General features: G+C 60.0%; 96 protein-coding genes (1 of these 96 cut by a window edge). 42 read left to right on the top strand and 54 right to left on the bottom strand.

Going from position 1 to position 104,258, the window contains the following annotated elements; translation table 11 throughout:
* Together DT23_RS10780 and DT23_RS10775 are read right to left on the bottom strand one after the other, a co-directional pair.
* Nucleotides 1-695: PfkB family carbohydrate kinase (locus DT23_RS10780; RefSeq protein ID WP_038131160.1), on the bottom strand; the 695-nt coding region annotated here is incomplete at its 3' end.
* Nucleotides 696-759: 64 nt separating this feature from the next.
* Nucleotides 760-2,349, bottom strand: coding sequence for an alpha-amylase family glycosyl hydrolase (locus tag DT23_RS10775; RefSeq protein ID WP_038131094.1), 1,590 nt, complete (start codon nt 2,347-2,349; stop codon nt 760-762).
* A 161-nt stretch (nt 2,350-2,510) separates the two neighbouring features.
* Between DT23_RS10775 and DT23_RS10770 the strand changes: the two genes are divergently transcribed.
* From DT23_RS10770 to DT23_RS10745, 6 genes are all read left to right on the top strand, one after another.
* Nucleotides 2,511-4,907, top strand: a complete 2,397-nt coding sequence (locus tag DT23_RS10770; protein ID WP_038131093.1) for a glycogen/starch/alpha-glucan phosphorylase — start codon at nt 2,511-2,513, stop codon at nt 4,905-4,907.
* A gap of 32 nt (nt 4,908-4,939) precedes the next feature.
* Nucleotides 4,940-7,087 (top strand): 1,4-alpha-glucan branching protein GlgB, encoded by a 2,148-nt coding sequence (glgB, locus tag DT23_RS10765; RefSeq protein ID WP_038131092.1) that lies wholly within the window; start codon nt 4,940-4,942, stop codon nt 7,085-7,087.
* A 22-nt stretch (nt 7,088-7,109) separates the two neighbouring features.
* The gene (gene glgC, locus DT23_RS10760) at nt 7,110-8,381 is read left to right on the top strand and encodes a glucose-1-phosphate adenylyltransferase (RefSeq protein ID WP_038131090.1); all 1,272 of its coding nucleotides are present in this window, start codon (nt 7,110-7,112) and stop codon (nt 8,379-8,381) included.
* Between the two features lie 81 nt (nt 8,382-8,462).
* Nucleotides 8,463-9,890, top strand: a complete 1,428-nt coding sequence (glgA, locus tag DT23_RS10755; RefSeq protein WP_156023920.1) for a glycogen synthase GlgA — start codon at nt 8,463-8,465, stop codon at nt 9,888-9,890.
* Nucleotides 9,880-11,898: a glycogen debranching protein GlgX gene (gene glgX / locus DT23_RS10750; RefSeq protein ID WP_038131088.1), complete on the top strand. Its 2,019-nt coding sequence runs from the start codon at nt 9,880-9,882 to the stop codon at nt 11,896-11,898. Before glgA ends, glgX begins: the two co-directional genes overlap by 11 nt.
* On the top strand, nt 11,895-13,520 hold the full coding sequence (locus tag DT23_RS10745) for an alpha-D-glucose phosphate-specific phosphoglucomutase (RefSeq protein WP_038131086.1): 1,626 nt from the start codon (nt 11,895-11,897) through the stop codon (nt 13,518-13,520). The genes glgX and DT23_RS10745 overlap by 4 nt, the downstream gene beginning before the upstream one ends.
* Before the next feature lie 118 nt (nt 13,521-13,638).
* Here the strand turns inward: DT23_RS10745 and cbbR are convergent, their stop codons facing one another.
* Complete coding sequence (gene cbbR, locus DT23_RS10740; protein WP_240473589.1) at nt 13,639-14,571, bottom strand: LysR family regulator CbbR; 933 nt, start codon at nt 14,569-14,571, stop codon at nt 13,639-13,641.
* A 101-nt stretch (nt 14,572-14,672) separates the two neighbouring features.
* Between cbbR and DT23_RS10735 the strand changes: the two genes are divergently transcribed.
* From DT23_RS10735 to DT23_RS10655, 17 genes are all read left to right on the top strand, one after another.
* Nucleotides 14,673-15,668 carry a class 1 fructose-bisphosphatase gene (locus DT23_RS10735; RefSeq protein WP_038131085.1) on the top strand — a complete coding sequence of 332 codons (996 nt, stop codon included), beginning with the start codon at nt 14,673-14,675 and terminating at the stop codon, nt 15,666-15,668.
* A 3-nt stretch (nt 15,669-15,671) separates the two neighbouring features.
* Nucleotides 15,672-16,544, top strand: coding sequence for a phosphoribulokinase (locus DT23_RS10730; protein ID WP_038131084.1), 873 nt, complete (start codon nt 15,672-15,674; stop codon nt 16,542-16,544).
* Between the two features lie 17 nt (nt 16,545-16,561).
* Nucleotides 16,562-18,520, top strand: coding sequence for a transketolase (gene tkt / locus DT23_RS10725; RefSeq protein ID WP_038131158.1), 1,959 nt, complete (start codon nt 16,562-16,564; stop codon nt 18,518-18,520).
* A 76-nt stretch (nt 18,521-18,596) separates the two neighbouring features.
* Nucleotides 18,597-19,658, top strand: coding sequence for a class II fructose-bisphosphate aldolase (gene fba, locus DT23_RS10720; RefSeq protein WP_038131083.1), 1,062 nt, complete (start codon nt 18,597-18,599; stop codon nt 19,656-19,658).
* A 74-nt stretch (nt 19,659-19,732) separates the two neighbouring features.
* Entirely contained in the window at nt 19,733-21,166 is a 1,434-nt protein-coding gene (locus DT23_RS10715) for a form I ribulose bisphosphate carboxylase large subunit (protein ID WP_038131082.1), read from the top strand.
* A 47-nt stretch (nt 21,167-21,213) separates the two neighbouring features.
* Entirely contained in the window at nt 21,214-21,573 is a 360-nt protein-coding gene (locus tag DT23_RS10710; protein WP_038131081.1) for a ribulose bisphosphate carboxylase small subunit, read from the top strand.
* A 66-nt stretch (nt 21,574-21,639) separates the two neighbouring features.
* Nucleotides 21,640-22,476: a CbbQ/NirQ/NorQ/GpvN family protein gene (locus tag DT23_RS10705; protein WP_038131079.1), complete on the top strand. Its 837-nt coding sequence runs from the start codon at nt 21,640-21,642 to the stop codon at nt 22,474-22,476.
* Between the two features lie 10 nt (nt 22,477-22,486).
* A complete protein-coding gene (locus DT23_RS10700) occupies nt 22,487-24,814 on the top strand; it encodes a nitric oxide reductase activation protein NorD (RefSeq protein ID WP_038131078.1) in 2,328 nt (775 codons plus the stop codon).
* Nucleotides 24,815-24,832: 18 nt separating this feature from the next.
* On the top strand, nt 24,833-25,534 hold the full coding sequence (gene rpe, locus DT23_RS10695) for a ribulose-phosphate 3-epimerase (protein ID WP_038131076.1): 702 nt from the start codon (nt 24,833-24,835) through the stop codon (nt 25,532-25,534).
* 87 nt (nt 25,535-25,621) lie between these two features.
* Nucleotides 25,622-26,530: an MBL fold metallo-hydrolase gene (locus DT23_RS10690; RefSeq protein WP_038131075.1), complete on the top strand. Its 909-nt coding sequence runs from the start codon at nt 25,622-25,624 to the stop codon at nt 26,528-26,530.
* 1 nt (nt 26,531) lies between these two features.
* Nucleotides 26,532-27,488 (top strand): MBL fold metallo-hydrolase, encoded by a 957-nt coding sequence (locus DT23_RS10685; protein WP_038131074.1) that lies wholly within the window; start codon nt 26,532-26,534, stop codon nt 27,486-27,488.
* A gap of 8 nt (nt 27,489-27,496) precedes the next feature.
* Entirely contained in the window at nt 27,497-28,051 is a 555-nt protein-coding gene (locus DT23_RS10680) for a thioredoxin family protein (protein ID WP_038131073.1), read from the top strand.
* Nucleotides 28,048-28,707, top strand: coding sequence for a phosphoglycolate phosphatase (locus DT23_RS10675; RefSeq protein ID WP_038131072.1), 660 nt, complete (start codon nt 28,048-28,050; stop codon nt 28,705-28,707). Before DT23_RS10680 ends, DT23_RS10675 begins: the two co-directional genes overlap by 4 nt.
* A 130-nt stretch (nt 28,708-28,837) precedes the next feature.
* Nucleotides 28,838-29,701: an MBL fold metallo-hydrolase gene (locus tag DT23_RS10670; RefSeq protein ID WP_205618234.1), complete on the top strand. Its 864-nt coding sequence runs from the start codon at nt 28,838-28,840 to the stop codon at nt 29,699-29,701.
* 63 nt (nt 29,702-29,764) lie between these two features.
* A complete protein-coding gene (locus DT23_RS10665) occupies nt 29,765-30,208 on the top strand; it encodes a protein tyrosine phosphatase family protein (protein WP_038131071.1) in 444 nt (147 codons plus the stop codon).
* Between the two features lie 9 nt (nt 30,209-30,217).
* Nucleotides 30,218-31,969 (top strand): SulP family inorganic anion transporter, encoded by a 1,752-nt coding sequence (locus DT23_RS10660; protein WP_038131070.1) that lies wholly within the window; start codon nt 30,218-30,220, stop codon nt 31,967-31,969.
* A gap of 63 nt (nt 31,970-32,032) precedes the next feature.
* The gene (locus DT23_RS10655; RefSeq protein ID WP_338064222.1) at nt 32,033-32,857 is read left to right on the top strand and encodes a helix-turn-helix transcriptional regulator; all 825 of its coding nucleotides are present in this window, start codon (nt 32,033-32,035) and stop codon (nt 32,855-32,857) included.
* A 77-nt stretch (nt 32,858-32,934) separates the two neighbouring features.
* On the opposite strand, the gene tsf is transcribed toward DT23_RS10655, so the two are convergent.
* From tsf to DT23_RS10640, 3 genes are all read right to left on the bottom strand, one after another.
* Nucleotides 32,935-33,816: a translation elongation factor Ts gene (gene tsf / locus DT23_RS10650; RefSeq protein ID WP_038131068.1), complete on the bottom strand. Its 882-nt coding sequence runs from the start codon at nt 33,814-33,816 to the stop codon at nt 32,935-32,937.
* 72 nt (nt 33,817-33,888) lie between these two features.
* A complete protein-coding gene (gene rpsB / locus DT23_RS10645; RefSeq protein WP_038131156.1) occupies nt 33,889-34,665 on the bottom strand; it encodes a 30S ribosomal protein S2 in 777 nt (258 codons plus the stop codon).
* Between the two features lie 199 nt (nt 34,666-34,864).
* On the bottom strand, nt 34,865-35,917 hold the full coding sequence (locus DT23_RS10640; RefSeq protein ID WP_038131067.1) for a sensor histidine kinase: 1,053 nt from the start codon (nt 35,915-35,917) through the stop codon (nt 34,865-34,867).
* Between the two features lie 359 nt (nt 35,918-36,276).
* On the opposite strand from DT23_RS10640, the gene DT23_RS10635 reads away from it, so the two are divergent.
* Complete coding sequence (locus tag DT23_RS10635) at nt 36,277-36,573, top strand: hypothetical protein (protein ID WP_162177219.1); 297 nt, start codon at nt 36,277-36,279, stop codon at nt 36,571-36,573.
* On the opposite strand, the gene DT23_RS10630 is transcribed toward DT23_RS10635, so the two are convergent.
* Genes DT23_RS10630 through DT23_RS10620 form a run of 3 tightly spaced genes read right to left on the bottom strand, consistent with a single transcriptional unit; the run spans nt 36,570 to nt 38,615 of the window.
* A complete protein-coding gene (locus DT23_RS10630) occupies nt 36,570-37,091 on the bottom strand; it encodes a gamma carbonic anhydrase family protein (protein WP_038131065.1) in 522 nt (173 codons plus the stop codon). The two genes, DT23_RS10635 and DT23_RS10630, sit on opposite strands and share 4 nt — an antisense overlap.
* Entirely contained in the window at nt 37,088-37,732 is a 645-nt protein-coding gene (gene gmk / locus DT23_RS10625) for a guanylate kinase (RefSeq protein ID WP_038131064.1), read from the bottom strand. The genes DT23_RS10630 and gmk overlap by 4 nt, the downstream gene beginning before the upstream one ends.
* Nucleotides 37,733-37,736: 4 nt before the next feature.
* On the bottom strand, nt 37,737-38,615 hold the full coding sequence (locus tag DT23_RS10620) for a YicC/YloC family endoribonuclease (RefSeq protein WP_038131154.1): 879 nt from the start codon (nt 38,613-38,615) through the stop codon (nt 37,737-37,739).
* A gap of 231 nt (nt 38,616-38,846) precedes the next feature.
* Between DT23_RS10620 and DT23_RS10615 the strand changes: the two genes are divergently transcribed.
* On the top strand, nt 38,847-39,569 hold the full coding sequence (locus DT23_RS10615; RefSeq protein ID WP_038131063.1) for a PAS domain-containing protein: 723 nt from the start codon (nt 38,847-38,849) through the stop codon (nt 39,567-39,569).
* A 58-nt stretch (nt 39,570-39,627) separates the two neighbouring features.
* On the opposite strand, the gene hflX is transcribed toward DT23_RS10615, so the two are convergent.
* From hflX to dusB, 9 genes are all read right to left on the bottom strand, one after another.
* The gene (hflX, locus tag DT23_RS10610; protein ID WP_038131061.1) at nt 39,628-40,914 is read right to left on the bottom strand and encodes a GTPase HflX; all 1,287 of its coding nucleotides are present in this window, start codon (nt 40,912-40,914) and stop codon (nt 39,628-39,630) included.
* A gap of 10 nt (nt 40,915-40,924) precedes the next feature.
* Nucleotides 40,925-41,158, bottom strand: coding sequence for an RNA chaperone Hfq (gene hfq / locus DT23_RS10605; protein WP_038131059.1), 234 nt, complete (start codon nt 41,156-41,158; stop codon nt 40,925-40,927).
* Nucleotides 41,159-41,301: 143 nt separating this feature from the next.
* On the bottom strand, nt 41,302-42,825 hold the full coding sequence (locus DT23_RS10600; RefSeq protein WP_156023919.1) for a TrkH family potassium uptake protein: 1,524 nt from the start codon (nt 42,823-42,825) through the stop codon (nt 41,302-41,304).
* Nucleotides 42,825-44,201, bottom strand: a complete 1,377-nt coding sequence (gene trkA / locus DT23_RS10595) for a Trk system potassium transporter TrkA (protein ID WP_038131057.1) — start codon at nt 44,199-44,201, stop codon at nt 42,825-42,827. The genes DT23_RS10600 and trkA overlap by 1 nt, the downstream gene beginning before the upstream one ends.
* A 234-nt stretch (nt 44,202-44,435) precedes the next feature.
* The gene (ntrX, locus tag DT23_RS10590; protein ID WP_038131055.1) at nt 44,436-45,836 is read right to left on the bottom strand and encodes a nitrogen assimilation response regulator NtrX; all 1,401 of its coding nucleotides are present in this window, start codon (nt 45,834-45,836) and stop codon (nt 44,436-44,438) included.
* The gene (locus DT23_RS10585) at nt 45,833-48,112 is read right to left on the bottom strand and encodes a sensor histidine kinase NtrY-like (protein ID WP_038131053.1); all 2,280 of its coding nucleotides are present in this window, start codon (nt 48,110-48,112) and stop codon (nt 45,833-45,835) included. The genes ntrX and DT23_RS10585 overlap by 4 nt, the downstream gene beginning before the upstream one ends.
* 69 nt (nt 48,113-48,181) lie before the next feature.
* Nucleotides 48,182-49,558, bottom strand: coding sequence for a sigma-54-dependent Fis family transcriptional regulator (locus tag DT23_RS10580; RefSeq protein WP_038131052.1), 1,377 nt, complete (start codon nt 49,556-49,558; stop codon nt 48,182-48,184).
* Nucleotides 49,559-49,561: 3 nt separating this feature from the next.
* Nucleotides 49,562-50,629 carry a two-component system sensor histidine kinase NtrB gene (locus tag DT23_RS10575; RefSeq protein ID WP_038131050.1) on the bottom strand — a complete coding sequence of 356 codons (1,068 nt, stop codon included), beginning with the start codon at nt 50,627-50,629 and terminating at the stop codon, nt 49,562-49,564.
* Nucleotides 50,626-51,567 (bottom strand): tRNA dihydrouridine synthase DusB, encoded by a 942-nt coding sequence (gene dusB / locus DT23_RS10570; RefSeq protein WP_051697218.1) that lies wholly within the window; start codon nt 51,565-51,567, stop codon nt 50,626-50,628. The genes DT23_RS10575 and dusB overlap by 4 nt, the downstream gene beginning before the upstream one ends.
* Nucleotides 51,568-51,822: 255 nt before the next feature.
* Here dusB and DT23_RS10565 point away from each other — a divergent pair, with 255 nt between their 5' ends.
* Genes DT23_RS10565 through DT23_RS10555 form a run of 3 tightly spaced genes read left to right on the top strand, consistent with a single transcriptional unit; the run spans nt 51,823 to nt 53,925 of the window.
* Nucleotides 51,823-52,950 (top strand): bifunctional 2-C-methyl-D-erythritol 4-phosphate cytidylyltransferase/2-C-methyl-D-erythritol 2,4-cyclodiphosphate synthase, encoded by a 1,128-nt coding sequence (locus tag DT23_RS10565; protein WP_038131049.1) that lies wholly within the window; start codon nt 51,823-51,825, stop codon nt 52,948-52,950.
* Between the two features lie 4 nt (nt 52,951-52,954).
* Entirely contained in the window at nt 52,955-53,449 is a 495-nt protein-coding gene (locus DT23_RS10560; RefSeq protein WP_038131048.1) for a phosphatidylglycerophosphatase A family protein, read from the top strand.
* Nucleotides 53,446-53,925 (top strand): CinA family protein, encoded by a 480-nt coding sequence (locus DT23_RS10555; RefSeq protein ID WP_038131046.1) that lies wholly within the window; start codon nt 53,446-53,448, stop codon nt 53,923-53,925. Before DT23_RS10560 ends, DT23_RS10555 begins: the two co-directional genes overlap by 4 nt.
* On the opposite strand, the gene DT23_RS10550 is transcribed toward DT23_RS10555, so the two are convergent.
* Nucleotides 53,916-55,979, bottom strand: coding sequence for a calcium-binding protein (locus DT23_RS10550; RefSeq protein ID WP_038131044.1), 2,064 nt, complete (start codon nt 55,977-55,979; stop codon nt 53,916-53,918). The two genes, DT23_RS10555 and DT23_RS10550, sit on opposite strands and share 10 nt — an antisense overlap.
* A 175-nt stretch (nt 55,980-56,154) precedes the next feature.
* Entirely contained in the window at nt 56,155-56,613 is a 459-nt protein-coding gene (locus DT23_RS10545) for a type II toxin-antitoxin system RatA family toxin (RefSeq protein ID WP_038131043.1), read from the bottom strand.
* Between the two features lie 96 nt (nt 56,614-56,709).
* Here DT23_RS10545 and hpt point away from each other — a divergent pair, with 96 nt between their 5' ends.
* The gene (gene hpt, locus DT23_RS10540) at nt 56,710-57,258 is read left to right on the top strand and encodes a hypoxanthine phosphoribosyltransferase (protein ID WP_038131041.1); all 549 of its coding nucleotides are present in this window, start codon (nt 56,710-56,712) and stop codon (nt 57,256-57,258) included.
* Complete coding sequence (locus tag DT23_RS10535) at nt 57,255-57,437, top strand: hypothetical protein (protein ID WP_038131039.1); 183 nt, start codon at nt 57,255-57,257, stop codon at nt 57,435-57,437. Before hpt ends, DT23_RS10535 begins: the two co-directional genes overlap by 4 nt.
* Nucleotides 57,438-57,450: 13 nt before the next feature.
* On the opposite strand, the gene DT23_RS10530 is transcribed toward DT23_RS10535, so the two are convergent.
* The 9 genes from DT23_RS10530 to yajC form a co-directional block, all read right to left on the bottom strand.
* Nucleotides 57,451-57,993, bottom strand: a complete 543-nt coding sequence (locus tag DT23_RS10530; RefSeq protein ID WP_156023918.1) for a DsbE family thiol:disulfide interchange protein — start codon at nt 57,991-57,993, stop codon at nt 57,451-57,453.
* Nucleotides 57,986-58,204, bottom strand: a complete 219-nt coding sequence (gene ccmD, locus DT23_RS10525) for a heme exporter protein CcmD (protein ID WP_038131037.1) — start codon at nt 58,202-58,204, stop codon at nt 57,986-57,988. The genes DT23_RS10530 and ccmD overlap by 8 nt, the downstream gene beginning before the upstream one ends.
* Nucleotides 58,201-58,929, bottom strand: a complete 729-nt coding sequence (locus tag DT23_RS10520; protein ID WP_038131035.1) for a heme ABC transporter permease — start codon at nt 58,927-58,929, stop codon at nt 58,201-58,203. The genes ccmD and DT23_RS10520 overlap by 4 nt, the downstream gene beginning before the upstream one ends.
* A 61-nt stretch (nt 58,930-58,990) precedes the next feature.
* Nucleotides 58,991-59,647 (bottom strand): heme exporter protein CcmB, encoded by a 657-nt coding sequence (gene ccmB / locus DT23_RS10515; RefSeq protein ID WP_038131032.1) that lies wholly within the window; start codon nt 59,645-59,647, stop codon nt 58,991-58,993.
* 145 nt (nt 59,648-59,792) lie between these two features.
* Nucleotides 59,793-60,425, bottom strand: a complete 633-nt coding sequence (ccmA, locus tag DT23_RS10510; RefSeq protein WP_038131030.1) for a heme ABC exporter ATP-binding protein CcmA — start codon at nt 60,423-60,425, stop codon at nt 59,793-59,795.
* Between the two features lie 4 nt (nt 60,426-60,429).
* Nucleotides 60,430-60,798 carry an Mth938-like domain-containing protein gene (locus DT23_RS10505; RefSeq protein ID WP_038131029.1) on the bottom strand — a complete coding sequence of 123 codons (369 nt, stop codon included), beginning with the start codon at nt 60,796-60,798 and terminating at the stop codon, nt 60,430-60,432.
* Nucleotides 60,782-61,762, bottom strand: coding sequence for a protein translocase subunit SecF (secF, locus tag DT23_RS10500; RefSeq protein WP_038131027.1), 981 nt, complete (start codon nt 61,760-61,762; stop codon nt 60,782-60,784). Before secF ends, DT23_RS10505 begins: the two co-directional genes overlap by 17 nt.
* A gap of 13 nt (nt 61,763-61,775) precedes the next feature.
* Nucleotides 61,776-63,440, bottom strand: a complete 1,665-nt coding sequence (secD, locus tag DT23_RS10495) for a protein translocase subunit SecD (RefSeq protein ID WP_038131025.1) — start codon at nt 63,438-63,440, stop codon at nt 61,776-61,778.
* Nucleotides 63,441-63,461: 21 nt separating this feature from the next.
* On the bottom strand, nt 63,462-63,800 hold the full coding sequence (gene yajC / locus DT23_RS10490; protein WP_038131023.1) for a preprotein translocase subunit YajC: 339 nt from the start codon (nt 63,798-63,800) through the stop codon (nt 63,462-63,464).
* A gap of 208 nt (nt 63,801-64,008) precedes the next feature.
* On the opposite strand from yajC, the gene mazG reads away from it, so the two are divergent.
* Nucleotides 64,009-64,851, top strand: a complete 843-nt coding sequence (gene mazG, locus DT23_RS10485; protein ID WP_038131022.1) for a nucleoside triphosphate pyrophosphohydrolase — start codon at nt 64,009-64,011, stop codon at nt 64,849-64,851.
* Between the two features lie 17 nt (nt 64,852-64,868).
* Here the strand turns inward: mazG and DT23_RS10480 are convergent, their stop codons facing one another.
* The 18 genes from DT23_RS10480 to iscR all read right to left on the bottom strand — a co-directional run bounded on the left by DT23_RS10480 (nt 64,869) and on the right by iscR (nt 85,683).
* Entirely contained in the window at nt 64,869-65,711 is an 843-nt protein-coding gene (locus tag DT23_RS10480) for an ATP-binding cassette domain-containing protein (RefSeq protein ID WP_038131021.1), read from the bottom strand.
* Entirely contained in the window at nt 65,708-66,541 is an 834-nt protein-coding gene (locus DT23_RS10475) for an ABC transporter ATP-binding protein (protein ID WP_081847093.1), read from the bottom strand. Before DT23_RS10475 ends, DT23_RS10480 begins: the two co-directional genes overlap by 4 nt.
* 4 nt (nt 66,542-66,545) lie before the next feature.
* Nucleotides 66,546-67,436, bottom strand: a complete 891-nt coding sequence (locus tag DT23_RS10470) for an ABC transporter permease subunit (RefSeq protein WP_038131146.1) — start codon at nt 67,434-67,436, stop codon at nt 66,546-66,548.
* A gap of 4 nt (nt 67,437-67,440) precedes the next feature.
* Nucleotides 67,441-68,448 (bottom strand): ABC transporter permease, encoded by a 1,008-nt coding sequence (locus DT23_RS10465; protein WP_038131019.1) that lies wholly within the window; start codon nt 68,446-68,448, stop codon nt 67,441-67,443.
* A gap of 71 nt (nt 68,449-68,519) precedes the next feature.
* Nucleotides 68,520-70,118, bottom strand: a complete 1,599-nt coding sequence (locus DT23_RS10460) for an ABC transporter substrate-binding protein (protein ID WP_038131018.1) — start codon at nt 70,116-70,118, stop codon at nt 68,520-68,522.
* 150 nt (nt 70,119-70,268) lie between these two features.
* Nucleotides 70,269-71,147 carry a transglutaminase family protein gene (locus DT23_RS10455; protein ID WP_038131016.1) on the bottom strand — a complete coding sequence of 293 codons (879 nt, stop codon included), beginning with the start codon at nt 71,145-71,147 and terminating at the stop codon, nt 70,269-70,271.
* Nucleotides 71,148-71,151: 4 nt separating this feature from the next.
* On the bottom strand, nt 71,152-73,569 hold the full coding sequence (locus DT23_RS10450; protein WP_038131015.1) for a circularly permuted type 2 ATP-grasp protein: 2,418 nt from the start codon (nt 73,567-73,569) through the stop codon (nt 71,152-71,154).
* A 22-nt stretch (nt 73,570-73,591) separates the two neighbouring features.
* A complete protein-coding gene (locus DT23_RS10445; RefSeq protein WP_038131013.1) occupies nt 73,592-76,966 on the bottom strand; it encodes a transglutaminase family protein in 3,375 nt (1,124 codons plus the stop codon).
* 179 nt (nt 76,967-77,145) lie between these two features.
* Nucleotides 77,146-78,366, bottom strand: a complete 1,221-nt coding sequence (locus DT23_RS10440; protein ID WP_038131011.1) for a cysteine desulfurase — start codon at nt 78,364-78,366, stop codon at nt 77,146-77,148.
* 9 nt (nt 78,367-78,375) lie between these two features.
* Nucleotides 78,376-78,957, bottom strand: coding sequence for a YIP1 family protein (locus DT23_RS10435; RefSeq protein WP_038131009.1), 582 nt, complete (start codon nt 78,955-78,957; stop codon nt 78,376-78,378).
* Nucleotides 78,957-79,448, bottom strand: a complete 492-nt coding sequence (locus tag DT23_RS10430; RefSeq protein ID WP_038131007.1) for a Yip1 family protein — start codon at nt 79,446-79,448, stop codon at nt 78,957-78,959. The genes DT23_RS10435 and DT23_RS10430 overlap by 1 nt, the downstream gene beginning before the upstream one ends.
* Before the next feature lies 1 nt (nt 79,449).
* Entirely contained in the window at nt 79,450-80,727 is a 1,278-nt protein-coding gene (gene sufD, locus DT23_RS10425) for a Fe-S cluster assembly protein SufD (protein WP_038131005.1), read from the bottom strand.
* Nucleotides 80,727-81,500, bottom strand: a complete 774-nt coding sequence (gene sufC, locus DT23_RS10420; RefSeq protein WP_038131003.1) for a Fe-S cluster assembly ATPase SufC — start codon at nt 81,498-81,500, stop codon at nt 80,727-80,729. The genes sufD and sufC overlap by 1 nt, the downstream gene beginning before the upstream one ends.
* 11 nt (nt 81,501-81,511) lie before the next feature.
* Nucleotides 81,512-81,826 (bottom strand): heavy metal-binding domain-containing protein, encoded by a 315-nt coding sequence (locus tag DT23_RS10415; protein ID WP_038131001.1) that lies wholly within the window; start codon nt 81,824-81,826, stop codon nt 81,512-81,514.
* Nucleotides 81,827-81,872: 46 nt separating this feature from the next.
* The gene (locus DT23_RS10410) at nt 81,873-82,406 is read right to left on the bottom strand and encodes a hypothetical protein (RefSeq protein WP_038130998.1); all 534 of its coding nucleotides are present in this window, start codon (nt 82,404-82,406) and stop codon (nt 81,873-81,875) included.
* 102 nt (nt 82,407-82,508) lie between these two features.
* Nucleotides 82,509-84,029: a Fe-S cluster assembly protein SufB gene (gene sufB / locus DT23_RS10405; protein ID WP_038130996.1), complete on the bottom strand. Its 1,521-nt coding sequence runs from the start codon at nt 84,027-84,029 to the stop codon at nt 82,509-82,511.
* Between the two features lie 19 nt (nt 84,030-84,048).
* Nucleotides 84,049-85,095, bottom strand: a complete 1,047-nt coding sequence (locus DT23_RS10400; protein WP_038130995.1) for a cysteine desulfurase family protein — start codon at nt 85,093-85,095, stop codon at nt 84,049-84,051.
* A 129-nt stretch (nt 85,096-85,224) separates the two neighbouring features.
* Entirely contained in the window at nt 85,225-85,683 is a 459-nt protein-coding gene (gene iscR / locus DT23_RS10395; RefSeq protein WP_038130993.1) for a Fe-S cluster assembly transcriptional regulator IscR, read from the bottom strand.
* Nucleotides 85,684-85,913: 230 nt separating this feature from the next.
* Here iscR and DT23_RS10390 point away from each other — a divergent pair, with 230 nt between their 5' ends.
* From DT23_RS10390 to DT23_RS10370, 5 genes are all read left to right on the top strand, one after another.
* A complete protein-coding gene (locus tag DT23_RS10390) occupies nt 85,914-86,591 on the top strand; it encodes an alpha/beta hydrolase (protein WP_038130990.1) in 678 nt (225 codons plus the stop codon).
* Nucleotides 86,591-86,845, top strand: coding sequence for a hypothetical protein (locus tag DT23_RS10385; protein WP_038130989.1), 255 nt, complete (start codon nt 86,591-86,593; stop codon nt 86,843-86,845). Before DT23_RS10390 ends, DT23_RS10385 begins: the two co-directional genes overlap by 1 nt.
* Complete coding sequence (locus tag DT23_RS10380; RefSeq protein ID WP_038130987.1) at nt 86,842-87,276, top strand: hypothetical protein; 435 nt, start codon at nt 86,842-86,844, stop codon at nt 87,274-87,276. Before DT23_RS10385 ends, DT23_RS10380 begins: the two co-directional genes overlap by 4 nt.
* Nucleotides 87,273-87,866, top strand: a complete 594-nt coding sequence (locus tag DT23_RS10375) for an HD domain-containing protein (RefSeq protein WP_038130985.1) — start codon at nt 87,273-87,275, stop codon at nt 87,864-87,866. Before DT23_RS10380 ends, DT23_RS10375 begins: the two co-directional genes overlap by 4 nt.
* Nucleotides 87,867-87,964: 98 nt before the next feature.
* On the top strand, nt 87,965-89,176 hold the full coding sequence (locus tag DT23_RS10370) for an NADP-dependent isocitrate dehydrogenase (protein WP_038130983.1): 1,212 nt from the start codon (nt 87,965-87,967) through the stop codon (nt 89,174-89,176).
* A 57-nt stretch (nt 89,177-89,233) separates the two neighbouring features.
* Here the strand turns inward: DT23_RS10370 and DT23_RS10365 are convergent, their stop codons facing one another.
* Nucleotides 89,234-89,449 carry a hypothetical protein gene (locus tag DT23_RS10365; protein WP_038130981.1) on the bottom strand — a complete coding sequence of 72 codons (216 nt, stop codon included), beginning with the start codon at nt 89,447-89,449 and terminating at the stop codon, nt 89,234-89,236.
* A gap of 398 nt (nt 89,450-89,847) precedes the next feature.
* On the opposite strand from DT23_RS10365, the gene DT23_RS10360 reads away from it, so the two are divergent.
* The 3 genes from DT23_RS10360 to typA all read left to right on the top strand — a co-directional run bounded on the left by DT23_RS10360 (nt 89,848) and on the right by typA (nt 93,063).
* Nucleotides 89,848-90,465 carry a YitT family protein gene (locus tag DT23_RS10360; protein ID WP_038131144.1) on the top strand — a complete coding sequence of 206 codons (618 nt, stop codon included), beginning with the start codon at nt 89,848-89,850 and terminating at the stop codon, nt 90,463-90,465.
* Between the two features lie 87 nt (nt 90,466-90,552).
* The gene (locus DT23_RS10355) at nt 90,553-91,173 is read left to right on the top strand and encodes a YitT family protein (protein WP_038130979.1); all 621 of its coding nucleotides are present in this window, start codon (nt 90,553-90,555) and stop codon (nt 91,171-91,173) included.
* Between the two features lie 69 nt (nt 91,174-91,242).
* Complete coding sequence (typA, locus tag DT23_RS10350; protein ID WP_038130978.1) at nt 91,243-93,063, top strand: translational GTPase TypA; 1,821 nt, start codon at nt 91,243-91,245, stop codon at nt 93,061-93,063.
* Between the two features lie 72 nt (nt 93,064-93,135).
* Here typA and lpdA read toward each other — a convergent pair whose 3' ends face one another.
* From lpdA to DT23_RS10325, 5 genes are all read right to left on the bottom strand, one after another.
* A complete protein-coding gene (gene lpdA / locus DT23_RS10345; RefSeq protein ID WP_038130975.1) occupies nt 93,136-94,530 on the bottom strand; it encodes a dihydrolipoyl dehydrogenase in 1,395 nt (464 codons plus the stop codon).
* Nucleotides 94,531-94,566: 36 nt separating this feature from the next.
* Nucleotides 94,567-95,151 carry a DUF924 family protein gene (locus tag DT23_RS10340; protein ID WP_038130974.1) on the bottom strand — a complete coding sequence of 195 codons (585 nt, stop codon included), beginning with the start codon at nt 95,149-95,151 and terminating at the stop codon, nt 94,567-94,569.
* A gap of 67 nt (nt 95,152-95,218) precedes the next feature.
* The gene (locus DT23_RS10335) at nt 95,219-96,583 is read right to left on the bottom strand and encodes an MFS transporter (protein WP_081847091.1); all 1,365 of its coding nucleotides are present in this window, start codon (nt 96,581-96,583) and stop codon (nt 95,219-95,221) included.
* A 91-nt stretch (nt 96,584-96,674) separates the two neighbouring features.
* Nucleotides 96,675-97,736 (bottom strand): tRNA preQ1(34) S-adenosylmethionine ribosyltransferase-isomerase QueA, encoded by a 1,062-nt coding sequence (queA, locus tag DT23_RS10330; RefSeq protein ID WP_038130972.1) that lies wholly within the window; start codon nt 97,734-97,736, stop codon nt 96,675-96,677.
* A gap of 4 nt (nt 97,737-97,740) precedes the next feature.
* The gene (locus DT23_RS10325; RefSeq protein ID WP_051697212.1) at nt 97,741-101,157 is read right to left on the bottom strand and encodes a hypothetical protein; all 3,417 of its coding nucleotides are present in this window, start codon (nt 101,155-101,157) and stop codon (nt 97,741-97,743) included.
* Between the two features lie 159 nt (nt 101,158-101,316).
* Between DT23_RS10325 and DT23_RS10320 the strand changes: the two genes are divergently transcribed.
* The 3 genes from DT23_RS10320 to DT23_RS10310 all read left to right on the top strand — a co-directional run bounded on the left by DT23_RS10320 (nt 101,317) and on the right by DT23_RS10310 (nt 103,954).
* A complete protein-coding gene (locus DT23_RS10320) occupies nt 101,317-101,817 on the top strand; it encodes a peroxiredoxin (RefSeq protein WP_038130971.1) in 501 nt (166 codons plus the stop codon).
* 294 nt (nt 101,818-102,111) lie between these two features.
* Entirely contained in the window at nt 102,112-103,428 is a 1,317-nt protein-coding gene (locus DT23_RS10315; RefSeq protein ID WP_038130969.1) for a M23 family metallopeptidase, read from the top strand.
* Nucleotides 103,418-103,954, top strand: a complete 537-nt coding sequence (locus DT23_RS10310) for a bactofilin family protein (protein ID WP_038130968.1) — start codon at nt 103,418-103,420, stop codon at nt 103,952-103,954. The genes DT23_RS10315 and DT23_RS10310 overlap by 11 nt, the downstream gene beginning before the upstream one ends.
* 72 nt (nt 103,955-104,026) lie before the next feature.
* On the opposite strand, the gene DT23_RS10305 is transcribed toward DT23_RS10310, so the two are convergent.
* A protein-coding gene (locus DT23_RS10305; protein ID WP_038130967.1) for a DUF2189 domain-containing protein crosses the window boundary here: on the bottom strand, nt 104,027-104,258 show its end. 542 nt of this gene lie beyond the right edge of the window; only the last 232 of its 774 coding nucleotides appear in the window; the start codon falls outside the window, past its right edge — the gene reads right to left on this strand; its stop codon occupies nt 104,027-104,029.

Here is a 104,258-nt window from a genome sequence, read left to right as displayed (position 1 = left end):
CCGCCATCGGTCACCAGAACGCGGCGCGCGCCGCGATCCAGCAGGCCCTGAGCGGCCTCATACGCGCTTTTGAAATTGCGCTGGCACAGAATGCCGGCCTCTTCGAGATTGACGTAAAGCGTGGCGCGCGGATGGGCCAAAAGCGGCGTCAGGCGTTCGGCCTTGCCGGGGCTGGCAGGGGCAACGCGCAGGTCGGATTTCGCAAATAGCGGTGAGCTTGCAATTTGCGACAGAAGCGCCTCGGTGAGGTTGCCATCCAGCGCGACCGGACCTTCCCACGGGGCCTCAAGCGAGCCAAGCCGACCATCGCTAAGCGGCATCAAAATCTTGTCGCCCGCGGCCTCAAGACTATGGGCATCCGCAATCGCCGCGATCAGCCCATTGCCCCCCTCAATCGCCATATAGCGGTCGGTGGGCAGGTCATCAGAGCGATAAAGATAGTCGCAATCCACGCCCAGAACCCGCGACGTTTCGATCAGGTCATTGCCTTGGCTGTCACGCCCCAGCGCGGTCAAAATCGCCGGGCGCAGACCAAAACGGCGCAGGGTCATCGCGATGTTCATTGCAACACCACCGGGCAGGCGCTCGATCCGGCCGGGCACGTCCGAGCCAAGATGCATATGCAGCGAACTGCGCCCGATTATGTCCCACAGGACCGAGCCGATACACAAGATGTCAGGGGGTGATTCACGCATGCCCCTTGGTGGCCCGAGACGGGGCAGGGCGCAAGGGGGCGCTTTTGCAAACGCCCCCCGATTTTCAGCTTTGAAGCCATGCGGCAGCATTCGGCCCTAGCGTCAGCTTGCCGCCCGTGAGTGTGGCGGCTTGCGTGGGTCCGATCAGGCGGCCTGCGGGGGCGTCAATCGTCACCGGATCGGGGCCGAGATTGAACAGGCAGGTGAGGTTTTGCTCGGGTGAGATGCGCGTGAAGCCAAGGATCGGATCGGGCAGATCGAGAAAGACGCTACGCCCGTCTGACAGCGCCGCCGAGCCTTTGCGAAAGGCGATCGCGGCGCGGTAATGGGCCAGCACGCTGTCGGGATCACCCTCTTGCAGGCTGACGGCGCGGGCCGCTTGTGGCGCTTTCACCGGCAGCCACGGCTTGACGGTTGAGAACCCGGCATTGGCGGTTTCGTCCCAGACCATCGGCGTGCGACACCCGTCGCGCCCCTTGTTTTCGGGCCAGAACCGAAGACCGGGCGGGTCGGTCAACTCGCTATACTCCAGATCCGTTTCGCTCTGACCCAGCTCTTCGCCCTGATAAATCCCGATCGTGCCCTGAAACGACACCAGCATCGAGATCGCCAGTTTCGCGATCCTCTCGGGCGTGCCAAACTTTGCCCAGCGGGTCACATGGCGCTGCACGTCATGGTTGGAGAACGACCAGCTTGGCCAACCATCGGGCGCACCGTTAAAGAAACCCTCGATCTTCGAGCGGAAATGCTCGGGCGTGAATTTCGGCCCGAGCATGTCGAAACTATAGGCCATGTGCAGCCGGTTGGTGCCCGAGGTGTATTCCTCCATGATGCCAAGCGCGCGATGGGGGGCCTCGCCGACCTCGCCGACCAGCGTGCGCGCCTCGAACTCATCCAGCACCGCGCGCATGCGTTCCAGAAACGCCAGATTCTCGGGGCGGTTCTTGTCAAACGCGTGATCTTGCATGTCATAGGTCGACAGCGGCGGCCAACGATCACCGTCGGGCGTCATCGCGGGGTTATCGCGCAACTCGGGGTCGTGGAAATAGTAGTTTACCGTATCAAGGCGGAACCCGTCAACGCCGCGCTCCAGCCAAAAGCGCAGCACATCGAGCAACTCATCCTGCACCGCCGGATTATGCAGGTTCAGATCTGGCTGTGAAATCAGGAAGTTATGCAGGTAATACTGGCCCCGTTCAGGCGCGTATTCCCACGACGAGCCGCCGAAAACCGATTGCCAGTTATTGGGCGGAGAGCCGTCGGGTTTGGGATCGGCCCAGACATACCAATCGGCCTTGGCGCCGCCCTTTTTAGAGTCTTTGAACCACGGATGCTGATCCGAGCTGTGCGAGATCACCTGATCAATGATCACCTTCAACCCCAGCTCATGGGCGCGCGCCACCAGCGCGTCGAAATCGGCCAAAGTGCCAAATTGCGGATCAATGTCGCGGTAATTTGCCACGTCATAGCCCATATCGGCCATCGGCGAGGTAAAGATCGGCGACAGCCAGATCACATCGACGCCAAGGCTCGCGACATGATCAAGGCGGCGCGTGATGCCCGCCAGATCGCCGATCCCGTCCCCTGAATCGTCTTGAAAGCTGCGGGGGTAAATCTGGTAAATCACCGCGCCGCGCCACCATTCCTTGTTCATATCACGCTCCTGCCGTTTCGGGTTTGCCTGTTCTTTCGCCAAGTTTAGGTTTGTTAGCGCAAACGGCAACCGTTATAGAGGGGGTATTCTCCCATCGCTTGACCTTATTGGCGCGGGTGCCCATCAATCAATCGAGATCACAGCTTTCGGAGGCTTCGCCCGTGACCAACACTCCAACGCCGACCGCCGAGTCACTGCGCGACAAGATTTTGCATCATGTCACCTATTCGATGGGCAAGGATGCCAAACACGCCTCGATCTATGACTGGCGCATGGCGCTCAGCCTGGCGCTGCGCGATCGCGTGGTAGAGCCTTGGTTTGCAGCGACCCGCAAGACTTGGGATCAGGGGCGCAAGCGCGTCTATTACCTGTCGATGGAATTTCTGAGCGGGCGGATGCTGGAAGATGCCGCGATCAATCTGGGGTTGCGCGCGACCTGTCGCAGCGCGATCGAGGGCTTGGGGCTGGATTGGTATGAGGTCATCGAAAACGAACCCGATGCCGCGCTTGGCAATGGCGGGTTGGGGCGGCTGGCGGCGTGCTATATGGAAAGCATGGCAAGCCTTGGCTGTCCGGGTTACGGCTATGGCATCCGCTATGAGCACGGGTTGTTCAAGCAGCGCTTTGAGGGCGGGCAGCAGGTCGAGACGCCCGAAGATTGGCTGAAACAGCGCCATCCTTGGGAATTCGAGCGCCCCGAAAGTGCGTATGAAATCGGCTTCAAGGGGTATGTCGAAACGGTAGACGGCAAGCCCCATTGGGTGCCCGGCGAAACCGTGCTCGCCGAGGCCTATGACATGCCGGTGATCGGCTGGCAGGGCAAATGGGCCAACACGTTGCGCCTATGGTCGGCCAAGCCCACCGAGATGTTCGATCTCGCGCGCTTTAACCATGGTGACTATGCTGCGGCGGCTGAACCCGAGGCCTTGGCGCGCACGCTGAGCCGGGTGCTTTATCCCGATGACACGACCTATGCGGGCAAGGAATTGCGCCTCAAGCAGGAGTATTTCCTGACCGCCGCCGCGCTGCAAGACATCCTGCGCCGCCATCTTGCTGCGGACCTGTCGCTGGAAGCCTTGCCCAAGCATGTCGCGATCCAGATGAACGACACGCATCCCGCGATTGCCGGGCCGGAACTGATCCGTCTGCTGAGCGATGTGCACGGGATGGAGTTCGAACACGCCATTGAGACGGCTGTGCAATGTCTGGGCTACACCAACCACACCCTGCTGCCCGAGGCGCTGGAGCATTGGGCGACCTATCTGATGGGCACGGTGCTGCCGCGCCATATGCAGATCATCGAAAAGATTGATAGCTGGCATCGGCGCAACCACCCGAACCGGCCCCATTTCGTGGGCATCGTCAAGCATCAAGAGGTGCGCATGGGCGAGCTGGCCTTTATCACCTCGCATAAGGTGAACGGGGTGTCGGCGCTGCACACCGAGCTGATCAAGAAGAACCTGTTTCCCGAGCTGAACAAGCTGCATCCCGGTCGCATCATTAACCAAACCAACGGCATCACCCCGCGCCGCTGGCTGCGCATGGCCAACCCCGCGCTGTCGCATCTGATCATCGACACGATCGGCGAGGGCTGGGAGGGCGATCTCGACCGGCTGCGCGAACTGGAACCCCATATCGAGGATTCGGCGTTCCTTGATAAATTCATGGCCGCCAAACGCACCAATAAGGAACATCTGGCCGCGTGGATTGCGCAAAGCGAAGGGATCACGCTCAACCCCGATGCGATTTTTGACATTCAGGTCAAGCGCTTGCACGAATACAAACGGCAGTTGATGAACATCTTGCAGACGATCAGCGAGTGGCACGAGATGCGCGAGAACCCGCAGGCCGATTACCAACCCCGCGTCAAGATCTTCGGCGGCAAGGCGGCACCGGGCTATTACGCGGCCAAGCAGATCATCCGGCTGATCAAGGACGTGGCCGAGGTCATCAACAACGACCCGCTGATCGGGGATCGCCTGAAAATCGTCTATCCGGCCAATTACAACGTCTCGATGGCCGAACGTCTGATTCCGGCGGCGGATCTATCGGAACAGATCTCGACCGCGGGTAAGGAAGCCTCGGGGACGGGGAATATGAAATTCGCGCTCAATGGTGCGTTGACGATTGGCACGCTGGACGGTGCGAATGTGGAAATTCGTGAACAGGTGGGGGCGGAGAACTTTTTCCTCTTTGGTCTGACCGCAGATGAGGTGATGGAGCGCCGCCGCGACCCCGAACATGCGCGCCACGCGATCTTGGAAAGCCCGGTTTTGCAGGATGTTTTGCAGATGATTGCCGAGGGGCGCTTTTCGCCAGACGAGCCCGAGCGCTATCACGATCTGGTCCATAATATGTGGAACAGCGATTATTTCCTCGTCGCCTCGGACTTTGAGTCCTACCGGTCCTCTCAGAAAGAGGTGGACGTAGCCTTCGGTGATCGCGCAAGCTGGGCAAAGATGGCGGCCCTGAATACGGCGCGGATGGGGTTCTTTTCGTCCGACCGTGCGATTGCGGGCTATATGAGGGATATCTGGGACACGACATCTGCCCTATAGGCAGGCGTGCGCGCCCCGGTTGAAGGAGCGACATGGCACTGATTGATCGCGCAACCGCCGAAGCCTTGACCGAAGGGCTCCACCCCGATCCGTTCTCGGTGTTAGGCGTGCATGACGGGCGTTTGGTCGCCTTTGTGCCGGGCGCGAAACGGGTCTGGGCCGTGGGCAAGCGCGAAGAAGAGCTGACCGAGATCATCCCCGAGGTTTTCGCGAGCAAATGGGATAACGGCCCTTACCGGCTGCGCGCCAGCAATGACGACGCGATGTGGGATTTCGACGATCCCTACAGCTTTCCACCCGTGCTGGGGGAGATGGACAAATATCTGATCGGTGAGGGCACGCATAAGCGGCTTTGGGAGAAACTTGGCGCACATGCGATCACGCATCAGGGCGTTGAGGGGGTGCATTTCGCGCTTTGGGCGCCCAATGCGCGGCGCGTGTCCGTCGTGGGCGATTTCAACTTTTGGGATGGCCGACGGCATCAGATGCGCCGCTTGGGCGAAACCGGAGTGTGGGAGATTTTCGTGCCCGGTCTGCATGAGGGCGCGATTTACAAATACGAATTGCTCGATGGCGACGGGCGGCTCTTGCCGCTCAAAGCCGACCCGCTGGGGTTTGGGGCTGAACACCCGCCCGCGCAGGCCTCGGTCGTGCGCAAGCTGGGGCTGCATCATTTCGGGGATGGGGCATGGCTGAAACACCGTGCCGCGCGTCAGGAACGCCACGCGCCGATTTCCATTTATGAGGTCCATCTTGGATCATGGGTGCGGGTTTGGGATGAAGGCGGTCGCCCGCTGAGCTATCACGAGCTGGCCGAGAAGCTGATTGATTACGTTTGCGACCTAGGCTTCACCCATATCGAGCTGCTGCCGATCACCGAGTTTCCCTTTGACGGCTCGTGGGGATATCAGCCGATCGGGCTCTATGCCCCCACGATCCGCCATGGCCGCCCCGAGGAGTTTGCCGAGCTGGTCGATGCCGCGCATCGCCGTGGTGTGGGCGTGATCCTTGACTGGGTGCCCGGTCATTTTCCGACCGACGCACACGGGTTGCAGAAATTCGATGGCACGGCGCTGTATGAACACGCCGATCCGAGAGAGGGGTTTCATCAGGACTGGAACACGCTGATTTACAATTACGGGCGGCGCGAGGTGTCGAACTTTCTGCTCGCCAACGCGTTGTTCTGGCTAGAGGAATATCACCTCGACGGGCTGCGCGTGGATGCTGTGGCCTCGATGCTCTATCGTGATTATTCCCGTGAGCCCGGCGAATGGATACCCAATAAGGATGGCGGGCGCGAAAACCTTGAGGCGATTGAATTCCTAAAGGCGATGAATGCGGCGTCCTATGGCGGGGCCGAAGGGATCATGACCGTGGCCGAGGAAAGCACCGCCTTTCCCGGTGTGACGCGCCCCGTGCATGAGGGCGGGCTTGGCTTTGGCTATAAGTGGAACATGGGCTGGATGAACGACACCCTGCGCTATTTCGCGCGCGAGCCGGTGCATCGCAAGTTTCACCACAACGAACTTACCTTTGCATCTTCATATACTTACAGCGAGAACTTCATCCTACCGATCAGCCATGACGAGGTGGTGCATGGCAAGGGCTCGATGCTCGGCAAAATGCCCGGCGACGAGCACGAAAAATACGCCAACCTGCGCGCCTTTTACGCGTTTCAATGGGCGCATCCGGGCAAGAAGCTGTTGTTCATGGGGCAGGAATTCGGCCAGTGGTCGGAATGGAGCCATGAACGCGAGCTGGATTGGTATCTGCTTGATGATCCGCGTCATGCGGGCCTGCGCAATTTGGTGCGCGATCTCAACCGCTTGTATCGCGAAATGCCGGCGCTGCATTGGGGGGATTGCGACCCGCAAGGCTTCGCGTGGATCGAGGCGGATGACGCGGAAAACTCGGTTTTCGTGTTTGAGCGCCGCGCGCCCGGTGTGCCCCCGGTCGTCGTCGTCGCCAATCTGACGCCGATAGATCGCACTTACCGCATTGGCCTGCCGCAAGGGGGCGAATGGGTCGAGTTCATGAACACCAATTCGGCCCATTACGGCGGCGAAAACTGGGGTAATCTGGGCTATATCACCTCCCAGTCGCAGCCCCATTCGAACCGACAATACAGTGCCGAAGTTTATTTGCCGCCACTCTCGGTCGTGATGTTCACGCCCGGTTGAGCGCTTTGAGGGAGGGGAGAGAATGCTACCACAACCCAATACACGTCTCAGCGCGCAGGCGATGGCCTTTGTTCTGGCAGGCGGGCGCGGGAGTCGTTTGAAAGAGCTGACCGACAGGCGCGCCAAACCGGCGGTTTATTTCGGCGGCAAAACGCGGATCATTGACTTTGCGCTGTCAAATGCGCTCAATTCCGGCATTCGCAAGATGGCGATTGCGACGCAATACAAGGCGCATTCGCTGATCCGCCACGTCCAGCGCGGCTGGAACTTTTTCCGCGCCGAGCGCAATGAATATCTTGATATCCTGCCCGCAAGCCAGCGCGTCACCGATAGCCGCTGGTATCTGGGAACCGCCGACGCGGTGGCGCAAAACATTGATATTATTGATGATTACGGCGTGAAATTCGTCGTCATTCTTGCCGGTGACCACATCTACAAGATGGATTATGAAATCATGCTGCGCGAGCATGTCGACAATAAGGCCGATGTCACCATCGGCTGCCTGACCGTGCCGCGCGACGAGGCGACGGCCTTTGGCGTGATGGCGATCGACAAAAGCGGGCAGGTGACCGAGTTTCTTGAAAAACCCAAAAACCCGCCGGGCATGCCGGGCGATCCCGATCACAGCCTTGCCTCGATGGGGATCTATATTTTCAACTGGGATTTCCTGCGCGACCTGCTGCGCCGCGATATGGAAGACACGAATTCCAGCCATGATTTCGGCCATGATCTGATCCCCCATATCGTCAAACACGGCAAGGCGATGGCGCATAAGTTCAGCGATAGCTGCGTGACTTCGGGGCTGGAGACCGAACCCTATTGGCGCGATGTCGGCACGGTGGATGCGTTCTGGCAGGCCAATATCGACCTCACCGATTTCACGCCCAAGCTGGACTTGTATGACAACGAATGGCCGATCTGGACCTATGCCGAGATCGTGCCGCCCGCGAAATTCATCCATGACGAGGATGGGCGGCGCGGCTCTGCGGTGTCCTCGCTGGTGTCAGGCGATTGTATCGTCTCGGGGTCCGAGGTGCGCCATTCGCTGCTGTATACCGGCGTGCGTGCGCATAGTTTTTCTGCGCTTGATCAAGCAGTTGTGCTGCCCTATGTCGATATTGGCCGCAATGCACGGCTTAGCCATTGCGTGATTGATCGCGGTGTGCAAATTCCCAAAGGCCTGGTCGTGGGTGAAGACCCAGACGAGGATGCAAAGTGGTTTCGTCGCACCGAAGGGGGCGTTGTGCTGATCACCCAGCCGATGCTTGATAAACGCGCGGCGGCGCTGGATTAGATTTGGGAGGGGGCTGGGCTGTCTGCCTCCGCGGCTGTCGCCGCCCCCCGAGAGTATTTGAGGCCAGATGAAATGGGCAAAATGCGCAAGGTTCTTTCCGTCGCCTCTGAAGCGGTGCCGCTGATCAAGACGGGTGGGCTTGCGGATGTGGTGGGCGCGCTGCCGCGGGCGCTGGCCGGGCAGGGCTGGGAGATGCGGGTGATGATCCCGGCCTATCGCGGTGTTTTGAAATCCCTGAAAGCGGCGAAAGCGGTTTGGAAAAGCCCCGATCTGTTCGGCGCGCCTGCGCGGCTGATGCAGGGCAAAGTCGGTGTGATAATCGTTTTGGCGCTGGATGCGCCCCATCTGTTTGATCGCGCGGGCGGGCCGTATTCGGATGCCGGGGTTGATTTTGTCGATAACGGCGAACGCTTTGCCGCGCTGAGCTATGTCGCAGCGGAGGTGGCGCGCAAAGGGGTGGCGGGTTGGAAACCCGAGATCGTGCATGCGCATGATTGGCAGACCGGGCTGGTGCCGTGGTATCTGCGCGGCACCGGTGTTCCTACAGTGATCACGGTGCATAATATCGCGTTTCAAGGACGGTTTGCGCGCACCAAGCTGGAGGCGTTGGGCCTGACACAGGCCGATTTCCAGCGCGACGGTGTTGAGTATTGGGGCGATATCTCAACGCTCAAGGCGGGGCTGATGGCGGCGGATGCGATCACGACGGTCAGCCCGCGCTATGCCGATGAGCTGATGCGCCCTGAATTTGGCATGGGGTTAGAGGGCGTTTTGCAACTGCGCGCGCGTGACTTGCATGGCATCCTGAATGGCATTGATGGCGCGGCATGGAACCCGGAAACGGACCCGCATATCAGCCCGTTCTCAGTCAAGAAAATTGCGGATAAAGGCAATAATCGCAAAGCCTTACAAGATGAATTTAACCTAAATGTCAAAGGCCCGTTGGCGATTTTGATCTCTCGTTTGACCGATCAAAAGGGCATTGATCTGATCGCCCCCGCGATTGAACCGTTCCTTGCGGCAGGCGGGGGCTTGGCGGTTTTGGGGTCCGGGGATCGCTGGGCCGAGGCGGCAATGCTTGATCTTGCCACGCGCTATCCCTCTCAGGTGGGCGTCAAGATCGGCTATGATGAGGTGCAGAGCCATCGCATGTTTGCCGGGGGTGACGCGGTGCTGGTACCCTCGCGGTTTGAACCTTGCGGGCTGACCCAGCTTTACGGGCTGCGCTATGGCTGTTTGCCGGTGGTCGCGGCGGTCGGCGGATTGGCCGATACGGTGGTGGGTGCAACGCCTGCGACGATGGCGGCCAAGGCGGCGACAGGCGTTGTGTTTCATCCCGTCGATGCGCTGGCTCTGGAGCAGGGGTTGATGAAACTGGTGTCGCTTTATGAAGATCGCGCAGTTTGGCGGGCGATGGTGGCGCGCGCGATGAAGCTTGATTGGGGATGGGAGCGCTCGGCTAGCCTGTATGCTGCGCTTTATGATACGTTGATTTCCAATGCAGATTGAGGTGGGCTGTGCAGATACGCTGGGGGCCACGCTGACCAGCGAAGGCGTGAATTTTGCGCTGGCGTCACAGCATTCCGAGGCGGTCGATCTGTGCCTGTTTACGCCTGATGGCGAGGTGCAATTGCGCCTGCCAGGACGCTCGGGCGCGATTTGGCACGGGTTTGTGCCGGGGCTTGAGGCAGGGGCGCGTTATGGCTATCGTGTGCACGGGCCTTGGGCGCCTGAATCGGGGCATCGCTTTAACCCCGCCAAGCTGTTGATTGATCCATACGCGCGGGCCTTGGATCAGCCTGTGATCTGGCAACCCACTCTGGCGCAAGGGAAATCCAATCCGGATGCGCAGGATTCTGCAACCGATATGGCGAAATCGGTGGTGTGCGAAACGCAGCTTCCCGAGTGGCAGCGCCCGGCCCATCGCTGGCGTGATAGCGTCATTTACGAGGCCCACCCAAAGGGTCTGAGCATGCTGCATCCCGATATCCCCGAGGCCTTGCGCGGCACTTGGGCGGGGCTGGCGAGCGATCCCGTCCTGGCGCATCTGGGCAGGCTTGGCGTCACCGCGATTGAACTGCTGCCGACCTGCGCCTTTCTTGATGACAAGTTCCTCGTGGAAAAGGATTTGCGCAATTATTGGGGCTATCAGCCGATTGGGTTTTTCGCCCCTGAGCCGCGCTATGGCGGCCCCGATCCGCGCGGAGAATTTCGCGACATGGTGCGCCGGTTTCATAACGTCGGGATCGAGGTGATCCTTGATGTGGTGTTCAACCACACCGGTGAGGGCGATGCACGCGGCCCCTTGCTGTCGCTGCGCGGGATCGACAATGCCAGCTATTACCGTCTTGGGGATCGCGGCGCGTATATTAACGAGACGGGCACGGGAAACACGCTGGATCTGTCCAATCCGCTTGCGCTGCGCCTTGTGATGGATTGCCTGCGCCATTGGGTCCTGGAGATGGGCGTGGACGGGTTTCGCTTTGATCTCGCGGCCACTTTGGCGCGTGGCGCAAGCGGCGCGGTTGAGGCAAATGCGCCGTTCCTAAGTGCCATCGCGCAAGATCCGGTGCTGAGCAAGGTCAAGCTGATTGCTGAGCCGTGGGATATCGGCCCCGGAGGCTATTTCTTGGGCGGGTTTCCCCATCCGTTCACCGAGTGGAATGACCGCTTTCGCGATGATACGCGCCGGTTTTGGCGTGGCGATAGCTGCATGGCGGGTGATCTGGCGCGCCGGGTTGCGGGCTCGGCTGAAGTGTTTGACCATGACGGGCGCTGCGCGAGCGCCTCGGTGAATTTCATCACGGCGCATGATGGGTTCACCTTGCAAGACCTTGTAAGTTATAACGAAAAGCACAACGAGGCGAATGGCGAAGGCAATCGCGATGGCCATAATGCGAACTTCTCGCAGGCGTTGCCAGATCGCGGCGCACAGGATGCGCGCAAACGTGCGTTACTTGCCACGCTGATCCTGAGCCAAGGTGTGCCAATGCTGCTGGCGGGCGATGAATTTGGCAATTCGCAGGGCGGCAACAACAACGCCTATGCGCAGGACAACCCGATTGGCTGGCTCCATTGGCCCAATGCCGATGAGGCGCTGATCGCGTTTACCGCGCGGCTGATCGCGCTGCGCACCGCCTATCCAGTGCTGCGCCAGCGTCGGTTCTTGCACGCATTGACGCGCGCACAAGACGGGATGCGAGACATGATCTGGCGGCTGTGTTCGGGCGATGAACCCATGCCTCACGATTGGGGCAATCCCGATCTGCGCTGCATTGGCGTGGAAATTCGCGGTGCCGCCGAAGGTCCAGCCGAGGAGGCAGGCGATCGCGCCGCCTATCTGATATTCAACGCAGGCGGCGCTTGTGAGGCGCATCTGCCCGCAGGCGCGTGGGAGCGTGTGCTGGATAGCGCCGATCCCGATGGCGCAGCTTTGCCCATGACCGACGCTTCAACTTGCCTTGCCGCGCAATCGCTGCAAGTTTTCATCCAATCGCTACCGCAGGAGCCATCATGACCCGCCACGCCACGACGCCCTTTGAGGGACAGAAACCCGGCACCTCTGGTTTGCGCAAGAAAACCCGCGTGTTCATGCAGCCGCGCTACCTTGAGAATTTCGTGCAAGCGACATTTGACGCGATTGGCGGCATTGCGGGACAGACCTTGGTTCTGGGCGGCGACGGGCGCTTTTTCGGGGACGCGGCGGCGCGTACGATCCTCAAGATGGCGGCGGCGAACGGCGCGCGGCGGGTGATCGTGGGGCAGGGCGCGTGGCTGTCAACTCCGGCGGCCTCGCATCTGATCCGCGCACGCAGCGCGATGGGCGGCATCATCTTGTCGGCAAGCCACAACCCCGGCGGTCCGGATGAGGATTTCGGTGTTAAATACAACATGGGCAATGGCGGCCCTGCGCCGGAATCGGTGACCGCGGCTATCTATGCGCGCACTCAGTACATCACGGAATATCTTTGTCTGGATGCGAGCGATCCTGATCTGACGACTGTCGGTGAGGCTCAGCTTGGCACGATGGTTGTCGAGGTGGCGGACCCGGTCGAAGCCTATGCCGACATGATGGAGAGTTTGTTCGATTTCAACGCATTGCGGGCCATGTTTAATGCCGGATTTCGGATGCGCATGGATTCGATGTGCGCGATCACCGGGCCTTATGCTGTCGAGATTTTCGAGCGCCGCTTGGGCGCGCCTGCGGGTACCGTTACCCATGCCACGCCGCTGCCCGATTTCGGCGGAATGCATCCCGATCCCAACCCGACCTGGGCGCATGAATTGATGGCGGAAATGATGGGCGCGGATGCACCTGATTTCGGCGCAGCGTCTGATGGCGATGGCGATCGCAATATGGTTCTGGGCGCGGGGATCTATGTGTCGCCGTCCGATAGTCTGGCCGTTCTGGCGGCCAATGCACATCTGGTTCCGGGCTATAAATCGGGGTTAAAAGGCGTCGCAAGATCCATGCCAACATCGGCTGCAGTGGACCGTGTGGCGGCTGAAATGGGGCTGGATTGTTATGAAACACCAACGGGTTGGAAGTTTTTCGGCAATCTGATGGATGCCGGACGTGTCAGCCTATGCGGTGAGGAGAGCTTTGGCACCGGCTCTGATCATGTGCGTGAGAAGGACGGGCTTTGGGCGGTGCTGATGTGGCTCAATATCCTTGCCGTGCGCCAGATGAGCGTGGCCGAAATTTTGCAAGATCACTGGGCGCGGTTCGGGCGCAATTACTATTCGCGCCATGATTACGAGGCGCTGCCGATCGATCAGGCGGAGGCGATGCTGGGTGATCTGCGCACGCGTCTGGATGGTTTGAAAGGGGCGCAATTCGAGGGGCTTAGCGTCGAGAGTGCCGACGAGTTTTCCTACACCGATCCCGTCGATGGCTCGATCTCGACGGGCCAAGGGTTTCGCATCTTGTTTGAAGGAGGCTCGCGCGTCGTGCTGCGTTTGTCGGGTACGGGCACCGAGGGCGCGACCTTACGCGTCTATCTAGAACGCTACGCGCCGGGGCCGGACGGGCTGGAACACGACCCACAAGAGGCGCTGGCGCCGATCATCAAGGCCACCGAGGCGATTGTGGGCATTCGCGAGCGCACAGGGCGCGCGGAGCCAAATGTGATTACGTAAAACTGCAAATTGGGGTGCCGAGTGTCTTCCAAAACTGGGTATCACATAATCCTATAATCGGTATTATGTAACCATAACGCATCAAGAAAGCCAGCTAAGCCATTGTTTTGGTGTAGATCTACCGTATTGGCATCGGCAAGAACTTTCCACTGAGGCCGATGATCTCATCCCAGATCCGTAAAGTCAGATCGCGCGGACGCTCTTTTACCGGACGCACAAGAAACCAATGTCGCATCAGCGGCAGCCCCGGCGCGTTGAGCTGCACCAGACGCCCGGTGTCGATCTCATCCGTCACCGTATGCAGGCTGAGAAACGCGACGCCAAGCCCGGCCATCACGGCTTGCTTGATCGTCTCGTTGCTATCCATTTCAAGCGTGTCATAGATCCGCCCGTCGCCAACCCGATCCAACCAGCGCGACATCAAAATGCGCGTGCCTGAGCCTTGCTCTCGCGAAATGAAGCGCTGCGCAAACAGCATATCCAGATCGCTGGCATGACCGATCAGCGGATGACCCGGCGGCGCGATTAGCCCGTGCGGATGATCCCCCAGCGGCTCTGCGATCACCTCGGGCTGACGTGGTGGCCGCCCCATCACGACGATATCGAACGAGCCGCGCTCCAACCCTTGCAGGATTTCCGTCCGGTTACCGATCTTCAGCGACAGCTCGATTTCGGGATGCGCGTCTTGCATCAATTTGACCAATCTGGGCGCGAAATATTTCCCCGTCGAGACCACGCCAAGCGTCAATCTGCCGACCTGACCACGCTGAATCGCGCGCAGATTGGCCTCGGCCTGCGACAAACTGTCCTCAATCCGCAGCGCCGTTTCGCGCAGTGCGTGGCCTGCCTCTGTCAGTTCTGATCCCGCGCCATCAACGGCCCGCTGGATTAGCTTCATCTGCAACGCCTCTTCCAAGCCTTTGATTTGCGTATGAATTGCCGGAGTCGTCAAGCCAAGCGCCTCACCAGCCGCCGTCAGCGACCCGCCTTTGGCCACCGCATCCAGCGCGCGCAATTGCTTTAATGTGAGGGCATTCATCCGCATCGGCATTAAAGTTTCCTTAAAGCGATTTCTGATTATTTAAATTTCATAAAACCACAAATTCCGCAATCGTAACCTCACTTCAGCACATCACCTTGGAGGAGGAGCCGATGTCCGTGAGTTTCGAAGGCCTCGGCCTATCCACCGAATTATCAGATACGATGACCCGCCTGACACAGGTCGGCGCGCAACTGGCGCGTATCATAGCCCGCAACGGGATTGAGGGTGATCTGTCGGAATCTGCGGGCGTTAATGCCGGTGGTGACGGTCAAAAGGCGCTCGATGTGATCGCGGATGAGGCGTTTATGGACGCGCTGCGCGATGGTGCGGTGATCCATTACGCCTCAGAGGAACAAGACGATGTCGTTGATTTTGGCACCGGTTCGTTGGCGCTGGCGATCGACCCGCTGGATGGATCATCCAATATCGACGTGAACGTCTCGATCGGCACGATTTTCTCGATCTTTCCCGCCGCCGAGACGCATGAGGCCAGTTTTCTGCGCCCCGGGAGCGAGCAAATCGCAGGCGGTTATATCATCTTCGGGCCGCAGACCGCGCTGGTTGTCAGCTTTGGGAATGGCGTGCAGCAATGGGTGCTGGAGCCGGGCGGCGATACCTGGACCCGCGTCGCCGATCCGCGCCCCCTGCCCGTCGATACGTCCGAATATGCGATCAACGCTTCGAATTACCGCCATTGGCCAGTGCCGATCCGCGCCTTTGTCGATGATATGGTGGCGGGGTCCGAGGGGCCGCGCGGGCGCAATTTCAACATGCGCTGGATTGCCTCGCTGGTGGCGGAAACCCATCGAATTATCAGCCGCGGCGGCGTGTTTCTCTATCCCGGCGATGACCGCGATGGCTATAAGCGCGGTCGTCTGCGCCATGTCTATGAATGCGCGCCGATTGCGTTCCTGATCACGCAGCTTGGCGGTGGGGCCACCGATGGGGCCGACCCGATCCTGAGCGCCCTGCCCGATCAATTGCACGCCCGCACGCCGTTCGTGTTCGGGTCCAACGCCAAAGTCGCGCGCGTCGCAGCCTATCACGATCTGCCCCAAGACGAGGCTCATGCCTTGTTCAACAATCGCGGCCTGTTCCGGAGCTAAATCATGTCCAAGAAACATCCGATCATCTCTGTCGTGGGCTCCTCTGGGGCTGGCACGTCGACCGTTAAATCCACCTTTGAGCAGATCTTTCGCCGCGAGGAAATCACCGCCGTCTCGATTGAGGGCGATGCGTTTCACCGCTTTAACCGCGCCGATATGAAGGCCGAGTTGCAAAAGCACTATGACGAAAGTGACCCAGGTTTTTCGCACTTTTCTTATGAAGCCAATGAGTTGGTCGAACTAGAGCGGGTCTTTCGCGAGTATGGCGAGACCGGCAAAGGCAAGACGCGCCACTATATTCACGATGAAACCGAGGCCGAACGTCACGGCACGCCGCCGGGTCATTTCACGCCTTGGGATGATTTTGAGAACGATTCCGATCTGTTGTTTTACGAGGGGCTGCATGGCTGCGTCGTCAATGATGAGGTCAATCTTGCGCAACTCGCCGATCTGAAAATCGGTGTTGTGCCGGTGATCAACCTTGAATGGACGCAGAAGATCCATCGCGACCGGGCCTCGCGCGGCTACTCGACCGAGGCGGTGACCGATGTGATCCTGCGCCGGATGCATTCCTATGTGAATTGCATCGTGCCGCAATTCTCGGAAACCGACATCAACTTTCAGCGTGTGCCGGTGGTGGATACGTCAAACCCGTTCATCGCGCGCTGGATTCCGACGCCCGACGAAAGCCTTGTCGTGATCCGGTTCAAGAACCCGCGCGGCATCGATTTCCCCTATCTGACCTCGATGATCCACGGCTCGTGGATGAGCCGCGCCAATTCGATCGTGATCCCCGGCAACAAGCAGGATCTTGCGATGCAACTGATCCTAACCCCGTTGATCGAGCGCCTCGTGCGCGACGGTCGGCGCGCTTAGGAAGGATGAACAACGCCATGAAAGACATTCAAACCACTCAAGAAACGGAAATGGCCAATGCCATTCGTGCACTTGCCATGGATGCCGTGCAGCGGGCTAATTCCGGTCATCCGGGGATGCCGATGGGCATGGCCGACGTCGCGACCGTTCTGTTCAACCGCTTTATATCGATTGATCCGAGCGCGCCGAAATGGCCCGATCGCGACCGGTTCGTTCTGTCGGCGGGACATGGTTCGATGCTGCTTTATGCGATCCATCATCTGCTGGGTTACGCCGACATGGATATGGACCAACTGCGCAACTTCCGCCAACTCGGGTCACGCACCGCTGGACACCCCGAATATGGCCATGCCGATGGGATCGAGGTGACGACAGGCCCCTTGGGTCAGGGCATTGCGACCTCGGTCGGTATGGCGCTAGCGGAAAAGATGAAGAACGCGCGCTATAGCGATGATAACGTAAACCATTTCACCTATGTCATCGCGGGAGATGGCTGCCTGATGGAAGGCATTAGCCACGAGGCGATTGATCTGGCTGGGCATCTTGGCTTGGGCAAGCTGGTGGTGATGTGGGACGACAATGCGATCACGATTGATGGCGATACCAACCTGTCCACCTCGACCGATCAGCAGGCGCGCTTTGCGGCTGCGGGCTGGCATGTCAGCGCTTGTGACGGTCACGACATGGAGGCCATTGCGGACGCCATCGCGGCTGCACGCCATGACCCGCGCCCCTCGCTGATTGCGTGCCGCACGATCATCGGCTTTGGCGCGCCCAACAAGCAAGGCTGCCATGATGTGCATGGCGCACCGCTGGGCGATGCCGAGATTGCAGCCGCGCGCAAGCAGTTGAACTGGGCCTATGAACCGTTTGAGATCCCTCAACAAACCTATGATGCATGGCGCGCTATTGCTGCGCGTGGGGCTGCTAAACGGGCCGAGTGGGAAAAACGCATCAGCGCCGAGTTTCAAGCGGCTGAGGATTGTGACACAAGCGCCCTGCCCGCCGCAATCGAGGCGTTCAAGCGTCAACTTTCGCAGGACAAGCCTAAGGTCGCGACCCGCAAAGCCAGCCAGATGGCGCTGGAAGTGGTCAATGCCACCCTACCCTTCACGGTTGGCGGCTCGGCCGATCTGACTGGTTCGAACCTTACGAAAAGCTCGGAAATGCAATCGGTTACGCCGCAAGATTTCAGTGGTGATTACATCCATTACGGTATTCGCGAGCACGGGATGGCGGCGGCGATGAACGGGATTGCGCTGCATGGCGGGCTCAAGCCCTATGGCGGCACCTTCATGGCCTTTGCCGATTATTGCCGCCCCGCGATCCGGCTGTCTGCTCTGATGGGCGTGCCGGTGACCTATGTGATGACGCATGACAGCATCGATCTGGGCGAGGATGGCCCGACGCACCAACCCGACGAGCATCTCGCCAGCCTGCGCGCCATTCCCAACCTGTTGGTGATGCGCCCGACGGATGCGGTGGAAACCGCCGAGGCTTGGGAAATCGCAATGATGTCAGAGGACAAGCCGGTAATGATCGTGTCGTCTCGGCAAAACCTGCCGCTGCAGCGCGTGGATCATGTCGCGGAAAACCTAAGCGCTCGCGGGGCCTATTTGCTGCGTGATCCCGCGCAGCGCGATGTGACGCTGATTGCCACGGGGTCCGAGGTTGAAATCGCGATGGTGGCAGCAGATCAGCTTGAGGCCGAGGGGATCAAGGCCGCCGTTGTATCCGCCCCGTGTTTTGAGCTGTTTGACGCGCAGGACCAAGCCTATCGCAACGCCATCCTTGGCACCGCGCCGCGTGTGGGCTGCGAGGCTGCGATCCGGCAAGGCTGGGATCTGTTTCTCGACCGACAGGACGGCTTTGTCGGGATGAAAGGGTTTGGAGCATCAGCCCCTGCCCCGGCGCTGTATGAACACTTCGGAATCACGGCGCAAGCCATTGTGAACCAGGCAAAAAGCCGGATCTGAGCAAGCCGGGGGCCAGCCCCCGGACCCCCGGGATATTTTGGTCAAGAGGAAGACCGGTGAAAGAGGAACGACCGATATGGCATTGATAACGCTCAGACACCTTCTAGATCACGCCGCCGAGCGTGGCTATGGCGTGCCCGCGTTCAACATCAACAATATGGAACAGGGTCTCGCGATCATGAAGGCGGCGGCGAAATGTGACTCGCCTGTCATTATGCAAGCCAGTCGCGGCGCGCGCAGCTATGCGGGCGACATCATGCTGCGCCATATGATTCAGGCGCTGGCCGAGATGTATCCGCATATCCCGCTGTGTATGCACCAAGATCACGGCAATAACGAGCAGACTTGCCTGAGCGCAATTCGCCACGGGTTTACCTCGGTGATGATGGATGGCTCGCTAGAGGCGGATATGAAAACCCCCTCGTCTTATGAGTATAACGTCGAGATTACAGAACGTGTTTCGCGGATGGCGCATTGGGTCGGGGCCTCGGTTGAGGGCGAGCTGGGCGTGTTGGGTAGCCTTGAAACCGGTGAAGCTGCGGCCGAGGACGGCTCGGGGGCTGAGGGCAAGTTGAGCATGGATGACCTGCTCACAGATCCCGACCAAGCCAAGGATTTCGTGGCCAAAACCAAGGTTGATGCGCTGGCGATTGCTTGCGGCACAAGCCACGGTGCCTATAAGTTCTCGCGCAAGCCGACTGGCGATATCTTGGCGATTGAACGCATTGAGCAAATCCACGCCAAGATCCCGAATGTGCATCTGGTCATGCATGGCTCGTCAAGCGTTCCGCAATATCTGCAGGATCTGATTAACGCGTTCGGTGGCGAAATGCCCCAGACTTACGGCGTGCCGGTCGAAGAAATCGAGCGCGGCATCAAATCGGGCGTGCGCAAGGTTAATATCGACACCGATAACCGCATGGCGATCACCGGACAGTTTCGCAAAGTGGCGATGCAGAAAAAGACCGAGTTCGATCCGCGCAAATTCACCATTCCCGCGATGGAAGAGATGGAAAAGCTGTGTCTTGACCGGTTCGAGCGGTTCGGCACCGCGGGAAACGCCAGCAAAATCAACGCCATCGACATGGACGAGATGGCCAAACGCTACAGCACAGGCGCGCTTGATCCAAGGGCATAAGGCAAAACCTTGCCCAAGGCCCACAGGCAATGGCGCGCAAACGACCGGATTTTCAGGGAGAAGGAGACCCCGACATGAACACGCAAGCACCCTCGGCCAAATATTCCGCAGGCGTCAAGGAATACCGCGAGACCTATTGGGAACCCAATTACACCCCTAAGGACAGCGATGTTCTGGCCTGTTTCAAGATCACCCCGCAAGCGGGCGTGCCGCGCGAAGAGGCGGCAGCGGCTGTGGCGGCGGAAAGTTCCACCGGCACTTGGACGACGGTCTGGACGGACCTTCTGACCGATCTGGAATATTACAAGGGTCGTGCCTACGCGATTGAGGACGTGCCGGGCGATGATGAAAGCTATTATGCCTTTATCGCCTACCCGATGGGCCTGTTCGAGGAAGGCTCGGTCGTCAACGTCTTTACCTCGTTGGTGGGCAACGTGTTCGGCTTTAAGGCCGTGCGAGCGCTGCGTCTGGAAGATGTGCGTTTTCCGCTGTGGTTCGTGACCACCTGCGACGGCCCGCCCCACGGCATTCAGGTGGAGCGCGACAAGCTTGATAAATACGGCCGCCCGTTCTTGGGCTGCACGATCAAGCCGAAACTGGGCCTCTCGGCCAAGAACTACGGGCGCGCGGTTTACGAGGCGCTGCGTGGCGGGCTTGATTTCACCAAGGATGACGAGAACATCAACTCGCAACCTTTCATGCGCTGGCGTGACCGCTTTGAGTTCTGCCAAGAAGCCATTGAAAAGGCGGAACTTGAGACGGGAGAACGCAAAGGCCACTACCTCAACGTGACCGCGCCCAATATCGAGGAAATGTATAAACGCGCCGAGTTCGCCAAAGAGATCGGCTCGCCGATCATCATGTCGGATTACCTCACGATGGGCTGGGCTGCGCAGGCGTCGCTGTCGCGCTGGTGTCGCGATAATGGCATGCTGCTGCATGTTCACCGCGCGATGCATGGCGTGATCGACCGTCACCCCAAGCACGGCATCAACTTCCGCGTGCTGGCGAAAATGCTGCGTCTGCTAGGCGGCGATCACCTGCATTCGGGCACAGTGGTCGGCAAGTTGGAGGGCGACCGCGCCGCGACATTGGGCTGGATCGACCTGATGCGCGAGAAATACATCAAAGAGGACCGCTCGCGCGGGATCTTCTTTGATCAGGATTGGGGCCAGATGCCGGGCGTTCTGCCGGTGGCCTCGGGCGGTATCCACGTCTGGCACATGCCCGCGCTGGTCAACATCTTCGGCGATGACAGCTGCCTGCAATTTGGCGGCGGCACCTTGGGTCACCCCTGGGGCAACGCGGCGGGCGCAGCGGCCAACCGTGTTGCCGTCGAGGCCTGTGTCAAGGCGCGCAACGAAGGCCGCGATCTGGAAAAGGAAAGCAAGGACATCATGACCGAGGCGGGCAAACACTCCCCCGAGCTCAAGATCGCGATGGAGACGTGGAAAGAGATCAAGTTCGAGTTTGACACTGTGGATAAGCTGGACGTCGCCCACCGGTAATCCGCCCGGATCATCGCATGAGGAACACCTGAGAAAGGATTGAAACCATGAGTGGAATGCAAGACTACGGCTCGCGTATCTCAGATCCCAACAGCCGCAAGATGGGCACGTTTTCCTACCTGCCGCAACTAAGTGCAGACGAGCTGCGCAAGCAGGTGGAATATATCGTCAGCAAGGGGTGGAACCCTGCCATTGAGCATACCGAACCGGAAAATACCCGCTCGAATTTCTGGTATATGTGGAAGCTACCAATGTTTGGCGAAACCGATGTCGATGCGATCTTTGCCGAGATCGACATGTGCCGCAAAGCCAACCCCAAGAACCACGTCCGCCTTGTCGGCTATGACAACTTCAAGCAGACGCAGGGCACCTCGATGGTGGTTCACCGGGCCGAAATGACGGCCTGATCCCCCAAGGTCGGGCCGCATTTCCTGTGGCCCGACCCCCACCCGCGCGACCGGAGGGCACCCGCCATGAGCGATATCGATACCAGCCAGTTTCTGATCAAGACCGAACCCTATTACCGCCCCGTAGGCGATGAGATCGACCAATACGCCGCCGCCTATGACGTGCGCATGCCGGTGATGCTCAAGGGGCCAACGGGCTGTGGTAAATCCCGCTTTGTCGAATATATGGCGTGGAAATTGCAGCGCCCGCTGATCACCGTGGCCTGTAACGAGGACATGACCGCTTCTGATCTGATCGGGCGGTTTCTGCTCGATATCAACGGCACGAAATGGCAGGACGGGCCGCTGACCGTGGCCGCGCGGATCGGCGCGATCTGTTATCTCGACGAGGTGGTCGAGGCGCGTCAGGATACCACCGTCGTGATCCACCCGCTGACCGATCACCGCCGCCAGTTGCCGCTGGAGAAAAAGGGCGAGCTGGTCGATGCCCATCCCGATTTTCAGGTCGTGATTTCGTATAACCCCGGCTACCAGTCGATGATGAAGGATCTCAAACAATCCACCAAACAGCGTTTTGGCGCGATGTCGTTTGACTATCCCAGCACCGGTACCGAGGCCGAGATCGTCGCCCATGAGGCCGGCATCGACCTGAAAACCGCCGAGCGTCTGGTGCAGGTCGCGCAACGCTCGCGCAATCTTAAGGGGCATGGGCTGGATGAAGGGATGTCGACCCGCCTGCTGGTCTATGCCGGCCAGTTGATCGCGAAAAACATCGCCCCGCAAGCCGCCTGCCAGATGGCGCTGGTCGAGCCGCTCACCGATGATGGTGATATGCGCGACACGCTGCAAGCGGCGGTGACGACCTTCTTCCCCGAGGTCTCTGACAGTTCCAAGGTGGCGTGAGGGCGATCACATGAAGGTCACTCTTGAGGATTACGCACCCGATCTGATCAAGGCCGCCCCCGAGTTGGAGGACAGATTGGAAGGGCTGTTTCACGACTCCGCGCGGGTGATGTCACCGGCGGGTCTCAAGGATTATCTCGACGGCGCGCGTGCGATGATCGCGCTTGGCAAGGGGCCGAAGCTGCTGGTGAGCTATCTCGACGAGATGCCTCAGGTGGTCAAGGAATGCGGCGAGGATGCCATTCGTGATGTCGTGGGCGCGGTGCTGAAACTGTCCTCAATGGTGTCGGGCGAGGTGCTGACGCTGGCGCTGTCCACCCTGCCCGGTGCAGCGCGCCGCTTTGGCGACCCCGAATTGCTGCGCGGCTATCTGGCGCTGCTGCATCGCCTTGCCGCGATGGCCCCGCGCGGGTTGCGCCCGATGTTTGGCGTGCTCGAAGAGTTGCTGGGCAAGCTGACTTTGTCTGGCCTGCGTCGCTGGGTCGATTTCGGCGTCGAGGCCTATCGCCGCGATCTGCCAAAACAGGCCGATTACTTCGGTTTAGTCTCGCAAGACAGCCGCGCCATCCTGAAACAGGAACGCCGCGGCACGCTGTTTATCGATAGCCAGCGGCGGCTCAATTTCTATCTGCGCGCATTCTGGGCGCGCGATTTCTTCCTGCGCCCCTCGGCGGCCGATTTCGCAGGGTTTCGCCCCTTTATCGAGTCCGGCGCGCTGCATCTGCCCGATGCTGTAGACGCGATCGGTGCGACCTCGGGGCTGGATCTGTATCGCGCGATGTGTGCGCATATGGCCGCCCATATCGCCTATTCCGATCGCGGTCTGGGGCATGGGGCGCTTAACCCCGCGCAGATTTTTCTGATTGGCCTGTTTGAGGATGCGCGGGTGGAGTATTGCGCGATTGCCGCTTTCCCGGGTCTCAAGACGATGTTTCAAACGCTGCTCCCCGAAAGCGCGCCCGGCACGTACGAACACGAAACGATGTATCTTTTGGAACGGATCGCGAAGGCGTTGATCAATCCGGGGCAGCGTCTGGGCGATGTCGAGATCGACAATATCATCGAAGCTTTCCACACCAATATCGCCGAGAATATGCGCGAGACGATGCTGTCATGGTCGCTTGGGATCGAACTGTATAATCTGCTCGCGGATCGCCGCGCCGTGCCAAGCCTGCGTATCCTCGAAAGCCTCGCCATTCCTTATCGCGACGACAACCGTTTTGTCTGGGCGATGGAGGGCTATGATTGGGACAATACCAACGCCTATCAGCCCGAGCTGGGGCAAGTGCGCAAAAATGTCGGCTTGATGGAGTTCGTCAACGAGGTCGATGTCGAGACCGCTGGCGATGATGCGCAAGAGATCTGGGTGCTTTCCTCCGAGCTTTTCCCCTACGAGGATGAGGGCGTTTCCTATAACGAACGCGAGGGTAAGGAGCCGGTCTCGGACCCGTTTCACTACAGCGAATGGGATTACAAGGTGCAACTGCACCGCCCTAGCTGGGCCACCGTTTATGAGCGCCGTCAGGGCAAGGGCGACCCCGAGGCGATTGACACCATCCTGACCGCCCATCGCGGCATCCGCCACCGCATCAAGCAAATCGTGGACCGGCTGCGCCCGCAAGGCGTGTCGCGCCAGCGCCGTCTTGAGGATGGCGACGAGTTGGATATCAACGCCGCCGTGGATGCGATGGTGATGACGCGGATCGGCCACCAACCCGACATGCGCATCACCATGCGCAACGTGATCAACCGGCGCGATCTGGCGGTGGTGATCTTGCTCGATCTGTCGCAATCCACCAATGAACAGGTGCGCGGCGCGGAAAAAACCGTGCTGGAACTGACACGCGAGGCTTCGGTGCTGGTGGCCTCGGCGATTGAGGGGATCGGCGATCCTTATGCCATTCACGGCTTTGCCTCGGACGGACGTCATGACGTGCAATATTACCGCTTCAAGGATTTCGAGCAAAAGCTCGACGCCGAGGCCAAGGCGCGCCTTGCGGGCATGAAGGGTGGGCTGTCCACGCGCATGGGCGCTGCGATGCGCCATGCCGGTCATCACCTTGCCGCGCGCCCCGAGTCCCACAAGCTGTTGTTGATCGTCACCGATGGCGAGCCTGCTGATATCGACGAACGCGATCCGCAATATCTGCGCGCGGATGCCAAGAAAGCGGCTTCCGAATTGGCGCAAATCGGCATATCCAGCTACTGTCTGACCCTCGACCCCGAGGCCGACCGGTATGTCCAGCGCATTTTCGGGGCGAATAACTACACGATCATCGATCAGGTCGAGCGCCTGCCCGAGAAACTGCCCACGCTGTTTGCGCAGCTGACAAAATGAGCCGCCAAGGAGGCCCCCATGAGCTTTGACCGTTCCATCAAGATCGCCCCTTCGATCCTTTCGGCCGATTTCGCCAATTTCGGGGCCGAGATCCGCGCGATTGAGGCGCAGGGCGCCGATTGGGTGCATGTCGATGTGATGGACGGGCATTTCGTGCCCAATCTCACCTTTGGCCCGCCCGCCGTGAAAGCGTTTCGCCCGCATGTGAAAACCTTTATGGACGTGCATCTGATGATCGCGCCCGTGGACCCCTATATCGAGGCCTATGCCGAGGCGGGTGCCGATATGATCGTGGCCCATTACGAGGCCGGGCCGCACCCCCATCGCACGCTTCAGGCGATCAAGGCAACGGGTGCAAAATGTGGCATCAGCCTCAATCCCGGCACGCCTGCGAGCGTGATCGAATACCTGCTCGATCTGTGCGACATGGTGCTGGTGATGAGCGTGAACCCCGGTTTCGGCGGGCAGAAATTCATTCCCTCCAGCGTGCAAAAGGTTGCTCAGGTGCGCAAGATGATCGGTGATCGCGAGATCCATATTCAGGTCGATGGCGGGGTTGATCCCAACACGGTCGGCCCGCTGGTCGCGGCGGGGGCGGATTGCTTTGTCGCAGGCTCGGCAGTGTTCAAGGGCGGCTCGGTCGACACCCCCGAGGTGTATGGGCAGAACATGCGCGCGATCCGTGCGGCCGCCGAAGGAGCGCTGAAAGCGGCGCAATAATCGCACCTTTGTGATCTGCATGCTTGCCCTGCGACACTCTGTCGTTCATATTCGCTAAATTGAATACCTGTTTAGGGAGGAACGGGCATGAGATTTTCGCGACGCACACTCTTGCGCGGGGCACTGGCAACCACGGTTGCAAGCGCCCTGCCCCAGTTCAGCTTTGCCGCGCAATCGCTGGAACTGGGCAACGCACGGATCGACACGCTGTCAGACGGCAATCTGGTCTTGCCGCTCAGCTTTGTGTCTGACGACCCCAAGGCCGCGCCGATCCTGAAGGATTACGGCATCACCGGCCCTGAGGTCGAGCCGCCCTGCAACCTGACGCTTTATCGCGACGGCACCAATACGGTGCTGTTTGATGTCGGCGCTGGCCCCGATTTCATGCCCTCAGCGGGCAAGCTGCAAGCCGCGCTCGACGCGCTAGAAATCAGCCGCGATGACGTGACCCATGTCGTGTTCACCCACGGCCACCCCGATCACCTTTGGGGCGTTCTGGATGATTTCGACGAGGCGATCTTTGCCAATGCCCAGCACCTGATGGGCAAGACCGAGTTCGATTACTGGATCAACCCCGAGACCGTGAACAAGATTGACGCGGGGCGCACGACCTTTGCGGCGGGCGCGTTACGGCGGCTGCAAACACTTGAAGATCAATTCACAACCTTCGGAGATGGCGAGGAAATCCTTCCCGGTATCGCCTCGCGCATGACGCCGGGGCACACGCCGGGTCATATGTCATTCGAGATCCGCAATGGCAGCACGTCCGCGATGGTGACGGGTGATGCGATCGTCAATCACTTCCTCGCCTTCGCAGCGCCAGGCATGATGGCGGGATCGGACCAAGACCCCGATCTAGGGGCCAAGACACGCGTCGCGCTGCTCGATCAAATCGCGTCCGAGATGATGCCGATCATTGGCTTCCACCTCCCCGAGGGCGGCTTGGGCCATGTCGAGCGCGTGGGTGACGCTTATCGTTATGTTCCAGAGGTATGATATGAAAAACCTGTTTATTGCCAGTGCATTATTGGCGCTTCTTAATGTAACTCCCGTCTTCGCCTCCGAGGATATTCCCGACCAATATCCCGGCTCGGTGCTCTATTCCAAACCCTATGAGGTGATCCCCGGAATCTGGTCGGCGATTGGGGCCACCGCGCCCCCGACTTATGAAAACGCGGGCCATAACAACAACCTCTCTTTCATCGTGACTGGCGAAGGTGTGGTCGTGGTCAACTCGGGCGCGTCCTACAAGCTGGCCGAAGCATTGCACAAGGAAATCAAGGCCGTAACGGACGAACCTGTTAAGCTTGTCATCAATGAAAATGGTCAGAACCATTCGATGCTGGGCAATAATTACTGGATCGAACAGGGCGTGCCGGTGCTCGGCCATGTGGATGCAGCCGCCGAATTCGAGGACGGGATGGGTTCGGCTCTGGCGGGGCTGCAAGGCTACGCCAAGGAAAACGCCGAAGGCACCGACCCGATGGGTCCGACCGAGACGTTTGAGGATGAGCGCGTCCTCACGATGGGCGATTACGAGATCCACGTGATGAACCTTGGCCCCGCGCACAGCCCCGGCGACACGCAGGTCTGGCTGCCCAAGCAAGGCTTTATGATTGCCGGCGACATCGCGTTTTCCGAACGCATGATGCCAATCTTTTCAGGCACTTGCACGACTTGTTGGATCGACACTTGGGAAACCAAGTTCATGCCCCTCCAGCCCACGTTCATCATCCCTGGTCATGGTCATCCGACCAACCTTGCGCAGGTCACTCGCTACACCCGTGATTATCTTGTGTATTTGCGTGGCAAGATTGGTGCGCATATTGAGGAAGGTGGCGATCTGGCCAGCGCCTATTACGTCGATCAAAGCCCCTACGAACATCTTGATACGTTCGAGGAGCTGGCGACGAAAAACGCGGGCGTCGTCTACGAGGAAATGGAATTCGAATAGGAGGCCGCATGGCTGTCACCCCCCCTGTCTGCGATTTTGGCTGGAAGGCACCGGATTTCGCGCTGCCCGCCACCGATGGCAAGACCTACGCCCTTGACGATATCCGCGGCCCCAATGGCACCTTGGTCATGTTCATCTGCAACCACTGCCCCTATGTGCAATCCGTTCTCGACCGGATCTTGCGCGACGCGGCAGAGTTGCAGGCGGCGGGGATTGGCGTGGTGGCGATCTCGGCCAATGATGCCAGCGACTACCCCGAAGATAGCTTTGAAAACATGGGAAAACTCGCGCGTGATCGCGGTTTCACCTTTCCTTACCTCTATGATGAAAGCCAAGCGGTTGCCAAGGCTTACGGCGCGGCCTGCACACCGGATTTCTTTGGCTTTGACGCGCAGGACGGGCTGCAATATCGCGGTCGCCTTGATGCCTCGACCAAGCAAGCTGGTCCCGTAGATGCCAAACGCGAGTTATACGAGGCCATGATGATGGTCGCCAAAACCGGCGCAGGCCCACGCGAGCAAACCCCCTCGATGGGCTGTTCGATCAAGTGGAAAACCGCATGAGCGCGCCGTCCGTTATCTTTGATCTCGATGGCACGCTGATCGATTCCGTGCCCGCGATTCACGCTGTGTCAAACGCTGTGCTGAGCGATATGGGGTTTGCGCCGCTGACGCTGCCGATGATCCGGTCTTTCGTGGGCAAGGGCGTGCCAAACCTTGTGCGCCAGCTTCTGATTACCTCGGGCGAAGACCCCGATGGGCCGCTATTCTCGCATGTGGAAAGCGCATTGATCGCGCGCTATGAAACCGATGTGGATGGCAATGTGATCTATCCCGGCGTGATCGCAGCACTCGATCAGCTCGCGGATCGGGGCTGTAAAATGGCCGTATGCACCAACAAACCCTTCGCCCCTGCCGAGGCGGCGATGCGCCATGTCGGGCTGTGGGAGCGCTTTGAGGTTGTGCTGGGCGGTGATAGTCGCCCGACGCGCAAACCCGACCCCGAGATGCTGCATCATTGCCATACGTTGCTGGGTGGCGGCGCGATGCTTTATGTCGGTGATAGTGAGGTGGATGCCGAAACCGCAGCCAATGCCAAGGCGAAATTCGCGCTTTATACCGAGGGCTATCGCAAGACCCCGGTGCATGAGATGCCCCATGATGTCGCGTTCTCCGACTTCAAAATGTTGCCCGCAATCGTTGAGCATTTCGAATGGTAGCAGGCGGTTTGAAGGCGACCTCGCGCATGTCTCGCCGCGCAAGCTCACGTCAAGACTGGGACAACGTGCCGCAATGTCATAAATTCAGCCCACGCCATATGGCAGGGAAACGTTAATGGAGGCCAACATGATCAAACCAGACGTCAAAGGCTTTTTCGATACCGCCACGTTCACCGTGTCCTATGTCGTGAAAGACCCCGGCAGCACCGCCTGCGCCATCGTTGATAGCGTGCTGGATTTCGACTATTCCTCGGGGCGCACCGATACCAAATCCGCCGATGCGGTGATCGCCTATGTCCAAGAGCAAGGCCTTGATGTCCAATGGATTTTGGAAAGCCATGTCCATGCCGATCACCTGTCAGCCGCGCCCTATATTCAGGAACGCGTTGGCGGTAAAATCGGCATCGGTGATCGCATTCAGGTCGTGCAGGATACGTTTGGCAAGATCTTCAATGAAGGCACCGAGTTCCAGCGCGATGGCAGCCAGTTCGACAAGCTGTTTGCCGAGGGCGACACGTTTGAAATTGGCGCGCTTCAGGGGCGCGTTTTGCACACGCCCGGCCACACGCCGGCTTGTCTCACATATGTGATCGGGGATGCCGCCTTTGTCGGCGATACGCTGTTCATGCCCGATTTCGGTACGGCGCGCTGTGATTTCCCCGGCGGATCGGCGGAAACGCTTTATAATTCGATCCAGAAGATCCTCGCCCTGCCCGATGAAACGCGCATCTTCGTAGGCCATGATTACAAGGCTCCGGGGCGCGACGAGTTCGTGTGGGAGACCAGCGTTGCCGACGAAAAAGCGCGCAACATCCATATCGGGGGCGGTAAATCGCAGGCCGATTTCGTCAAGATGCGCTCTGAACGCGACGCAACGCTCGCGATGCCGAAACTCATCATCCCCTCGTTGCAGGTGAATATGCGTGCAGGTCAAATGCCGCCCGCCGATGATGAGGGCAAAACCTATCTTAAAGTCCCGGTGAACGGGCTTTGATCAAACGGGGCGGGCGCGAACACCCGCCCCTTTTTTGTGACTTCAGGACAGACAGGAAACCGCATGGACCATCGCAAACTTTCTGACCATTTTTCGGTCGCCCCCCAGATTGAACCCGAAGACGTGGCCAAACTCGCCGAGATGGGCTTTCGCACTTTGATCACCAATCGCCCCGACGAAGAAATCGAGGATGAGGAACATCGTTCGGCCAATATGGCCAGCCTCGCCGCGAAACACGGGATGAATTACCACTACCTGCCCTATTATCCCGGCGAGATGACCTTTGACTTGGTGGCCGATTACGAAGCGATCATGAAATCCGCACCCAAGCCTGCATTCGGCTATTGCCGCTCGGGCACACGCAGCTCGCATCTTTGGGGGATGAGCCAGGCGGGTCTGATGGAGCTCGACAAGATCGTCGAGACTGCGGCCAATGCGGGCTATGATCACAGTTCGCTGATGCCCGTGTTGAAGTTTTACGCCACCCGGCGCGGTAAAAACGGCTAATAACACCCTATGCTCAAAAGATATTTCCCGATCCTCACTTGGGGTCGCACCTATGATCGTCCGACATTTGAGGCCGATCTTGTCGCCGCTGTGATTGTGACGATCATGCTGATCCCGCAATCGCTGGCCTATTCGCTGCTGGCGGGGATGCCGGCGCAATACGGGCTTTATGCGTCGGTGCTGCCGCTGCTGATCTACGCCGTGCTTGGCACGTCGCGCCCGCTGGCCGTGGGCCCGGTTGCGGTGATCTCGCTGATGACGGCGGCGGCGGTTAGCAAGGTCGCGGTTCAGGGCACGGCTGATTACATCACGGCAGCGGTCGCGCTGGCGTTCTTGTCGGGCGTGATGCTGGTGGTGATGGGGCTTTTGCGCATGGGGTTCGTCACGGCGTTTCTCAGCCACCCGGTGCTGTCGGGATTTACCTCGGCGGTGGGGATTTTGATCGCGGCGGGTCAGGTAAAACACTTCTTCGGCGTTAAAGCCGATAGCGGCGGGCTTTACGAAATCCTCTCAAGCCTCTGGGCGCATCTCGCGCAAACCAACGTGGCGACCGTTCTGATCTCGATCCTGTCGCTGGGCTTTCTGTTTTGGGCGCGGCGTGGGATGAAGCCGCGCTTGCGGCGCGCTGGGGTTTCGCCGCGCATCGCGGATATCCTGACGCGCGCCTCTCCGGTCTTTGCTGTCGCCGTGACAATCGCGCTGACATGGATCTTCGGGCTGGAGGGGCGCGGCGTTGCGGTTGTAGGCACTGTGCCGCTGGGCTTTCCCGTCCCCACCCTGCCCTCGTTCGACCCCGCGCTTTGGCAAGAGCTGTTCGTCCCAGCGCTGCTGATCGCGATCATCGGCTATGTCGAGACGATCTCGGTGGCACAAACCTTGGCGGCCAAAAAACGCCAACGCATTGATCCCGATCAGGAATTTATCGCTTTGGGCGGGGCCTCTATCGGCTCGGCCATCTCGGGGTCATTCCCGATCACGGGTGGATTTGCGCGTTCGGTCGTCAGCTATGAGGCCGGTGCGACCACGCCCGCCGCCGGGGCCTACACGGCGATCGGCGTTGCGATTGCGACCTTTACGCTGACGCCTGCGCTCTATTATCTGCCCCGCGCGACGCTGGCCGCGACGATCTTTGTGTCGGTGCTGACGCTGGTGGATTTCGCCGCGCTCAAACGCACCTTCAGCTATGCGCCGCGCGAAGGTATCGCGATGGTGCTGACGATCCTTGTGACGCTGCTGCGCGGCGTTGAAGACGGCATCGCCTTTGGTGTCGTGCTGTCGATCGCGCTGCATCTCTGGAGCAGCTCGCGCCCCCATGTCGCTGAACTCGGCCAGGTGCCCGGCACCGAGCACTTCCGCAATGTCGAGCGTCACCGCGTGATCAGCCCCCCCGGTGTGCTGTCGCTGCGCATCGACGAAAGCCTGTGGTTTCCAAATGCGCGTTTCGTCGAAGAGATGATCTATGACCGCATCGCAACGGATCAGTCGATCAAGCATGTCGTGCTGAATTGCCCGGCGGTGAATCACATCGACAGTTCGGCGCTGGAGGCACTCGAAGAGGTCAACGACCAGCTGAAGGATGCGGGCGTGCGCCTGCATCTGTCCGAGGTTAAGGGGCCGGTGATGGACGCGCTGACGCGTTCCGATTTGCTCACGCATCTGGGCGGGCAGATCTATCTGACCCATCACGATGCGCTGGCCGCTTTGGCGCCCAATCTCACCCGACAAACCGCGTCTCAGGGACGCTGCGAGACGCATCGATAAGAGCTGACGTTCAGGTCAGTTTAATGTATATCTACCCGAGTTGGTGGCAGTGAAGGGTCACCAATGCGGCAATCAATTTGTAGACCAAGGTCGACTGTGCGGGGGCATGTTTCAATGTTAGCATTTTGTGAAGCCGTCTTAAACTCGCGTGATATAAAAGAAATTTGGGATTTGCATTGCCGCGAGATGGCGCAATTTGGGTTTGATCGACTGATCTATGCCTTCAGCAGTCTTCGCACGACGAATAGTTTCGCCGATCTGGACGACGCGCTTATCTTGTCCAACCATTCCCAAGCCTATCTCAAAGATTTCCTACATTCCGGAAAATTCCGCGATGCACCGATGGTGAATTGGGCGGTGAACAATGACGGAGCGCGGTCATGGCGTTGGGCCGGTGAGCGTGCCAGTTTTACCCAGCTGACCCCGGCGGAAATTGACGTTATCGACATTAACAATCGCCACGGGGTCACCGCCGGGTATTCAATCGGCTTTGGCGACCTGTCAAGCCGGGCGCATGGCGCGATGGGGCTCGTGGGGCAATACGGGTTGAGTCAGGATGATGTCGACCAGATCTGGGACGAAAACGCGCGCGTTTTGTTGACGATGAACCGGCTGGTGCATCAGCGTATTTCCACCATGCCCTTCGCGACTGCGCGCCGCCCGTTAACCAATCGTCAGCGCGAAGTGTTGGAGTGGGTCGCGGATGGCAAGACGACGGCGGATATTGCGGTGATCATGGGGCTGACCAGTTCGACGGTTGAAAAGCATCTGCGTTTGGCGCGCGAGGGGCTGGATGTTGACACGACCGCGCAAGCAGTGATGAAAGCCTCGTTGCAAAAGCAGATTTTCATGACGATGCCGCCCTATCGCGGGGCGATTTCGCCTTAAACCCACGTCTGCGCGTCTTCCAATAGCAAACGCCGCCCTCTTTGCAGAGAGCGGCGTTCATTCGATCAAAGACTTGATTATTTGCCAGCGGCGGTCTTGGCGACCTCAGCAGCGAAATCTTCTTCTTTTTTCTCGATGCCTTCGCCGACTTCCATACGCACGAAGCCGGTGATTTCAACGCCGGCGTCCTTGGCAGCTTGCGCCACGGTCAGATCGGGGTTGACGACAAACGCTTGATTCAAAAGCGTGACTTCGGCAACGAACTTGTTCATCCGGCCCACGATCATCTTTTCAATCACAGCTTCGGGCTTGCCCGATTCCCGCGCGATCTCCATTTGGACGGACTTCTCTTTTTCCACGATAGCGGGATCAAGATCAGCCTCGGACAAAGCGGCCGGGTTGGTCGCGGCGATATGCATCGCGATCTGTTTGCCGATACCGTTGTCAGCACCTTTCAGCGCAACCAGAACGCCGATTTTGCCCATGCCATCGGTGGCGGCATTGTGCACGTAATGCACAATTTCGTCGCCTTGCAGCATATGCATGCGGCGCAGCGTCATGTTTTCGCCGATACGCGCGATTGCGTCGGTCAGCACGTCATCAACGGTCTTGCCGTTCAGATGCGCAGCCTTCACAACCTCAACCGTCTCACCGGTTTCCAGCGCCACTTCGGCGATGTCAGCGACGAGCTTTTGGAAGTCGGCGTTTTTGGCGACGAAGTCGGTTTCCGAGTTCACCTCGATGGCGACACCTTTGCCATCGCTGACGGCGACGGCCACAAGACCCTCGGCAGCCACACGGCCCGATTTCTTGGCCGCTTTCGCAAGCCCCTTGGTGCGCAGCCAGTCAACGGCGGCTTCCATATCGCCATCCGTTTCGGTCAACGCTTTTTTCGCGTCCATCATGCCTGCGCCGGTGGATTCGCGCAGTTCCTTAACCTGAGCGGCAGTAATCGCCATGGTCGGATCTCCTTAATGAAGTCTTGGAGGGCGGGATATCCCGCCCTCATGTCAACTGGGTGACAGCAAAGATCAGGCGTCTGCCTGCACTTCGGCCTCGGCCAGAGCCTCTTCTTCCGGGGTGTCGGTCAACGCGCCCAGATCGACGCCAGCGGCGCCCATTTGTGCGGTCATGCCGTCCAGAGCTGCGCGCGACACCAGATCGCAATACAGCGCAATCGCACGCGCCGCATCGTCATTGCCCGGAATGATGTAGTCGATGCCATTGGGCGGGCAGTTGCTATCCACCACAGCCACAACCGGGATGCCCAGTTTATTGGCTTCTGCGATGGCCAGCGATTCCTTGTTGACGTCGATCACGAACAGCAGGTCGGGAAGACCGCCCATTTCGCGAATACCGCCAAGCGAGGCTTGCAGTTTCGTTTGGTCGCGCTCAAGACCGAGACGCTCTTTTTTGGTCAGACCACCCGCACCGGTTTCCAGTTTTTCGTCGATCTCGTTGAGACGTTTGATCGATTGCGAAACGGTTTTCCAGTTGGTGAGCGTGCCGCCCAGCCAACGGTGGTTCATGTAATACTGTGCGCATTTTTCAGCAGCATCCGCGATCGGCTTGGCCGCCTGACGCTTGGTGCCCACAAACAGCACGCGGCCGTTTTTGGCAACGGTGTCACGCACGACTTGCAGCGCCGCGTCCAGCATCGGGACGGTTTGCGTCAGATCGAAGATGTGGATGCCGTTACGCTCGCCATAGATGAACTCGCCCATGCGGGGGTTCCAGCGTTGCGTTTGGTGACCGTAGTGAACGCCAGCTTCCAAGAGCTGACGCATGGTGAATTCAGGAAGCGCCATGTCCATTTTCCTTTTCCGGTTTGGCCTGAGCGGAGGATCTCAGGGCGAATGCCCCAACCGGTGGACCTTTGGGGATGTCTCTCCCATTGGCCCGCCTCCGCCTGTGAAGTGCGCGCGATATAGACGCTGTGTGCGGGCTTGGCAAGCCAAATAGGCGAAACTGCCAGGTTTATTGGCACAGGCGCGGAATTCACGCAGATCAGGTCTCCGGAAGAATGATGGTGAACCGGCTGCCCTCGCCCGGTTTGCTCTCGATGCGCATCCGGCCACGATGGCGCGCCACGATATGTTTCACAATCGCAAGCCCCAGCCCGGTGCCGCCCTGCTCGCGGGCGCGATGGGTGTCGACGCGGTAAAACCGCTCGGTCAGGCGGGGCAGATGCTGCGGTGCAATGCCCTCGCCACGATCACTCACCTCGATGCGCAAAGCCGGACCGCGCAGCACGGGCTCGGTGGCCATACGGCTGACCGAGATGCGCACCTCACCGCCCTGCCCGCCATATTTGATCGCATTTTCAATCAGGTTGGTGAAAACTTGCGTAAGCTGGTCGCAATCGCCGGGCACGCTTAGCACACCGTTTTCCCCCTCACGTATGAGGGTAACGGACGCCGCCTGCGCATTATGCTCTAGCGTCTGCATCACCGAGCGCAGCACGGCGCTGATATCGACCGAAGCGGTCGGGCGCATCCGCTCATCGCCCTCAACCCGGCTCAGCGACAAAAGATCGCCCACCAGACGGTTCATCCGCGCGGCTTCGCGTTCCATGATGCTCAGGAACCGGTCGCGCGCCTTGGGATCATCGCGCGCCGCGCTGCGCAGCGTTTCGATAAACCCCATCAGCGCGGTTAGCGGTGTGCGCAATTCATGGCTGACATTGGCCACAAAATCGCGCCGCATCTCAACGGCGGTTTCCAGCGCGGTGATGTCCTCAAAGCTTACCAACACGCCGCCTTTGCCCTGTGACAGCTCGGGCGAGAGCGCCACCACGCTGGCGAGTTGCACGCTCTGCGCCCCGTCGCGCGAGCTTAGCCGCAACCTCACACGGTCAGGCTGTTCTCCGCCAAGCGCGCGATCAACGGCCGTTCCAAAATCGGGTTGGCGCAAAATGGTCACATAGGGCCGGCCCAACGCATGCGCGCCAAAAATCTGTTGCGCCTTTGGGTTGATTGCCAAAATGCGCTCATCCGCCCCGATTTGCAGCACGGCATGAGGCAAAATCTCAATCATGGCAGTCAAATTCGGCGCGCTCATCGCTGCTCCATTCATCGCTTTATGCTCAGTTGACGTTTTTCTGTTCAGTGTAAAGTATTTGCGCCATTATGCTTGGGCTGTGTTATGTTTTTGTTAAGCCTTTAATGCGATCCTACCCTTACAGATTGCGGAACTGCGCTTGAGGCGAGCTTAAAAGCAAGCTAAACCTTAGCGTGTAGGCCGGGTGAAGGGTATGTGTCTCCGTTTGAAATGGTGCATGCTTTGAGACAAGAGAGTAGCTTAGTTAGATGTCCCGACTACCCTATTCCCGACAAGGGTTGCGCGCAGTTTTTCTGCACTCAAACGCGCTGAAAAGCTGTCGAAGAATGTTGTTGGTTGAACCAGCGCGCGAATTGCCCATGGCGCTACATGGGATTGAGGGCCTCAATCTGACGGTCGTGCAGTGGGATTCCATCACCACCGATCTTCTTGGCAGCATCGCCCCCGAGATTATTCTCGCGCCCCTGCTGTCGGCGCGCTTTGATATTCTTGATTTGGCGCGGTTGTTGAAATCGCTTGGTTATCGCGGCGCATTGCGCGCCTATTCTGCGCCGCTGCCCAATGCCAAAGTTATTCGCTCAGAAGTGAAGGTAGAATTCCCCGACCTTGATTTCACAATCTTCGAGGTGCCCCCCGGCCCCGAACGCGAACATTAGCTGACTACGCGCAGGCCCGCCCTGAAACGCGCCGCATTTTCGCGGTAATGCTCTGCCGATTGCAAAAGTCGCGTTTGCGCATCCGCATCAAGCTGGCGTATCACCTTGCCCGGCGCGCCCATCACCAAAGACCCGTCGGGGATCTCTTTGCCCTCTGTGATCAACGCACCCGCCCCGATCAGACAGCCCCGCCCGATCTTGGCCCCGTTGAGCACCGTCGCCCCCATCCCGATCAGTGACCCCTCACCGATCACGCAGCCATGCAGCATCGCCTTATGGCCAATCGTGCAATTCGCCCCGATCACCAGCGGAAAGCCCATATCGGTATGACACACCACGTTTTCCTGCACATTCGCGCCCGCGCCGACGCGGATCTCTTCGTTATCCCCGCGCAGCGTGGTGCCAAACCAGACCGAGGCCGCATCCTCCAGCACCACTTTACCAATCAAATTGGCATCGGGGGCCACCCAGGCGTCGGGGGCAATTTGCGGGGCAATTCCATCAAGCTCATAGATCATCGCGCATCAAACTCCGCATTGAGGCCGCGAACGAAATCGTTCAGGCTGGGTTGACGATCCGCGCGCGCGCGCTCGGCCGTAAGAATGGTTTTCAACTCGGCTTCGGCGGCATCCACATCGCGGTTTATAATGACGTAATCATACTCGCCCCAATGGCTGATCTCATCGCGCGATTTTGCCATGCGCCCCGCGATCACCTCGTCGCTGTCTTGTGCGCGGGTGCGCAAACGTGCCTCAAGATCGGCAATCGAGGGCGGCAGGATAAAGATCGACACCACATCCTTGGCGAGGCTGGAGCGGCGGATCTGCTGCCCGCCCTGCCAGTCGATATCAAACAGCGTATCGCGCCCCTGCGCCATCGCGGCCTCGACTGGCCCTTTGGGTGTGCCATAGAAATTGCCAAACACCTCGGCATGTTCCAGCATCCCATCGGCTTCAACCATGGCCGCGAATTCCGAACGCGTCTTGAAAAAATACTCCACCCCATCCGTTTCGCCGCTGCGCGGTTGGCGGGTGGTGGCCGAGACCGAAAAGCGCAGCGTCGGATCCCATTGCATCAAACGACGCGCCAAGGTGGATTTGCCCGCGCCCGAGGGGGAGGACAGGATGATCAGCAGGCCACGGCGGCGAGGCGTTTGCATGGGCTTACTCCACGTTCAAAATTTGTTCGCGCATCTGGTCGATCGCATATTTCAGATCCAGCCCGATCGCCGTCAATGCCGCATCACTGGATTTCGAACACAATGTGTTGGCCTCACGCACGAATTCCTGCGTCAGAAATTCAAACTTGCGCCCCACCGCGCCGGGATCGCCCAGCAAGGCCCAGGCGGCGGTGATATGGGCGCGCAGACGGTCGAGTTCCTCGGTGATATCGGCCTTCACCGCCAAAAGCGCGAGTTCTTGGGCTACGCGCGCTTCATCCGCGTTATGCGCACCGTCTATCACGCGGGCAAGATTTTCACGCAAATTGCGCGCAACTTCGGGGCGGCGCGCAGCGGCTGCTTGGTCTGCGGCCAGCGTCAGCTCGGTGATCCGCTCGATCTGAGAGGCGATCACCTGACCCAGTTCGCGCCCTTCGGCCACGCGCATCGCCAGAAAATCCGCCAGCACCGTTTGCACATCTTCCAGCAGCAGATCCGTCAGCGCCTTGGGGTCTTCAAGCGGGGCCACCGTATGATCAAGCACGCCGCGCATTGCCAAAATCTCGACTGGATTGGGCGGAACCATCGTAACGCCGCGATCCTTTGCCGCCACCTCTGCGGCCATTACCACATCAAGGGCAGCCTCAAGCGCAAGGTGATTGACGCGCAATGTCTCACCCCCGCCCAGCCGGTTTAAGCGCAACGAAACTTGGATATTGCCGCGCGTCGCCACCGCTGCCACCTCGCGACGCACTCCCGCCTCCAGCCCCTCCAGATCGGGCAGGCGCAAGCGAAGATCCAACCCCTTGCCATTGACCGAGCGGATTTCCCAACTCCATTCATGCCCCAGCCCCGCCCCTTGCGACGCGGCGAACCCGGTCATCGAAACGGTCTGGATTTGCGGACGGGGAGGTTGGGGCTGCTTAACCATTTAAAGGTTTTGTTCTCCATTTAGTGAAAAAAAAGCGTATTAAGAGTTCAGTAACAATTCAGCCCCGCTGGTCAAGCCAAACGATTGGAACAGGTCACCGAGTGGGGCGTTTAAGGCAAACGCGAAATGGCAAGTCATGGCATAATGACACCGCCGATACGCGCTCGCAATGGCAGGTATGAGATGGCACACGACAGCGATAGCAGAGTGATCACAATGGGGTCTGGTGCAGGACGGCGTATCAGCAACGAGCTGCGCGCCTATTGGGAGGGCTTGCGCAAAGGACGCGCGGTTCCCCCGCGTTCCGAGGTAAATCCGCGCGGCATCGAACGCGCGCTGGAGTTTTCGTTTATTCTGGAGCGCGTCGCAGCGGGCATGGGGCGCTTTCGCCTCGCCGGGATGCATCTTAACGATTTGATGGGCATGGAGGTGCGGGGCATGCCGCTGAGCGCGCTCTTCGCCCCGGATGGTCGCAAGAAAATCGCGGAAATCACCGAAGCCGTCTTTACCGATCCCGCGATCGCCGAGGTCGAGCTTTGCGCCGAAACCGGTATCGGCAAGCCCGAGATGATGGCGCGTCTGTTGATCTTGCCGCTCACGTCGGATTTTGGCGATGTCAGCCGGGCCTTGGGCTGTTTGGTGGCCGAAGGCGAGATTGGCCGCACGCCGCGCCGTTTTGAGGTTGCGGGGCTGCGCATGAGCTCGATTGAGACGCAGGCGAAGCCTCTGGCAACGGCTCCTGCCCCGCTAGATCCTGATTTGCTTGAATTTTCGGAAAGCCAAACGCGCTACGGGCACGCATCAAGCGTTACCCCAAGCGCGCCGAAATCTCCCGGAGAGCACCTGACCGAGATGACGCCAGACGAGCGGCGCGCGATGTTTCGCGTCGTGCGCACGCCAGATTAAGGGTGATTTATCGTGGGCTCGCAGGCAGCGGGGCGTTTCATAACGCCCCGCTTACCTGTTAAAGCGCGCGAAACCGGTTGCGCTGCGCCGCGCTCCATTCGACATCACAGCGCCAGCCGGTTTTTGTCTGCCGCTCGGCGCGCACCACGTTTTGCTCATGCAGCCACGCGTGTTTGCGCCCCTGATCAAAGCCCAGATCCAGTGTTTCAAACAGCTTTTCTTCCGCGAGACGCGCGTCAATCGCGCCCAGCAAATCCGCAAGCCCCGTGCCCGTCAGCGCCGAAACTGCCTGAATGTCGGGGTCGCGGCTGGCTTGCATCTGCAAAGCGGCGCGTTGATCAGGGTCCAGCGCATCGATTTTGTTCCAAACCTCCAGCGACGCCACGTCCTCATCCACGCCCAAAGTGGCAAGGATATCATTGACATCAGCGGCCTGTTCCTCGGTTTCGGGATGGGCGATGTCGCGCACATGCAAGATCAGGTCGGCCTCTAGCACCTCTTCAAGCGTGGCGCGAAAGGCCGCGACCAATTCATGGGGCAGATCAGAGATAAACCCGACCGTGTCGGACATAATCACCTTGCGCCCCGAGGGTAGCGTCAGCCCGCGCATCGTGGGATCAAGCGTGGCAAACAGCATATCCTTGGCCAGCACATCCGCCCCGGTCACGGTGTTGAACAACGTCGATTTTCCCGCATTGGTATAGCCCACCAGTGCGACAATCGGGAACGGGATCTTGCGGCGTGCGGCGCGGTGCAGCTCGCGGGTTTTCACCACGCGGGCAAGTTGCCGGCGCAAACGCACCATCTGATCGTCAATCGCGCGCCGGTCGGCCTCGATCTGGGTTTCGCCGGGACCACCGACAAACCCAAGCCCGCCGCGCTGGCGCTCAAGGTGGGTCCAGGCCCGCACCAGCCGCGTGCGCTGATAGCTGAGCGCGGCCAGTTCAACCTGCAACACCCCCTCGCGAGTGCGCGCACGATCGGCGAAAATCTCTAGGATCAGGCCGGTGCGATCAAGCAGTTTAACGCCCCATTCCTTTTCCAGATTGCGCTGCTGCACTGGTGTGACCGGACCATCGACCAACACCAATTCAATCTCATCAGCCTCAAGCTGGGCTTTCAGCTCGGCCATTTTACCGGTGCCAAACAGATGGCCGGGATGGGGCTTGGGCAAGCGCACGATCTGCCCGCCGATCACCTCAAGACCGGGCAAAGCACGCGCCAGCGACTCAGCCTCGGCCAAGGCGAATTTGGGCAAGTGTCGAGGCCCCTCTCGCGACGGGATATCGGGATGGAGCACGAAAGCGCGCGTGGGCGCGCGTTCAGAGGAATGAAGATCGCTCAATTAGGCGTACTCATTCTTCGCCTTCATACAGCGAGATCGGCTGACCCGGCATGATGGTGGAAATTGCGTGTTTATAGACGAGCTGCGATTGACCATCGCGGCGCAAAAGCACGCAGAAATTGTCAAACCAGGTGATCACACCTTGCAGCTTTACCCCGTTGATCAGAAAGATCGTCACAGGCACTTTGGTCTTGCGGACGTGATTAAGAAACGCGTCCTGAAGGTTCTGTTTATCGCCAGCCATTGTTCTTGCCCTTATTATTGTCGCGCATGCAGCAGCCCCGTTGACCTGCCGGTTCACTAAAATATGCAGCGCAGCGCCGAAGATTCCAGCCCAAAAATCATATTGTTAAGGAAATCGGCGGATTTCGCGCAATTTCTTAGTAATCAGCCGCGCCAAAACTCGGGATTGAACAACGCGATAATCGCCAGCGTCTCCAAACGACCCAGCACCATCGCCAGCGCAAACACCGCCTTGACCGGCTCGCTCAGCGTGGCCCAGCTTAGCGGAATATCGGCGGCAATACTGGCAAGCGGGCCGGTATTTGACAGCGACGCAATGGTCAGGATCGTTGCAGGTTCAAAGGATAGTCCGAACAGCGAGACCAGCATCATCACCACAGCAATCGAGATCGCAAACAGCATGAAGAAGATCCAGCTGATATAGGCGCCATCGCGGCGCAGCTTGCGCGCCATCGCACCGCCGCCTGCCACCGACGTCGGGTAAATCAGCTTGTCGAGTTCGCGCTCGCCGTGGCGCAGCAGCGCATAGACGCGCAACAGCCGCACGCCCCCCGCCGTGGTTGCCACCCCGCCGCCGATAATCGCCAGCCCGCCCAGAATGAGCCCAGGCGTGCCCAGCCCCGACCAACTGCGCGCATCATGCCAGGATGTTGATTGAAATCCCGTCGTCGTCAGAAACGACAGCGAGGTGAACAGGCTGCCCCAGATCGAGCGAAAGATCGCGCCGAAATCGGCGGGCATCTTGACCTCAAGCGCAGCCAGCCAGTGGCGCAGGAACAAAAACAGCGGCACGATCACAACCAAGAACGCCGCCAGCCGCAATTCGGGATCGTTACTGAGCTTGTCCGAGGCGCGCAACTCGCCACCGCCGGGCCACAAACGACGCGACAACGCGGGGATGAAAAACAGGAAAATCAGTATCTCGCCGCCCAAGCCTGACGAGCTACCCGCCATCCCTGCAACCGGAGAAATCCCCGAGGTCGAGAGCGTGGACATTGCGTGGATAAACCCGACCAGCGGCGGATCGCCCGCCATCATTAGCCCCAGCCATAACGCGCCCGTCAGCCCGATATAGGCCGGAGCAATGCGCGTCGCGTAATGTGCGATGCGCTCACTCGTCTCGGCACCACCATTCGCGGCGGGGGCGTTCGCACTTGGCGCACCTGACGGCCCGCCCGAGAAGAACACCTCAAACCCGCCAAGTCGCATTGGCGCAAGCACGGCAATCGCCATCACGAGTATGTAAAACCCGCCCATCCACGCCACCAACCCGCGCCACAGATGCAGCGATCCGGGCAAACGTGCAGGCTCATACAGCGTGGCCCCGGTGGTGGTCAGTGAGGACACCATCTCCCACCAGCTATTGAAAAAACTGGTATCGGGCAGCGATTGATCAAATGGCAGGGCCAGCATCATCGGCAGGATCAAAAACACCGCAAGCATACTGAGCAGGCTGGCCCGCCCGGCCCGGCGCGGGCGCGCATTGGCCCCATTGGCCAGCGCCACCAAAACCGAGATGAACAAGAATAGCGTGCCCGAGTAAAAGAACGAACGCGCGATCGCATGGTGATGCGTGATCAGCGCATGGGTTGCGGGCAAAAACATCGCCAGCGACGACACCAGCATCAGCTGGATCGGCATCGGCAAAGCCTTGAGCGCGCGTATCATCAGAAGAAGTCGATGGAGACCTGCAACAGGCGCTCCACCTCCGGCACGTCCGCACTCAGCGCAAACAGGACGACGATATCGCCCTCATCCACGCGCGTGTTGCCCGAGGGTTTGATCAGCTTGTCGCCCTTGCGGATCATACCAATCAGCACGCCTTCTGGGAAAGCAATCTCGCGCACCATTTTGCCCGACATCGGCGACGTGCCCATCACTTGTGCCTCGATCACCTCGGCCTCGGCATCGCCAATCGAGTAGATCGCGCGCACACGCCCGTGACGAATATGGCGCAGGATTGACGACACGGTGGTCGCGCGCGGATTGATATAGGCGTCGATATCGAGATCGTTGAGCAAAGGCGCAAGTGTGGGATCGTTGATCAGACAAATCGCCATTTTGCAGCCCGCCTGCTTGGCACGCACTGACACGAGAATGTTGGTTTTGTCGTCATCCGTGACGGCCAGAACCGCATCGGCATTGCCGATATTGGCCTCTTCCAACAGCTCGGAACTCATCCCGTCGCCATTGAGCACAATCGTGCGATCCAGCGCATCAGCAGCCTGTTCGGCACGCTCACGGTTTGCCTCGATGATCTTGGCGCGCACCCGGTCGGTGCGTGCCTCAAGCGCGCGCGCGACACCCAGCCCGACATTGCCCCCGCCAATGATCACGATGCGCTCTTGCTTGCGCGTGGATTTGCCGAAAATATCCAGCGTGCGTGCCGTGTCGTCGATATGGGAGAAGACATAAATCTGATCGCCCGCAAATAGCTGATCGCCGGGTTCGGGCGCAAAAAGCCGCCCCTCGCGCCGGATGCCCACGACCAACGCGCGCAGCGTCGAGAACAAATCGGTCAACTGGCGCAGCGGCGTCTCTAGCACCGGACAATCAATATCCAGATCAATGCCCAAAAGCTGCAATTTAGCGTTCAGAAAGCTTTCCGTGTCAAAGGTCGAGGGCGCGGCGAGGCGCTGCAAGGCCGCCTCGGCGACCTCACGTTCAGGGCTGATCACGACATCAATGGGCAGGTGATCGCGCCGATAGAGATCGGAATATTGCGGCGCAAGATAGGCCTGTGCGCGAATCCGCGCGATCTTGCGCGTGATCCCAAAGACCGACATGGCAACCTGACAGGTCACCATATTAACCTCATCGGAATGGGTGGCTGCGATCATCAAATCGCAATCGCGCGCCCCTGCACGCTCCAACACATCGGGATGGGAGGCAAATCCGACAACGCCCTGAACATCCAGCGTGTCAGCTGCGCGGCGCACCAGATCGGCGTTGGAATCAACTACCGTGACATCATTGCGCTCGCCCGCAAGATGGCGCGCGATCTGCCAGCCAACTTGACCCGCCCCGCAGATAATAACTTTCATGCATCGTCTCCGCGCCGCTCACTTGGCCCTATCTAGGCTGCGATTGGCGATAGGGTCAAACAGTAAGCGCGCGAAATTCAGACCCTGCGCGATTGGCAAGCGCGGATGCCTCCGGCGGGGATATTTCAATCAAGAGGAAGATCATACCGGCTAAGCTTCCTCTTGATCTAAATATCCCGGGGTGAATTTGCGCAGCAAAGAGGGGCAGCGCCCCTGCCCCAAAGACTGCTCAGGTCATTCGTCCTCATCTTCGACATGCGCCACGCGCGCACCGGCCTTGTTCGAGGTCACAACCCCCAGCGTTTTGAGTTTGCGATGCAACGCAGAGCGCTCCATGCCGACGAAATTCGCGGTGCGCGAGATATTCCCGCCAAACCGGTTGATCTGGGTCAGCAGGTATTCGCGCTCAAACAGCTCGCGCGCCTCGCGCAATGGCAAAGTGGGCAGCGCCCCGCCCAAAACGATGCGCCCCTCCTCAGTGGGAACGGATTGGCCGGGCAGCTCGCGCGCGTCAATCGGGCCGGTTCCCTCGCCCAGGATCAGCACGCGCTCGATCACGTTGCGCAGCTGGCGGATATTGCCGGGCCAGTCCATCGTTTGCATCAAGGCCGCGGCCTCGCTGGATAGTTCGCGCAGCGGCAGGCCCTGGGTTTCGTTGAACCCACGCACGAAATAGCTGGCAAGCAGGGGCACATCTTCGCGACGTTCGCTAAGCGCGGGCACCTCGATGGGCACGACGTTGAGGCGATCATAAAGCTCCTGACGGAAGCTGCCCGCACGGATCATCGCGGTCAGATCATGTGTCGTCGAGCTGATCACGCGCAAGTCGACACGCACCTTATCGGCCCCGCCCACACGCATGAATTGCTGCTCGGTCAGCACGCGCAGGATCTTGGATTGCGTCCCGGGCGGCATCTCGGCCACCTCGTCGAAATAGATCACGCCGCCATTGGCCTGTTCAAGCAGACCTTTTTCCACGCCGCGTTCCAGCGTTTCGCGCCCGAACAGCACCTCTTCCATCCGGTCAGGTTCAATCGAGGCCGAATTGACGGTGACAAAGGGGCCCGCCGCGCGCGTCGAATTTTGGTGAATAAAGCGCGCCGCCATTTCCTTGCCCGACCCCGGCTCGCCCGACAGCATCACGCGCCCGTTGGATTTGGTCACCTTATCAAGCTGCTCGCGCAGACGCCGGAAGGCAGCCGCCTCGCCGATCATCTCGCCCGAGCCGATATCGCGCCGCTTGAGCGTCGAGTTTTCACGCCGCAACCGCGCGGTTTCCATCGCGCGCCCGATCACCACCATCAACTGGTCGATATTAAAGGGTTTTTCGATGAAATCATACGCGCCTTGCTTGATCGCGGCGACGGCGATCTCGATATTGCCATGGCCCGAAATGATGATCACCGGCACGTCCGGGTTGTCGCGTTTGACGGTCTTGAGAATGTCGATCCCGTCCATCTTGCTGTCCTTCAGCCAGATATCGAGGATCATCAGCGCCGGTTCGCGGGCGTTGATCTCATCCATGCAGTCGTTGGAATTGGCCGCCATGCGCGTCTGAAACCCCTCATCGCGCAGGATGTCGGCGATCAATTCGCGGATGTCTTTTTCATCGTCGACGATCAGGATGTCGCTCATGTCACGTCTCCGGGGGCCTCGCCCCTCTCTTTGATGGCCCGCTGCGCCGCGCGTGCGCGTGGCAGTCGGATTTCGGCAAGCGCACCGCAATGCGCCCCACTACTAAAGGCAGGCGCGTCGCTGAGTGTCAGCGTCCCGCCATGCTCCTCGATGATTTTCTTGACGATCGGAAGGCCCAGCCCCGTGCCTTTCGCACGCGTCGTAACGTAAGGCTCAAACAGGCGCGTGCGGTCAGGTGGCAGGCCCAACCCGTTATCCGCGATCTGGATGGTGACCAGTTCGGGCGTGGCTGTCATCGCAACGCGCACCTCAGGTTCAAACCCCTCTGGTGCGCCTTTTTCAACATATGATTCAATAGCTTCACCTGCGTTCTTAATTAAGTTCGTGACCGCTTGTGAGATCATCGTCGCATCCAATTCGACAATCACCGGCGTGTCGGGGATGTCGGACGTCAACTTCGCACCATGCAGGGAATCTTGCTGCAAAGTGGCCGCATCGCGCAAGAGCTGCGCGAGATCGTGATCGGCGCGGTCGGGTTCGGGCATTCTGGCAAAGCGCGAAAACTCATCAACAATGCGGCGCAAGTCATTGGTTTGGCGCACAATAACGCCCGTCAGGCTTTCGAGAACTTCGGTATCCTCGCCGCTCGTGAGCTTGCTGAATTTGCGCTTGATGCGCTCTGCTGACAGCTGGATCGGGGTCAGCGGGTTCTTGATCTCATGCGCGATCCGGCGCGCCACATCACCCCATGCCGCCATACGCTGCGCTGACACCAACTCTGTCACGTCCTCAAAGGCGACAACATAACCCTCGGGGGTGCCCTCATCATTGCGCCGCACCGCCATGCGAACCAGCAAGCTTTCCAGCCGCGCATCGCGTGACACGCGTATTTCTTCCTGCACGACTTCTTGAAATCCGTCGCGCAAGCGTTTGTAAAGGTTTACGAATTCAGGAACAACGATGGAAATATCTTTAGAGTGCACCTGAGCCGCGTCAAGCGCGAGCAGTTGCATCGCGGCGCGGTTTACGAAATCGACGCGCCCCTCGGCATCCAGCCCGATCACGCCTGAGGTGACCGAGGACAGCACGGAATCAAACATCCGCCGACTTTCCTCGGTCTCGCGGTGGCTTTCGATCAAAGCCGCGCGCTGCCCCTTAAGCTGGCTCGTCATGCGGTTAAAACTATGGCCCAAAGTGGCGATTTCATCATCACCTTCGGCCTCGATCACGCGGGCATCCAGATCGCCCGCGCCGATGCGTTCCGCCGCCGCTGCAAGCCGCCCAATCGGGCGCGACAAACGCTCGGCAAACCACAGCCCCATCCAGATCGCGGCCAAAATCAGGATCAGCGCAAAGCCGAAATAGACCAAGCCAAATTCAAAAATCACCCGCCCCCTCGCGCTTTCAAGTTGTTGATAAAGCGAGACAGTTTCACGGGTTTGATCCAGCAGCGACAGGATCGAGCCATCTACCTTGCGCGAAATATACAGGTAGCGATCCACAAAGGCATTCAGCCGGATCAAACCGCGCAATTCCGAGTTCGACCAATCCTCGATCAGCACGGTCTCGCCCTTTTGCGCCTCGACGATATCCTTGGCGGCAGGCTTTTCGTAATCAAACAGATAGGAGCGATCCCCGCGCGCCACGATCTTGCCCGTGCCGTCGATCACATAGGCCTCTTTGACGCCGCGCTGCACGCTGGCTTGCCCGGTGATCAGCAACTCACGCAACTCGCCATCCGACATAAATGTCGAGGCCTGACGGCGCAGGTTCAAAAATGCCGCAAGCGCGCGCACATCCTGCACGAGGTCTTCTTTGTGCTCGCTTTGATACGCCTCGGCAGCTTGCAACGATGTGCTGACAACCGAACGCACGCGATCCGAGAACCAGCCCTCAAGCCCGATATTCACGGTCAGCCCGGCAAACAGCGCGACCAAAACAGTGGGCACCAGCGCGATGCCCGCAAACACACCGGTCAGGCGCAGAGTCAGGCGCGACCCGGCCGAGCGCGCGCGCTTGGCGGCGATGATTTGCGCCAACCGCATCATGATCAGCCCGGCGAGCAGCAGGAAGTAGACGAAATCAGCCAGCAGGATCAGCCGCAGCGCGGTACTATCGGCACCCTGTCCCAACGGCCCCAGCACGACAAAAGTCGCGATCGCCAGCACCGGGCCCAGCACCACCAACCCCAAAGTCAGGATGTTGCGCACTCGCCGCTGACGTCGAAAACGCGCCAACCGATCCCAGCCTGAACGATATGCCGTGCTGCCTTGCACCGATGCCCCCTTAACACAGAGCGTGACAAATCCGCCTCGACGGAAAAGCCACAGCTCTCTGTTGCGGGTTTACATCAGTTTGCGCCGCCGTGTCACCTGAATATCCAGATCAGTGATCTTTTTTCGCAAGGTATTGCGGTTGATGCCAAGGAGGTCGGCACATCTGGCCTGATTTCCGCCCGTCGCATCCAGCGCGATTTCCAGCAAAGGGGCCTCCATCTCCTTGAGAATGCGATCATAAAGCCCCGGTGGCGGCAGATTTCCGCCGTGCAGATCGAAATAGCGGCGCAGATGACGCCCGATGGAGGCCGACAGTTTCTCGCCCTCACCGCCCCGTCGCAGCGGCTCAATCGCGGGCTGGTTGCCCAGAACGAACTCCACTTCAGCGCGCGTGATCTCCTCTTCGGGCGATGTCACGATGAGACGGCGAATCGTGTTCTCAAGCTGGCGCACGTTGCCGGGCCAGGAATAGGCGCGCACCAGTTGCAGCGCGTCATTGGTAAAGCGGCGCGTCCCAAGCCCGTCGCGTTCGGCGCGGGTCAGGAAGTGATCGGCCAGAAGCGGAATATCCTCGACCCGCTCGCGCAGGCTTGGCACGCTCAGGGTCACGCCGCCGAGGCGGTAAAACAGATCTTGGCGAAAGCGCCCTGCCTCCATCAACACCGACAGATCGGCTTGCGTTGTCGCCATGATGCGCGGCGCGGGGTCGGGCAAAGCATCCAGCATCCGCACGATGCGCGCCTGCGTATCCTCATCGTAATCACCCACCTCATCAAAGACAAGCGAGCCGCCTTTGGCGCGTGCAAGCAGGGTTGCGGGGCCATCTGCGCCTTGTAAATCGCCCGATTGCGCGACGATAAAAGGCAGGCTGCGGCGATCCGAAAAATCGTGAATAGCGCGCGCAATCAAGGACTTACCTGTGCCACTTTCGCCCACAATCAACACCGAGAGATCGGCATTCATTACCCGTGCAACCAGCCGATACAGCTCTTGCATCGCCGCCGTGCGCCCCACAAGAGGCAGATCACCCTTGTCGCTGGGTATGCCCTCGGCCGTTTTGGCGACGACAGGCGTGATGCGGCGCTTTTGCTCCAGCGCCTTTTGCGCCCGCTTCATCAGATCGGGCAGATCGAAGGGCTTGGGCAGGTAGTCATAAGCGTCGGCCTCGGCGGCCTGAATCGCGGTCATGATGGTGTTTTGCGCCGAGATCACGATCACCGGCAGACCGGGGCGCTCCTGCGCGATCCGCGGCAACGCCTCCAAGCCATTGCCATCGGGCATCATCACATCGGAAATCACCAGATCGCCTTTGCCCTCTTCGACCCAGCGCATCAGCGTCACAAGCGAGGCCGTGGCATGCACTTTACACCCCGCCCTCGTCAGGGCTTGGGTCAAAACAGTGCGGATCGTGCGGTCGTCATCGGCGACAAGTACAGTGCCGTCCATGGCTTAACTCTCCTTCGGCGCAACGGGTAGGGAAATACGGAAACGGGTTTTGCCGGGCACAGAATCGAGACTGACCCAGCCGTCATGTTCAGAGATAATCTTGGACACCAGCGCCAATCCCAGCCCGGTGCCATTCTCGCGCCCGGATACAAAGGGCTCGAAGACTTCGTTAACGATAGCGGGCGGAATGCCGGGGCCGTCGTCAATGATCTCAACCTGCAACGGCAAGGGCTGCCCGGTGCCATCGGCGCGACGCAGGCGCAGGCTGTGTTCATAGAAAGTTCGGATCTTGATTTTGCCTTTGCCATCCGAGGCTTGCGCGGCGTTCTTCAGAAGATTGAGGAACACCTGTGTCAGCTGATCGGCATCGCCGTAGGTGGCGGGCAGCGAGGGGTCATATTCCTCTTCGATGACCATATGCGCGCCAAATCCGACGATGGCCGATTTGCGCGCGCGTTCCAGAACATCATGGATATTAACTTGTTTCTTTTCAGGTGGGCGCACATTTCCAAACTGCTCAACCTGTTCCAGCAGCTTTACGATCCGCCGCGTCTCATCGACAATTAAGTCCGTAAGTTCAAGATCTTCGCCGCTCAAATTCATGCTGATTAGCTGCGCCGCCCCGGCGATCCCCGCCAAGGGGTTCTTGATCTCATGGGCCAGCATCTCGGCCATCCCAATCGCCGAGCGCGCGGCCGATTTCACCATGCTCGCGCGCCCCAAGCGATCGGCCAATTCGCGCGGCTCGATCACCAGCAACACGCGATCTGGCTCCTCGCCCACCGGCGCGGCTTGCAGATTGCATTGCACCGGAGCTTTCTCGCCCGTTGTGACCTCCACATCATTGACGAAAAGCGAGGCGCGATTAGAGCGCACACGCGCGAAAATCTCTTCCAGCGGCGCGGAAATCGCCAGCCGCTCGCCAATCGCCTGCCCGCGCAGGGATTTGGCCGAAATGTTGAGGAATAACTCGGCGGCGGGGTTCACCTCGGAAACAAGATCGGCACCGTCAATCAGCAAAGCGGGCGTTGGCAGCGAATTCCAGATAACACCGGGAGCAGGCAAGCTCATGCTGCGATCCTTTCGCCAAAAGCGCGCGCGATCAGGCCCAGCGTGGCCTCGGGCGTGTCGCTGATCATCATCTGCGCGCGTAGCGGCGCGTTGGCAACATCGGCATACCAACCCAGATGTTTACGCGCGAGGCGCAGGCCAAGATCGCGCCCGTAAAAACTTAAGATCGACTCGTAATGCTCTGATATCAGGTCACAAAGAGCGCCGCCTTGGGGCACGATTGGCGCGGACGCGCCGTAAACCGCATGACCGATTTCCGCCAGCCGCCATGGCGCACCCTGCGCCCCGCGCCCGACCATCACACCCGCCGCGCCCGACTGATCCAATGCTGCGCGCGCCGACGCTGCATCCACAATATCACCATTCGCAATCACCGGGATCGACACGGCCGCGCGGGTCGCCGCGATGGCCTCCCAATCAGCGGCGCCTTTGTAAAACTGCATCCGCGTGCGCCCATGCACGACGATCATCTGGACGCCCGCCGCTTCGGCGCGGCGCGCGATCAGCGGCGCATTGCGGCTGTCATCATCCCAGCCCAGCCGCATCTTCAGCGTCACCGGCAGATCCACCGCCTTCACCGTGGCCTCGATCAGGCGCAACGCATGGTCAGGATCACGCATCAGCGCCGATCCAGACGCCCCGCCCGTCACCTTTTTGGCCGGACAGCCCATGTTGATGTCGATGAGGCGCGCGCCCATATCCGCGACCAGTTTCGCCGCCTGCGCCATCGGCGCGGCTTCCCGCCCGGCAAGCTGCACCGAGGTCGGCAGATCCAGCCCCAGCTCAACCCGCGCCTTAGCGCGCACTGAAGGCAGCTTGGTGATCATCTCGCCCGAGGCAACCATTTCCGACACCACGAGACCCGCGCCAAAGCGCGCCACGATCTGGCGAAACGGCAGGTCGGTGATTCCCGCCATCGGTGCCAGAAGCACAGGCATATTCAGGGTCGTTTCGCCGATTGGCACAGTGGTTTGCACGAGTCTTCCTGTTCCTCTTTGGTTATGGCTACGCGTTCGAACCCGAAATCACAATTTATGAACTGGCATTTTTGACGGAAATATTTGCATATGCCTAATATTTAGTCATATCCTTGGTGGCTTTCAGCTAAACCTGCGCGAATTTGCGCCCCGCGCGGCGATATTGCACCGCTTCGCACCATGGCCTAAGCCTGTGGCCAAGGAACGAGGGGGCGCATGGACACAGCCGTTATCATAGTCGCAGCTGGACGGGGCACGCGCGCGGGCGGGGATGCGCCCAAGCAATGGCAGTTGCTGGCCGGGCAACCGGTGCTGGCCCATACAGTCGCGCGCTTTGCGGGTGTAGGGCGGATCATTGTTGTTCTGCACCCCGAGGATATGGCGCGCGGTGTGGCGCTGTTTCGCGGCGCGGTCGTGCTATGCGCGGGAGGGCAGACGCGCGATGGCTCGGTGCGCAACGCATTGGAAATGCTTGAAGGTTCTGGCGTGACGCGCGTTTTGATCCATGACGGAGCGCGCCCGCTGGTCAGCCGCGCGGTAATCGAGGGCGTGCTCAGCGCGCTTGATACCCACCGCGCCGCGGCTCCCGCGCTTGCGGTGAGCGATGCGTTGTGGATCGGGTCAAACGGGCAAGTCACCGGCACGCAGGACCGCAGCAATCTGTGGCGCGCGCAAACCCCGCAGGGCTTTGACTTTGACACCATTCTCGCGGCGCATCGCACCCATCCCGGCGGAGCCGCTGATGATGTCGAAGTGGTGCGCGCGGCAGGTGTTGACGTAGCGATCACGCCGGGCAGCGAAGACAATCTAAAAATCACCTACCCCGCCGATTTCGCGCGGGCAGAACGGATATTGGGGACGAAAATGGATATTCGACTGGGTCACGGCTATGATGTGCACGCGTTCGAGGACGGCGATCACGTCATCCTGTGCGGCGTGCGCGTGCCCCACAGCGCCGCGCTCAAGGGCCATTCCGATGCCGATGTCGGGATGCATGCCTTGACCGACGCGATTTACGGCGCGCTGGCCGAGGGCGATATCGGGCGTCATTTCCCGCCATCTGACCCGCAATGGAAAGGCGCTGCGTCGGAAATTTTCCTTGATCACGCGGCAAAACTGGCCGAGGCGCGCGGCTTTCGGATCGGCAATGTTGATGTGACATTGATCTGCGAGCAGCCCAAGATCGGCCCGCATGCCAGTGCGATGGCGCAGGAACTGGCGCGCATCATCGGTCTGGAACCGGGGCGGATCTCGGTCAAGGCGACCACCTCGGAACGTCTGGGCTTCACCGGTCGCGAAGAAGGTATCGCGGCGATTGCCACAGCCACTTTGATTGCGGAGTAAACCCATGTTGCGACTGATCAATACCGCCCTTTACGTCGGCCTGCTGCGCCCGGCACCCGGCACTTGGGGCTCGCTCGTTGCCGTTCTGGTGGGCTGGGCGATTGAGCATTACCTTGGCTTCATCCCGCTGGTGATCGCCTTTGTTGCGGTCACGGCGCTTGGCTTCTGGTCCGTCGAGGCCGAGCTAAAGGACCGCCCCGGCGAAGACCCCTCCGAGATCGTAATCGACGAGGTCGCGGGCATGTGGCTGGCGCTTTTGTTCCCCGCAATGGGGTTCTGGATGCGCGACACATCAATGGTCTGGCCCGGCCCCGTCGCGGCGTTTTTGTGCTTTCGCCTGTTTGACATCTGGAAGCCGTGGCTGGTCGGGCGCGCCGATCGTCGCCACGACGCCAAGGGTGTGATGCTGGATGATCTGTGGGCGGGCGTATTTGCCGGCATCGTCACGATCATTCTGGCGGGTCTTTATCACGCCGTTTTCTTAGGCATGATGCAATGAGCCTTGCGCGCGATGTTCTCGAGGCCTGCAAATCGCGCGGGCTGATGGTCGCAACGGCTGAAAGCTGCACGGGCGGCATGGTCGCGGCCGCGCTGACCGATATCGCGGGATCGTCCGCCGTGGTTGAACGCGGCTTTGTTACCTATACAAACGCCGCCAAGCGCGAGATGCTCAAGGTGCGTGAGGCCACGCTGCAGGCCCATGGCGCGGTCTCGGAACCCGTAGCACGCGAGATGGCCGCAGGCGCGTTCGCTCACTCTCACGCGCAGATCGCGGTTTCCATCACCGGCATCGCAGGCCCCGGCGGGTCAGAGCACAAGCCCGAAGGCCGCGTGTGTTTTGCGCTCGCGATGGCAGGCGCGCCCGTCACCAGCGAAACCGTAGAGTTCGGCGCATTGGGGCGCGCGCAGGTGCGCCAAGCTGCGTGCGATCACGCGCTGGGGCTGTTGCTGCGCGCCGCGCAATCTCAGCCATAGGCTTGGGGCAACTCGCTATCCGTCAGCACCCGCGTCATGCCGGGCAGAAACGCGACCTGATCGCCATTGGCCGAAATCGTAAGCCCGTCGCTGCCAAGGTGCTGGGTCAGCGACACTGTGGATGGCGTTCCGCCACCGCCCGTTGTGTTCAACACATCAAGCTGGATCACTTCGCCATCCTGAAAATCGGAAATCGTGACATGGCTGTTGTCAAAGACCACGAAAACATCGCTATCCGCCCCTCCGCTAAGCGTCACATTACCCGCTGCAACCAAAGTGTCCTCACCCGCGCCGCCGCTTAGATCGCTGGCGTTGCTCGGGTCGAGCGCGACAAGCGTGTCATCGCCATCATTGCCCGTCAGCGTATCGCTACCAGCCCCGCCGTTGAGATAGTCATCCCCCGTGCCGCCAAGCAGCGTGTCATCCCCCGCACCGCCCAAAAGCGTGTCCGCGCCATCCTGACCATTCAGAACATCGGCACCATCGCCACCCTCAAGGTTGTCATTGCCTAAGCCGCCCATCAGCGTGTCATCGCCCGCATCGCCGCTGAGCGTGTCATCGCCCTGAAGCCCCATGAGGCGATGCGCAAGGGCCGATCCCGCAGGGGACTCCGCGCTCGAGAGTGAATCATCGCCCTCTGTCGCGCCGTGATCCATGATATCGCCAAGCGCAACCCCTTTGCCGCCAAGGCCTTTGAGCACCGCAATCGCCGTGCCATCCGAATTCAGCGTCAGGTCGGTCCCGTCATCATGCAGTGCGATCTGCGTGTTGGTCTCGTCATCATCAAGCGCGATCCGGTCCGCGCCGAGGGTGAAATCAGTGATTGTCGTCGCGCCACCGCCGGACGCGTCATGGTCCAGAGCGACCAGATCGTCGCCCTCTCCGGTCGTGACCATGTCCCCGCTTGTGGCAAAGATCAGATCATCGCCACTGCCACCATCCAGCGAATTATCCCCCCCCCCGCTGCTCAGCAGATCGTTTCCGCCAGCACCAAACAGCGCGCTGCCGTCATCGTTTGCATCCAGCGTGTCATCGCCAAAGCCGCCCCACAGATTCTGTCCTGAATAGTTGGTCTGGGCCGCGTAGCCCGACGCATCTGCCGCCGCGGGCGCGTTGGGATAGATATCGCCCAGATCGGTGCCCGCAAGCCCGGTGAAACGCACGATCGACTGCCCCTGCGAGGTTAGCACAAGGTCGTTGCCATCGTCATGCGCGGCAATGCCCGCATCTGCCACACCGTCAAGATGCAGCTGATCCAGACCGGGTTCGAAATCATCGACCGTCATGACCGTGCTGTCATGTTGTGCATCCTGCGCGCTTTGGGAAAACAGTGGCGTCACATTCAGCACATCGGCCGCGCCATCGCCTGCAACCGTGCTATCCGCGCCCTGCCCCAGATCGACATGCGCCTGCGAGATCGACGAGAGCGTGTCCGCTCCGGTGCCGCCATCAAGCGAGGCCTGCGCGCCCGGTTGATCGGTGAAATCCGCACCCGGCTCAAAGCGAATGTTATCATCGCCAGCGCCGCCCAAGCCCGTATTGCCATCGCCGCTGCCAAGGTTGAGCCAGTCATCGCCCTCGCCTCCGATCAGCGTGTTTTGGGTGCCATCGGCGCTCAGACTGTCATCGCCCGTCCCGCCATCGAGCAGATCCTGCCCATCTGCCCCCGCGCGCAAGACATCATCGCCCCCATCACCATAGGCGCTATCGGCCCCCAGACCGGGGTCAAGCGTGTCATCGCCATCGCCACCGTGCAGCAGATCGTCGCCCGGACCGCCATAAAGCAGATCATTGCCCGTGTTTCCCTCCAACGTGTCATTGCCGCCATAGCCTGACAACGTATCATCACCCGACCCGCCGCTCAGCGAATCCGCGTGAGACGTGCCGATCAGATCTTGGTTGTCATCCAGCAAATCGCCGCCACCGCTTTGGGTGTCGTTGTGATCGTCACTCTCATCAGAGTTAGTCTCGTCAGAGTCGCCGTGATGGCTTGAATGATCATCCAGCAAGAACGCTGCGGGCAAAAGCCCAAGCAGCAACAAATACCCCAGCATAATTATTCCCCGCCCTGAAGCCTGAGCGGAGTTAGTCAGTTTCGTGAGGCTATGGTCAAATCACGACGAGGAGCGCTCTTGAAACTGTGAAACGTTGGCATGTGCTTGGAAACAAATCCGATCCGAGGTTTCGAAGTCAGAAAAAATTCCGCGCCATTACAACGTGGTCACGCCATCACGCCGCAGGCCCGTATAGTGCGGCTGCGCGGGTCTCGAAGGCCTTGACGATGCGGTTCATCGCCTCGTTAAAGACTACGCCAATCACGCCTTGCAAGATCCGGTTCTTGAACTCGAAATCGACGAAAAACGCGACCTTGCAGCCGCCCTCGGGGATGTCCTCAAACTGCCAATAGCTTTTGAGATATTTAAACGGCCCGTCGAGATATTCGGTGTCGATCCGGTGAGTTTCAGGAAACAACGTCACGCGTGAGCCGAATTTCTCGCGAAACACTTTAAACGAAATCACCAGATCGGCCTCAAGAATTTCCGAGCCGTCGGGCTGGGGTTTCCGCGCGCGAATACGCGCGGCAGAATTCCACGGCAGGAACTGCGGATAGCTTTCGACATCAGCCACCAGATCATACATCTGCTGCGCCGAATATGGCATGATCCGGTTCTCACGATGCTGCGGCATATCACTTCCGTTTATTGGGCCGTTTTCTTAGGTCTCTTGATGCGATAAAGCAGGGGGCAAAGGCAAGCCCTGCCCCAGCCCGAAAGGCCCGATATCATGCCGCAGCGCCCTCACGTCATCGACCAGATGATTTCCGCCAAACAGATCGCAGCGCGCGTCGAGGAACTGGCCAGCGAGATCACGCAAAGCTATGCGGGCACGGATAAGCTGGTCGTGGTGGGGTTGCTGCGCGGCTCGTTCGTGTTCATCGCCGATCTGGTGCGCGAAATCGAACTGCCCATCGAGGTCGATTTCCTCGAGGCCTCGTCTTATGGCGATGGCACGGAAAGTTCGCGTGAGGTGCGGATCTTGAAAGACCTGCGCGCAGGCATCGAGGGGCGCGATGTCCTTGTGGTCGAGGATATCGTCGATACCGGTTTCACGCTGAAACATGTGATGGGCCTGCTACGCGCGCGCAAACCCCGACGGATCGAATGCTGCGCGCTTTTGGACAAACCCTCGCGGCGCGAGGTTGATGTGCGCGCCACCTGGACGGGCTTTGAAATCCCCGACGAATTTGTCGTCGGCTACGGCATTGATTTCGCGCAAAAGAACCGCAACCTGCCCTATATCGGCAAGGTGCGCTTCACCGAGGATGCGTCGTGAATTTGATGTGGCTGACGCGGATGGCGCGCTGGGTGCGCCGCCCGCCCTCAATGTTGCAGGTCAAGATTGTCGCCGTCGTCATCGCGCTGGCGATCGTGATCGTGGTGCTTGGAAAAACCGGATACTGGCCCGAATGGGCGCGCATGGACCCCAAGTCCCTGCGCCACATGCGCCCCTGACCGAGGGGCGCGTTTATTGCGCGGGGGCCGGCGTCTTGCCCTCAAGCAACGGGCGCAGATCCGAGGCGATCACCCGCTCGGTCACAGGCCCCGCAAAGCGAAACAGCACCTTGCCCTCGCCATCCACCACAAAGGTTTCCGGCACACCATACACGCCCCAATTCAGCGCCATCTGCCCCTTGGGATCGGCCCCGAGTTCGGAATAGGGATTGCCCATTTGCGACAGGAACGCTTGCGCCTTGGACGGCGTATCCTTGTAGTTCACGCCGTAAATCGGAATGCCCTCATTGGACAGCGCCTCAAGATTGGGATGCTCGATGCGGCAGGGCGCGCACCACGAGGCCCAGAAATTCACCAGCTTTACCTTGCCATCGCGCAATTCCACATCGGTGAACGGCTCGAACGAACCCAGCGGCTCAAGCTGCACGGGCGGTGCCGGTTTGCCTGCGAATACGGTGGGCAATTGGCTGGGATCTTCGCGCTGCATCCCCCAGATGAACATGCCAGCGAGGCCTGCAAAGATCAGCGGCGGGATGAACATCAGCGGCTTAACCATTGGATTTACGTCCTTTTCGTGCCTCGGCCTCGGCCAGCGCACGCTTAGCGCGCGCCCCTTGCCACAGGCTTACCAGAACCAGCACGACCAACAAGCCGATGGTCGCAGCCCAGGCAATGTTTACCGTATAGGCATAAGATTTTGTTGACGGGTCTACCAGAACAACACCGCCCTCGGTGATGGTGGTTCCGGTCGTGGTTGTCTCGGTCATGCCATACGCTCGCGTTGCTGCAATGCGCCCAAACGGCGGTTGCGGATTTCGGTGCGGGTGCGCACCAGTACGAGGGCGATGAAAAACAGGACAAACCCCGCCAGACACAGCAAAAGCGGGAACCAGTAGACATCCGCGATATGCTGTTCCTTATCCAGCGACAGCGTTGCGCCCTGATGCAGCCCCTGGTTCCAGAAATTCGCCGCATAGCGCGACAGCGCCGCAAAGACCGCGCCCACAAGGGCCAGAACACTGGTCAGATCGGCGGCTGTATCGGGGTTCTCGACCGCCGCCCAAAGCGCAATATAGCCCAAGTAGAACAGAAACAGGATCAGGAACGAGGTCAGACGCGGATCCCATTCCCACCACGTCCCCCACATCGGCTGACCCCAAACCGCGCCCGTGATCAGCGCGATCAACGTCATCACCGCGCCAATCGGGGCGGCTGCCTTAGCCGCCAGCGCAGAAACATGGTGGCGCCGGATCAGCCAGATCAGCGAGGTGACCAGCATCATCCCCCAGATATTGATCGCCATCATCGCGGCGGGCACATGGACATAAATGACCTTGACCGAGCCGCCGAAATTCTCAGCCGCAGGCACAAATAAGTAGCCCCAGACCAAGCCGCTCACCAAAGTAATTGCCGCCAGTCCCACGACCCACGGCAACAGAAAACCGGAGGTTTTCATGAATTTTACGGGGTTTGCATATTCCCAGAGTGACATTGTCTCGCTTCGTCCTGCTTGGCTTGATGGTCTGTCTCTAACATGTTTCGCGGGTGAGACCCTAGCGCAGATTGACGCGGATCGCAGCGGCTGACGCAAAGGGAATAAGCGCCACGGTCGCGGCGGTAATCCCCGCCAGCATCAGCAGCGGAATTTCGGTCGCCATCCCCTGCGCGCCCCGCCGGATCAGCTCGGCGCCAAAGATCAGCGTGGGCACGTAAAACGGCAAGACCAGCAGCGACAGCAACAGCCCGCCGCGCTTGAGCCCCACCGTCAACGCCGCGCCAAATGTGCCCAGAACCGACAGCGCAGGCGTGCCCAGCAGCAGCGAAATCACCAGCCAGCTTTGCGCGCTTGCGGGCAGATGCAGCAAGATGCCAAACACCGGCGCGGCAATCACCAAAGGCAACCCCGTGGTCAGCCAATGCGCAAAGGCCTTCATCGCCACGACACCTTCCAGCGGCATCGGCGCAGTCGCAAGCAAATCCAGCGAGCCATCCTCAAAATCAAGCGCGAAGATCCGATCAAGCGAGAGCAGACAGGCCAGCAACGCCCCAAGCCACAAGATCCCCGGCGCAATCCGCGCCAAAATATCCCCCTGCGGCCCAACGCCGAACGGCACCAGCGTCACCACGATCAGGAAAAACGCGAGGCCCAAGCCAAAGCCGCCACCCGCACGCACTGCAAGGCGCAGATCGCGTATCAACAGCGCAATCATTTAAGCCCCCTGACGATGTGGCAGGGTTGGGACGCTGCGCGGCGAGTATTTAGAGCTAGATGAAAAAGCGGTGCTCTGCCCATTTCATCTGGCCATAAATACTCCCGCCGGAGGCTCCGAAGAGTTTCACATGCGCGCCGCCCGATCATAAAAACGCCTCGTCAAACGCGCCCATCATGCCGCCCTCTTCGGGGGGCAGCGCTTTGAACGGGGCGAGATCCAGCACTTTGGCTTCCTCAAGCCCCAGATCGATATGGGTCGCCAAAAGCGCTGCGCCACCGGTCGCGAGATGACCACGCACCGCTTGCGCAAACAGTGCCACCGAGGCGGTATCGAGCGACACCGTCGGCTCATCCAGCACCCAGACCGGACGCCCGGTCACCAGCAAGCGCGCCAATCCAAGGCGGCGCTTTTGTCCGGCTGACAGGCTCATTGCGGCGCGGTTGGCCAACCCGCGCAGGTTCATTCGCTCCAGCGCAGGTTCGATGTCTTGAGTGGCATAGACCGAGGCCCAGAATTTTAGATTCTCGCTGACGGTCAGGGTCGATTTCAGCCCGTCCGAATGCGCCGCATAAGCCATGCTTTCGGCGGGCATCGACACTGTTCCTGCCAGCGCGGGTTGCAACCCGGCCAAAGTGCGCAGCAGCGTCGTCTTACCAATCCCGTTGGGACCGCGCAGCACCAGCGCTTGCCCGGCATCCAGCGCGAAGGACAGGTTTTCCAGCACTGGCAAGCCGCCGCGTGAGACCGCCAGATTGCTCACGCTGAGCATCGCCATCGCGCTAGACCTTTTCCGGCATCGCCAGAAGGGCGCAGCCGACGCGCCGCCCCTCGGACAGCAGGACGTTATAGCTGCGCGCCGCCGTTGGCGTGGCCATCGGCTCGCACATGATCCCCCTGGCCTCCAGCGCATCGACGAGGGGTTTGGGCAGATGGGCGAGTTGCGGACCCGTTCCGACGAACAGCAAATCAATCTGGCCCGAGAGCGCCTCAAGCGCAGCGAAATCGTCCAAGCCGCCCCAGTCGCCCTTTTGATCCGCCATCAGCCACAGATTGCCGTAATGCACCTCGCCTGCGACCCGGAAAAATCCCGGGCCATAGCCGTCGATGGGCAGCGAGGCCCCAAAATTGGCTTCAGTCAGTAGCGACATCGGTTTTGTCGAAGAACTTCTCGGAAGGGTCCTTCTTCTCCTTGTTGCGGTTCAGGCCGATGAACAAAACGATGTTCTTGGCGACGAAAACCGAGGAATAGGTGCCCACGATCACGCCCCAGGTCATGGCGAACACGAAGTTGCGGATCACATCGCCGCCCAGCACCAAGAGCGAGATCAGCGCCAGCAGCGTCGTCCCCGAGGTCATTACGGTGCGCGACAGCGTTTCGTTGACCGAGACGTTCATCACCTCGCGCAGCGGCATCTTTTTATACTTCACAAGGTTCTCGCGCAGCCGGTCGAACACCACCACCGTGTCGTTGATCGAATAGCCAAGGATCGTAAGCAAGGCCGCGATGATCGACAGATCGAACTTGAGCTGGAACAGCGAGAAAATCCCGACCGTGACCGTCACATCGTGAATCAGGGCCGCCACAGCCCCGATCGAAAATTGCCACTCAAATCGCAGCCAGACATAGACCAAAATCGCTGCCACAGCCGCAAGAACCGACCACACCGCCGTCCAGACCAGCTCGCCCGAGACTTTCGGGCCAATCGACTCGGTTGAGGTGATCTTGACGTCCTTGTTCACCGTTTGCAGCGCGGCGAGCACCTTGGTTTGGGTCTCGGGCGAGATCGCCTCTTGCCCGTCTTGGGCCTGAATGCGCACCGTCGCGACATGCTGGTCGGCGCGGAAATTGGGGTCATAGACCTCGGTAATCGTAACATCGCCCAGATCGAGCGGCGTGACCGCTTGGCGGAACTCGCCGACATTGATCGGGAGGTCGCTTTCGGTGCGGATCGTGGTGCCGCCCCGGAAATCGATCCCAAGGTTAAGCCCCATCGTAAGGACCAGCACCAGCGAGGCCAGCACCATGACCACGGAAAAGCCGAAGGTCAGCTTCTGGTGTTTGAAGAAATCGAAGGTGGTCTTTTCAGGGACCAGTTTCAGACGGAATGCCATGATTTCTGCTCCCTTACAGAATGATCTCTTTGGGCCGCTTGCGCGCGAACCAGAAGACGATGAAAAGACGCGTCACCCAGATGGCGGTGAATACCGAGGTCACGATACCGATCAGGAAGGTCACCGCAAAGCCACGCACCGGCCCTGCCCCCAGCACGAACAAGATCAGCGCCGTGAGGAAAGTGGTGACGTTGGCATCAATGATCGCTGACATCGCGCGCTCATAGCCCAGCTCAATCGCGCGGGCCGGTTTCTTGGCGATCTTCAGCTCTTCTCGGATGCGTTCGAACACCAGCACATTGGCATCCACCGCCGTGCCCATTGTCAGCACGATCCCCGCGATACCTGGCAGCGTCAGCGTGCCCCCGATCACCGACATGATCGCAAAGATCAGTGCGATGTTGATCCCTAAGGCAAACGAGGCAAACACCCCGAACATGCCGTAAGACGCGATCATAAAGACCACGACCAGCACTGCGCCCACGGCAGCGGCGAGCTTACCTGCCTTGATCGAATCTGCGCCCAGTTCCGGGCCGATCGTGCGTTCTTCCAGGAACGTCATCGAAGCCGGCAGCGCGCCTGCGCGCAGCAGAAGCGCCAGATCGGTTGCTTCTTTCACGGTGAAACGCCCGGTAATGATGCCCGAGCCGCCAGCGATATGGGATTGGATCACGGGGGCCGAGATCACTTTTTTATCCAGCACAATCGCGAAGGGCTTGCCGATATTGGCCTGTGTATAATCGCCAAAGGTGCGCGCCGCGCTTACGTTAAAGCGAAAGCCCACCGCCGGGTAGCCGTTTTGATCGGTATCAGGGCGTGCATCGGTCAGATCCTCGCCGGTGACGACCGGCGATGTATCCAGCACGTAATACAGCCCCTTTTGATCGGAGGAGGGCAAGATTTCCTCGCCCGCGCCCACCGCCTCATTGGAGTTCGACGTGGTCGAGATCACCGAGTTGAAGGTCAGCTTGGCGGTCGTGCCAATCAGTTCCTTCAGCTCTTGCGCCGATTTCAGACCGGGCACCTGAATCAAGATCCGGTCCGAGCCTTCGCGCACGATGCTAGGCTCGCGCGTGCCTGCCGCGTCGATCCGGCGGCGCACGATTTCCAGCGATTGCTGCACCGTGCGATCATCGGTCGAGGCTTTTTCGGCGTCTGATAGCTGGATCACAAGCTGGTCGCCCTCGGTGGTGATCGCGTAGGTTTTCTGCCCCACGCCTGTCAGCGAGGTCACCGGCGTGTTCAAGGTCTGCGCGACCTCCATCGCCTTTTGCATCTGATCGCCATTGCCAATGCGGATGCGCAAGACGCCCGGATCGGCCTGCACGCGCCGGATCGCGCCGAGCGTGGCACGATCTGCGGCCAGCGCCTTGCGGAACTCGGGCCACAGCGAATCCACGCGGCTTTTATAGACATCGGCCACGTTGACCTGCGCCAACAGCTGCGCCCCGCCGCGCAGATCAAGGCCCAGATTGACCAGATCCGAGGGCAGCCAATCGGGCCAAGCCGATTTCGCCTGCTGCTCCTCGGGCGTCAGAGTGCCGTTTTTTGTCTGGGCCGTGAGCGCATCATTATGCCCCTCAACCCGGTTGTAAAAAGCGTTCGGCGCGGCAAAAACGATCCCAGCCAAGATAACGGCAAGGATCAGCACGCGCTTCCACAGCGAGATCTGCAACATGGGCGATAGGCCTTTGGCTAATTATTTGGCGGGTGCGGCGGGTTCGGTCTTGGACAGAACCTGCACGACGGTGCTTTTGATCACGTTGACTTCAACGCCCTGCGCGATCTCGACCTTAAGCTCGCCATCTTCAAGCACTTTGGTCACTTTGCCGACGATGCCGCCTTGCGTGATGACCTTGTCACCGCGGCGCAGAGCCTCGACCATCGCTTTGTGATCTTTGACTTTTTTCTGCTGCGGACGGATCATCAGGAAATAGACGATCACGAAAATCAGGATCAGCGGCAGAAACTGACCAAGCGCTGCGACGGGGCTAGCGGATGCGCCAGCAGCTTGAGCGAATGCGGGTGTTGCGAACATGTTGTGGTCCTTTGTCTTTGGGCCTTGGGGGCTGATGCCCCGCCTGTCGGCGCGCACCCTATCCGCGCCTCTCTGGGTTGGCAAGCAATGGCACGCGCCTTTCGGGCCTGTTCACGCAGCCATGACGTGACGGCGCGCGCTGGCGGTGGACTTTGCGCGCCGCGCGTGGATGATGCGCCCCGATATCAGTTGAACCGGAGCGCCTGCCATGCCCGCCTATGACCCTGCCCTGATCTTTGACGCCACGGGGGGCTATCTGCGCCAATTTGAGCGGCTGGTGGCGATCATGGCCGCGCTACGTGACCCTGAATCCGGTTGCCCTTGGGATATCGAGCAGGATTTCACCACCATCGCGCCCTACACGATCGAAGAGGCCCACGAGGTCGCCGATGCGATCGCGCGGCAGGCTTGGGCGGAATTGCCCGGCGAATTGGGCGATCTTGCCTTGCAGGTCGTCTATCACGCGCAGATGGCCGATGAGGGCGGCAAGTTCGACATTTCTGACGTGCTGGGCGCGATCAACGCCAAGATGGTGGCGCGCCATCCCCATGTCTTTGGCGACGAGAGCCGCGATAAAACGCCCGAACAGCAAACCGCAGATTGGGAAGCGATCAAGGCCGCCGAGCGCGCGGCTTTGGGAAAGACCGAGCGTGTGGGCGTGCTGGATGGCGTAGCGCTGGGATTGCCTGCGCTGAGCCGCGCCATAAAGCTGCAAAACCGCGCCGCGCGGGTCGGGTTTGACTGGCCCTCAACCGATCAGGTGCTTGACAAGATTGTCGAGGAAGCGCGCGAATTGGAAGAGGCGCGCGACGAGCTGGGGCCGGATGAACTGGCCGAGGAATATGGCGATTTGCTGTTCGTGATGGTCAATCTGGGCCGTCATCTGGGGCTCGACCCCGAAGCCGCCTTGCGCGCCGCAAATAGCAAATTCACCCGTCGTTTCAATTATATAGAGAATGAACTTCAAGCCCGCGGCAAAGCCCCGAAAGACAGCGATCTGGCCGAGATGGACGCGCTTTGGGACCAATCCAAAGCGGCGGGCATCAAATAGCGCGACGGCCCCAAGCCCTAAAGCGCAGCCTCGAACAGCGCCTTGCGGCGTTCCTGCCGGGCGCGGATTTTCTCGATATCGGCAATCGGTGTCGCGGCCAGCAGCGTGCGGGTGTATTCGTGCTGCGGATTGGCGAAAATTGCATCGCGCGGCGCGTGTTCCACGACCTCGCCATCCTTCATCACCATCACCTCATCAGCGAAATAGCGCACCACCGACAGATCGTGGCTGATAAAGGCGTAGGTTAGCTTAAACTCGTCCTGCAAGTCCTTGAGAAGGTTTAAAACCTGCGCCTGAATCGACAGATCCAGCGCCGAGACGGGTTCGTCCAGAATCAGCACTTTCGGGTTCAGCATCAAGGCGCGCGCAATCGCAATGCGCTGGCGCTGACCACCCGAAAACATGTGCGGATAGCGGTTGTAATGACTCCTCTCGAGCCCGACTTTTTCCAACATCGACTCAGCACGTTCGCGCCGCTCAGCGGCAGGCATGTTGGTGTTGATGATCAACGGCTCGGTCAGCACCTCGCCCACCTTTTGCCGCGGGTTGAGCGAGGAATACGGGTTTTGAAACACGATCTGCACTTTGGCGCGCAGCGCGGGCGTGACCTTTTGCTTGGTGATGTCGATGCGCTCGCCCTCGATCAGCAACTCGCCGGAATTGGCCGGATCAATCAACGTCAGGATCCGCGCGAGCGTAGATTTGCCACAGCCCGACTCACCGACAATCGCCAACGTTGTTCCCTGCTCCAGCGCGAACGAGATGCCATGCAGCGCCCGAATGATGCGATTGGGCCGCATGAACCCGCCCGAAGCCGTGTAGTCGCGCGTCACGTCGCGCACCTCTAGGATCACGCTCATACCATGCCCTCCCAACCATCGCTGACGGTCAGCAATCTGTCTCCGGTCGCGTTTTCGGGTAAGGCGGCCAGCAGCGCGCGCGTGTAGGGGTGTTTGGGGTTTTCAAACAGGCTCAACACATCGGCCTCTTCCATCTTTTTGCCCTGATATTGCACACTTACGCGGTCTGCCGTTTCGGCCACAACGCCCATGTCATGGGTGATCATGATCAGGCCCATGCCGTATTCTTCCTGCAAGCTCATCAGCAGATCAAGGATCTGTTTCTGGATCGTCACGTCAAGCGCGGTGGTGGGTTCATCTGCGATCAACAGCTTGGGTTTGCACGCAATTGCCATCGCGATCATCACGCGCTGACATTGCCCGCCAGATAGCTGATGGGGATAGGATTTCAGACGCCGCTCGGGTTCGGGAATGCCGACCTGTTCAAACAGCTCCAGCGCGCGCTGATGCGCCGCCGCGCCTTTCAGACCAAGATGGCGATGCAGCACTTCCTCAACCTGATAGCCGCAGGTGAAAGACGGGTTGAGCGAGGAAATTGGTTCCTGAAAGATCATCGAGATTTCGCGCCCGATGATCTTGCGCCGTTCACGGTCGGACATTTTCAGCATGTCACGTCCGTCATATTCCATCACATCGGCGGTGATCGTGGCGGGGTCGGGCAACAGCCCCATCACCGCCAGCATCGACACCGATTTGCCCGAGCCGGACTCGCCCACAATGGCGAGAACCTCGCGCTGGCTGACCTCAACATCAATGGAATCCACGGCGCGGAACGGTCCTGCGGCGGTGTCGAACTCAACGGTGAGATTGCGGATTTTCAGCAAGGACATGGGCTTAGCTCCGCTTCAATTTGGGATCGAGCGCATCACGCAAACCATCACCCATCAGGTTGATCGCCAGCACCGTGATCAGGATCGCAAGACCGGGGAACGTCACAACCCACCACGCGCGCAAAATGAACTCGCGCGCCTCTGATAGCATCGTACCCCATTCCGGTGTCGGGGGCTGCGCGCCCATGCCGAGAAACCCAAGGGCTGCGACGTCGAGGATCGCATTGGAAAAGCTCATCGTGCCTTGAACGATCAGCGGCGCCAGACAGTTGGGCAGCACGGTGATGAACATCAGCCGCATATTGCCCGCCCCTGCGACCTGCGCGGCCATGACGTAATCCTTGTTCTTCTCGCCCATCACCGCGGCGCGAGTGAGGCGCGCAAAATGGGGCTGATACACGACCGCAATCGCGATCATCGCATTGATCAAACCGGGGCCAAGAACCGCGACAAAGACCAGCGCCAGCAGCAGCGATGGGAAGGCCAGAATGACATCCATCACCCGCATGATCACGGTATCGACCCAGCCACCAAACCAGCCCGCCAGCAAGCCAAGGATCACCCCGACCGACAGCGCCAGAACGACGACGAAAAAGCCCACGAATAGCGAGTAGCGCGCACCGAACAGCAGCCGCGACAGGATATCGCGCCCTACTGCATCAGTGCCCAGCCAGAAATGGCCGTGCGCCGTGTCGGTCATCGGCTTGGCCAAAAGGGCGTCGCGAAATTGCACATCGGGGCCATGCGCGGCCAGGATCGGTGCGGCGATTGCGGCCAATAGGACCAGCACAAAGACCACCAGTGCTATGACAGCGCCGCGGTTTTCGCTGAAGTAAAACCAGAATTCGGCCAATTGGGCGCGACGGGTTCCCGGCGTGAGTGTTGTGTCAGCCATCATGTCACCTATGCCGGATACGAGGATTGATAAGACCGTAAAGCAGGTCCACGATCAGGTTCACGACCATCACGATCACCGCGATCATCAGCAACCCGCCCTGCACCGAGGGGTAGTCGCGCCGCGAGATTGAATCGACCATCCACTTGCCAATCCCCGGCCAGCTAAAGATCGTCTCGGTCAGGATTGCGCCCGCCATCAACATGCCCACTTGCAGACCAATCGTCGTGATCACCGGGATCATCGCATTGCGCAGCGCGTGAATACCGATCACGCGGCGTGGCGGCATGCCCTTGGCGCGCGCAGTGCGTACGTAATCCTCGCCCAGCACTTCCAGCATCGCCGAGCGCGTCTGGCGCGCAATCACCGCCAGCGGAATGGTCGCCAGCACGACGGCAGGCAGCACGAGATGGCTAAGCGCAGAGGTCAGCGCGCCCTTCTGCCCCGAGGCAATCGCATCCCAGATCATGAAATTTGTGCCATTGGGGAAGTAATACATCAGCGAAATGCGCCCCGAAACCGGGGTCCAGTGCAGCACGCCGGAAAACAGGATAATCAGCAGCAGGCCCCACCAGAAGATCGGCATCGAATAGCCCACCAGCGCCGTCGTCATCGACACCTGATCAAACCACGAGCCGCGCTTGATCGCCGCGATCACGCCGACCGGCACGCCAATCACGATTGCAATCAGCATCGCGGTGATCCCCAGCTCTAGCGTGGCCGGAAACAGCGTCAGGAATTCGTGCAACACGGGGCGGTGCGTGACCAGACTATCGCCCAGATCGCCATGCAAAACGCGCCAGACGAACTCGCCATATTGCACCCAGATCGGGCGGTCATAGCCAAGCTGATGGGTCAGTTCGGCGTAGCGTTCCGGGCTCAGCCCGCGCTCGCCCGCCATAAGAAGCACCGGATCACCGGGCAGCACCCGCACGAAGCCGAACGCGACAATGGTGATGCCGATCAAGGTCGGGATCAGCCAGAGAATCTTGCCGAAAATAAATCTGATCATGACAGCCTGCTAAATTATCAGGGCGCCCGGATCAACCGGGCGCCCCTAAAGGGTATCTCAGTGGCTCAGGATTACTCCGAGATGTCCACCCCATAGAAGTCATGACCACCCAGCGGGCTCATCACATAACCGCTGACTTTGTTCGACATCGGCATGAACACGGTCGAATGTGCGATCGTGTCCCACGGTGCCTGCTCTTTGAACACGACTTGCGCCTGCTCATACAGCTTGGTGCGTTCGGCCATATCCGAGGTTTGCTTGGCCTTGTTGATTAGGCCGTCGAAATCCTTGTCACACCAGAAGGAACGGTTTGCGCCGCTTTCGGCACCCGCACAGCTCAGCAACACGCCAAGGAAGTTGTCGGGATCGCCATTGTCGCCGGTCCAGCCCAAGATCACCGCGCCGTCATGGTTCGGGTCTTTGGATTTGCTAAGGTATTCGCCCCATTCATAGGACACGATGTTCACCTTGACGCCGACTTTGGCGAGGTCCGATTGCATCAGCTCGGCGGTGCGGCGTGCGTTGGGCATGTAAGGCCGCTGCACGGGCATTGCCCAGATGTTCATCTCAAGGTCTTTGACACCTGCATCGGCGAGCATTTTCTTAGCCGCTTCAGGATCATAGGCGTCGTCCTTGATGTCCTTGTTATAGGACCACATGGTCGGCGGAATCGGGTTTTTCGCAACCTGGCCCGCACCTTGGAACACCGCGTCGATGATCGCCTGCTTGTTGATCGACATATTGAGGGCCTTGCGGACCTCGGGCTTGTCGAACGGCGCTTGCGTGGTGTTATAGGCGAGGTAGGCCACGTTCAGACCGGGCTGTTCCTCGACCTTGAGGTTGGCATCGCCTTTCAGCGCCGCAATGTCAGCGGGGGCCGGATAGGGCATGATCTGGCACTCGCCCGCTTGCAGCTTTTGCACGCGTACAGCCGCATCAGGCGTGATCGCAAAGATCAGATCGTCAACCGGCGTCTTGCCTTTGAAATAGTCCGGATTCGCTTTGTAGCGGATCACGGCGTCTTTCTGATAGGCGACGAATTCGAACGGGCCGGTGCCGACAGGCACGTTGTTGATCTCGGCCTTCTTGTCTTCAGCTACCAGCTTGTCGGCATATTCCTTGGACATGATCGAGGCGAAATCCATCGCCATATTGGCAAGGAACGGCGCGTTCGGCTCGGTCAGGGTGAACTTGACGGTCATGTCATCGACTTTTTCAATCGACTTCACGATCTTGGGCATGTCCATCGCGTTGTAATATTCATACGAGATGCCGGGCGCGTATTGGAAATACGGGTTGTCGGGATTGCCCTGACGGTCAAACGAGAACACCACGTCATCGGCGTTGAAATCGCGCGTGGGCGTAAAGCCCTCGACTGAGTGGAATTTCACGCCCGGACGCAGGTGGAACGTGTAGGTCAGGCCGTCATCGGAAATGTCCCATGTCTCGGCAAGGCCCGGTTCAATCTCGGTGGTGCCGGGTTTGAACTCGACCAGTTGGTCATAGACAGGATGCGAGGATGCATCAAAGGTTGTGCCAGAGGTGTAGGGCGCGGGATCAAACCCCTCGGGCGACGCCTCGGAGCAATAAACCAGCGTTTTGGCCCCGGCCGCGCCTGCCGTCATCATGACAGCTGCGGAACATGCCAGAAGCATTGAACGGATTTTCATTATGAGTCCTTCCTGTTGGTTGTCTTGGGTTGTGCCGACTCGCCATCTTGTGCGGTCAAATCTCGACACGAACTGGTGAGAGAGTAAAACGCCATTTGATTGGTTGGTCAACAAATGCCGTCACGTCGCCTGTCACAAGGCCCCGAGGCCCTACTCCAACGCAAGCACATCCACCGCCTGCGCGCTTTGCTGCCCGCCCGCGCCGCGCATCGCCCCGCGCAACGGCGGCACATCATCGTAATCGCGCCCGTAACCGACAGTGATGTAATCCTCGCCCGCTGGCTGGTTGTTGGTGGGGTCGAACTCGACCCAGCCCATATCGACGCCCGCCCAAGCACGCACCCAGGCATGCATCGCGTCTGCGCCTTCAAGACGGGGCTGACCGGGGGGCGGATAGGTGCGCAAAAATCCCGACACATAGCCCGCAGGCACCCCGATCCCGCGCAGGCAGGAAATCATGATATGGGTGAAATCCTGACAGACACCGTGGCGATTGGAAAAGGCCTCGGCGGCGGGGGTATCCACATCGGTCGCCGCGGCGTCAAAGCGCATCTCGCCAAACAGCGCGCGCCCGATCGCGGTGATTACCTGATACGTTGTCATGCCCGGCTGCACCTGCGCGCGCGCGAAATCCGTCATCGCAGGGTCCGGCCCAGCCCGGCGCGACGCGCCCAGAAAATGATGCGGGTTGGCAGGGCCAAGATCGCGTTGCTGCGCGATCTCATCCGCCAAGCCCGTAAGCGGCCCTGACAGATCGAAACTGGCCGATGCCGCGTCGCGATCAATCTGCGCAGTCAGCATGACGCCGATTTCCGCCAAGGGGCGATGCCACGCCACCGAGGTCAGGACATTGCCAAAGAAATCGCGGCTGTCATGGCGCTCGGACGGGGGCGGATCAAACTGCAACAGCCGAGAGCGCACAAGCTGCACCCCGGAAATATCACAGGGCACCAAACGCAACAGATTGCGCGCATGATCCGAGGGCGCATCATAGGCATAGGTTAGCTTTAACTTCACCTCGTAACGCATTCATCTACCTCAGATATTGATCTGCAATCAGATTAGAGACCTGATACAACCGCCCGCGTAACTCTGACAGGTATTTGATCGTAATCTCGCTGGGTTCTGCCACGGACAAGTCCGTGCGCAGCGGCATAAGCGCACGCAAGATCGGTCCCGGCCTGCCATCGACCTGCGCCTTGGGAAGCTCATCAAGTATGGCCCTCAAGCCATTGATCATAAAGATGATTGCGCGCGGGTTATCGGCATCCAGAACCAGCAGATCCACCACCGTGTCGCGATTGGTGCGCACGCGGTAGCGGCGCTGATGGGTGATCACGCTATCGCCCACCTCCACAGCCAGATCGAGCGAGCCTTCGGGCGCATCCTCATCGGTGAACTGTATCAGCAAGGCCGCCATCGCATCCGCACGCTCCAGCGCCCGCCCGATCGACAGGAACCGCCAGCCCGCAAAGCGATACATGTTTTCATGCACGAGGCCGGTAAAGCCGGTGATCTTGCGCAACAACACCCCCATCGCGCGCGCGGTATCATCGCCCGCACGCGCGGTTTGCGTCATCTGGCGCGCGGTCTTGGCCAGATCTTTAAGCGCGAGCCAGCCATCAGTGGAAAAGCGGTCCCGGACTTTCGAGGCGCAAAACTGCGCCGCATCAAGGCGCGCAATCAGCGCCTCGGGGATCGGATCGGTGACATCAACGCCGCTCGATTTCAGGAACTCTGCCATGCGCTCAAGACGCGGATCATTGGCGCTGCCCGTTGCCGCAAGACGCAGATGATAGGCGCGGATCAGCCGGATCGCATCTTCGCAGCGCTCGATATAGCGCCCCAGCCAGAACAGATTATCCGCCGCGCGCGCGGGCAGGATGCCGGTCTTTTCACGGCGAAACTCGGCTCCGGGCGGGCTTGCCAGTGTGATTGGCGGCACCGGGCGGTCTGAGACGATCCAGACATCGGCCACCGCCCCGCCGCGCTGCATCGACAGCGCAGTCGTGTCACCCTCGGGGCCGATGCGCGCGTAACCGCCCTTCATGAAATGCCAGCCATCCGCAGTGCGCCCCGCAAAGACCCGCACCGTCATCGGACAGGGCTGCACCGCCCCCCCCTCAGGCGTGTCGCGCCATGCCGGAGTGGTCGATAGCGTCACCGCCTCTTGCCCCACGAGCTGCGCGCCCTCGCCTTCCAGCCATTGCGCAATCGAGTCCTGCGCGGGAGCGCGAAACTCGCCGCCAAGGGCTGTCGTTGCGTCCAGATCGAACGGCAGATCGACCGCCATCGCGGGACCGATCATCATACTGGCAGCGTTCTTGCGCACATGTTCGCGCTCGCTCGCGCTGCCACACCACCACGTCGCAATATTGCTCATCGCAAGGGGCTGGCCCGTCAGAACGCGCGAGATTTTGGGCAAGAACGCCATCAAAGCGCGGGTTTCCAGCACCCCCGCGCCAAGCGCATTGGCCATCGCCAAATTGCCCAGCCGCACAGCCTCCATCAGACCGGGCGTGCCGATGTGGCTTTCGGGGCGAAACTCCAGCGGATCGGCAAAGCCTGCATCCATGCGCCGCCACAGCGCACCCAGCGGCTTTGGCCCCTCGATCGTGCGCACCATCGCTTGGCCGTTCTCGACCAGCAGGTCCTCACCCTCCAGCAGCGGCAGGCCAAGATAGCGCGCGATATAGGTGTGCTCGTAATAGCTGTCATTGGCCGGGCCGGGCGTCAGGATCGCGGCCCGTCGCGTGCCCTCATGGCCTTGCGCGGCCAGATCTTCCAGCGCGGTGCGAAAATCTCCAAAAAACGCCGCCAGTTTGTGAATGTAATCGCGCGGGAAACTTTCGGGGAAAATCCGCCCCGTCGCCATGCGGTTTTCCAGCGCGAAACCCGACCCCGAGGGCGCCTGCGCGCGATCCCCCAGCACAAACCACGACCCGTCCGGCGAGCGCCCGATCTCGAACGCCAAGAAGTGCAGGTAATGCCCGCCGCGCGGAGGCACACCGACCATCGGGCGCAACCAATGTTGATTGCCCGCGATCAGTTCGGGCGGCAGATGCCCGTCTGAGACCAGTCGAGCGGGGCCATACAGATCAGCCATTACCGATTCCAGCAGATCGGCGCGCTGGGCCAGACCATCGCAAATCCGGTCCCACTCGGTTTCGTGCAAAATCACCGGAATATGGCTGAGCGGCCATTCGCGTTCGGTCAGCGGATCGTTGGAGTAGCGGCGATAATACACGCCTGCATCGCGCAGATATTGATCGCCGCGTTCAAACCGTTGCGCGATTTCCTCGGGCGACAGTTGCAGAAACGTCTCGACAAACGGCTGCCAGACCGGGCGCATCGCCCCCGATCTGTCAAACAGCTCATCGGAGACGCCCGGCGCAGGCCGGTAGCGCGCCAAAAGCGGGTGGCGGTCGATCTGGCGGTTGGCTTGCTCCATCGGGTCTCCGAGATTTACCCGATCAACTCAGCCCGATGGGGCGGCGCAGGTCAAGCGTATGGGGAAACTCCGGATGCGTTTGTTCGGGCGCGGGCCGGTAATCGCCGGGCGTGTAGCCATGGGGTTCAAAGCGCGCCAGTCGTCGTGCCTCGGCCTCGTTGTTATTGATCGGGAAGGTGTCATAGCTGCGCCCGCCGGGGTGGGCGACATGATAGACACAGCCCGCAATCGCCCTGCCCGTCCACTCGTCATAGATATCGAATGTCAGCGGCGCGTTGACCGGCAAGGTCGGGTGCAGCGCCTCGGCGGGTTGCCACGCCTTGTAGCGCACACCGCCCACCGATTTGCCCGACGTCGCCGTCTTGGCCAGAGGCACCGGACGCTGGTTGCACATGATCTTGTAGCGATCCTGATGCAGCGAGGTCATCGTGACCTGAAGCCGCTCGACCGAGCTGTCGGTATAGCGCACCGTGCCGCCAATCGCGCCGGTTTCGCCCAGCACATGCCACGGCTCCAACGCTTGGCGGATTTCCAGATGTACGCCTTCAGCCTCGATCTGGCCACAGAATGGAAAGCGGAACTCGGCCTGCGCCTCAAACCATTGCGGATCAAGGTCAAAGCCATGCTCGCGCAGGTCGCCCAGCAGATCAAGCAGGTCTTCCCACAGGAAATGCGGCAGCATGAAACGGTCATGCAGCACCGTTCCCCAACGCACTGGCTTACCCGAGATCGGCGCGTTCCAGCAGCGTGCGATGATGGCGCGCAGCAGCAATTGCTGGGCCAAAGACATGCGCGGATCTGGCGGCATCTCAAAGCCGCGAAACTCGACCAGACCCAAGCGCCCTGTTGGCCCGTCGGGCGAGAACAGCTTGTCGATGCAAATCTCGGCGCGGTGCGTGTTGCCCGTCACATCGGTGAGCATATTGCGCAACAACCGATCCACCAGCCACGCCGGCGGCACGGCACCCTCAGATGGCGCGTTGATCTGGCTCAGCGCGATTTCCAGCTCATACAACGTGTCATGGCGCGCCTCGTCGATGCGCGGGGCCTGAGACGTCGGGCCGATAAACAGCCCCGAGAATAGATAGCTCAGGCTGGGGTGGCGCTGCCATGTCAGAATCAGCGATTTCAGCAAATCGGGCCGACGCAGGAACGGGCTGTCAAGCAGGGTCTCCCCGCCAACGACCACATGGTTGCCCCCGCCGGTGCCGGTGTGACGCCCGTCGATCATGAATTTATCCGCGCCCAGACGCGACTGGCGGGCCTCTTCATAGATCGCCTCGGTGGTGGCGACACATTCTTCCCAGCTATGGGCGGGGTGAATGTTGACCTCAATCACACCCGGATCAGGGGCGACGCGGATCACGTTCAGGCGCGGGTCCGAGGGCGGAGCATAGCCCTCGATATGGATCGGCAGCCCCATCTCCTTGGCGCTTTCCTCGGCAGCGGCGATCAGTTCAAGGTAATCCTCAAGATCCTCGGTTGGGGGCATGAACACACACAGCCGACCATCGCGGGGTTCGACCGAAATAGCTGTGCGCACGACGCCATCAATCGCGCCCAATTCCTGCTCGACAATCTGTTGTGCCGCGTCCGACGATTGTGCCTCGGACACAGGTTGGGTGCGCTCTTTACTGACCTCAGCCACCAAACCGTCGGCCACCGCACGTTCCACCTGCTCGTGGAAATCGGGCAGCTCGTCTTTGGGCAGCGAGGTGTCGGTGACGTAGTGATAGGGGTATTGGCTGGGCGGCACATGGGGCAACGCGCCCAAGGGCAGACGAAAGCCCGCCGGGCTATCGCCGGGCACCAAATACAGTTTGCCGCGCCGCGTTTTCCACTTTTCCGAGCGCCAGCGATGCCCCGGCATTGCCTTGGATTGCCAGCGCTGGATCGGCAAAACGAAACCCGTCGGCTTGTCCAGGCCGCGTTCAAACACCCGCGCGAAACGGGCGCGATCCTCGGGGTTTTTCAGCTTGCTGTCTTCGGGGGTGACATTTTCCGGCAGGTTGCCCTCTTTGAGCATCCATTCGGCGGGGTCCTCGAATGCGGGCTGGGCGTTTTCCGGCTCCAGCCCCAAGCGCTGCGCAATACCGCGCATCAAGGTGCCCGCCTGTTCCGGCCCTGCGCCAGTGTCATCGCCCTCATAGGCGATCAGCGATTCATCGCGCCAGACCGGTTTGCCATCGCGGCGCCAATACAACGAAAACGTCCAGCGCGGCAGGCTTTCGCCGGGATACCATTTGCCCTGCCCGTAATGCAGAAAACCGCCCGGCGCGAAACGGTCGCGCAGCTTGCGGATCAGCGTATCGGCGAGTTCGCGTTTTTGCGGGCCAACAGCAGCGGTGTTCCACTCGTCGCTTTCGAAATCGTCGATGGAAACAAAGGTCGGCTCGCCGCCCATCGTCAGGCGCACATCGCCTTGCGCGAGACTTTCATCGACCTTGCGCCCGAGTGCGTTGAGCCGCGCCCAGGAGTCATCAGAAAACGGCTTGGTGATGCGGGGATGCTCGGCCACGCGGGTGACCGACATGTCGAAATCGAAACTCACCTCGGGGGTGCCATTGGCAGCATAGCCGCCCGAGATTGGCGCAGCATTGCGATAATGCGGCGTTGCGGCCAGCGGAATATGGGATTCGCCCGTCAGCAGCCCCGAGGTCGGGTCCAGCCCGATCCAGCCGGCACCGGGCAAGAATACCTCACACCACGCGTGCAGATCGGTGAAGTCGTGATCGGTCCCCGAAGGGCCATCAAGCGCCTCAAGATCGGGTTTAAGCTGAATGAGATAGCCCGAGACAAACCGCGCCGCAAAGCCCAGATGACGCAGGGTTTGCACCAGCAACCACGAGCTATCACGACAAGACCCCATCTTGCTGGCCAGCGTCTCGTCCGGCGTCTGCACGCCCGCCTCCATCCGGATCGTATAGCCCACGACCTGCGAAATCCGCGCATTCAGCGCGATCAGGAAATCAACCGTGCGGTTTTCCTGAAAATCAATCGCGCCCACGAATTGCGCCAGCAGCGGGCCTTCGGGTTCGGGGGTGCGATAGATCGACAGATCATCGCGCAGCTCTTCGGGATACTCGAACGGCCAATGCTCGGCCGATTCCTCGACAAAGAAATCAAACGGATTGTAGACTGTCATATCGGCCGTCAGATCGACCTCGATCTTGAACTCGCGCACAGGTTCGGGAAAGACAAAACGCGCCAGCCAGTTGCCGTAGGGATCTTGCTGATGGTTCACGAAATGCCCGCCGGGCGAGACCTTGAGCGAATGCGAGATAACGCGCGTGCGCGAATGGGGCGCAGGCCGCAGACGGATCAGCTGGGGGCCTAAGGTGACAGGCCGGTCATAGGTGTAATGGGTCAGATGGTGAATGCTGGCATGAATCGCCATAATCGATGCGCCCCGTTCGTTGTTCCCCCCTAAGACTAGGTGTGCCCGGGCCGCTTCACACCCGCAAAATGCACAAAGCGCGCAGAAAAAGCCCAAGGCGCGGGCGATTGATCAAAAAATATGCACCTGGATCACAGGTTTAGGGCCAGATACCGCACGCTCATTTTATAGGTGTCGGGCTATCCAAGCAGATCGTGGCATAGGTCCAGCGCCGAGATCAGCGCGTCGACCTCATCGCGGGTGTTATACATCCCAAACGAGGCGCGCGCGGTGGCCGACACGCCAAGCCAATCCATCAGCGGCCCCGCGCAGTGCTGGCCTGCGCGCACGGCGACGCCGCGCTTGTCGAGGATCGTTGAAATATCATGGGGATGGGCAGGACCGCCCAGCGTGAATGAGAAGATCGCGCCTTTATCAGGGGCCGTGCCTTGCAGGCTCAGCCAGTTCAGCCCCGCCAGCTTGGTTTGGGCGTAATCGCGCAAGTCGCGTTCATGCGCGGCGATATTCTCCATCCCGACGCCCATCATATACTCCAGCGCCACACCCATCCCGATTTGCTGCACGATGCCGGGGGTTCCGGCCTCGAATTTCATCGGCGGGGTGTTGTAGGTGACGCTGTCGCGCGTGACGGTGTCGATCATGTCACCACCACCCATAAATGGGCGCATCTGGGCCATGCGCTCAGAGCGGATATGGATCGCGCCAGATCCCGACGGACCATAAAGCTTATGCCCGGTGATAACGTAGAAATCCGCGCCAATCGCATCCACATCCACCGGCCCGTGCACCGCTGCTTGCGAGCCGTCCACAAGCGTCGCAATGCCCTTTTCGCGCGCGCCCTTGGCGATTGTCGCCACATCAACTTTGGTGCCTAACACATTGGACATATGAGAAATTGCGATCAGCTTGGTGCGATCCGTGACGGCATCAAGCACCTTTTGCGCAGGCAGCGAGCCGTCCGCCTCCGGCTCCACCCATTTCAGCACCACGCCCTGACGTTCGCGCAAGAAATGCCACGGCACGATATTCGCATGATGCTCCATCACGGACAGCACGATCTCGTCACCGGCTTGCAGATTGGGCGCGCCCCAGCCGTAGGAGACCAGATTGATCCCCTCGGTCGCGCCGGTGGTAAAGACGATCTCGTCCTCGTTCTTCACCCCCAAAAAGCGCGCCACGATCGCGCGGGTGCTTTCGTATTTCTCGGTCGAGATATTGGACAGCGTATGCAGCCCGCGATGCACATTGGCATAATCGTTGAGGTAAAGATCGCTCATCGCGTCAATCACCACGCGCGGCTTTTGCGCAGACGCCCCGTTATCAAGGTAAACCAAAGGCTTGCCATCGATCTCGCGGCTCAGGATCGGGAAATCGGCGCGGATTTTTGCGATATCATACATCAGTTTTCCTCACACCGTTGCGGGCACTTGCAAAAGGCCTGTCGAGACCAAAACCAGCCCCGCCACCAGTGCCGAGCCGATGAAGGTCAACAGCACCCCCACCGCCACTGCGAACGGGTTGGTAAAGCCATGCAGCGCCATGGTGAATTGCACCATCAGCCAGAACATCAGCCCGACCAGCAGGATCGACATGATCGTGGCCGAGATTGGAAAGAACACCATCAGCACGACTTGAATCGTCTGACCGACCATCAGGACGAACTCGATCCAGGTGAGCAGCAACAGCGCGTCGGCAAAATTGCCCTGCCCGCCAAAACGCTGCCCGACAAAGCTTAGCACAAAGGAGCCATACAGGATCAGCGCGATTTGCAAGCCGACCACGGCGACGGGCGCGGTCAGCTCGCCCAAGTCCAGCTTGGTGATCACGACGAACACCATCTGCGCCAAGGTGCCCAAGATCGCCGTCATTACAACGACCAGAACCATCGCAAGAAGACGGGTCTGCATATCAAGACGCAGCGCCATCAACTCACGCGCGACCACTTGCGGCTCAGAGAAACTGCGGATCAACCAATCCTTGAGATCGGGCATTATGAGCCCTCCGTTTCAAACTCGGCCACGCGCAGCCCCGCCATCCAAAACACCACGAAGACGATGAACACAAGCCCCGAAACCAGCGCCAGTTGCGGCCCTGCCCCGATGAACCCCGCCACCAGACCTTGCAGCAGCATCAGCGGCGAGACCGCCAACAACGCCCAGAATAACGCGACACGCGCGCCATACCAACTGCCCTGCCCGCCAATCAGTTTTGCGCCCAGATGGCCAAGCGCGGCAAGCGCGTAAAACACAGGGATCATGGCCAAAAGCGCCAGCAACGTTCCCATCATCAGCCCGACCATCGGTTGATCGGGCATCTGATAGGCCAGACGCGACAGGCGCGGCCATTGGCTGATGAAAATCACCGTCAGCGCGAGCAGCAAGAACACCAGCGCGCGCGGCTCAGAGCGTGCGCGTGCCAGATGTTCGCGCATCACTACGCGCGGGCGGCGATAGCTGCGCCAGATGTCGTCCGTGGCCGCCATATTAGCCGCGATGCCGCGCGAGCCAGCCCTCAAGCCGGATCACGATCTCATCGCGGAACCGCTCTTGTTCAATCTCCTCGATCGCATCGGCGAGGAAAGACAGCACCAGCAGCGCCGTGGCTTCCTCGGTCGGAATGCCACGCGAGCGCAGGTAGAACAGCGCCGTTTCGTCAATCGCGCCGGTGGTCGAGCCATGCGAGCATTGCACGTCATCGGCGTAGATTTCTAACTCGGGCTTGGCTAGGAACTGGCTGTCTTCATCCAGCAGCAAAGCCTGGCTGATCTGGTAGCCATCGGTCTTTTGCGCGCCCGGTTTGACCAGAATTTTGCCTTGGAAAATGCCCTGCGCACCGTTTTTCAGCACCTTCTTGAACACCTGACGGCTTTCACCGCGCTCGGCCCCATGGGTGATGAAGATCGTGTCGTCATGGTGGAACGGCTGGGATTTTCCATCGCCCAACGCCGCGCCCGCGACATGCGCATTCGCATCATCGCCCACGATGTCGAGCACACATTCGTTGCGCGTGAGCGCCCCGTTCGAGCTGAGCGTGAAGCTTTTGAACAGCGCGCCCTCGTTGATGCGGGCGAAAATGCCGGTCAGCATGCGGCGTTCGTGATCTCGGCCCTGCACGCGGATATGGTGAAAACGCGCGGTTTTCGCCACATCCACTTCCATCACGATATTGGCGCGCGCGCCTGCGGGACCGTTTTCCAGAACGGTGATCTCGGCGCCCTCTTCGAGTTTGACAACGTGGTGTAAGATCGCATCGGAAGACTCTGATTCATGGATATAAATCAGGTTCACGGGCGTTTCGATCTTACCCGTCACGCGGATCAGCAAACCATCTTCGGCCGACGCAGTGTTGAGCGCGGCGAAGGGGCGTTCAACCGGGGTTTGACCGGCGGTTTCCAGCGTGCCGTAAAGCGAGCTGGCCCAGTTCACATCGCCTGCCTCGGATAGACGCGAAATCTCGATGCCCGACAGCGCGAGATCATCAGACGCTTCGGCGTCAAACACCCCATCGCGGAACACGATTTTCAGCCGCTCGACATCGTCAAACAGCGCGGGTTCATCATCCGCAAAAGGCGCGGCGGGCACCGGCTCGGGCGCGATCAGATCGGTCGGGTTGGTCCAGCGCCAATATTCATCGCGCCGCCCCGGCAGGCCCATCGCGACCAGCCGATCAAGCGCGGCACGCCGCTGTGGGCCCATCCCTTCGGGCAAGGTAACACGGGCCAGCCGCGCCTCGGCGGGGGTCATTTTCTCGACAGCCGACATTACGCCATCTCCTGCGCGATACCGTGCTTATCCAGCAGCGCGGCATAGCCGTTCTTCTCGACCTCAAGCGCCAGTTCCGGCCCACCGGTTTCGATGATGCGGCCATCGGCCATGATGTGCACGTAATCGGGTTTGATGTGATCCAGCAGGCGCTGGTAGTGGGTGATCACAAGGAAGGACCGCGTGCCATCGCGCAGCGCATTCACGCCCTCGGACACCAGACGCATCGCATCCACATCAAGGCCCGAATCCGTCTCGTCCAGAATGCACATCTTCGGCTCAAGGATCGCCATCTGCAGGATTTCGTTGCGCTTTTTCTCACCACCCGAGAAGCCGACATTCACCGGACGCTTCAGCATCTCAGCGTCGATTTTCAGCGATTTCGCCTTGGCACGCACCAGTTTCAGGAAATCACCGGCCGAGATTTCATCCTCGCCGCGCGCTTTGCGTTGCGAGTTCAGCGCGGTGCGCAGGAAAGTCATGTTGCCCACGCCGGGGATTTCGACGGGGTATTGGAACGCAAGGAACAGACCGGCGGCCGCACGTTCTTCGGGCTCGGCCTCCAGCAGGTCCAGACCGTTGAGATGCGCCTCGCCTTCGGTGACCTCATAGCCATCGCGCCCCGAGAGAACATAGCTGAGCGTCGATTTACCCGAGCCGTTCGGCCCCATAATCGCATGCACTTTGCCATCCTCAAGCGTCAGGTTCACACCCTTGAGGATTTGCTTGTCTTCTTCTTCAAGTTTGACGTGCAGGTTTTTGATTTCCAACATATTTCGGTCCTTCAGGATAGCGTGACAGCGGTGCCAGAGGCTGACACCATAAGCATGGATTGGCCGACGACCTCGTAATCAAGATCGACGCCGACAACGGCATTCGCGCCCAGTTTCAGGGCGCGTTCTTCAAGCTCGCGCAGCGCAGTTTCGCGCGCATCTTGCAATTTGGATTCATAGGCCCCCGAACGCCCGCCAACGATATCGGTGACCTGCGCAAACAGGTCACGCACGATATTGGCGCCCATGATCGCCTCACCCACGACAATGCCGTGATAAGAGGTGATCGGGCGCCCCTCGACTGTGGGGGTGGTGGTGACGATCATGGCTGACCTCCGGCGCTGCGACCCACGCGGGCCGCGCGCCCGAGGGTCAGAAGGGAATCGTGGTCTGGCCGATAATAACGGTGCGCGCCACATGCGTGGCACTTTGCTCGTTCACCCAATTGGGCGAAAACACCTGCGCGGCGATCTCGGGTTGCCAGAACGCAAGATTGTGCAGCGTCGCCAGTGCCAGGAAAATTCCGATGATTTGGAAGGTGATCAGTTTTGTCGATGTCAGGCGCAGGAAAAAGCCCACGATCATCGCGATCAGCAAAGCCGTGCCGGAAACCGCGAGATTGGGATAGTCCTTGATCAGATCGGCGATCTGGGGCGTCATAAAGTGTTCGCGCAGCGCCAATGCCGCCACAACCCCGAACACGCCCAGAACCGTTGCCCCCAGAAACGCGAAGGGGCGAAAGCCGGTGCTTTTCTGCTTTTGCGGCACAACCCGACGCAGTTCCGAAATCGAGCGCACCTTCAACTCGGCATCGCCCACATGCAGCACGACGCCGCCCTTGAGACGCTTTTGCGACGATTCGATGCGCGAGAGGCGGTCGGTGAAATTGGTGCTGGCTAAGGACATCTACAACCCCGGATCTGTCATTCAACAGATACGAAACTGCCGCCCGATTGCGCCCGAATTGGGGCGCATCGGTGACAACCTCAGGGAGAAGTGTAGACTGTCTCACCCGACGCTCCCCTCCAGAGAAATCGCGACCAGCGCTTGGGCCTCCATCGCGAATTCCATCGGCAGCGCTTGCAGCACTTCACGGCAGAACCCGTTCACAACCAGCGCCACGGCCTCTTCCTCGTCCATGCCCCGCGCGCGGCAATAGAACAGTTGGTCGTCATCGACTTTGGAGGTGGTGGCCTCGTGCTCGACCCGGCTCGAATTGTTCTTCACCTCGATATAGGGCACGGTGTGCGCGCCGCACTGATCGCCGATCAAAAGGCTGTCGCATTGCGTATAGTTGCGCGATTCCTTGGCCTTGGGATGCATCGAGACCAACCCGCGATAGGTGTTTTGCGCATGCCCCGCCGAGATCCCCTTGGAGACGATACGCGAGCGCGTGTCTTTCCCGAGATGGATCATCTTGGTGCCGGTATCGGCCTGCTGATAGTTGTTGGCGATTGCGATCGAGTAAAACTCGCCCTGAGATTCATTACCGCGCAAAATGCAGGACGGGTATTTCCACGTAATCGCAGAACCGGTTTCCACCTGCGTCCACATCACCTTCGCCCGATCCCCGCGGCAATCGGCGCGTTTGGTGACGAAGTTATAGATCCCGCCCTTGCCGTTCTCATCGCCCGGATACCAGTTTTGCACGGTGGAATATTTCACCTCCGCGTCTTCCTCGACAATGATTTCCACCACAGCGGCGTGCAGCTGGGCCGTGTCACGCTGGGGCGCGGTGCAGCCCTCAAGATAGCTTACATAGCTACCCTTATCGGCGATGATCAGCGTGCGTTCGAACTGGCCGGTGTTTTCGGCGTTGATGCGGAAATAAGTCGACAGCTCCATCGGGCAGCGCACGCCCGGCGGCACGTAAACAAACGAGCCATCCGAGAACACAGCCGAATTGAGCGCCGCGAAATAGTTATCGGCCTGCGGCACAACCGAGCCGAGATATTTCTTCACCAGTTCAGGATGATCCTGAATCGCCTCGGAGATCGAGCAAAATATTACCCCTGCCTCAGCCAGCTTGGCCTTGAATGTCGTGCCCACGGAAACGCTGTCAAACACCGCATCCACGGCGACCTGACGCTCGTTGGGATCGTAATCTTCCGCACCTTCAACGCCGGCCAGAACCATCTGCTCTTTCAGCGGAATGCCCAGTTTTTCGTAAGTGGCCAGCAGCTTGGGATCGACCTCATCAAGCGATTTCGGTTTGACCTCCATGCTTTTTGGGCGCGCGTAGTAATAGATGTCCTGAAAATCGATGCCGGGGACGTTGAGCAGCGCCCAATCAGGCATCGTCATATCCTGCCAGCGCGCAAATCCCTGCAAGCGCCATTCGGTCATCCAGTCCGGCTCGTCATTCTTGCCGGAAATCAAGCGCACGATGTCCTCGTTCACGCCCTTGGGCGCGTATTCCATCTCGATTTCGGTGTTCCAGCCGTATTTATACGCGCCCATGTTTTGAACGGCTTCCACCGTCTCCCGGTCCACGCCCTCGCGAACTTCGACTTGATCAACCTCTGCCATATTCGGCTCTCCTGTTCGCTCAGCCGCGCCGCGCGCGGTGTTTCCCTTCGCATTTCAGCCAATGTTCGGCGAAACGCATCACATCTTCTTGCCGCGTATCCGGCCCTAACGAGACCCGCAGCGCACAGGCCCCCGCCTCGGCGTCAAAGCCCATCGCCTGCAACGCATGGCTGGCGCGCACCTTGCCACTCGAGCAAGCCGAGCCCGCCGAAACCGCGAAACCGCCCAGATCCATCTGCATCACCTGCGTCTCGCCCTTCCAGCCGGGCGTGATGAAGCAGGAGGTGTTTGGCAGCCTGCGCGATTCATTCCCGACAAAAATAGTATCTTTTGCCCGATCCGCAATGGCATTTTCTAGAACGCTTCTAAGTTTCTCGACGTTTTCCCAAATTCCAGCCTCAAGATCGCGCGAGGCGGCCTGCGCAGCCGCACCAAATCCGGCAATGCCGATCAGGTTTTCGGTGCCCGCGCGCCGCCCCATTTCCTGCCCGCCCCCTTTAAGCTGCGCCGCGATGTCGGTGCCGCGTTTCACTATCAACGCGCCTATTCCCTTCGGGCCGCCCAGCTTGTGGGCCGACACGATGCCAGCCGTTAGCCCAAGCCAGTTAAACGCAAACGGCATCTTGCCAAAGCCCTGCGTCAGATCGCTAACCGCCAAGCCCTCGGGCAGATCTTGGATCACCCCGGTCTCGGAATTGGCAAGTTGAACGCAAGCGCGCCCCGGATCGGCAATCGTGATGCGCCCGGCACGGTCCACCGCGAGATCCTCGACACACCAGCTGCGCACCGCGTCATGTTCCACGCCTGCGCAATGATAGCCCTGCCCCGCCAGCACCAGCGCCGCCGCCTCGGTCGCGCCCGAGGTAAAGATCACATCCTGCCCTTCAGCACCCAAAGCGGCCGCAACCTGCGCCCGCGCGCGCTCAAGCAAAGCCTTGGCCGCACGACCGGGCGCATGGACCGAGGACGGGTTGCCCACCACATCCATCGCGTCAATCATCGCCGCGCGCGCCTCTGTGCGTAAAGGCGTGGTTGCGTTCCAGTCGAGATAGCACGCGCTGTTCATATCGCCTCGCGGATTGAAAGTTCGGATGCCTCCGGCGGGAGTATTGGGGGCTAGATGAATAGGCGCGCCGCCTTGGCTTTCATCTAGCCAAAAATACTCATCTTCGCTTTGCCAGATAAGCCTTGGGTGTTATTCGTCCACAACCTGAAACAGATGGGTCACGGCCGGGCAGGGTTTCAGCCCGTTTTTCACCACATCTTCCAGCGAGGTCTGGTGCAGGAACACAAAGACCTGCGCGCTCAGGCTTTCCCAAAGGCGGTTGGTCAGCGATTGCGCGCGCGAGCCTGAAATACCGCCCGAGGCACCTGCCCCCACATGCATCGCGGAGACGGTTTCATCCACCGCCTCGAAAATTTCGGAAATACGAATTTCGGCAGGTTCACGCGCAAGACGGTAGCCACCACCGGGACCGCGCACCGAACTTACCAGACCGGCGCGGCGCAGACGCACGAAAAGCTGTTCCAGATAGGGCAGCGAAATATCCTGACGCTCTGACAACGCGGCCAGTGAGGTACGTTGCCCCTCTCCTGCCAGCGCAAGATCGACCAGCGCGACCATCGCGTAGCGCCCTTTTGTCGATAGTTTCATGTCGCTCTCCTGCTTATCGGCCTCAAACCGGGGCGAAATCGCCTCTGCACGCGCTCAATCTTTGCTAAAGCATTGACGCAAGCGCGAGGGCCGATTACCTCCACCCTACCCGATCCTCCAGCATAATGCCGGGGGTGGCTTCCTCCTAGGGCAGCCGCGCGTGTGCGTCAAGAAAAGCGCCAACTGTGCTGCGCGCCCAAAAGGCAGCGAAAGAACGAAAACGAGAGACAATGCCCGAAGTCATTTTCCCCGGTCCCGAAGGTCGCCTTGAGGGGCGCTATCACCCGCAGCCCGCACCCGATGCGCCCATCGCCATCGTGTTGCACCCTGATCCGCAATTTGGCGGCACGATGAACAATCGCGTCGTGTATAACCTGCATTATGCGTTCTATAAAATGGGCTTCACCGTGTTGCGGTTCAATTTCCGTGGCGTGGGGCGCAGTCAGGGCGAGTATGATCAGGGCATTGGCGAGCTGAGCGATGCCGCCTCGGCGCTCGATTATCTGCAAACGATGAACCCGAATTCGAAACACTGCTGGGTCGCCGGGCACAGCTTTGGGGCCTGGATCGGGATGCAATTGCTGATGCGCCGTCCCGAAATCACCGGCTTTATTTCGGTTGCGCCTCCGGGGCCGTCTTCGCCTGGTCCAGGCAATTACGACTACTCGTTCCTCGCGCCCTGCCCGTCCTCGGGGCTGATCATCAACGGCTCGAATGACCGCATCGCGCAGCCCAAAGAGACCGAGCAGCTTGTGTCCAAATTGCATGAGCAAAAAGGGATCACCATCACGCATGAGGTGATGGAGGGGGCCGATCACTTCTTCAAAAACGAAGAAGAGCACATGAAGCCGATGATCGACACTGTGCAAGCCTATGTGCGGCGTCGCCTGACCGAGGGCACGCGTTAATGGGGTTGATCGACGATCTTGCCGAAAATCTTGCCCATGATGTGATTGAGGCGCAATTGGAGCTGGATGAGGACCGGTTCTACATCGACATCGGCGACTATATCGGCACGTCCAGCCCGTCCCTGCAAGAAGCCTTCATGACCGCCTGTCGTCTGCGGTTAGCAGAACTGCGCGGGCGGACCTATTTCGAGAAACGTCTCGGCGAACGGCGCAAGGCCAAGGCCGCCGCTGCAGCCGATGGTGCGCCCAAGTGAGTCCAGCAAGCGCGCGGTGGGTCTATGCCGCAGCGCTTGCGCTGGCTCTTTCGCTGCTGGTCGCCACCGGCTTTCACAGCATGCATCTGATTTGTGACACAAAACTGTCGGGCGGGGGCAAAGGTACGCTTTTGTTGGCGGGGATGGGCGATTTGCTGCGCGATCCGCTGCATTTTCTTGCTTTGGTCGGCCCGCTCTGGGTCGGCTGGACCCTGCTTTTAATGGCCGCCGCCAATCGCGCGATCTCGCCCGTTTTGGGGATGGGGGTTGTGGTCGCCTCGATCTTGGGCACCGTCATCTTTTACGCCTTCATCGCCCCGCGCCTTGCCTGTGACAGCTATGGCGATGGCGCGATGACCTTGCGGATCGCGGCGTTTCTGGGCTTTCTGGCGGTGCTTTTGGCAATTCCCCGACTGTGGAGACGAAAATGAGCGCACGGCTGACAGAGCAGATGGCCTTTTTGGCCGAGGTGGAAAAGCTGAAATCCGTGACGCGCGCGACGCCCATTCACGACGCCTCACGCCCTGAGAACTCGGCCGAACATAGCTGGACCTTGGCGCTTTATGCGTTGATTTTGGCCGATCAGGCGCCCGCCGGAGTTGATCTGAACCGCGCGATCAAGATGCTGCTAATCCATGATCTGGTCGAGATTGACGTGGGCGATGTGCCGATCCATCTGCAAGGGGGCGCTGCGCATGGATCGGCAGAAATCCAAGCGGCCGAGGCGCAGGCAGCGAAACGTATTTTTGGATTACTTCCCAAAGATATAGGCGATGATCTTCATGCGCTCTGGACCGAGTTCGAAGCCAATGAAACCCCCGATGCGATCTATGCGAAATCGCTGGATCGCACGCAGCCGGTTTTGCTAAATCTGCAAGCGGGTGGCGGGTCGTGGATCGACTATGATGTCAGTTTTGAGCAGCTTGAAACCCGGATCGGCACCAAAATTGCCAATGGCCTGCCCAGCGTCTGGGATTGGGTCAGGGCGCGCGTTGCCCCGTGGTTCGAGATGCGGCGCTGAGCAATCTTTCGTATACCATCGCATACCGACTAGCCAAGCCCGCGCGAATAGGCTATGACGCGCTCAATTCTTAAGTCACCCAAAACCAAGAGGGCAACATGACCAAGATCAAGGTAGACAACCCCGTCGTCGAACTCGACGGCGACGAGATGACCCGCATTATCTGGGACTTCATCAAGAAGAAACTGATCCTGCCCTATCTCGATATTGACCTGAAATACTACGATCTTGGCATCGAAGAGCGTGACGCGACCGACGACCAGATCACCGTGGACGCCGCCGAAGCGATCAAGAAATACGGCGTTGGCGTGAAATGCGCGACCATCACCCCCGATGAAGCGCGCGTCGAAGAATTCGGCCTCAAGCGCATGTATCGCAGCCCGAACGGCACGATCCGCAACATTCTTGGCGGCGTGATCTTCCGCGAGCCGATCATCTGCAAAAACGTGCCGCGTCTGGTGCCGGGCTGGACCCAGCCGATCGTTGTGGGTCGTCACGCCTTTGGCGATCAGTATCGCGCCACCGACTTCCTATTCCCCGGCAAGGGCAAGCTGACGATCAAATTCGTCGGCGATGATGGCACCGTGATTGAGAAAGACGTCTACGACGCGCCCTCCGCCGGTGTGACGATGGCGATGTATAACCTCGACGAATCGATCATCGACTTTGCCCGCGCCTCGATGAACTACGGTCTCGTCAAAGGCTGGCCGGTTTATCTGTCCACGAAAAATACCATCCTCAAAGCTTATGACGGTCGCTTCAAGGATCTGTTCCAGAAGGTGTTCGACGAGGAATTCGCCGACAAGTTCAAAGCCGCTGGCATCACTTACGAGCACCGCCTGATCGACGATATGGTCGCAAGCGCGATGAAATGGTCGGGTGGCTATGTTTGGGCCTGTAAAAACTACGATGGCGACGTGCAGTCCGACACCGTGGCGCAGGGCTTTGGCTCGCTCGGTCTGATGACCTCGGTGCTGATGACGCCCGATGGCAAAACGGTTGAGGCCGAAGCCGCGCACGGCACCGTCACGCGTCACTACCGCCAGCACCAAGCCGGCAAAGAGACCTCGACCAACTCGATCGCGTCGATCTTTGCCTGGACCGGTGGTCTTAAGCACCGCGCGAAACTTGACGATAACGCAGCGCTGCTGAACTTCGCCGAGACGCTGGAAAAAGTCTGCGTGCAGACGGTGGAAGACGGCTACATGACCAAAGACCTCGCGCTGCTGGTTGGCCCCGATCAGAAATGGCTCACCACGATGGGCTATCTCGAAAAGGTTGACGAGTATCTGAACAAAGCGCTGGCGTAAGCCACGGTTTAGCACTGGATTTCGGGGCCGGACGCATAAAGCGCCCGGCCCTTTTTCTTACCGGACGAAGCTCCACGGTTCAGGTGGAGGTTCGGTCGGCCCCAAGCCGATATCCTTGCGCAGGTGGTTGCTAAGCGTATCGACATCGGCGGGTTTCGGACTGCGTGTCAGCAGTGCCACAATGGCTGTGCGCAACACCTTGCCAGCGCCAAATTTGGCGATTGCGGCCTCGATTGTGAACGGGTCGCTTGGATGGTCAACTGTTTGTATCATTTTAATATTTCCGGCATGCGGATTTGCGCCCGCAACCGGCCTTTCCTTTCGATTTGGAGAATGGGTCCTAACGCGCGAAAGTGGCCAATGCGGCCGGAAATCGGGCGGTTATATCAGACTCGGGTTGCGGGGGTGGGGCATCGCCCCGAACGGTCAGCGCTTAGCTTTGGTGTCGTGCAAAGCGGCAGCCGGACCGGTTTGCGAAACACGCGACGGGGGCGAGATGATAAGTCATGATCTACCCTCCTCTGATCGGGGCGTTTCGCAATGGCGCGATACCACCCGATGCCGCGATTCTGCGCAACTCACGCGAGCGTGTTCACGAAATGCCCAGCCAAAGCGTGGCACAACGGCACCACCGCTTGCGCCCGCGCGTGCCAAGTGGCAAGGGAACCCGCATGAGCGATATCCCTGCCCCCGGCCCCGCCCGACACACTCTGCTGGAAGACACCCAAGGCCTGCTGAGCGGCACGGTTCTGGTGTCGCTTTCAGTGGTGTTTCTGCATGGCGCGGGGCTGTTTACGGGGCAGATTGCGGGGCTGTCGCTGGTGATCAGCTATCTGTCGGGCTGGAGCTTTGGCGCGGTGTTTTTCCTGCTCAACCTGCCGTTTTACTGGCTGGCGTTCCGACGGATGGGGCTACGGTTCACGCTTAAAACGATGATCTCGGTGGCGCTATTGTCCGCCATGACCGAGGTTTGGCCGCATCTGATCAGCTTTGCCACTCTGCATCCCGGCGCGGCAGCGGTGTTGGCCGGGGCGACGGCAGGCGCGGGTTTGCTGGCGTTGTTTCGCCATGGCGCGAGCCTTGGTGGTGTCGGCATTGTCGCGCTGTATTTGCAGGACAAAACCGGGTTCAAGGCGGGCAAGACGCAGATTCTGTTTGACTGCTGCGTGTTCCTGTTTGCGGTGTTTGTGCTGCCGCTGGACAAGGTGCTGTGGTCGCTGCTCGGCGCGATGGTGCTTAATGTGATCATCATGATCAACCACCGTCGCGACCGCTATATCGCGATCTGATCGCGCCGCTTAGCTAGTCGCCCCCATCATAGCGGCTCTGCGCATAAGCAGCGTTGGTTTTCCCATCAGATGCGTCATATTTAGGTCATGGATATTGACCTGAATGCGCAAGCGCACCCCCGCTACTCCCCTGTCGAAGACCTGCAAGGGTTGTTCGTCGCCTCGGCGCAAGCCGCGCTTGGCATCCATCTGCTGCGCGCGGCGGGGCTTGTCACAGGCGGCACGGCGGGCACGGCGCTGATCTTGTCCTATGTCAGCGGGCTCAGTTTTGGCGTGGTGTTTTTCGCCATCAATATCCCGTTTTACGCCTTTGCCTATTACGCACGCGGCCTGCCTTTTGCGCTCAAAAGCCTTGCCACCGTTAGCCTTGTGTCGGTGATGGCCGAGGCGCTGAAGCCGCTTTTGCATGTCGACCAGATCCATCCCGGCATCGCGGCGCTCTTGTTTGGCGTCTCGGCGGGCGTGGGCCTGCTGGGCCTGTTTCGCCACCAGGGCAGTCTGGGCGGCGTGTCGATTGTGGCGGTGATCTTGCAAGACAAGTTCGGCTTTCGCGCGGGCTGGACGCAGGCGATCCACGATCTGGTGTTGTTCGTGATCGCCAGCTTCATTCTAGCCCCCGAGCAGGTGCTGTGGTCATTGCTCGGCGCTTTGGTGCTGAATTTTGTGATCGCGATGAACCATCGGCGCGATTGGTATGTCGCGAACTGATCACCAGGGCTAGCCAAGCCAAAGCTTTTCGCTTATGGGCGGGGCAACTCAGAAAACAGGCGGTTTCTCATGGACCTTCGCAATATTGCGATCATTGCACACGTTGACCACGGTAAAACAACTCTGGTTGACCAACTTCTACGCCAATCCGGCGCGTTTCGGGAAAATCAGGCTGTCGCGGAACGCGCGATGGACAGCAACGATATCGAACGCGAACGCGGCATCACCATTCTCGCCAAGGCGACCTCGGTGGAATGGAAAGGCACGCGCATCAATATCGTCGACACCCCCGGTCACGCCGATTTCGGTGGCGAGGTGGAGCGCATCCTGTCGATGGTCGATGGCGTGTGCCTGCTGGTGGACGCGGCCGAAGGCCCGATGCCGCAGACCAAATTCGTGACCTCCAAGGCGCTGGCGCTGGGGCTCAAGCCGATTGTCGTGCTTAACAAGGTCGACAAACCCGCAGCCGAGCCCGACCGCGCGCTGGATGAAGTGTTTGATCTGTTTGCCAACCTTGGCGCAAATGACGAGCAGCTTGATTTCCCCCATGTCTATGCCTCGGGCATCGGCGGCTGGGCCGATAACGAGTTGGACGGGCCGCGCAAGGATTTGAGCGCGCTGTTTGATCTGATTCTCAAGCATGTCGAGCCGCCCAAGCAGGAATTCCGCGCAGACGAGCCGTTCCAGATGCTCGCAACCACGCTGGGCGCCGACCCGTTCATCGGGCGCATCTTGACGGGTCGTGTCGAAGCGGGCCGTTTGAAGGTGGGCGATACGCTCAAGGCGCTATCGCGCGAAGGCGACAAGATCGAGCAATTCCGTTGCACCAAGATCCTCGCGTTCCGCGGCCTTGGCCAGCAGCCCATCGACGAGGCCCTGGCCGGCGATATCGTCACCGTTGCGGGCATGTCCAAAGCGACCGTGGCCGATACGCTGTGCGCGCTTGAAGTTGAAAAAGCGATCCCCTCGCAGCCCATCGACCCGCCGACGATCTCTGTCACCTTCGGCATCAATGACAGCCCGCTGGCGGGCAAAGACGGCTCGAAAGTTCAATCGCGCGTGATCCGTGAACGCCTGATGAAAGAGGCCGAAACCAACGTCGCGATCAAGATCGAGGACACCCCCGGCGGTGAGGCGTTCGTCGTCTCGGGTCGTGGCGAATTGCAGATGGGCGTGTTGATCGAAAACATGCGCCGCGAAGGGTTCGAACTGTCGATCTCGCGCCCGCGCGTCATTTTCCGCGAGGAAGACGGCCAGCGCATGGAGCCGATCGAAGAGGTCATCGTCGATGTGGATGACGAATATTCCGGCGTCGTGATCGAAAAACTCACCTCGACCCGCAAGGGCGAATTGACCGAGATGCGCCCCGCAGGTGTGGGCAAAACCCGCATCGTGGCGCTTGTGCCTTCGCGCGGGCTGATCGGTTATCAGGGCGAGTTCATGACCGACACGCGCGGTAATGGTGTCATCAACCGCATTTTCCATAGCTGGGCACCTTACAAAGGCCAGATCGACGGACGCCGTCAGGGCGTGCTGATTTCCATGGAAAACGGCGTGTCGGTGGCCTACGCACTGTGGAACCTCGAAGAGCGCGGCAAGATGTTCATCGGCGCGCAAGAGCAGGTTTACACCGGCATGATCATTGGCGAGCATTCGCGCGATAACGATCTTGAGGTGAACCCGCTCAAGGGCAAGAAGCTGACCAACGTGCGTGCCAGCGGCACCGATGAGGCCGTGCGCCTGACGACACCGGTACGTATGAGCCTTGAAGAGGCGATCTCGTATATCAACGATGACGAGCTGGTCGAAGTCACGCCCAAGTCGATCCGTCTGCGCAAGCGCCATCTGGACCCGCATGAGCGCAAGCGTGCGACCCGCGCCGGGGCGTAACACCCTCGACAGAGCGATATAAAAAAGGGGCGCTTGCGGGCGCCCCTTTTGCTATTTGACGATGCGCGCGCCTTAGAAGTGGATCGCGCGCCCGTAAGCATCCAACACCGATTCATGCATCATCTCGGACAGCGTCGGGTGCGGGAAGACGGTGTTCATCAGGTCTTCTTCGGTCGTCTCAAGCTGACGCCCGATCACATAGCCCTGAATCAACTCGGTCACCTCGGCGCCAATCATATGCGCGCCCAGCAACTCGCCGGTTTTAGCGTCAAACACGGTTTTCACCAAGCCCTCGGGTTCGCCTAGCGCAATCGCCTTGCCATTGCCGATGAAGGGGAAGCGGCCGACCTTGACCTCAAAACCCGCCTCTTTCGCCTTTGCTTCGGTCATACCGACCGAGGCCACCTGCGGCTGGCAATAGGTGCAGCCCGCAATCGAGCCCGGCTTGACCGGATGGGCGTGTTTGCCCGCAATCAGCTCGGCCACCATCACGCCTTCATGGCTGGCCTTGTGTGCAAGCCACGGCGCGCCCGCAATATCGCCAATCGCATACAGCCCGTCCACGCCAGTGCGGCAGAATTCATCGGTCACGACATGGGTGCGGTCGATCTTAACGCCCGCCTCTTCCAGCCCCAGATCCTCGACATTGCCGACGATCCCGACAGCAGAAATGACAGTATCCACTTCAAGCGTTTCGGTCTTGCCACCCGCCTCCAGCGTCGCGATCACCTTGTCGGCTTTGCGATCCAGCTTGGTCACAGTGGTCTTTTCGCGGATCTTCATGCCCTGTTTCTCGAACTGCTTCTTGGCGAATTTCGAGATTTCTTCGTCCTCGACGGGCAGCACGCGATCCATCACTTCGACAACCGTGGTATCTGCACCCAAGGTGTTGAAGAAGCTCGCAAATTCGATGCCAATCGCCCCCGAGCCGATGACCAGCAATTTCTTGGGCTGATGGGGCGGTTGCAGCGCGTGTTTATAGGACCAAACGCGTTTGCCATCGGCCTCAAGGCCGGGCAGATTGCGCGCACGCGCCCCCGTCGCCAGCACGATGTTTTTCGCGGTGAGTTCCTCGGTGCCCTTATCGGTCTTGACCGAGACCTTGCCTTTGCCCGCCAACTTGCCGGTGCCCATCACAACGTCGATCTTGTTCTTCTTCATCAGATGCGACACGCCCGAGGATAGCTGCTTGGCCACCCCGCGCGAGCGTTTGACCACCGCGTCCAGATCATAGCCGATCTTATCTGCCGAAAGACCGAAATCCTTGGCGCGCTCCATCAGGTGGAACACCTCGGCCGAGCGCAACAGCGCCTTGGTTGGGATACAGCCCCAGTTGAGACAAATCCCGCCGATATGCTCACGCTCGACGATGGCCACTTTAAGGCCCAGTTGCGCGCCCCGTATGGCGCTGACATAGCCCCCCGGCCCTGACCCAATGACGATCATATCGTAGCTTTTAGAAGCCATGTCTTCCCTCCGGATAGAAATTAGTTTGACATTAAACTATTTGACCACGGCGTTCAACTCATCCTGTGCTTGCAGCGCCTTTCGATAGCCACCCTCGCGCATGTAAGCGGCCTCGTCCTTACTCGTCTCGCGTTCCAGCGCGGCATTGCGCCAAGGAAAGCGGCCAAAACGTTCGATCACCGCACGATGCGCCCGCGCATGTCGCAGATTGTCGGTGCCGCGCAGCCGGTCGGTAAAACAGGCAATCGCGCGATCTTGATCCACAAGATCTTCGGAATGCATGAACGGTAGGTAGAAAAACTGCTGCAAAGGCGGGCCGATTTGCAAATCAAACCCCTCCGAGATTGCGCGATCGGCATGACGACGCGCAGCCGGATCGGTGGCAAAGCTGCGCGGATCGTCGCGAAACATGTTGCGCGGGAATTGATCGAGCAACAGGATCAGCGCCAGCGCACCGCGCGCTGTGCGATCCCATTCTGCCAGCGCACCTTGGGCTGCCACCTGCCAAAGAGGCGCGTATCGGCGTCGAATGGCAGCGTCGATTTCTTCGCTGGATTGATACCAATTTGCTTGCCCGACCTCGTTGGTCCAAAAACTGAGGATCTCTTCGATACGGTCCATGTCGCGGTCCTCCCCTGCCATTGTTCTCTACAATGGTAGGGCAAGGCGGCGTTTGGGCAAAGAGGTGTTAAGCGCGCGCGTCCTTACTGTCTTGCTCGGCAGCCTCGACAGCGGCGTCTGCTTCGTCGGCTGCGACTTGATCGGCTGCAAGCTCTGCTGCGGCGGCGTCTGCTTCGGCAGCTTCGTCTGCTGCCGCCTCGGCTTCTTCCTGCGCGACTTCCAGAACAGCCTCGACAGCGACGGCTGTGGCCGTCGGCGAGATCACCGCATAGGCCCCGGTATCAGCCGGCGACAGCGACTCGCGCCGTGTCATCCGCCAACCCGCATAGCCCGCAATCGCGAAAAACAGCACCCCGATATATAGGAAAAACCCGCCCGGCCCGACGAGTCCCATCAACCAACCGGTCAGGATCGGCCCGCTGACCGCGCCCAGCCCGTTGACGAACATCAACCCCGCCGAGGCCGCAGCCATGTCCGAGTAATCCAGATAATCATTCGTGTAAGCAATCAACAGCGAATACAGCGGGTTCGCAAAGCCCCCAATCAAGGCTGCGGCCACCAAGAGTACCACGAAGGGCGGATTGAACAGGAAAACGATGCCCGTCATCACGCCCCCGATCAGCGCCGAACCTGCGATCAGCACGCGGCGATCCATCCGGTCCGACGCCCAGCCGATCGGGTATTGCAGCACCATGCCGCCAACGTAGATCGCGGCCACAAATTCCGAGATCTGACGCACGCTAAGCCCCGCCGCCGTGCCCCAGACCGAGGCCATCCCGAACATTGCCGAAAACACGCCCCCCAGCAGAAATATCCCGATCATCCCGAGCGGCGATGTTTGCCAAAGACGCTTGAATGTCATGCGCTGGATGGTTTCGAAACTGGGCGCAGGCGAGGCCGATAGCAGGATCGGCGTGAAGGAAATCGACACCAGCACCGAGGGGATGACGAACAGCAAATACCCCGCCGGATCGCCGACGTTCAGCAAGCCCTGCGCCGTGACGATTCCGAGCATCTGCATAATCATGTAAAGCGACAGCGCCTGCCCGCGCGTCTCGTTGGTCGAACCCGCGTTCAGCCAGCTTTCTGCGGTGATATACACGCCCGAGAACGAAAACCCGATCAGCACCCGCATCACCATCCACGCCGGCCAGGACGGCCAAGCGGCATACAGGATCAACACGGCCGAAATCAGCGAGCCGAGGGCAGCAAACACCCGCACATGCCCGACCCGCGCGATCAGATCCGGCACCATACGCGACCCAAACAGGAAGCCCGCAAAATAGGCCGACATCACCAGCGACATATAAAACGTGTCGATGCCCTCGATACGGCCGCGAATACCGAGCAACGTGCCCTGCATACCGTTGCCCACCATAAGCAGCAAAATCCCCAAAAGCAGCGGCCAGGTCTGGCGTAGCACTGTCAACATGATGGTCCCTCGGGGTTTGGCGTGAAAAGAACGCTCCTCCAGTGGCGGCATCTAGGGCCCCGTCGCGCGAGTCACAAGCGCGATTACGACCTTATGGGATCAGAAGCGACGAATCCCCATATGAGAAGAAACGATACCCGTTTTTAACCGCATGATCGTAAATTTCATGTATCCGCTCCTGCCCCATCAGCGCCGAGACCAGCATCAAAAGCGTTGATTTGGGCAGGTGGAAATTGGTCATCAAAGCGTCGGTGATGCGAAATGCAAACCCCGGATAAATAAAGATGTCAGTGGCGTCGCGAAACGCCACGATATGCCCCGCAGCCCCGCCCGGTGCGCGCGCCGCCGATTCGATCAGGCGCAACGCGGTGGTGCCCACCGGAATGACGCGACCGCCCGCAGCTTTGGTGGCGTTGATCTCGGCGGCGGCCTGCGCGCTGACCTCGCCCCACTCGGAGTGCATCTTATGGGTGGTCACGTCATCAACCTTCACCGGCAGGAAGGTTCCCGCGCCGACATGCAGTGTGACTTCGGTGAACTCAACGCCTTTTGCCGCCAGCTTCTCTAGCAACTCAGGCGTAAAATGCAGGCTGGCCGTGGGGGCCGCGACCGCTCCGGAATGGCGTGCAAACACGGTCTGATAGTCGGATTTGTCGGCCTCATCAGGAGCGCGCAACGCGGCAATATAGGGCGGGAGGGGCATCGCACCGGCCTGTGCCAAAGCGGCGTCGAAATCCTCGCCTGCAAGGTTAAAGGCAAGGCGCATCTGACCATTTTCAATCGCCATAACATCCGCCGAAAGCGCATCCGAAAACACGATCCGCTCGCCCGGTTTGACTTTGCGCAAGGGCTTGGCCAGTGCCTCCCATTGCCCCCCCGGCAAAGGTTCGAGTAGCGTGACCTCGACCTTGGCAGTCACTTCGCCCTGCGCGGATTGACGCGTGCGCGTGCCGCTCAGACGCGCCGGGATCACCTTGGTATTGTTCAGAACCAGCCGATCACCGGGGCGAAAAATATCCACCAGATCAAACACATGGCGATCAGAAATCGCGTCTCCCTGCGCCAACAGCAAGCGCGCGGAATCGCGCGGGCGGGCGGGGCGCGTCGCGATCAACCCCTCGGGCAAATCAAAGTCGAAATCGGCTAGCTGCATCCGTTTACTCGCTCAACACCGGCGGGGGCGCAGAGCGGAATAGCTCACGCGAGGCCCCCGGCGCCAGCACAGAAAGCGGGTTGATCGAGACCTTGGGTTGCGTCGCACTGCCCCGCAAAGAATAGGAGAAACCAAACAGCCCCTCCCCCTTTTTGGCAAAGATCTGCCCGATCCCGTTGATCAGATAAAATGGCGAGATCACACCCTTCATCTCCAGCCTCCCGCTTTGCGGATAGTAGTTGCCCGTCATCGTCACCCCCATCGAGGCCCCGACAGCCGAGCCCCTTGTGACGCTGACCCCCTTGGGCGTCAAGCGAAAGGCCCCGTCCACGGTGTTGAACAAAATGCCCTCACCGCCAAGCTGTTCAAGCAAACCAACGCCCGAGGCCGCCGAGAGCAGCGAGGCCAGAACCGGGGCGTCTTTCACGCGCAAATCCTTGACCTGAACTTGACCGTCATAGCTTTTCTGCCCCAGCGGATTAAGCACCAGCACACCCTGCCCGCCGCGCGCCTTGGCAAATATCCCCGTCGCCGCCAGCGTGGCACCCGCATCGCCCGTCTGAATTCGCACGGCCGAGCGCCCGCCCTTGGCAGGCACCACCGTTCCCGCAATCGGGCTTGCGCCATTCACCCGCGCCTGAAACGGCCCCGAAAAACCACCGCGCGTGGTGAAATTGCCGCGAAACCCGGTCAGCGCGATGCCATCCGTGACCTGCACCCGATCCAGCGCGACCGAGATTTTCGAGCCCCCCGCGCCAGAGCCAGACCCAGCCTGCCCCAGATCTGCCTTGGCCAGATTGAGCTGCCCGGACTGCACCTCGACATTGAGGGGCCGTCGAGCGCCTTGCCCCACCAAATCGGCGCTCCCGGTGAACCAATTCCCGATCTTCAGCGCGGAAAACTTCGCGCGCGCCAAGGCACCAGCCGCCGTCAAACTGAGCGCCCCTTGTGCGCTCAGCCCCGGCGCATCCAAGGCAATCTTGGAGATCTCTGGCGGCTTGCCAAGTCGCCCCGACAGCGCCAGCGTGCCACGAGACGCAGCGCCTTTCGACCAGCCAATTTGCGGAATCGATAGCTGCACCCCTTTGAGATCACTTGCGAAATCAAACACCGTCGGCGCGCCTTTCGTCAACTTCAGCGCGATTGACCCCCAGCCCTTGCCGCGTACCATCCCCGAGGGCAGCCCCACCCCAAAGGCTTGCAGCGCGGCGGGCGTGACCTCGAGAAAGCCTTTGACGCTGGAATGGCCCTTGCCCGCAGGTCCAAAACGCTGATCCCACGCGGCATCAAAGGCGACATCCGACAGCGTTCCCTTGCCCGAAATCACCATGCCCGCATTATCCGCGCGCAGTTGCAGCTTATCAGCGCGCAGCGGTCGCCCCGGCACCAGCGTGTCGCTTTTGACCTCGGTCAGGCGCGCGGTGACGTCAAAGCCAATCTCATCGGCGGGCACCTTGGGTTTGAGCGGCAGCTTGATCACCGAGCGCGCCTCGGCCCAGCCTTGCGCAATATCGGTGCCCATCCCGGCCTTTTTCAGAAACTCGAAGGGCGGTTGATCTAGCAGCGACAGCGCCGCGGGGATCGGTGAGCGCGTGATGAGCGTCACCACCGCAGGCGCGGGTTTGATGCGGATATCGGGCACGACAAGCTGGGTATCGGCCACCTCGACCCGCCCGCCAGAGGGCGCAGTGATATGGCCCTCCTCGACCTTAAGCGCCTGACGAAAGCCGATAATCGTGGCGTATCCGCGCCCCTGCTGCACTTGCGGCAACGTGCGCACCACGCGCACATCCGCGCCGCGAAATTCGTAATTCAGCGCCACGCGCGGCTCTTCGCCGGGTTGCAAACGCACCGCCGCATGAACGCGGCGCAGCTGGCCGGTGGTGACGTTTTTCTCCACCCATTCGCGCGTCTTTGGCACCAAAGCAGGCGGCCAAAGCTGCAACAAGCGGGTCTGGTCGATCTGATCAATCCCGGTATCAAGCGAGACTCGCCAGCCATCGCTTTGCGCCGCCGCAAATCCTTTAGCCGAGATTTTCGTGTTATCGTCGGTCAGCTCAAGCTGGCCCAGATCAATGCGGAACGGATCAAGCGAAAGTTTAAAATCCGCTGCCCCTTGCGAGAACCGCGCGGGCGTTTCAAACAGGCCTTGAGGGTCAAGTTGCAGATCGGAAATCGCGATCTGACCGGGTAGAGATTGCGGAATGCCATTTTTGATATCGCGCAAGAACATCTGCCCGCTGGCACGTAAGCGCACCGCACGGCTGTCCAGCGCAAGATCGGTTAGCGCGATGCGTTGTTGGGCGCGATCGTAGCTCAGATACAGCTTGCCCGACTGGATCGGGATTGGCTGCACACCCGGAGCGGGCTTGATCGATCCCGACCCAATCTGCAGCATCGCATTCAGCCCCGTGAGCGTGCCCGCCTCATCCAGCCCCGAACGCAGCGCACCCGAAATCGGCGCATCAAGCACGCCAAGGGCGGCCAAAGCGGGCGATTGCGCGGCCAGATCGCGCGCAGGCAAACCGGTAATCGCGGCGCCAAAGCTTGCCTCAAGCCCTTGTTTTTGCGCGGTCATGGAAACGGCCACCTGCGCGGGTTTTTGCCCCGGCACCTGCCCGGTATCCCCCAGATCGAAGCCCAGCGTGACCGATAGATCCTGCGCGTTCTGCACCAGTTTGATATTGCCCTGCGACACCCGCCAAACGCGATCAAGGCGCTCATCCATCATGCGCAGCTGAATGTCTTGCGCAGTGATCGTGCGCAGATTGCGCAACGCGGGCACGTCAAAGACGCGTTTGAGCGCTTCCACGCCCTCGGACGCGCTGCTCGCAGAAAGCGAGCTAAACATCTCGCCCCCGCCCAAATCCAGATCAAGCCGCCCATCTGGCAAGCGATGCAGCGACAGGCTTGCGCCGCTAATGGTGAAAGAGCGCGGCTCAATTTTGCCCCTTAGCAAGGGCTCGTTCCACAGCGTTGCGCGCAGTTCGGGAAGCAGGGCAATGGGCAGGCCCGAGGGGCGTTCCAGTTGCACCATGCGCGCGCGAATACGGGGGCGAAGCCCCTCGGTGACGACAAGGTCAATGCCGCCGGAAATCTCTATTTTCAACCGCCCCTCAAGGGCCGCATTGGCACGGGTTTCCAGCTTGCTCACGATCCATTTCGGAGCAGAAAGCGGGCGATGCGTGATCGCGAGATAGGCGAAAAGGGCCGCGAGTGCCACAAAGGGGCCAAGCAGCAAAAGCGTCAGGCCGAACTTACCTCGACTGCGGCCGTAAGCTGGCTTTTTCAGTTTATCTTCAACCGATTGCGTGGCATCTTTAATGTTGTCGTCAGACACATGACTACCCGGCGCGCGCCCGTCAGGCACCCGCGACAGCTCCCGCTTTTGGGACTGGGGCGTGTCTTGCTCCATCGTCATTCTTCGGGGCGTCTCCTTAGCATCCACCTTAAACAAGTCGCGCGGTGTGCGCGCTCGCAGGTGAAGGTGTTTGACTTGCCCCACCTTCCTGCCTCGTGGTTAATAATCACTCAAGCCCGGCTTAAAAGTAAGCCCCAACCTGCATCGGAGGATAAAGACGTGATCGAACTTGGCAAAAAAGCGCCCGATTTCACCCTTCCCGCAACCGGAGGCGGCGCGTTTGAGGGCGCCAAACTGATCACGCCCGAGGGCAATTTGACGCTCTCGCAGGCGCGCCCCAAAGCGGTGGTGCTGTATTTCTACCCCAAAGATAACACGCCGGGCTGCACCACCGAAGCACTGGACTTCACGCATCTCGCGGATGAATTCGCAAGCGCGGGTGCGGTAGTGATCGGGGTGTCTAAGGACAGCCTCAAGAAGCACGAGAACTTTTGCGCCAAACATGATCTGGGGATTTATCTAGCCTCGGATGACGCAGGCGAGACTTGCGAAAACTATGGTGTCTGGGCCGAAAAATCCATGTATGGCAAGACGTTCTGGGGCATAGTTCGCGCGACTTATTTGATTGACGGCACAGGCTGCGTTGCGCGGGTCTGGCCCAAGGTCAAAGTCAAAGGGCACGCCGCCGAGGTGCTGGAAGCCGTGCGCGCTGGCACTTAGCGCGATGAAATGCGCGGGACAGCGAGCTTTCGCGCATACGTGACAACCCCGTGAGATTGCAGGAAAAACACGCCAAATCACGCCAAAATTTCGGCGAAAAACCGCCGATCTCGGTCGCGTGAGGGAACTGCGACCAGATGCCCCCGCGAAAGCGGTTGCCCGATCCGATCGCACTTGCTACTTCCCTAAGCATATTGGCGGCGTGGTTCATCCACAGGGCGGAGGAGCCCTTACCGCCCCCGTTCGCGGCCCTCGGGTCATTTCGCACGAAAACCAGAAAACAGGATCGACGGCTTGCCCAGACGCATTCTCGACCGCCTGAATACGCGCCTAGAGCGCTGGCTGCCTGAACAGCGGCTGTTCTTGAAATCCGACAGCGCGACGCGTTTCGTGCGGTTGCGACCGCTGACGCAGGCCAGTGTGCTGGCGATTGGCGCGGGTCTGTTTGCTTGGGCCACAGTGGCCACGTCGATGCTGTTTATCGAGGGTATTTCCTCGGGCGGGGCTGCGCAGAACGAGAAAATCGCCAAAGCCGCATTTGAACGCCGTCTCGATACGCTTTCAAAAGAACGCGACACGCGCGCAGCCGAGGCGCTGGCAGCGCAGGATCGGTTCCAAACGGCGATGACGCAGGTGTCGAAAATGCAATCGGCGCTGCTTTCATCTGAAGAGCGCAAGCGCGAGCTGGAAACCGGGATCGGCGTGATCCAATCCACGCTGCGCCGCACGATGGATGAGCGTGACGATGCGCGCACCAAGCTGGCCAAGGTTGAAGGCGTGGGCACCAATGGCGGCGCCACGCAGGCCGCACGCGCACAGGACATGGCGAAAACGGTCGATTTCCTGAGTGCCGCCTTGGGGCAGACCGCGCAGGAACGCGACAGCGCAAACGCCGATGCCAAGGCAGCCCAGATCGCCGTGGACCGCATCGCGATGCAAAAGCGCCTGATGGAAGAGCGCAACGACGAGATCTTTACCACGCTGGAAGGGGCGGTGAAAATCTCGATGGCACCGCTTGATAAAGTGTTCAAGCAAGCGGGCATGGACCCCAATCATGTGCTCGCGGAGATCAAAAAGGGCTATTCGGGCACGGGCGGGCCGCTCAACACGATTTCGCTTTCCAGCAAAGGCACGGCGGATCTGGGCGGTGACACCGCGCGCGCCGAAGATATCCTGCGCAAGCTTGACGATATGAACATGTATCGCATCGCGGTCGACAAGCTGCCCTTTGCAATGCCGGTCAAGGCGCATTTCCGCTTTTCCTCGCCCTTCGGCCGGCGCTGGGGCAAAATGCACGAGGGCGTCGATATGGCCGCGCCCACCGGAACGCCGATCTACGCGCCTGCTGACGGAGTTGTGATCGCAGCCGAGTGGGAGCGCGGATATGGCAACCTTATCAAGATCCGTCACGAGTTCGGTATCACCACCCGCTATGGGCACCTGTCGAAAATCCGCGTGAAGCGCGGTCAAAAGGTGTCGCAAGGCGAGCGGATTGCTGATATGGGATCTACCGGACACTCCACTGGACCGCATCTTCACTACGAAATTCGGATCAGTGGCAAAGCAATCAATCCGATGACCTTCATCAAGGCTGGCAAGAATGTTTTCTAAAAGCAAAATCCACGAGCCCGGAACCAAGCCGGGTACTGAAACCGACAAACACGCCGCGACCGGTAGCACAACGCCGCCGCCCGCGCGCCCTGCGTCCAGCGAGTTTGCCCCTTCGTCTTCGCCGCGCGTGAAACCGTCGCCCTCGGTGCTGTCGTCGGATCTGACCGTAACGGGCAATCTGAAAACCAGCGGCGACATCCAGATCGAGGGTGTGGTCGAAGGTGATATCCGCGCGCATCTGCTGACCGTGGGCGAAACCGCCACGATCAAGGGTGAGATCATTGCCGATGACGTTGTCGTCAATGGCCGTGTCGTGGGCCGCGTGCGCGGTTTGAAAGTGCGTCTGACCTCGACCGCTCGGGTCGAAGGTGACATCATCCACAAAACCATCGCGATCGAAAGCGGTGCGCATTTCGAAGGCTCGGTTCAGCGTCAGGACGACCCGCTGCAAACCGGCCAAGGCACGCCCAAGCTGGCCCCGCCTCGGGCTGAGGGAGCTGCCCCCGGAGCACCGGACACGAATTAAGCGCCCCTCTCGCGGGAATGCAAAAAGGGCAGCTCTCGGGCTGCCCTTTCTCGTTTGCTACAGCCGTTTCGGTCAGGTGGTGAGGTGGCGATACATATGCCAGCTTGCATGCCCCAGCACAGGCAGCACAATCAGCAGCCCCAGAAACATCGGGACCATACCGATGAACAGGCTACCCGCGATCACCAAACCCCACACGCCCATCGACACCGGATTGGCCGCAACCGCGCGCACTGAGGTGATGATCGCGGTGATGATGTCGATCTCGCGCTCCATCAACAGCGGCAATCCGACCACGGTGAAG

Origin of the sequence: Thioclava indica (assembly GCF_000714545.1) — a bacterium.
Classification (GTDB): Bacteria; Pseudomonadota; Alphaproteobacteria; order Rhodobacterales; family Rhodobacteraceae; genus Thioclava; species Thioclava indica.
Note: the sequence above shows the minus strand (reverse complement) of the source record. Positions and strands in the feature narration are given on the sequence as shown.

Coding starts and splice junctions, on each gene's coding strand:
- DT23_RS10680 (WP_038131073.1), top strand. CDS start 27,497: ATGGCTGTCACCCCCCCTGTCTGCGATTTTGGCTGGAAGGCACCGGAT.
- DT23_RS10735 (WP_038131085.1), top strand. CDS start 14,673: ATGTCCGTGAGTTTCGAAGGCCTCGGCCTATCCACCGAATTATCAGAT.
- glgX (WP_038131088.1), top strand. CDS start 9,880: ATGCAGATTGAGGTGGGCTGTGCAGATACGCTGGGGGCCACGCTGACC.
- DT23_RS10690 (WP_038131075.1), top strand. CDS start 25,622: ATGAGATTTTCGCGACGCACACTCTTGCGCGGGGCACTGGCAACCACG.
- hfq (WP_038131059.1), bottom strand. CDS start 41,158: ATGGCTGGCGATAAACAGAACCTTCAGGACGCGTTTCTTAATCACGTC.
- ccmB (WP_038131032.1), bottom strand. CDS start 59,647: ATGATTGCGCTGTTGATACGCGATCTGCGCCTTGCAGTGCGTGCGGGT.
- DT23_RS10480 (WP_038131021.1), bottom strand. CDS start 65,711: ATGAGCGTGATCCTAGAGGTGCGCGACGTGACGCGCGACTACACGGCT.
- hpt (WP_038131041.1), top strand. CDS start 56,710: ATGCCGCAGCGCCCTCACGTCATCGACCAGATGATTTCCGCCAAACAG.
- DT23_RS10730 (WP_038131084.1), top strand. CDS start 15,672: ATGTCCAAGAAACATCCGATCATCTCTGTCGTGGGCTCCTCTGGGGCT.
- sufD (WP_038131005.1), bottom strand. CDS start 80,727: ATGTCGGCTGTCGAGAAAATGACCCCCGCCGAGGCGCGGCTGGCCCGT.
- rpsB (WP_038131156.1), bottom strand. CDS start 34,665: ATGGCGCTTCCTGAATTCACCATGCGTCAGCTCTTGGAAGCTGGCGTT.
- DT23_RS10415 (WP_038131001.1), bottom strand. CDS start 81,826: ATGATCGTCACCACCACCCCCACAGTCGAGGGGCGCCCGATCACCTCT.
- DT23_RS10555 (WP_038131046.1), top strand. CDS start 53,446: ATGAGCCTTGCGCGCGATGTTCTCGAGGCCTGCAAATCGCGCGGGCTG.
- DT23_RS10675 (WP_038131072.1), top strand. CDS start 28,048: ATGAGCGCGCCGTCCGTTATCTTTGATCTCGATGGCACGCTGATCGAT.
- DT23_RS10640 (WP_038131067.1), bottom strand. CDS start 35,917: ATGAGCGCGCCGAATTTGACTGCCATGATTGAGATTTTGCCTCATGCC.
- mazG (WP_038131022.1), top strand. CDS start 64,009: ATGCCCGCCTATGACCCTGCCCTGATCTTTGACGCCACGGGGGGCTAT.
- dusB (WP_051697218.1), bottom strand. CDS start 51,567: ATGCCTGTGCTTCTGGCACCGATGGCGGGAATCACCGACCTGCCGTTT.
- trkA (WP_038131057.1), bottom strand. CDS start 44,201: ATGAAAGTTATTATCTGCGGGGCGGGTCAAGTTGGCTGGCAGATCGCG.
- glgC (WP_038131090.1), top strand. CDS start 7,110: ATGCTACCACAACCCAATACACGTCTCAGCGCGCAGGCGATGGCCTTT.
- gmk (WP_038131064.1), bottom strand. CDS start 37,732: ATGCAAACGCCTCGCCGCCGTGGCCTGCTGATCATCCTGTCCTCCCCC.
- DT23_RS10705 (WP_038131079.1), top strand. CDS start 21,640: ATGAGCGATATCGATACCAGCCAGTTTCTGATCAAGACCGAACCCTAT.
- DT23_RS10370 (WP_038130983.1), top strand. CDS start 87,965: ATGACCAAGATCAAGGTAGACAACCCCGTCGTCGAACTCGACGGCGAC.
- ccmA (WP_038131030.1), bottom strand. CDS start 60,425: ATGGCGATGCTCAGCGTGAGCAATCTGGCGGTCTCACGCGGCGGCTTG.
- DT23_RS10620 (WP_038131154.1), bottom strand. CDS start 38,615: ATGACCGGGTTCGCCGCGTCGCAAGGGGCGGGGCTGGGGCATGAATGG.
- DT23_RS10450 (WP_038131015.1), bottom strand. CDS start 73,569: ATGGAGCAAGCCAACCGCCAGATCGACCGCCACCCGCTTTTGGCGCGC.
- DT23_RS10710 (WP_038131081.1), top strand. CDS start 21,214: ATGAGTGGAATGCAAGACTACGGCTCGCGTATCTCAGATCCCAACAGC.
- cbbR (WP_240473589.1), bottom strand. CDS start 14,571: ATGCCGATGCGGATGAATGCCCTCACATTAAAGCAATTGCGCGCGCTG.
- DT23_RS10365 (WP_038130981.1), bottom strand. CDS start 89,449: ATGATACAAACAGTTGACCATCCAAGCGACCCGTTCACAATCGAGGCC.
- DT23_RS10560 (WP_038131048.1), top strand. CDS start 52,955: ATGTTGCGACTGATCAATACCGCCCTTTACGTCGGCCTGCTGCGCCCG.
- DT23_RS10575 (WP_038131050.1), bottom strand. CDS start 50,629: ATGAGCTTGCCTGCTCCCGGTGTTATCTGGAATTCGCTGCCAACGCCC.
- DT23_RS10685 (WP_038131074.1), top strand. CDS start 26,532: ATGAAAAACCTGTTTATTGCCAGTGCATTATTGGCGCTTCTTAATGTA.
- typA (WP_038130978.1), top strand. CDS start 91,243: ATGGACCTTCGCAATATTGCGATCATTGCACACGTTGACCACGGTAAA.
- DT23_RS10465 (WP_038131019.1), bottom strand. CDS start 68,448: ATGATCAGATTTATTTTCGGCAAGATTCTCTGGCTGATCCCGACCTTG.
- secD (WP_038131025.1), bottom strand. CDS start 63,440: ATGTTGCAGATCTCGCTGTGGAAGCGCGTGCTGATCCTTGCCGTTATC.
- DT23_RS10655 (WP_338064222.1), top strand. CDS start 32,033: ATGCGGCAATCAATTTGTAGACCAAGGTCGACTGTGCGGGGGCATGTT.
- DT23_RS10635 (WP_162177219.1), top strand. CDS start 36,277: ATGGCGCTACATGGGATTGAGGGCCTCAATCTGACGGTCGTGCAGTGG.
- DT23_RS10550 (WP_038131044.1), bottom strand. CDS start 55,979: ATGCTGGGGTATTTGTTGCTGCTTGGGCTTTTGCCCGCAGCGTTCTTG.
- DT23_RS10665 (WP_038131071.1), top strand. CDS start 29,765: ATGGACCATCGCAAACTTTCTGACCATTTTTCGGTCGCCCCCCAGATT.
- DT23_RS10660 (WP_038131070.1), top strand. CDS start 30,218: ATGCTCAAAAGATATTTCCCGATCCTCACTTGGGGTCGCACCTATGAT.
- DT23_RS10340 (WP_038130974.1), bottom strand. CDS start 95,151: ATGGACCGTATCGAAGAGATCCTCAGTTTTTGGACCAACGAGGTCGGG.
- secF (WP_038131027.1), bottom strand. CDS start 61,762: ATGGCATTCCGTCTGAAACTGGTCCCTGAAAAGACCACCTTCGATTTC.
- DT23_RS10440 (WP_038131011.1), bottom strand. CDS start 78,366: ATGTATGATATCGCAAAAATCCGCGCCGATTTCCCGATCCTGAGCCGC.
- DT23_RS10325 (WP_051697212.1), bottom strand. CDS start 101,157: ATGACGATGGAGCAAGACACGCCCCAGTCCCAAAAGCGGGAGCTGTCG.
- fba (WP_038131083.1), top strand. CDS start 18,597: ATGGCATTGATAACGCTCAGACACCTTCTAGATCACGCCGCCGAGCGT.
- DT23_RS10460 (WP_038131018.1), bottom strand. CDS start 70,118: ATGAAAATCCGTTCAATGCTTCTGGCATGTTCCGCAGCTGTCATGATG.
- DT23_RS10390 (WP_038130990.1), top strand. CDS start 85,914: ATGCCCGAAGTCATTTTCCCCGGTCCCGAAGGTCGCCTTGAGGGGCGC.
- DT23_RS10530 (WP_156023918.1), bottom strand. CDS start 57,993: ATGGTTAAGCCGCTGATGTTCATCCCGCCGCTGATCTTTGCAGGCCTC.
- DT23_RS10615 (WP_038131063.1), top strand. CDS start 38,847: ATGGCACACGACAGCGATAGCAGAGTGATCACAATGGGGTCTGGTGCA.
- rpe (WP_038131076.1), top strand. CDS start 24,833: ATGAGCTTTGACCGTTCCATCAAGATCGCCCCTTCGATCCTTTCGGCC.
- DT23_RS10580 (WP_038131052.1), bottom strand. CDS start 49,558: ATGGACGGCACTGTACTTGTCGCCGATGACGACCGCACGATCCGCACT.
- DT23_RS10445 (WP_038131013.1), bottom strand. CDS start 76,966: ATGGCGATTCATGCCAGCATTCACCATCTGACCCATTACACCTATGAC.
- sufC (WP_038131003.1), bottom strand. CDS start 81,500: ATGTTGGAAATCAAAAACCTGCACGTCAAACTTGAAGAAGAAGACAAG.
- DT23_RS10455 (WP_038131016.1), bottom strand. CDS start 71,147: ATGCGTTACGAGGTGAAGTTAAAGCTAACCTATGCCTATGATGCGCCC.
- DT23_RS10775 (WP_038131094.1), bottom strand. CDS start 2,349: ATGAACAAGGAATGGTGGCGCGGCGCGGTGATTTACCAGATTTACCCC.
- DT23_RS10470 (WP_038131146.1), bottom strand. CDS start 67,436: ATGGCTGACACAACACTCACGCCGGGAACCCGTCGCGCCCAATTGGCC.
- DT23_RS10385 (WP_038130989.1), top strand. CDS start 86,591: ATGGGGTTGATCGACGATCTTGCCGAAAATCTTGCCCATGATGTGATT.
- DT23_RS10410 (WP_038130998.1), bottom strand. CDS start 82,406: ATGTCCTTAGCCAGCACCAATTTCACCGACCGCCTCTCGCGCATCGAA.
- DT23_RS10565 (WP_038131049.1), top strand. CDS start 51,823: ATGGACACAGCCGTTATCATAGTCGCAGCTGGACGGGGCACGCGCGCG.
- yajC (WP_038131023.1), bottom strand. CDS start 63,800: ATGTTCGCAACACCCGCATTCGCTCAAGCTGCTGGCGCATCCGCTAGC.
- DT23_RS10375 (WP_038130985.1), top strand. CDS start 87,273: ATGAGCGCACGGCTGACAGAGCAGATGGCCTTTTTGGCCGAGGTGGAA.
- glgA (WP_156023920.1), top strand. CDS start 8,463: ATGCGCAAGGTTCTTTCCGTCGCCTCTGAAGCGGTGCCGCTGATCAAG.
- DT23_RS10435 (WP_038131009.1), bottom strand. CDS start 78,957: ATGCCCGATCTCAAGGATTGGTTGATCCGCAGTTTCTCTGAGCCGCAA.
- tsf (WP_038131068.1), bottom strand. CDS start 33,816: ATGGCGATTACTGCCGCTCAGGTTAAGGAACTGCGCGAATCCACCGGC.
- lpdA (WP_038130975.1), bottom strand. CDS start 94,530: ATGGCTTCTAAAAGCTACGATATGATCGTCATTGGGTCAGGGCCGGGG.
- DT23_RS10600 (WP_156023919.1), bottom strand. CDS start 42,825: ATGATACGCGCGCTCAAGGCTTTGCCGATGCCGATCCAGCTGATGCTG.
- DT23_RS10335 (WP_081847091.1), bottom strand. CDS start 96,583: ATGTTGACAGTGCTACGCCAGACCTGGCCGCTGCTTTTGGGGATTTTG.
- DT23_RS10520 (WP_038131035.1), bottom strand. CDS start 58,929: ATGTCACTCTGGGAATATGCAAACCCCGTAAAATTCATGAAAACCTCC.
- DT23_RS10745 (WP_038131086.1), top strand. CDS start 11,895: ATGACCCGCCACGCCACGACGCCCTTTGAGGGACAGAAACCCGGCACC.
- iscR (WP_038130993.1), bottom strand. CDS start 85,683: ATGAAACTATCGACAAAAGGGCGCTACGCGATGGTCGCGCTGGTCGAT.
- DT23_RS10630 (WP_038131065.1), bottom strand. CDS start 37,091: ATGATCTATGAGCTTGATGGAATTGCCCCGCAAATTGCCCCCGACGCC.
- DT23_RS10700 (WP_038131078.1), top strand. CDS start 22,487: ATGAAGGTCACTCTTGAGGATTACGCACCCGATCTGATCAAGGCCGCC.
- DT23_RS10475 (WP_081847093.1), bottom strand. CDS start 66,541: ATGTCCTTGCTGAAAATCCGCAATCTCACCGTTGAGTTCGACACCGCC.
- queA (WP_038130972.1), bottom strand. CDS start 97,736: ATGCAGCTAGCCGATTTCGACTTTGATTTGCCCGAGGGGTTGATCGCG.
- DT23_RS10545 (WP_038131043.1), bottom strand. CDS start 56,613: ATGCCGCAGCATCGTGAGAACCGGATCATGCCATATTCGGCGCAGCAG.
- DT23_RS10400 (WP_038130995.1), bottom strand. CDS start 85,095: ATGAACAGCGCGTGCTATCTCGACTGGAACGCAACCACGCCTTTACGC.
- DT23_RS10355 (WP_038130979.1), top strand. CDS start 90,553: ATGGATATTGACCTGAATGCGCAAGCGCACCCCCGCTACTCCCCTGTC.
- DT23_RS10310 (WP_038130968.1), top strand. CDS start 103,418: ATGTTTTCTAAAAGCAAAATCCACGAGCCCGGAACCAAGCCGGGTACT.
- DT23_RS10430 (WP_038131007.1), bottom strand. CDS start 79,448: ATGGCGGCCACGGACGACATCTGGCGCAGCTATCGCCGCCCGCGCGTA.
- DT23_RS10715 (WP_038131082.1), top strand. CDS start 19,733: ATGAACACGCAAGCACCCTCGGCCAAATATTCCGCAGGCGTCAAGGAA.
- ccmD (WP_038131037.1), bottom strand. CDS start 58,204: ATGACCGAGACAACCACGACCGGAACCACCATCACCGAGGGCGGTGTT.
- tkt (WP_038131158.1), top strand. CDS start 16,562: ATGAAAGACATTCAAACCACTCAAGAAACGGAAATGGCCAATGCCATT.
- ntrX (WP_038131055.1), bottom strand. CDS start 45,836: ATGAGCGACATCCTGATCGTCGACGATGAAAAAGACATCCGCGAATTG.
- DT23_RS10505 (WP_038131029.1), bottom strand. CDS start 60,798: ATGTCGCTACTGACTGAAGCCAATTTTGGGGCCTCGCTGCCCATCGAC.
- glgB (WP_038131092.1), top strand. CDS start 4,940: ATGGCACTGATTGATCGCGCAACCGCCGAAGCCTTGACCGAAGGGCTC.
- DT23_RS10360 (WP_038131144.1), top strand. CDS start 89,848: ATGAGCGATATCCCTGCCCCCGGCCCCGCCCGACACACTCTGCTGGAA.
- sufB (WP_038130996.1), bottom strand. CDS start 84,029: ATGGCAGAGGTTGATCAAGTCGAAGTTCGCGAGGGCGTGGACCGGGAG.